This is a genomic window from Haladaptatus rarus, from assembly GCF_054177585.1.
Window position 1 is genome coordinate 1 of the sequence record NZ_JBPEHG010000010.1, and the last position, 112,540, is coordinate 112,540.

The window sequence follows — 112,540 nt, forward strand, 5'->3', positions numbered from 1 at the left end:
TTCTCCCAACATTCAAGATTCGCCGTCTCTAACGTTTCACTGAGCAGTTCTTGGTTGAGCATGAACACCAAAACCACGGAACTGCTCGCTTCTTAAACTGGCCTAACTAGACAGTGCCGGAGAACTTAAGATATGTACTTGATGATGTTTCCCTTCTACTACGTAATATCGATGCCGACCAAGTCGTTATTACAGCCGACCACGGTAACGCACTCGGAGAAGTAGGTGTATACGGACACCCTCCCGACATTCCACTCCGTTGCTTACGGGAGGTTCCGTGGGCCATTACGACCGGTACTGATGAAGGAGTGCACGAACCAGCCATCGAACGAATACATAAAACTAATAACGACATCGAAGTTCGATTACGAGCGTTAGGATACGCAGAGTAATCATGAATATTGCATTAATAGTTCTTGACACTCTACGCAAAGATGCTTTCGACGAGCACTTCGATTGGCTCCCTGGGACGTGGTTCGAGCAAGCTTGGTCAACGAGCCACTGGACTGTCCCCGCTCACGCGTCACTTTTTACTGGAAAGTATGCAAGTGAAGTAGGTGTCTACGCTGGAGCAGAAACGCTCGACTGTGAACGTCCGGTCTTAGCTGAACAAATGAACGATGCTGGCTACACTACCCGAGCGTTCAGTGCAAACGTCAACATCTCACCATCGTTCGGTTTTCATCGTGGATTCGATCAATTTGAAGGAAGTTGGCGGTTGGTGGCACTCAATGAAAACGTGTTCAATTGGGACGATTTCATCGCCCGAACTCGCGATAAGGGCTTCAAACGATTTCCGCTTGCACTCTGGGAATGTCTACAGAGCGACTGTGATACAGTTGCATCCCTAAAACGTGGTGCATTTATGAAGCTCCGCGATATGGGATATGGAAAGCAAACGCAGGATGACGGTGCGTCAGAAGCGCTCGAATTCATTCAAAAAACGTCGTTTGGTGACAGCGAATTTCTCTTCATAAACTTGATGGAAGCTCACTCTCCCTACGTAGCACCATCCGAATATCAAAGCGTCGAGCCACCTGAAATACGGGGACTTGAAATGTCGTTTACCGGGGTTACGGACGATCCTAACGACATCAGGCAGGCGTACCACGACGAGGTTAGATACCTCTCAGATATGTATAAAGAGATTTTCAGGGTGTTGCGTACGGAATTCGATTTTATATTGACGATAGCTGACCATGGTGAACTCCTCGGGGAACATGGAGGGTGGGAACATATGTACGGCCTCCACCCGGAACTCACGCACGTTCCGCTTAGTCTTTACAATGGTGAGGAGGAAGTAACAAGGCGTGAAGAATCGGTGAGTCTTCTTGATGTTCATCAAACTGTTCTCGCTACTGCCGGTATCGACGCCGATTCCCGAGGACGTGATCTCCGAAAGAATCTAGGGGATGGGGAATACCTCACTGAGTATCACGGCATTTCCAACCTTCACGCTAAGTCATTGGAAAATAAAGGAATTGAGGACTATGATCACATGCGGACGGATTTGAACGGAATCGTCCACAAGGATTTCTACGGATACGAGACGTTCCAAGGCTTTGAGGAGCTTGGGAGGAGACCGTACAAACAACCGCAGAATCGACTTACCGAGCTAATGTCTGAACTAAATCGTCGTGATATAAAGGAAGAAGAAAACTTCGACGAAGCGGTTCTGCAGCAATTGAAGGATCTCGGATACGCTTAACGTACGAGGTCAAACTTTCTGCAGTTAGGGCAACAACCAACACGTTAGATCAGCCATGGTGGCGAACGATTCCATCGTTGCGCTATCATAAGGCTTATGCGCGTTTTGCCAGACCTTCCACCTAATGGGTCAGGGAACAGAGCAGGTCGAGGAGTCCTCCAATCTGGTCGACTCCGTCCTCGACCATCTCGAAGATTGGTACCACGTCCCCGTGCTTGCGGTGCTGCTGGGGTTCATGTTGTGGGTGCGGCTCCAAGCCTACGACAACTTCACCGTCGGCGGTGAGGTCTTCTTCTCCGGCAACGACGCGTGGTATCACCTCCGACAAGTACAGTACACAGTGAACCATTGGCCCGCGACGATGCCGTTCGACCCGTGGACATACTACCCCTACGGGACGAGCGTCGGCCAGTTCGGTACGCTCTACGACCAACTCGTCGCCACCGCCGCTCTCATCGTCGGCTTGGGCGACCCATCGCAGAAGACAGTCGCGCTGACCCTTCTCGTCGCGCCTGCTGTATTCGGCACCCTCGTCCTCGTTCCGACGTACTTCATCGGGAAGCGACTCGGTGGTCGTCTCGGCGGGCTGTTCGGGGCACTCATCCTCGCGCTGCTGCCGGGCGTCTTCCTCCGACGTGGATTGGTCGGCTTCGCGGACCACAACGTCGTCGAGCCGTTCTTCCAGGCGTTCGCCGTGCTGGCGATGATGGTCGCGGTCACGATGGCAGAACGAGAACGACCGGTGTTCGAACTCCTCGCTGACCGTGATTTCGCGGCGGTTCGCCGCCCGCTCGGCTACAGCATCCTCGCCGGTGTTGCCACGGCCCTCTACCTCTGGACGTGGCCGCCGGGCGTTCTCCTCATCGGCATCTTCGGCGTGTTCTTCCTGTTGAAGCTCACCGCCGATTACGTCCTCGGCGTCAGTCCGGATCACCTCGCCTTCGTCGCCACGGTGAGCATGGGTGTGACGGGACTGCTCTTGCTCGTTCCGCTCGGGACGCTCTCGTTCAGTGCAACGAAATTCTCCCTGCTGCAGCCACTCACTGCGTTCGCTATCGCAGTCGGGGCTGGGTTCATGACGTGGCTGGCGCGCGAGTGGGACGACCGTGACCTCTCGTCAACGCTCTACCCTGTCGCCATCTTTGGTATTCTTGTGGTGGGGGCTCTCGTCGTTTACCTCGTGTTGCCGGATCTCTTCCGTTTGATCCGAGTCAACCTCGTTCGGTTCGTCGGCTTCGGTGCCGGTGCAGCACAGCGAACCATCGGCGAGGCGAAACCGTTCCTCCAGGGTGGACAGTCACTCTCCTCCGCCGTCATTCCGCAGTACGGCTTGACGTTCTTCACCGCCATCGTCGGCGCGCTGGTGATGGTCTGGCGTTCCTGGGCGGCCGACGAACACGACGCAGAAAAACTGCTCGTGCTCGTCTGGGCGGCGTTCATCACCTCCGCGGCGTTCACGCAGGTACGGTTCAACTACTACCTCGCGGTTCCGGTCGCAGTGTTGAACGCCTACCTCCTCGGGTGGATACTCAGCTTCGTCGGCTTCGACGGCTCTGCCCGCGACACGATGGAGAACGCTGAAGTCTATCAGGTGATGGCGGTCATCTTCGTCTTCATGCTCGTCCTGCCCGCACTCGTCGTGCCCGTGCAGGTGGGCAACACGCAGACGTACAACGCCGTCGAGATGGGCAACAGCACCAGTCCCGGTGCCGTAACCCAGTGGGACGGCACGCTGGAGTGGATGCAGACGAACACACCACAGGAAGGCAAATACGGCGGTGCCGGAAACTCGATGGCGTACTACGGCACCTACACCGAAGGTGACGGTGATTACGACTACAAGAAGGGAACCTACGGCGTCATGTCGTGGTGGGACTACGGGCACTGGATCACCGTCCAGGGTGAACGCATCCCGAACGCCAATCCGTTCCAGGAGGGTGCGCGTCCTGCCGCAAACTACCTGCTCGCGCAGAACGAGTCCGAGGCGAACCAGCAACTCGAACGGATGGGCGATCAGAACGAGCAGACGCGCTACGTGATGGTCGACTGGAAGATGGTCGAGACGAACGGCCAGCCAGGAAACTCGAAGTTCTACGCACCGACCGTCTTCAACGAAAACGTCTCCCAATCGACGTTCGCAGACTACATCTACGTCGGACAGAGCCAGGCGGTCGTCCAGCACAAACAGCCGTACTACCAGAGCATGATGGTTCGACTCTACCGCTATCACGGCAGCGCGGTCGAGCCGAGACCTATCGTCGTGGACTGGGATCCGACCCAGTTCCAGGGCCAGCAGTTCAAAGTCGCCCCGCAGGGGCCGAACGAGACGGTCGTGAAGCGGTTCAACACGATGCAGCAGGCCCGTCAGTACGTGAAACAGGACAAGACCTCGCAGATCGGTGGCATCGGGCCGTACCCGAGCGAGCGCGTCCCAGCACTCCAGCACTATCGCGCCGTGAAGGTGAGCAAGTCACAGTCAACGTGGGTGCGGTCGCACTACCAGGTGCTCATGCAACGACTAGGACTGCTCCAGCAAGCGGGCGTTTCGAGTCAGGACTTCTTCCGAACTTCGCCCTCGTGGGTGAAAGCGTTCGAGCGCGTCCCTGGCGCGACCGTGCAGGGGACTGGCCCCGCGAACACGACCATCACGGCATCCGTGCGGATGAAATCCGATAGTGGAACGTTCACCTACACCCAGCAGGCGAAAACCGACGAGAACGGGAAGTTCACGATGACGCTTCCGTACTCCACGACGGGGTACGAGAAGTGGGGTACCGAGAAGGGCTACACGAACGTCAGCGTTCGCGCGGTCGGCCCCTACGAGTTCCGGACGCCGATGAAAGCCGGTGAGAACGGCTTCACGTTCAAGAACGGTACCGCCCAGGTCACCGAAGGCCAGGTCATCGGCGAGAACGACGAGCCAGTCACCGTCTCGGTGAACCAGCAACAGACGATCGAGGCTGGCGGCGCGAACAACTCGACCAACTCCACGAACGGGTCGGCACCGGGCAACCAGACCGGCGGCAATTCGACCGCTGATAACGGTTCGACGGCCGGAAACGATTCGACCACCAGTTCGAGTTCGCTTCCCGACCCAACTTCGCCCGCGACGCGTGCCGGACTCGTCGGCGCATACGCGGCTGCACTGGTCGTCGCTCGACGTAACTGACCCGACCTCGGCTGAATCGACCTAGCCCACATTCTCTTATCGGGGTGGCACGTAGAAGCGACCACTGTGACGGAAGACGAGCGAGAACGTGCTGGCGTCGATGGATGGGAATCGTTTTTTGCATTGCCCGGAAACCCCGGAGCGATGCGCGCCCTGTTGACCATTTACCTGAAAGGCATCTTTATGGGTGCCGCCGACGCGGTGCCGGGTGTCTCCGGTGGAACCATCGCCCTCATCACGGGAATCTACGAACGACTCATCTCCGCGGTGGCGTCGTTCGACCCGCGAATCGTGACCAGTGCGCTCCAGATCCACGACCCCGAAGAGCGTGCGAAGACACGACAGATGCTCGCCGAGATGGATCTTCCATTCCTGCTCGCGCTCGGGGCGGGAATCGTCACTGCTGTCGTGACCGTGACTGGGCTGGTCGTCTGGGCAGACAACAACTATCCGGTGTTCCTCTATGGGTTCTTCTTCGGACTCATCGGAGCCTCGGCTATCATCCTCTACGACGAAGTTTCGGTAAGTACGCCGGGACAGATCGGTGCAGCGATCGCCGGATTCACGATCGCCTTCTTGATCTCCGGCGCGGTCGAAAACGCTGCCGGGTCGACACCACTGCCACTCGTCTTCCTGACCGGTGCGGTCGCCATCAGTGCGATGGTGCTTCCGGGCATCTCCGGCGCGCTCATTCTCATGCTCCTCGGCCAGTACAAATTCCTCTCGAATAACCTCCACGGATTCAAGGACGCGCTAGTCGGACTCCTCGACGGCGGCACGGTCGAAGCGCTCGTCACACCGGGCGTCGTCGTCGTCACGTTCATGCTCGGTGCGGGCGTCGGACTCCTAACGGTTGCAAAGATCGTCTCGTGGGCACTCGACCACTACCGGGTGGCGACACTCACCTTCCTCGTCAGCCTGATGGTAGGTGCGCTTCGGTATCCCGTCGAAAAGGTGTTCGCTGCAGATACCTTCGCCTGGACGCCGACCATCATCGGTGGGGCACTCGTCGCTGCGCTCGTCGGTGCGGGTGCGGTCCTCTTGCTCGACCATTACACAGACGACTTGGATTATTGACACCAACTAGAGTTAACTAATTCCACGACGTATATACTGTGGCATGACCGCAATGTACGAGTGTGAGAGCTGTGGTAACCGCGAGAGTGCGCTCCGACAACCCGGAGAATGTCCAAAATGCGAAGGCGAGATGCGGAACGTCAGCGTCCCCCGCGAGTAAGAACTCATTTGACTGACTGGATGGCATCGATCTGCGTTGTACCGTCGTCGAACCCCGCGTCGAACACGTTCAGAGCTATCTCTGGTTGAGCGGTCGGGACAGCCTTCCAGCATCGGCCTAACTGTCTTTTCGATTCGAGTCGATCTACCGGTCGGTTCGTAGACGATTCGTCGGTAGAATCAGCGCACTTTATCACCTGTGCCGATGGCGAGCAACAGGAGTGCGAACAGGATGGGTGAGACGAACGCCAGCACCATGGCCACACCGAAGACGTATGCAGAAAACGGAATCCTGATTCCGCCGTCACCTTCGCCGCCATCATCCCCACCGCCATTCCCCTGGCCACCCCCAGCACCATCTCCGTTTCCTGCTCCGCCGCCATCCCCTGCACCACCGCCGCCCGAGACCTGCATCTCGCCGATCATCGTCGTCGGATGAACCTCACAGAGATACTGTGCCATCTCGGGTGAGGCGGTGAACGTCACCGTCTGGGTGGCCCCCTGCCCTTGTATTATCTCGCTACTCTGGAGCGTGTTCCCATCGCCGTCCAGGATAGCGAAGTTGTGCGGTTGTCCATCGATATTCTCCCAGACGACGCGGTACTGCTGGCCCGCCTGCACCTGTAGCGTGGGATTATCCTGATTGGCGATGCGCTGTGGTTCACGTCCCCGCCATGCAGCGACCTCGCCGCCGAGTCGGAACGTCTCCGCCTGTGCGCTTGCGCGTGCGCCCGCCCCCGCGAGCGACCCGACTGCGAGTGTCGTACAGAACGCTCGCCGCGTGCATCCCCCCGAATGCTGTCGTGACATCCTACCCCCTGAGTCGTGTCACGACGGCAATCGGTAAGAAAGTGTATGACCGTTAGGCGTCTACCAGCGCCGCCTCCAACACTTCGAGTGGGTGGCGGATGTCGTAGCCCGTCCCGTGGTTCATCTGCATCGCGCAGGTCGGACACTCGGTCAGTCCCGTCTCGCCGTCGGCCTCGTGCATGTGCTCGAACATCTCCTCACCGATCTTCATCGACGTGTCGTACTTCTCTTCTTTCCAGCCGTAGGTGCCGCTGATGCCCGAACAGGAGTCGCCAACGTCGACTGCGTCCGTGCCGTCGAGTTCCGAGAGCAGTTCGACCGCCTGCCCGTCGAGACCCTGATTCCTGGCGTGGCAGGGGGCGTGATAGGCCAGTTCACCGAACTCCGATTCAGGGACGGAGGCGTCTGCGAGCGTACTGTCGAGGTCTTCGTGAATCCGCAGGTATTCGAGGGCTTCGAAGGTGTTCGCCGCGACTTTCGCCGTGCCGTCGAACGAGTAGAGTTCGGGATACTCCTGTCGCAGCGCCATCGAACAGGAGGTACACGAACAAATCACGTCGTAGCCCCGTTCGACCAGCGCGGCGAACGTCTCGACGTTGAACTTCGCCGCGCGGCGAGCGTCGTCCATCATCCCGTTGGCGAACATCGGCGTCCCGGAGCAGCGCTGTTCGGGGACGGCCACCTCGTAGCCGAAGGATTCGAAGACGCGAACCATCGACTTCGCCACCTCTGGCGTGTTGTAGTTCGAGTAATCGCCGTGGAAGTAGGCGACGCGCTTCTCGTCGCTCTCGACCGTCGCCTCACCTCGCTCTTCTCGCGCCTTCCGCGCTCGTTCTTTCGAGGTGGCGTTGCCACCTCGCTCTTCCCACCATTCCCGGAACGTCTGCGTGGCGAAGGCCGGGAACTCACGTTCGCTCGTGATCCCGAGCAGTTTCTCGTTCACCAGCTTCGTCACCGACAGCCCCATCACGAAGTTGGTGAGACGCGGGAAGCGGGCGGCGAGTGGCGCGAGCCGCCCGTAGTTCGACAGGATGCGATTGCGGAAATACTCCCGCGAGAGGCGAGACATCTCGCTTTCGACGTACTCGCCTCGGGCCGTGTTGTGCATCTGCGAGAGCGGGACGTTGGACGGACAGACGTTATCACAGCGCATGCAGTTCGAACACGACATGATGGAGTCGTCGATGTCGTGGTCGTCCTTGCGCTTGAGCCGCCACTGTTCTGGCCCCTGGAACTTCGGGCCCGGAAAGTCGTCGTCCACCTCCGCGACCGGACACTCCGTATCGCAGGTCGAGCATTTGTAGCAGTCGTCAGACCCCGGTCGGAGGTCGACCGGTTCGCCGCTGAACACGTCCTGGAGTTCCGATGCCTCTCGTCGTTCGGCTTCTTTCTCACTCATATATTCACCTCGTCGCTCGCACTTCGTCCCGCGACGACGCCGGTCGCCAGCGAGACACCGCTCCCGGATTTCTCCGCCGCGAAATCGCAATTGCCGAGCACGCCGCCCGCAGCGCGTAGATTCTCGAACTCCGGTTCGCCTGCGCCGTCGAGTGGCCGTAACTCGTCGTCTACCTGCACGCCGAAGCGGGCGAACGGGTGGCCGTCGAACGCCCTATCTTCGAACCAGTCGTATCTGTCGTCCGGCGTGGGAACGTGACAGTCGAAGATCGGTTCGCGGACGCCACCCCGGTCTGAGTCGATTCCCTTGCCGACCAGGCCTCCGGTCGCCAGCACGATCTGTTCGCCGTGGAACGGGATTCGTGCACCGTTTCGCTCCACGACGACGGCACTAATCCGGTCGTCGCCCTCGAAGTCCACGACCGGATTTCCTGCTGTGGTTCGAACGCGTTCGTCTCGGAGTGCGCGGTGGAAGTCGGCTTCGAGACGCATTCCGGGGATGCTCGGCGGCCCCATCGGTACCTCGAACACGTCGACACCGAGTCTTCGTTCGAGGTCGGCACGGACTTCTTCGGGGTGTTCTTCGCCCAGTATCGCTGGAAACCCGACGCGCTCGGCCCCGTCGAGGTGGGGTTTCACGCGCTCGGCGAGTGCAGTTCTGACGGGGATAGATACGGAGACACCCGCTCGCTCGCTCCCACCACGTCCCGCTCGGTCGCGTTCGATCCGCTCGTTTTCGTCCAGTGCGTGTGCGAGGCGGGTGATTCGAGCATCGGTTCGAAAGTCGCCTGGGAACGCGAGGGTGACGCCGTGTGTCTCGAATGGAACGCCCGCTGCCGCGAGATGGTCTGCGGCCATCGGTGCGTCGAAATCCACGATCGTCTCGAACCCGACGAGCAGGGTGTCCCGTGCGTTACTCGCCAGTCCGGGGGCGGTGTGCGTCGGATAGCGAGCCGTCGGTTTCACGTTGCCGCCGAAGGTGGGGACGAGGGCGTTCCGGTCGGTGTGGTCACCTTCGTAGTCGGCCACCGAATCGAGCAGGGCCAGTCCGTCTCGAATTCCGGCCTCGCCGACTCGCCGGTAGGGATGGTCGTCCGGCAAGTCGGGGATGGTGTCGAAGGGGTTCGTGACGATCCCGTCTCCGGCATACCCCAGTACGTCGACGAGCCCGCTCGCATTGCGGAGCGTGCTCTCTTTGTGTGAGAGCAATCTGACTCGCGTGCCAGCGCGCGCCGCTGCGAGCGCGGCGCTCATCCCCGCGAGTCCGCCGCCGATGACGACCACGTCGTCTTCAATCGCCATCTGCTCCTCCGTCGAATGCGGCAAAATCGACGTCGTTCGTGTCGTTCGCGGGGTCGTGATCGCGGTTCATCGTCGTCGCGTGAAGCGCGTAGTTCAGTGCGGCTTGCGAGAGCTGTTCGCCCCAGAGCGCGTGGCGTTCGCCCTTCCAGCGTTCCTGAAACAGTTCATCCAGGGCGGTTCGGGCGGTCGGTTCGTCGTATTCGGGATGGAGTTCGTTCGCCATCCGGTGACAGCAGATGCCGCCCTGACAGTTGCCCATCGAGGCGCGAGTGCGAATGCGAACCGAGTTTAGATCGGTGCCGGACTGGTCGATAGCGTCTCGAATCTCGGCGCGGGTGACGGCTTCGCACTCACAGAGGACGGGGTTCGGTTCGTCGGTCTTCAGGACGTCGTCGGCGCGACTGCCGAGTCGCTGGACGCTCCGCCTGCCGATCGGCGACCGGATGCCGAATTCGTCCATGTAGTCGCGGAGGACGGCAAAATCCCCGCTGCCGGGGAGGGGTTCCTCTGCCGTTCGGCACCGACCGCGGACGCCGAGCTGGTCGCAAACGTGGTCCGATATCTGCTCGGCCATCATCCGATAGGTGGTGAACTTCCCGCCGACGATGCTCGTCAATCCGTGCAGGTCGTCGCGCTCCTCGTGATCCAGGAGGAAGAAATCGCGAGTGATGTCGGTCGGGTCTTCCGTGCCGGTTCCGGGCGGTTCGTACAGCGGGCGAACACCCCAGAACGACCGAATCGTTCGCGAGTCGCGGAGGATGGGCACGAGTTTCGACAACTCGTCGATCATCATATCCACCTCCCACTGCTCTTCGGGGTAGTTCTCGGGGTCGCCCACCTCTTCGTCAGTCGTGCCGAGGATCGCCGTCGTCTCGTGCGGGACGATGATATCTGCGTCACCCTTGGGGCGGCAGTGGTTGACGACCGTATCCACCTGGCGGCAGTTCATCACCACCATGACGCCCTTCGAGGGCCGGACTTCGATGTCCACGCCCGCCATCGCGCCGAGTTGGCCAGCCCACGCGCCCGTGGCGTTGACGACGTATTCGGCGCGGATCTCCTCGGTCGTTCCGGGTGCGGTGCGGTTGCGCTTGCCCGGCCCGCTCTCGTGGCGCACTTCGACACCGGTCACGTCGTTGCCATCGACCAGCACGTCGGTCACTTCGGCGTGCGTCTCGATTCGCGCGCCGTGCATCTCCGCATCGGCGGCGTTGGCCACGCAGAGTCGAAACGGGTCGATGGCTCCATCTGGTACCGCGATGGCCCGTTTCACGTCCTCGGTCAGGTAGGGTTCTTGCTCGCGGGCTTCCTTCGCAGAGAGGACTTCGGCTGGAATGCCACACTCTCGACACCCCTGTAACTTCTGCTCGAAGTAATCGTCCGAGTCGCCTTCCAGTTGGACGAACTGGCCTCCTGTCATCTCGACGCAGTGCGTGGCGATCTCCCGCAGGACGCGATTCTCCTCGATGCACTCTTTGGCACTGGCCTGGTCGGAGACGGCGTACCGCCCCCCACTGTGGAGCAGGCCGTGCATCCGCCCTGTCGTCCCGTGGGTGAGATTTCCCTTCTCGACCAGCGTTACGTCTACCCCACGCATCGCCAGGTCGCGAGTGATTCCGGTACCCGTCGATCCACCCCCGACGACGAGCACCTCGGTGTCGAGCGACATGGATGGAGGTTGGGCGGAGTCCACTTGAGGATACCGCCCGTTTGGGATAAAAATCGACAGCCTGCTTCCGATTGGTGTCGGCTGCCGGGAAAGTGGAGTCGAATGGAGATTGGAGTTCGGGAGTCGGTGCGATAGTCAGGTAAGTCACATCTCCGACATCGTTTTATCGCTCGCCTCGTTCGCAGAAGACATGGCAACCGACCTCTCGGAACTGGATTCTGCACTCGACTCGATGAAGGTGGACGGCTACCTCATCGACGCAGCTTCGACCGACTCCGACCAGCTGTACCTCTCGGGCTTCGATGCACCGGATGCGTTCGTCACGCTCTACGCCGATGGACTCCACCTGCTCGTCTCCAGCCTCGAATACGGCCGGGCGAAAAAGGAGAGCGATGCGGACAGCGTCACGCGCCGGGCGGAGTACGATTACTACGAGAAGATGGCCGAGTACGGGCCGGAAGAGGCAGAAAATCGCATCGTCGCAGAGTTCCTCGCAGACCACGGCGTCGAATCGGTTGCGGTGCCCGCACGGTTCCCGGTCGGGACGGCGGACGGCCTGCGCGAGCAGGGTGTAACAGTGAAACCAGAGCGTAGCGCGGTCATCACGGGCATCCGGGCGACGAAGACCGACGAGGAGATCGAGCACGTCAGGGTGGCACAGAAAGCCAACGAAGCGGCGATGCAGGCCGCCGAGAACCTACTCGCGGCGGCGACGGTCGAAGACGGACTGCTCCACTACGAGGGCGAGGTGCTGACGAGCGAGCGCGTCAAAGAGGAGATCGAAGTGACGCTCCTGCGCCACGGGGCCGCGTTGGACGAGACCATCGTCGCCTGTGGAGCGTCTGCGGCAGACCCCCACGACCGCGGAAGCGGGCCGCTCGCGGCCGACGAGGCCATCATCGTCGATATCTTCCCCCGCGACAAGGCGTCGAAGTACCACGCCGACATGACCCGGACGTTCGTTCGCGGTGAGCCAACGGCGGAGATCCGCGCTCGCTACGACCTGACCCACGAAGCCTTCGAGGCAGCGCTCGACGCCCTCGAACCGGGTGCGACTGGCGAGCAAGTTCACGACGCGGTCTGTGATGTGTACGAGAACGCAGGGTGCGACACGCTCCGAAGCGACCCGAACACCGAGACGGGATTCATCCATAGCACGGGACACGGCGTCGGCCTGGACGTTCACGAACTCCCGCGCATCAGCCCCGACGGCGGCGAACTGAAACCAGGTCACGTCGTCACCATCGAACCTGGCTTGTACGACCCCGAGGTCGGGGGTGTGCGTATCGAAGACCTCGTCGTCGTCACCGAAGATGGCTATGAGAATCTCACGGATTATCCGATAGAACTCGTCTTAGACTGAGGCACACCGGTTCGCACCGACCACCGATATCATCGTCACCGCCACTTCTTTCAGCATTACGAAGTCCCAGCACTGCGGATTACGGCTGCCACAATCCCAAAGTAATCGTCACGTGAACTGAGCACCATGACCGAACAGCTGACGGGCACTACAGAGTCACGACCGGAGGAACCGGCGCGAGAGGCGAGAGCGGAGGAAACGAGGGAAAGCTCGAATGGCCTCTTGTACGCGATCGGCGTCGGAACGGCCTTCGTCGCCGGATTTCTGTTAGGGAAACGGTCGGAGCAGGGGAGTTTATCGCTCGGGACGGACGATATCAAACGCAAGATTTGGACGACACCCGGCAGTTCGAAACCGGACGAACTGTCCGGCCAACCGGCGAAGTTCACCGAATCGGTCGGTGTGGAAGAGACGACCACCAAACAGCCGAGTTCGATGGGAAGCGTCGCGGGCGAGGAGGAACGAGAACGCGAGCGCGACGAAGGTGTCGAAGACGAAGGAAGAACCGAAAGCGAGGGAACAATCGAAGAAACCGAATCCGACAAGGACGTAACCGCATTCTCCCCGCCGACGACTCACGGGATGCCGATGCTCGGCCTCGGAACGTATCAGATGGACGACTACGACGAGTGCGTCGAGAGCGTGAAGATGGCGTTGGAGATAGGGTATCGACACATCGACACCGCCGAGGGGTACGAAAACGAGTCCGCGGTGGGCGACGCCATCGCTGAGTCGGACGTTCCCCGCGATGACCTCTTCGTGGCGACGAAGGTCAGCCCCGACAACTTGGATTACGACCACATCCTCACGAGCGCCGAGGAGAGCCTCGACCGATTGGGGCTGGATTACGTCGACCTGCTCTACGTCCACTGGCCGACCGGCGAATACGAAGCCACGGACACCCTCAAAGCCTTCGCGGAACTCCGCGATGAGGGATTGATAGAGGAAATCGGGGTGAGTAACTTCACAGTTGACCTGCTCGAAGAGGCAGTCAACGTCGCTGAGGAACCAATCTTCGCCAACCAAGTCGAAATGCATCCCCTGCTCCCGCAGGAAAATCTCCGCGAGTTCTGTGCGCAGGACGATATCGACGTGGAACTCGTCGCCTATTCGCCAATCGCTCGTGGTGATGTCGGCGATGTGGATGAACTTCAAGAAATCGCCGAGAAACACGACGCTACGCCAGCGCGGGTCAGCCTCGCGTGGTGCCGCGAGAAGGACGTGACGACCATCCCGAAAGCCACCAGCCGGGAGCATCTCCGCGAGAACTGGCTGAGTCTCGGCGTCGAACTTGACGACGAGGATATGGAGAGAATAGATGACATCGACCGAGCGGAGCGGTTGGTCGATCCTGACCGTGCGCCGTGGAATGAGTGATGAGCGACGAGTGACGAGCGACAAACGATGAATAGCGAACGTCGATCGAAAGCATGGGTAGCTTCGATCTCGAGTTTGCTACCGTTTCGAATCCGAGATACCGGAGGTTCTCGCCCGGTCGGATAGCCTTTAGCCGCAGTCCGAAAAGTGCGATACATGGCCGACGAATTTCGCTCCTTCGAGGGACTCCGCAACGCGCTGGCGGAGACGACCTTTGACAGACCGCCAGCCATCGTCTGCAACGCCCACGTCACCGGACTGAGCGTCGCCCGCGCACTAGCCGCACACGACGTTCCGGTCGTCGCAATCGACCGCAACGGGCGGGGAGTCGCGCCGTACTCCGACGCCGTAGACTTTGCGGGCCAAGTGACCTTCCCGCTGGACGACCGCGAGGCATTTCGCGAGGACGTGGAAGCACTCGCCGCCGAACTGGGCCACGAACCGGTCGCATTCCCCTGCATGGACGAGTGGGTACACGCCTTCGCCGAAACCGAACCCGATGGCGTCAGGCTCCCGTTCGCTGGCCGGGAGACCATCGACGCAGTGCTCGACAAGGAATCGCTGTACGCCAAAGCCGAGGAGCTTGGCGTTCCGTACCCCGAGACGTACCGGCTCTCCGAAACCGACCCGTCCTTGGCAGCAGATGCCCTCGACTTTCCGCTGGTCGTCAAACCCGCGCTCAAGCGGGAGTTCGAAGAGGCGGTCGGAACGAACGTCATCGAGGTCGCCGACAGGGAGGAGTTCTTCGATGTGGTGGCGATGGCAGCGGACGCCGGAATCAACGTCATGGCACAGGAGAAGGTAGACATCGCGGTCGGGCGGGACTGCTCGCTCGCCTCCTACGTCCCCCAGGAAGGCGACCCGGTCACTTTCGTCGGCAACGCCCGCGTTCGCTACCCGCAGGCGTTCGGTACCTCCTGTCTCGTCCGGGGGGCCGACCAACCGGAAATCGAAGAACGCGCGCTCTCGATCCTCTCCGAAGCGGGCTACTACGGCATCAGCGAATCCGAATTCGTCTACGACAACTCCCGCGGGGAGTACGTCCTTCTGGACATCAACACCCGCCCGTGGAAGTGGATCAGTTTGCCGGTGCAGGCCGGAGCCGACCTGCCGTGGGCTGCCTACACAGAAGCGGTTTCCGCTGATGAGACCACCAGTAATGGATTCGAGCCGGGCGACACCTACGACGCGACGTGGGTCTACCTCGCCGACTACCTGAAACTCCTCACAAACGATGCCGGTTTCTCGGACGTGCTCTCGGCGTCTGACTGGCACGAACTGCTCTCGGGGGGATTCGAGACCTCAGATGAGCTGACAACTGGGGTGTACCGACCGAGCGACCCCGGCCCCGCGTATCGACTTCTGCGGAACGAAACCGGGACGACGGAGTACTACTGCTCCTGCTAGGGTCGGGTTGGGGTTCGAGATTTTTCGGGTTGTACTACGATTGAAGCGGTTTCTTCCAATGGACGAGCTTTCGCAGTGAGAGTGTCTTCGGAGGCTCTCGGTCGGTTGCCCCGCCGGGTAGACATTATTATGCACCTTACCTCGCTCCTGTCGGTCGCTCGGTTTGCGGTGCTTACTTCGTCTGGGCGGGAGCGACAAGGAGCGAACGAGCGGTTGTACTGAAAGCAACTGAAACGTACTGAATCGTACTGCCCATGAATCAACTCCAGACAGGGCTTCGAGTAGACCGCACCAAACGGAGCTAAACGTAGATTTAAACGAGAAGCCGCACAAGCCACGAGCATGACCGAATCAGACGCCGAGGATGGGTGGTTCGCAGGCGTCGAGCCGGACAACGTGGCGGACGGCGCGCGAGCCATCCAAGAGGGGAACGCCGATACCCCAGCGGATTGGCCCCGGCAGGCCGTCGACTCCGGCTTCGCCGACGACGAAGCGGACTACTACGCGAAGCTTCGGGCGGCCAGTATCCGGGCGACCCGCGACGCGGTCACGGAACGAGAACGCGCCGACGACCGCCAACTCGTCCACGCTGTTAGAGCCATGGACGACTGCGAATCGGAAGCGAACGAACTCGCCGAGCGCATCGCCGAGTGGGCCGGAACGCTCTCTCCCGACGCCGGAACCGGTATCGAGTACGCTCGGGAACTCGCCACACAGGAACCCGAGACACCGGTCGAAGAACGACTCGTCTCGCTCGCAGCGCGCGTCGCCGATCTCGCAGACGAGCGCGACGACCTCCGGGCGTTCGTCGAGCGACAGGCACCCGCAGTCGCACCGAATCTCTCCGACCTCGCCGGGCCGGTGCTTGCCGCGCGGCTCGTCTCACTTGCGGGTGGCCTCGAATCGCTGGCGAAGATGCCGGGTGGGACGGTGCAGGTACTCGGCGCGGAGAACGCCCTGTTCGCCCATCTCCGTGGCCGAGCGTCCTCGCCGAAACACGGCGTCATCTACACGCACGAGTACGTTCGCGGGACTGCACCCGACCAGCGCGGGTCTGCGGCGCGCACCCTCTCGGGCAAACTCGTCATCGCCGCTCGCGTCGACCACTACTCCGGCGAGCGCAAACCAGATCTGAAGGAGGAACTCGACCGACGGATAGAGTCGATCCAATCGCGGGGTGATGACGAGTGAGTCTTCCCGATGGCATAGAGCGCAGAATATTCGACGGTGACGACCGACTGGCGACGCAGGGTTCGCCCGTCTATGGCGAACCGACCGACGGCGGATGGCGATGCTGGGACGCCCGTCGCTCCAAACTCGCCGCGATGCTCGAACACGGGATGGACACCGGACTGGAAGGTGGCGAGACGGTGCTCTATCTCGGCGCGGCGAGCGGGACGACCGTGAGCCACGTCGCCGACTTTTCCGGCCCAACCTACGCGGTCGAGTTCGCACCGCGTCCGGCCCGCGACTTGCTCGACGTGGCGGAAGCGCGCGAGAATCTCTTTCCGCTCCTCAAAGACGCTCGAAAGCCATCCACGTACGCACACGTCGTCGAATCGGACGTGGACGTCGTCGTCCAGGACGTGGCGACTCGCGGGCAGGCGCGCGTCGCGTGCGAGAACAGTCAGTTCCTCAGAGACGGTGGTCGTCTCCTGCTCGCGATCAAAGCCAGGAGCGAAGACGTGGCGAGCGACCCCGAAGATGTGTTCGACCACGCGCTCTCGACCCTCAGCGAGGAGTACGAGGTAGTCGAAACCCATCAACTCGAACCGTTTCACGCCGACCATCTCGGCGTCGTCGCAGTTCCCCGGTAGCGATAGCCGTCTTCGGAAGTATTTACCCGTCGGATTGCTAACTCCCGAGAAATGGATTTGGGTTCGGCCGAGAATTTCACGGGGCGGGGAACGCTCGGCGTCGAAGAAGAGTTCTACGTCGTCGACGAGCGAGGCATCCCGACCGCAGGCACCGACGAACTCGTCTACGAGACCGACCCACCGGCGATCCTCGAAGACCGCTTGGATCACGAGTTGTTCAAATGCGTCATCGAGACCCAGACACCGAAGACCAACCTCGCAGACGTGGACGACCAGGTTCGCAACGTCCGCGAAGCACTGGTCGAACACGCAAGCACGCACGGATTCGGCATCGCGGCAGCAGGCTTGCATCCCGGCGCGAAGTGGCGCGAGTTAGAACACGCCGAGAAACCACGCTATCGGGCACAACTCGACCGCATCCAGTATCCACAACACCGGAACACGACTGCGGGACTCCACGTCCACGTCGGGGTGGACAACGCGGATGCCGCGGTCTGGGTGGCGAACGAGATTCGCTGGTACCTCCCCGTCATGCTCGCGCTCTCGGTGAATTCGCCCTACTGGAACGGTTACGACACCGGTTTGGAGTCCGCGCGCACCAAGATCTTCGAAGGGCTGCCCAACACCGGGATGCCGACCGATTTCGAGAGTTTCGAGGAGTTCGCTCGATTCGAGAAGATGATGGTCGAAAACGGCTCGATCAACGACCGAGGCGAACTCTGGTACGACGTGCGCCCGCACTCGGAACACGGAACGGTCGAAGTTAGAACCCCGGACGGGCAGGCTGACCCGGAGTACGTGCTGGCGTTCGTCGAGTACACCCACGCGCTCGTCACCGACCTCGTGGAACGATACGAAGATGGGGAAACGGGCTCTCGTCATCGCAGAGAACTACTTGACGAGAACAAGTGGCGCGCGATGCGCTACGGTCACGAAGCGTCGTTCATCCGCCGCGACCGCGATGGGGAGATCTCCCTCGCCGACGTGGTCGAACGTGAGTGCGACAGACTCGGCGTCTCCGGAATCCGCGACATCTTCGACTGCGAAAGCGGTGCCGAGCGCCAGCGACGACTCCGCGATGAAGAGGGGGTCGACGCCCTCTACCAATCGCTCTTGCTGTAGACAAGCTTTTTACCCGGCACCGACTTTTGTCCTTCAGGGAACGACATGACTGGGGAAGACGCTAACGATCGATCGGAAGAGAGAGAAGATATCGGAGAAGAAGTACCCGTCGAGACGGAGAAGACGAGCGAAGGAGACGACGAGAAACGACTCTCCCGCGGGCGAAAACGCCTCGAAGAGGAGGCAGACCGAGCGGTCGAGGGATTCGACCAGGGGATCGTCGATCTGCTCTCGTGGGTACTCGACACGGAAACCCGCGCGCGAATCTACGTCTATCTTCGCAAGCATCCCGGAAGCACGAGCGAAGAGATCGCAGAAGGAACGGGTCTCTATCCGAGCACCGTCCGCGAATCGCTCGCCGAACTCCACGAGGAGGAGAAAGTCACCCGCGAGAAACGCGAGAGTGCGGGGGCCGGAAACAATCCATACGAGTACACCGCCATCGCACCGAGCGATCTCGTCGGCGGTATCGTCGACCAGGTACAACAAGAACTGAACACGGTGTTCAACCTCGACGAACATCTCCGCGACGAGGAGTCAGATGCAGAGCCGGTCAGCATCCAGGTCGAGGATATCTCGGACGATGAACGGGAGACCACCGAAGAAGTAGACGACGAGTGAACGGTTACGGGGTCGGGTAGGTACTTCGTTCTGAACGATATCTCGGCGCATGTTTTATATATCCTTTCTTGGATGTGGACAGTATGAGTGTTTTCAGCGACGGAAACGAAACCATCTCGAATTCCGAAAGCGGCGTCACGGTCGAGAAATCGTTCGACGGTGAGGAGTTTGCAGTCCCCGCGATCCGATTCGAACTTCGCTCGAACCGCGATGACGCGGTTACAGTCCGGATCACCGACCGAATCCCCACCGATTTTCCGATGGATAACGTCGGATTTCACCCCGAATACGAGAACGAAAACTGGACGGCGTACAAAGACCACCGAGTGCAGTTCGAGCGCACGCTCGAACCCGGTGAGGTGTTGACGACGGTCTACGGGGTCCGTCTCTCGAACTGGCAAGACGCCGAGAACTTCCTGAGCGAACCAGAACTCGAAGAGATCACGCCGGTCAGTGCCGACGCGAACGTCGAGACGGAACAACCGATGGAAGAACACACCATCACCGACATCGTCTCCGAAGACAGCAGTCAAGTCGTCCGGGACGTCATCGCGGGCGACAGCGGCCTACCGGGACTTGGCGACGAGGGGGACGAGGAATCCACGGTCGGAGACGACGGCATCCTCGAATCACCAGCCGAATCCGACGCCGTCGAGTCGACCGACCGACAAGCGTCACCTCCCCGTCCCGGAAGCGTCGCTGCCGCCCTCGCCGACGAGATTCATGCGGGTGAAGTGAACGACGCAGACCTTCGACTCATCCAGCAAGAACTCGACCTCGACACCCCCGAAAGCACGAACGTCCGCATCCGTCACATCCAGTCGCGGGTGGACGACCTCGCAGCCTACACCGAGGCGCTCGAAGAGTTCATCGACGACAACGGAACTGCACAGACACTCATCAACGAGTTCGAGAACGAGGTCGAATCCGTCCGAAGTGAACTCGGTGCGATGAACGACGACATCGAGAGCGTGAAAGACGAGGGTGCACAGGCTCGTGCTCGCGTCGCCGATCTCGAAAACAACCTCACCGACCTCGAAGACGAGATCGGCGAACTGGGCGAGTTCGGTGACGACCTCGACGGTCTCAAGTCGCAACTCGACGACTTAGAAGACCTCGTCGCCACCAACACGGAGGAGACGACTGCACTCGACGACGAACTCGAAGACCTCCGGGACGACCTCGGCGACGTGAAATCGCTCGAAGACGAACTCGAATCACTCTCTGACGACATCAGCGAGATCACGGAGTCGGTCTCGGAGACGGAATCTCAACTGGACGAGAAACTCGATACCCTTCGCTCGGACATGGAGGACATCGAATCCGAGGTTGCCGAATTCCGCGAGTGGCGCGACCAACTCGGCTCCGTCTTCGGCGGAAACTAACCGTCGCGTCCCTTTTTAATTCCCTTGCTTCCGCAGGCAAGAGACACCTTTCTCCAGATACTCATCCTTTCGATAGGGAGAGATAGTTATGACGTCACCAGATCCGGACCGTCATCCGGAACAAGAGCAGGAAGACGGGCCTCCGAAAGACGAGCAAAAACACTACGGAGAGCCACAGCACGAAACCACAGACGAGTCGGAACCGAACGAAACGATGTACGGAACACCACAGCACGAGACGGGTGAGTCGCTAGACGATTTCGAACTCCTCATGCTCGAACGAGTCTTCGAACCGGACGATGGAACGCGACGGGAGGCAAAGCCATGAGTTCACCCCAGGCAGAAGGTGTCGAAGAGCACTGCGATAACTGCTCAAAGGAGACAACTCATCGCGTGGCTATCGAGATTCGAACCGAAAATGAGCGCCCGAAGACGAGTGCGTTTTCGCGGGAGCCCTACCGCATCAGTACCTGTGCCGCCTGTGGTATGGAGTCCAGCCGACGGATGAACAACGCCTAATTCATTCGCCCCTCGCCGGGACTGACTGCGAGCGCATTCTTGACGAGACTGCGATGTCCGCGACGAAGACGTTCAGAAACCGCCTGGTGAGAGATCTCTAAACTGTCGGCGAGGTCGTCAGCCGTCGATCCGCGTGGAATATCGTAGTAGCCGGATTCCAGCGCCATCATCAGCGTTTCGTGTTGCTCTTCGGTCAGACCGTAGAACCCCTTCCGCGAATCGCTCATCTCGTAGATGTTGCGTATATCGACCGACAGTCCCGAATCCTGACAGAAATCGTAGGTCGCTGACAGTGAATCACGATCCGGAAAGAGGATTCGAAGCCGCCAGCGTCCCTCCTTCCCGTGAAGGTTCAGTATCGTCGCTTTCTCTTCGACGAGGACGTGGACGACGACGCGGATCTGTTCGATCCATTGCATCCGATAGAGGCGCTCGTCACCGAGATCTTCGAGGAGCGTTATGTCTTCGACACTCGGGTCGTCAGCCAGGGCATCGTCCATCGCATCGAAGTCGTCCGCGTAGGCCCAGATGTACGGTAAGACGTTCCCCGTGTCGTGGGCCGCGACACGGACGACATCGAACTCTGCATCTGGTACCTGCTCCAACGTCGTTCGGAGTGCGAACTCTTGTGCTGGAAGTTCGACCTCCGCAATCGTGCTCATATGAACCCAAAGGCTAGCCTAAATAATACATGCTGTGGCTGTGTCAAACGACGCTCTCGATTCACTCGACTTCCATCACTTCCGCCAGCGTTCGACCTGTGGTTCGAGAAATTCGACGACCGACTCTGGCGGCGAATCGAACCATCGAGCGTCGAGCAACTCGTCTTCGATATCCAACTCACCTCCGACGCAGATTCCCGAGAACAGCACTGTCAGTATGTAGAGGCGTTCGTCCGGATCGGTTTCGAGTACGATCTCCTTTCGGTGGGCTTCGAGCACCTCGGTCAACCGGCACTGGAGACCCGTCTCCTCACGCAGTTCGCGGTGGGCAGTCTCTGAGAGGGTTTCCCCGGGTTCGTGGCCACCGCCGGGGATACCCCACTTGTCCGGTGCGTCGGGATGTCGAATCATCACGATTCGGTCGTCGGCATCGGTGACCCAGACGCCAGCGTCGCCGAGCCAGCCTGATTCAGCCTTCTTTCGACCGTGTTCGAAGTAATCCGGGTCGTTCTCGACCCGTTTCTCGCGCACGGGAAACGCCCCATACGCGCGGCGGAGGCGGCGGAGACTGTGAGAAACCGCCTCGTGGGTACGGGCTTCGAGGGACATAGTTCTCGTTTCGATGGCTGGAATGATAACGTTCCGGCCAATTTCCCGTGGCGAATGGAGTAGTGACTACGGTGCAAACCGTACACCAGCCGGAAACCGGGTCAGCGTCTCCTTTTCACGTCCTCTGGATCACGACCGGCTCACCGAAATCATCGTGGATTTGGTATAGCAACATACAGTTTACACGTGCGGAGAAAGACACCGAAGATCGTATCGTGCTATGTGCGACCAATCACCACGACGGTCCGAAAGAGGGGTCAGTGAACGTCCTTCAGTCGGGCAGAATGCACCGATTACCGGTCGGTTTCAGCTGGTCAACGAGCCATTACCGCGAAGAAACGAGAGAATTCGAGAGAGTGAACGCCGTCCGCAAACCGATTACTTGCCACCCTTGGCTGCTTCTTCCGCAGACATCGGAACACCCTTCGGCGGTTCGAGGTTCGCCTGCTCGTCCGTCCTGGTGTCCTTCGTCTGAACTTCGCCGCCGTGCGTGGTGGCGAAGCCACCCTGGATGTCGGAGTTGATGACCTCCGTCGTGCCGTACCACGACCAGACGCCACGGTTGTTGACCGCACCGGGTTTCGAACAGTTCTCGCCACAGGGAGGGGTCTCCTCGTCGACCTTCACTACGCAGTTTTTGACATACGGAGTTCGGTCGCCCTTCGCGTTCATCCGGATGTTAGCGATATTGTTCGAGTGGAAGTACGAGTCCTCGACGTTCGTGATCCCGGTCGCGCCCTGACTGCCCGGCCCGGATGCATAGAGACCGTTGTTGACGGTCTTGGCGATGTGCGTGCGGCGCACGGTGATGACGCCCTGGTGGGGCATGTTCGCGTTTACCCAGACGCCGCCACCACTCTGTCGCTCTCGGATACCGTCACCCATGTAGACGTTCTCGATGAGGCCTTCGCCGTCCGGCGATTCGACACCGGGCATCATGATGAAGCTTTCACCACTGTGCTCGCCTTTGATACCTACATTGCGAATCGTCCAGCCGTTTCCGCTCGTCGTGAACGCCACGCCCGCACCCTCGGCGGAAACGTCGATGAGCTTGTTCTCGTACGTCTGCCCATCGCCGACTTCGATAGCCTTGTGTTCGCCAGCGGAGACGGTGACCGTCTCGTATTCTGCCGCGCTCGCGAGCCCGCCCACGCCCGCCGCGCCTGTCGCGGCGACCGCAGCACCAGCAGCCTTCAGATACGAGCGTCGGTTCAGTAACGATCCGTTGCTTGTCTTTTCGTTCTCAAGTTCGCGTGCCATGCAAGTTCAATGTGCGATTGGTAACCTAAAAGTGCATCGATTCGGTTTCAATGTCGGACTACTAATTTATAAGCTAGTTCTGAAACCGTCGAATTTGACCTTCACAGCCTATTTCGGTACAGCACCGTGAAAGCCCACCGCTGCCCACCGCTGTACGCTCGTAACGACACGATACTGATCCGCCTACGTGATTTCTGGGTGTTACCGGCCCGATAAGCAAATCGTACCGATAATCTACGAAGGGTTTCCCTCAGTAAAGGTACAGGTACACCCCTATCGATGGGTTCGCGCAGGCAAGTGTGCCGACCGGTAAGAGATTCCTGTCGTTCGTTGACCCGGAGTATAACAAAGTGTCCAAGCGGGCGTCTATGGCGATATGGAAGACGGTGTGACTGGACGACTTTTGGGGAACGTCGGCAGGGAGATCCACCGGACGTTCGTTCTCTCGGGGGCGGGAGAAACTGTCGGGGACGGGGGCGAACGAATCACTGCCGTCGGGTCGCGTGACCAGCGATGACGACGGGCGAACCGAAGACCGTCATTCTGGGGTTCGATGCGCTCGATTTCGAGTATCTGGATCGATTCGAAGACGAGTTGCCGAGCTTCGGTCGGCTTCGGTCGGATGGGGTCGAGGCTCCGCTTCGTTCGACACATCCGCCGTGGACGGGCAGTGCGTGGCCGTCGATGTACACGGGCACCGACCCGACCCGCCACAACGCATTCGGCTTCTTCGACTACACCGATACGTATCCTGACGAAGCGACGGTCATCACGCGCAACGACGTGACAGCGCCAGCAATATGGAACTATCTCACGGCGATCGACGAACCGACCATCGTTCTCAACGTACCGGTTACACACCCCGCAGAATCACTCGATGGGGTGCTCGTCCCGGGCTACCTTGCGAACGAGGAGACTGCGGGGTATCCGCCGACCATCAGAGACGAACTCTCCGACGCGCTCGGCGAGCAGTACACCATCTACTCCGCAGACGAGATGTCCGGTGACAAAGCGGCGAAACTGGATGGGTACGTCGAACTCGTCGGGTTGCGCGAACGTGCCGCCGAATATCTACTCGAAAACTGGGAGTGGCGCGTCGCCATCGTCCAGGTGCAGAAGACGGACGCCGTCTTCCACAACTTCGACGACCCCACGGCGTTTCGGCGGGTCTACAGCGCCGCGGATTCTCTCGTCGGCACCGTACTGGCGACGGCAGACGAGGCGAACGTCGTCGTCTGCTCGGATCACGGGATGGGTCGCACGGACGGCTACAAGATATTCGTCAACGAAGTGCTCCGCGAGCACGGCTTCGTCCGTACAGCCACCGAGGCAGCCGACCACGGAACCGGTCTCTCTGCGGTGAAAGAATCGCTCGTCGACCCGAGCGAGGATACCGACGGTGGCGAAGATCGAATGGTCACCCAGACCGCGATGTCGTGGGGGCTGACCGGACTCGGCGCAGTGGGTGTCACACCCGGTCGGGTGTACGCGACTGCACAGCGGGTCGGCCTCGAATCGTCTCTCAAGCGCGTGCTCCCGAACGACGTCATCGAAGCCGCCGAACAGAGCGTCGATTGGCGGCGGTCGGCAGCGTACTGTCGGGCACTGGGCGAGTTGGGCGTCCGCATCAACCTCAACGGGCGCGATCCGGCGGGTATCGTCCCCCAGTCCGAGTACGAGGCAGTTCGGTCGGAACTCATCGATATCCTGTCGGCGCTTCGTACCCCGGACGGACAGCCAGCGTTCGAGTTCGTGAAGCGGGCTGAAGAACTGTCCGGCGGAAGTGGCCCCAACAGTGGTCCCGACGTGGTGTTCATGCCGACAGAGATGAATCACCTCGTTCTCCCGAGCCTCGTCGGTACACAGTTCCTCCCCGTCGACGAGTACAACCACAAACCGCATGGCGTATTCATCGGGGCAGGCCCCGCCTTCGACAGCACCGCGACTCCGGGAGGACTCTCTTTGACCGACGTCGCACCGATCACTATGGCGGCTGCTGGTCTCCCGGTTCCCGAGCGAATGACCGGAACCATCCCCGAGGAGCTACTGACGAGTCCCGTGAGTGAGAGAGCGTACACCGACGTCGAGTACGGCACTGGTGGAGAGATCGACGACGAGGGAGAAGTCGAATCGAGACTGGAAGACCTTGGCTACCTCTAATCTATGGGAACGGAACGTGAGCTTCGAAACCTCTTATCGAGTGCGAGCCTCGTGTTCGTCGGCGCTGCAGTCGCGTCCGTGGCGAAACTGATCGAACGGATCGCCCTCGGCAGAGGGCTTTCGACGGCTGCCTACGGCGAGGTGAACATCGCCCTCACGACGATGTCGCTCGGGGTCACGATCGCACTCGTCGGCTTCGGACAGGGGGTTCCGCGATACATCTCCAGGTTCGACGATGAACGAGACGTTCGCGGCGCGTGGCTCACCGGCATCATCCTTGCCGGGGCAGTAGGCCTGGTGTTGGCCGGGATCCTGTATCTCAACGCCGAGTTCATCACCGCGAATCTGTTCGACGATGCCGATTCGAACCAGCTGATACCCCTATTCTCGCTCGCGGTTCCACTAGTCGTCGGGTTCCGCGTCGGCGTCGGCGGGATTCGCGGCTTCGAGAACACCATCTACAAGACGTACGTCGCCGACCTTCTGTACCCATTCGGCAGACTGCTCTTACTCGGGGTGTTGTTGTCGTTCGGTTTTGGCGCAGTGGCGGCGGGATATGCGTATCTCGTCAGTGCTGGCGTGGCGTTCCTCGTCGCCCACTATCTGCTGAATCGGCTGTTCCCACTCGTCGGCGAGTTCCGTCTCCACACGCGCGAGATGGCGCTGTTTTCCGCACCGCTCGTGCTCTCATCGGTTCTCGCGGACCTGCTGACCCGAACGGATACGGTGATGCTCGGCTACTTCACCACCTCCCACAAGGTCGGGTTGTACGCCGCAGCGTATCCACTCGCCAACAGCCTGCTCATCGCACTCGCGTCGTTCGGATTCCTGTATCTGCCGCTGGCCTCGCGACTCGATTCGAACGGGGAACGAGACGAGATCTCCACCATCTATCAGCTGACGACGAAGTGGATATTCATCGTCACCTTTCCGGGGTTCTTGCTGTTCGTAACCTTCCCCGGCGACATCCTGACGGTGTTCTTCGGTGCGCGTTACGCCGATGGTGCGTTGGCACTCACGATCCTCTCGGTCGGCTTTTTCACGAACGCTGCAGGTGGTCGCAACCGCGAAACGCTTTCTGCGTTGGGTCACACGAAGTTAATCCTCGCAGGCAACGCGGTCGCGTTCGCACTCAATCTCGTGTTGAATCTCGCGTTGATACCCGCCTATGGGTTCGTCGGTGCGGCAGTCGCATCCGCCACATCGAACGTCGCCCTCAACACCTTCATGTTCGCCGTGTTGTGGTCGAAGTTCGGTATCACACCGTTCTCACGGTGGACGATCCGGACGATGACCCGCGTGCCACTACTCTTGCTCCCCCCGGCGCTGGTGGTGGCACAGGTGGTCTCGCTCTCCACGTTCACGCTTCCACTGGCGTTGGTCGTGGCCGCCACGGGCACCCTCATCGTCGTCTCGACGCTCGGGTGTCTACAACCCGAAGACAGAGTCGTCGTCAATTTCGTCGAGAGCACTACCGACACGAATCTCCCGTTCCTGCACGGTTACGTGCCCGAGACAGCAGAATAAGTACCGGTCGGTGGATTCGACCGGTACGCGCGGGTGACAAACCGCGACCTACATCGAGAAGGCGAGTGGAATCGTCGGCTGAGCGAGGAGGACGACGATACCAGCGAGAAGCGAGATGATACCAGTTGCGGTCGAGAACTCCTTCCCCCACGTTGAGGGGAGTCGCTCGACCGTGACGACGGTCGTCAACGCGACCATCCAGAAGTAGTTCATCTCGCCGAAGAAGGGCATCAAGAGGAAAAAGGGCCCAGACAGACGAGGAGGCAACTTACGCCGTGGGCGACGCCTCTTTCGAGACCGTCACCGATATCGGCGTCGTGTGGAGCGACTCGTTCACAACACGTCCGGAGCCGCGACCGCTTGAACGAAGAGAGTTGATAGAGACCGGTAAGCGTGAGCATCCCGCCGATAACAAGATGGGTGTGGGATAGGGTCACACCGTAGATACCGCCGGGAAGCACTGCCTCGAAGCCGAGGGGAACGACCGCCGAGAGCGCCCAGACGAGGTTGTAACCGACGAGAAACGCCGTGACCGTCGCACCGACTTCGAACCGCGACCCTCTCAGTGCGGCGGCGTAATCCCGCGTGAACCGAGTCATGGGCGGATACATCATCGCCCACATCATCACTCCCCACATGACGACGTACCCTGCGATCGCTTCGAGCGTCCCGACGTGGAAGACGGCACGTTCCATCGCTCCTGGCGCGGCCATCGGGATTCCGGCCTCCTGCATCAGCCACATCATCCCCGGCATCGGGACGTGACCGGTGTAGAGCAACACCCACCAGAGCACGTCCAGACCGACCATGGCGACGACGACGGCAGTGGTACGGTCGATACTGCCATCGAACAGGTCGTTTGTAACTCGGTTCCACCGACTCGTTTCGGTCTCCATCAATAATCCTCCGGATCAGGTACCTCAGTTCGTCGTCGCTCAGGCTGGTTCGAGAACTGGTTTTCGGATGGTCATCTGCCGACCAGGGTGTTGCCTCCGGTCTCGAACTGTTTGACTCGGGTTTCGAAGCCCGGATTCGCGGCGGCACCCTGTCGAAGTGCTGTCCACGAAGCGCACTCCGGACAGGCGAAGACGGGACCGTCCTCGGCTCCGAAAACACGACTGAACGTCGGATCGACGTGTTGGTTGTCACAATGGTCGTTCTGACAGACGTCGAACCGTGACGAACCACCTTCGTTACCGGGGTTCCATGCTGGTCGAGTACGATACGCTGCATCGGTACTGGAATGGTCTACTTTGGACATCGTGATACTTCTCCTGTGAATCGATCGCTGTTTTGTCCGTTTCACAACGTCCAGAGCCCGAATGGACATCACAGCGCCGACGATATCGTCGACAGCGACAGAACTCGTCGAGTAAAAGTCGGTTCGAGCGTGTCTTCCACGAGGAGAACCAGCCGTATTCGACGACTGCTACCTACCGTTCACCTCGATCTCGTAACCGACCGTTTCGATAGCGTCTGTGAGTTCGCTACGTTTCGGTTTCGATGATCGTTACCGCGTTTCGGTCGTGGTCTGCTTCGGCGGTACTGACACCGTCTCGTTCCGATAACTCGTCGAATTTCGTCCAGAGCGACGAATCATCGTCATGGAACACCGACGGCACGGTGTCGCCGGTAGAGATAAACCGCGCACATCGACGCGACACTACCGAGCCACGAGAGCACCGACAGAAAGAGGTTGACGTGCGGGCCGAAGAGGAATCCTCCCGAAAGATAGTCGAGAAGGGGTGTCAGCGCACCGCCAGCGACGTACGCCCACCAGTTGGGGTCCCACCGGTCCGTCCGGTTGAGATATCGCGCATCCCGGTACAGCGCCGGGAACGTCGCGAGACTTCCGACACCCAACACGACGAGGATGACGAGCGCACCGACGCCGATGACTGCCAGTCGGTTCGTCACGCCCACGACTGCGAGGAACGCGGCAATACCAAACCCGACCGCGAACAGATACGCTGCCGGGACGTACCAGTAGATTGGTTGACGATAGCTGTGATCCTTGGAACGTTCTACCCAACGTGTTCGGTCGGAAGCAGTCTATGATTCATGCTTCGTCTCATACTGACAGTGATTCTGATGATCGATGTCCTCTCCAACTCGCTGGTGAAACGAATGGTATAGCGGCATTCGATTTATTAGTTCCTCGAAAGACGGACCGTTCACTTGTAAATTGATGGCAAGTAACACGGTAATTCGAGAGCACGACAAACAGTATTAGAGAGAACGAACCAGAGAAGCGATTCATCAATCGGCAGATAGTAAATATTCATCCATCATTTCGTGACGTGTTCGAGTCGGAAGCCATTCCTTCATTTAGGTTGATATTTAGACCTCGTCGTCCGTGTACGCGCTCTGGAGTAGAGTACACGGGGGATTCACCCAGTACATCTCAGTATATTTGAGTATATTTCAGTACAATTCGGTGTCATCGAGGGGTACGGCAGTTCGTGATCTCAAGACGGCGAGATTACACTCGAGTGGCTGTTGACCGCTCGTTCCACGGGTTCAGGTCGTTGAAAACGCCACGAAGACTGCAGACAACGTTCCGAAGCTGAGAGCGTGTTACGGCCATCGAACCGAGTACCGTCGTTTTCGACTGCGATGTTGCTCGTTGCAGTTTCAGTTCGGTTCATCGCTCCGTATGTCGGTGACACGAGAACCAATCCGTGCCGATTCACACGAACAGGAGGACTCAGCTATCGAATATTCGGCGAGTCGACGAGACCCACCCGGAATTCGACGAGCAAACGAGACGTGTAGTGCGCGAACGAATTAAGCGTGTGTAGACTCGCATCGGAGAACTGACCACCCCATGATGATACATCAACAATCCGATATTAAACGACGATAAAATAATATCGTCCTTGATAGTGCTGGCAGAGGTGAAACTACAGTACTAGTAATGACGATAACCGCGGCTTGGGGGTGAGATTAGAGTGCCAATAGAGAAGATAAGTTCGCTTATCACGCCATGTGGGACAAATTGATATACCGGGGGTGAGACGTGCAACCATGGCCGACGACGGGACGGAACGAGCTGTCGTGAAGACGTACATTCCGGAGTATCAAAAAGACGAGTGGCAGGCCCACGCCGACGAACTCGACATGAGCCAGAGCGAGTTCCTCAGGGCCATGGTACAGGCCGGGAGACGCGGTTTCGAAATCGATCGCGTGCAACCCCCTGAGGAAGGGTCGAACCCCCGGGGTGACGACCTCGAAACACGGTTACTCGACCTCCTCGATTCCGAGGACCATCTGTCGTGGGACGAACTGGTCGAGCGACTCGCTGGCGACTTCGAAGATCGACTCGACGAGGCACTCGGGACGCTCCAGGAGAACAACCGAGTTCAGTACAGTGGTCGCCACGGCGGGTACGCCCTCGTCGGGGGTGTCGATGGCGACGAGTAGCCCCGCCAATCCGAATCCCGACGATCCGGTCGGCTACTTCCTGCAAGACCTCCTCTACCACGGGAAGAGCGAACGCACTCGCGGAGCCTACGAGCGCGTCTTGCGGCGGTTCGAGGCGTTTCTCGCCGACCCCGACCGGAACCCATCGGGACGGAGCGTTGCTCCCGGCGCAGCCACACAGCGTGACTGCATGGCGTGGATACACACCCTCCGTGGCGACCACGCGGAGAGCACCATCGCCACCTACGCCTCCTACCTCCATCGATTCTACGCCTACATGACGCAGGTCGGAGCGTTCGAATCGAATCCGATGGCGCTCGTCGTCGAAGAGATGCACGAATCGGTGGATAAAGACCCAACTCGCCGCGAAATCTCGGTGCCGGACATGCGAACGTTCGTCGCCGGCGTCACCCATCCCCTCGAACGTGCCATCGTCCTCACCCTGCTGAAGACCGGGATGCGTGTCGGCGAACTGTGCAATCTCGACCTCCGCGACGTGAATCTCGCAAACGAGGCGGTACGGGCCGAGTACACGCTGGGAGACCGACCGCAACTCGATGGCCGTCCGGATTCGATCTTCGTGACCGCCGATGCGGTGCGCGGGCAGGTCAACAACGGAGAGGAGCGAACCGCCTCCAACAAGCGGAAACGCGAAACCATCGTCCCCGTGGACGCGGAACTCCGCCGTGTACTCGTCCAGTGGTTGGCGATCCGCCCGGACGCACGCTCGCCTGCGGAGCCGTTGTTCGTCAGTACGAGCGGCGAGTGGGGAAAACGCCTGACGCCGAAGATGGTTCGGAACATCGTCGAGCGCCACGCCCGCGAGTGGGGATGGTATCGAACCGGTGGTGGCGCGGAGGAGAACGTCACCCCCCACTACTTCCGGCACTTCTTTACGACGCATCTCCGCGACCGCACCGGCGACCGCGGCATCGTGAAATATCTCCGCGGCGACGTCGCAAGCGATATCATCGACACCTACACCCACAACTGGGGTGACCGGGTACGAGAGGTGTACGAGGCAAACGTCTATTCGCTGTTGTGACGCTCTTTCAGCGTCGTGAACGCTCTTAGCACCCGCTGGTACCCCCTGTTCCCTGCGAGAGTCCAGTTCATCACTCCTCGTAACCACGAGAGGGTGCTTTGCGATGTTCGAGACGATTCGTACGCGAAACCACGGTTCTGACGTCACTCATGGCCTCGGGGGCGACGTCTTGCTGCCACTCACGGTCTCATCGTCGGTTTTTGATCGCTACGAGACGCGAGAACCGCCTGAGAGTCGAGAATCACGACGAATGTTTCGGACTTCACGCTTGGGAGTTAGTAGACTGCGTATTAGAACACGGAGCGGAGATCCTCATCGTCGGTGGCTCGAAACGCCATCGGGGTTCGTGATGGCTCGACAGATACGGTTGCCGAGGTCACTCACAGCAGTCGAATGTCAGGTCGAGTCGTTCGCCGACGAAGCGAGATCGGAACCGAACTGGAATCTCCGGGAAGTTATCTGTAGCCTACCTATCAATAATCCCGGTTTCGTTCGACTCGACCTGTCCCATGCCACTCTCATAAATCGCATTTCGCTATACTAAAGGAGCGATTGGACAGGGCATCGCGAGCATTCTCCGAATCACGGCAAGAACCGGTTTACGACGACGTAGCTCCATTGTATCGTCCGTTACGGCTCTGCTACGACCGTTACCCTGCCCGACCGGTAGTTAGGTAGAAGTTTGTAAATTGAAAGTTCGTACCGCTTTATGAGTGGACAAGTCATACGAGAATTGGGAGAGAAATGACCGAGAACAAAGTATCCGACACGGAAACAGCAGAATCGAAAGAACGTCGCTCGTTCATGAAGAAGGGCGCACTCGCAGCGAGTGCACTCGCGTTGGGTCTCGGGAGTGCCGGGAGTGGGTCGGCGCAGGCGCAGGAAGCGTTGGTGTACATGTACGACTACCACCCGAACGTCCCGTTCCGCGTGACGAACGCATTGCAACAATCGACGACGATTCGCCTCCTTCGTCGCGTCGGCGGGGGGAACGTTCCCGAGATCTCCCAACCCGACGATTACGACGGGTGGATCATCCGGTACGAACTCGGCGGTGAGAACGCGGCACTCACGACGTTCATGTTCGCTCGGAATGTGAACGTCAGTACAGGTGACCGCCGACAGTTCGCTCCCGACGCGACCGTCTTCAGTAGTTCCCTCAATCTGCTCAGCACCAGGCTCAGAAGCGCTGGTGGCGATGGCGGAGGGGGCGGAGGCCAAACGACCACGACCACGACCGAGACCGAAGGAGGACAAGGGAACTCCTCCGCCTGAACGCACTCGACGGCCAGCTGTTCTGGCCGTTACCGGCGGTCATCTGTTTTGACCACTACCGACGGTCGTCCACCCTGAGCGCTACTCGTCTGTGACCTCAGCGAGTATCGTCAGTCGTCGGCCGTCACCGCTTTGCCGTGTTCGATCTCGGTGCCGAGAACATCGAGGAACTGCGATAACCACTCGACGTGGTCGCCCCAATCGCGCCCGGTCACGAGATTTTCGTCGGTTACCACGCCGTCGTAGTACTCACCGCCTGCGTCTTCCACGTCGGTTTTCAGTGCCGAGTAGGCTGAACACGTCCGCCCTTCGATGGCGTCCGCCGCCGCGAGTATCTGAGCGGCGTGGCAGATGGCGGCGATCGGTTTGTCCACCTCGACGAAGTGTTGTACCGCTTCGATGACTTCGGGGTACGTCCGAAGATACTCCGGTGCCCGCCCGCCGGGGAGGACGAGTCCGTCGTAGTCCGTAGGGTCGATATCGTCGAACGAATCCGTGAGCGCGAAGTCGTGTCCGCGGGATTCCATGTACGTCTGGTCGCCCCGGAAGTCGTGAACCGCAGTCTTCACCGTCTCGTCGCCGTCTTTCTCAGGACACACCGCGTCGACCTCGTGGCCGACCGCTTGCAGGGCCTGAAACGGTACCATGATCTCGTAATCTTCGCCGAAGTCGCCGACTATCATCAGGAGTTTCTTCCCAGCCATAGCGGAGGAGATACGACGAAAACGATCAAATAGCTACTGGTCAGAGCACTTTTTGGCAAACCTAAAACTCAAGTAACGTCCATCACAACTCGAACGTAGATGCAAAACGAAGCGCGGGACGACGAACTCACCTTCGATGATGTGAGCGTCGTCATGGGGACGTACAACGAGGAGGCTGCGATCGAGTCGGTACTCACGGATATCGAACGAGTGACCGATGGACGGGCGGAAGTGGTCTGCGTCGATGGGTCGTCGGACAGAACGCCCGAGATCGCCGAGGAACACGGCGCGCGCGTCATCAACCAGCGACCGCAAGGGTACGGGGTTGCGGTGCGTGCTGCCCTGATCGCGCCTGACCGGCCCGTCGTCGTGACGACCGACTGTGACGACACCTATCCGATGGAACAGCTTCCCGAATTCCTCGACCTGATAAATCAGGGGTACGACGTGGTGAGTGGCGACCGACTCTACTACGGCGCGGAGGCGATGCCGGAGATGAACCGCTGGGGGAACCGGGCGTTCGCCCTCCTCGCATCCCTGCTGATGGATGAACACGTTCACGATACGACGACCGGGATGCGAGCCTACCGCCGACCCGTGATCGAAGAGATCGAATGGACGCAGAACACCGGACTTTCTGCAGAACTCCTGATTCGTCCCCTCATGCGCGGCTATCGGGTGCGCGAGCTGCCGATCGAGTACGACGAACGAAAAGGTGAGACGAAACTCGACCCCCTCACTGGTGGCCGAGAGATCGCTGGATCTATCGTGAAGGTGGCGGTAGAAGAGCAGTTACGCCGTCTCGTTCCGTGGCTCTGACGGTCGAGTTGAGATACGCGCCGTCGAGCGTCGTCTTCTCCGGGAGGTAGGTTCCCTCTCGCCCGCAGTCGAGGGTCAACCGGCAGAGCCGCGTCTCGGGTGGCCAGACGACGCGAACCGTTCCGTTCTCCACGAGTACCGACACCTCCTGTCGGTAGGTGAACGACGAACCGCCTGACTGGAAGACGACGATAGCGAGCGAAACTTCTTCCACTCGGTCGATGGAGAGGCGTCTCGTCTGGTTCGGCGACGTCACTCGAACACCCTCGGGCGACAGTTTCCAGTTCACGGTGACCGGATCGGTCGGCTGTGCGAGATCGAAGGTTGCGACTTCGTCATCGACTTCCACCCTGACAGTTGCACGGTTGGCATCGTCGGGGATACCGACCCGTGTTTCGACCTCGATCTGCTCACCTTCTCGAACGCGCAGACGCTCCAATCTCGGCGTCACGTGTGCGCCGGGTGCGGGCGACCACCGACCGCGATAGGTGTAGCGGTAGAGCGTGCGGGACTCGTATTCATCGATGAGTTCGAAATCCCCTGCCGGGCCACGGTTCTGAGCGTACACCACGTCCCCGTCGAGCGAAGGGTCGTTGCGGAGGGACTGGAAGGGATGATTCAGCCATCCACCGTAGGGCGTCGGGACGAAGACGAGTGCATTCTCGAAGTCCCGGTTCTCGAACGGTTGATAGGCCCGTTCGTGTTTCTCGGCCTGCTTCGCGTGCGCATCGAGTTGTGGCTGGAGGGCAGCGTGTTCGGCAACCGCGACGACCGGGGTGGCGACGACCAGCAGGACGAGCATCACCGCGCGAATCTGTCCTATAGTGTAGTTCGCTCGCACGCGGGCGAACGTGCGGACGCGCCGCGCGAGCAAGATGACTCCGCTCGCAGTAAACGCAGAAAGCGGGAGCAACAGGTCGAAGTGGTAGAACGGGCCGAACAGCGAGATGAACCCATCGTTCGGGTCGCCCAGTTCCGCGAGGATGTTCAGATTCCCCCAGAAGAAGACGTTGCCAACGACGACCGAGACGAGAAGGCCCGCGAAGATGCTCCGGAGTTCGACGTCGGAGAGTCCCGGTGTCGACCATTCGGGGCGGTCTCGCAACAGAAATCCGACGATCCCGATCCCTGCGAGGATGGTTCCGACCGGGGCTGCAACCGTCCATCTGGTAGCGAAGGCCCAGAGCAGGTAGGCGTTCGCCCGGAGCGCGAGTGTGGGCGTGTACTGGCGATCGTAGCCTAGCAGTTCGCGGTGGCCGAAGCCGAGCCCGTCGTGGGGTGCGAACGCTTCGTAGGGGAACAACAGCGGCGACCCCGTGACGAGCCAGTTGTAACCGAGCGTGACACCGACCCAGAACAGACCGAACACCGAGATGATGGCGTAGCGTGGCGCGATTCGTCGGAACTCGTCGCGCCACAGTTCGAGTCCCCCGTGGATGGCGAATGGAATCGTGAAGAGGACGGCAGTGTAGGGTCGCGCGAAGAACGCGAGTCCGATGGCACACCCCGCCACCGCAGCCCACGCGAGGTTCGCCCGTCGCACTGCCCTGACGTAGGCGACCGCGAACAGCAGGTTCAGCACTGTGGTTGGTGCATAGGGGAGGAAGGTGGCCGAGGTGAGCAGAAAGAGTGGGGAGCCGAGCAGCGCGATCGCGGCGAGCAGTCCCGTCTGATGGTCGAAGGCGTCGCGGGCGAGGAGGTAGACGAACGCGGTCGTGGCTGTTGCGACACCGAAGAGGGCGAATCGGAAGCTGCCTGCCAGTTTTCCGAGGGCGAAGATGGCGGCGGGAACCGGCGCGTATTTCGAGTACATCCGGTTCCCGTCGACGATGAAGAACCACGGACGAAAGGCGTCGGGAAATCGCGTCTGCATGACCACCTGTCCGTCGACGAGCATCGCGGCTTGCTGGAGATACACCCCTTCGTCGTGGTTCAGCGAGAGATACGGGAAAAACTGCGTCGAGAACCAGAAGACGATGCCCCCCGAAAGGAGCGCGAGCGCGACCGGCAGGAGCCAGCGTCCTCGATTCGTCGAAGATCGACGTCCCCAGTCCATCGAGAGCCACCGCCACAGATCCATCAGTCGGCTTCGGGGGCGCGGGCGTGCGTTTTGCGCTGTTCTCTCGGGAACCACGCCAGATCGTGGTCTGCGGCGAGTTCCACGTCGACTTCGGATTCGAGCGGAATCTGCCGCGAATGGTTGTGCATACACTGGAGCACGTCGGCGTTATCGCTCTCGTCGGCTTCGTCCAGTTCGACGCGGTAGAGGACTGTCGGGCCGAGATAGCGCCGGTAGGTCACTCGACCATCGGCGGTTCCGTTGCGTGCCGGGACGGCGTCCAGGTCGTCCGGTCGAACCAGCACGTCGATTCGGGTCTTATCGTACTCCGGAGCCAGCCCGTGAATCTGGTCGCGGGGGATGGTTCCGATGCCCGTGACCACTTCGTTGCCGTTGACGTAGCCCGAGAGGAATCCGGCGTGGCCGAGGAAGGACGCGACGAAGCGAGATTCGGGGTGCTGGAAGACCTGTTCCGGTCGTCCGACCTGTTCGAGTTTACCGCCGTTCATCACGGCGACGCGGTCACTGATGGACATCGCCTCCTCCTGGTCGTGCGTGACCGAGATGGCAGTGACGCCCGACTCTTTGAGGATTCGTCGGACTTCCTCGCGCATCTCGACGCGCAGGTCGACGTCGAGATTCGAGAACGGTTCGTCCAGCAGGATGATTTCGGGTTCGGGTGCGAGCGAGCGCGCAAGGGCGACGCGCTGCTGTTGGCCGCCGGAGAGTTCGTCGGGATAACTGTCGCGTTGGCTCTCTAAGTCCACGAGGTCGAACATCGAATCCACCCGGCGCTCGATCTCGTCGTCGGGGAGGTCTTTCAGGCCGAACGCGACGTTCTCCTCGGCGGTCATGTGCGGAAACAGCGCGAACTCCTGGAAGACGACGCCGATGCCGCGCTGTTCGGGCGAGACGAACGAGCCGTTTCCGGCGACGGCTTCGTCGTTCAGACGTACCTCACCGCCGTCGGGACGCTCCAGTCCCGCGACGAGTCGCAGGGTGGTGGTCTTCCCGCAGCCGGACGGGCCGAGCATGGTCAGTATCTCCCCTTCACGAACCGACAGCGAAAGGTCGTCGATGACTTTCGGGCCATCGTTGTATCGTTTGACGACCGAATCCAGTTCGAGCACCGTCTCGGTCGACGTGTTGGTTTCGTTCGGTACCTCCGCGTGTCCGTTTACAGTTTGGCTATTTGACATCGTATCCCTCCCGTGAAAGTATGACGAGCATAGAGAACCCGGAAACGACGAGCAAGATGAGCGTGGGCACGGCAGCAGCCCCGAAGTGACCCTGCGCCTGTGCGCTCCAGATGAACGTCGAGAGTGTGTCGAACCCGATCGGGCGCAAGAGGAGCGTCGCCGGAAGCTCCTTCATCGTCGTCAGGAACACCAGCGCCGCGCCACCGACCAACCCCGGCGCGATGAGCGGCAGCGTGACCGCCCGGAACGCGCCGATGGAGGTGCGCCCTAGGGTTCGCGCCGCCTCCGGTAGTTGCGGGTTCACCGTCAGGAACGACGCCCGCGTCGACCCCACCGACTGCGGCAGGAACCGGACGACATAGGCGAAGATGAGCGGTGGCAGGTGCTGGTACAGTGGCGTGGCGTAGTTCGCGCTGAAGTAGACGATGGCGAGCCCCATCACGACGCCCGGCACGGCGTAGCCGATGTACGACGCCCGCTCGAACAGCGACGAGAGACGCGATTTGTGACGGGCCGAGAGGTACGCGACCGGGAGCCCCGCCAGTGTCGTCACCAGTGCCGCCAACGCCGCAACGTAGACCGAGTTGATGGCAGACTCCCACTCGAACGTGAGCGTGGTCGCGTACTGCGTACTCTCACCGATGAACCACTGCCCGAGGATAGCGATGGGAACGGCGAGTGCCAATCCGACGACGAGGGCACAGAAGGCCGTCGCAGGCCACTTCCAGTAGCCCAGTCGTACCACATCGTCGGTTCTGCCACCCTGGCGACCAGCACTGCGTTCGACACCGCGAACCCGCGATTCGACGGCGAGGATGAATATCGTTCCGGTCACCAGAACCAGCGACAGCAACGAGGCGTAGTCACGACCGACACTGCGCTCGACGTAGATGATCCGCGTGAACACGTCCGTGCCCATGATGGCTGGCGTCCCGAAGTCCGACAGTGCGTACAGTGCGACGAGCAGGCTCCCTGCGGCGACGGCGGGCTTGATCCGGGGAACCGTCACGCGCTTGAACGCCTCCCATCGGGAGTGTTCGAGCGTTCGCGCGGCGTCGATGAGTGTCGTATCCAGCGTCTTGAACGAGGCCCGCGTCGTGATGAACACGTACGGGTAGGTGTAGAGTGTGAGGACCACCACTGCTCCTTTCATCCCATAGAGTTGAGGAACCGATCCGATGCCCAGCGGGGCGAGCAGTTGCTGGAGTTCACCCTGTGGGCCGAACGCCCAGAGGTACGCGATCGCTCCGATGTAACTCGGGATGACGAGTGGAAGCGACACCGCGACGGTCCAGAACCGGCGGAACGGGAGGTTCGTCCGAACCGTGAGATACGCGAGCGGAACCGCCAGCAGGATGGATGCCACCGTGACCCCGACGACGAGGGTGGCGCTGTTCGCGTAGATCTCTATGGTTCGAGGCCTCGTCAACAGCGAGATCGCGCGTCCGAACTCGACTTCGAGCGCCATGCCGACCAGCCAGAGCAGGGGGAACAACACGGCTACCGAGACCGCACCACCGAGAAGCGTCAGACCGAGGGGTAACTCGCTTCCCTGCTGACTCGCCTGTTCTGACTGGGTTTCTGTTTCCATCGTGTGGGTTGGGTTTCGCGCCGTGTTACAGCATGTTGACTTCGCGCAGGAGCTTCAGGGTCGGTTCGATGTCAGACAGTTGGCCGAGGTCTAAGTTCTCAGGCGGGTTGAGTTCGTCGATAGTCGGGAGCCGACCGAGCGGTTCGACCTCGGGGATGAGTGGATATTCGAACGTCTTCACCGCGAAGTACTCCTGTGCTTCTGCCGACAGCAGGTGGTGGACGAAGTTCTCCGCGAGTTGCTGGTCGCTCGCCGTATCGACGACCGCGGCACCAGCCACGTTGAACATCGACCCCGCATCACCCTTCGTGAAGGCGGTGGAGATGGGCGGGTTCTTGTTGGCAGCGATGATCCGCTGGATGTAGTAGTGGTTCGTGAATCCAGCTTTGATCTCGCCGCGAGAGACGGCCTCGGCGACCAGTAGTTCGTCCGAGTAGCTCTTTTTTATCTGATTGTTCTTCATCTGGACGAGCCACTGTTTCGTCTTCTCGCGCCCGTTGAGGAGGCGCATCGCGGTGACGAACGCCTGGAACGAACCGTAGGAGGGTGCCCACCCCATCGCGTTCTTGAACTTCGACTGGTTGGGGAACGCGAAGATATCGTTCGGGATGTCCTTCTTCCCGAAGGAGTTCGTGTTGAACGGGATGGTTCGCGCGCGCCCGGACGTGCCGACCCACTTCCCTTTCGGGTCGCGGAACTGCTTTTTCACTTCGTTCAGCACGTCTTTCGGGAGTTTCTTCGTCCGACCCGCATCCGAGAGCAGGCCGAGCGACCCGGCGTTGACCGAGTAGAAAACGTCTGCCGGGCTGTTCTGGCCTTCGGTCTTGATCTGCTGGACGAGATCGGTGGAGTTGCCGTACAGTGGTTTCACCGAGAAATCGTCGTAGAGCTTTTCGATGAACGAGACGAGGTTACCGACGAGCGCCTGTCCCCGCCCCGAGTAGAGCGTCAACTCGCCTTTCAGGTCGGGAAGTTCCTTCATCGAGGTACCGCCGGGGATATTCCGGTCACCGAACGGCGACCGCCCGGAACCGATCTGCCCCGCCACGTTCGTATCGTTGTTCGAGTTCTTCTCGTCGTCTCCGATGATACCGAGACAACCCGTAAGTGACGTGACACCGACGGCACTCGCTCCAACGGTAAGAAATCGGCGTCGGTTGTACCCCTCGTCGCCAGCAGAGCCGCGTCGCTGCATATATAGAATTAGGCTGCCCTAAAACGTTTATACCTACCGATTTTGGGGCGGTCAATCGTCCGCGAGTGCAGGGACGGGAGCCCGGACGGATTCGAGCGCGTTCAGGCAGGAGAGCCAATCGTGCATGTATTCGCCGACGAAGGTGAAAAACTCGCCGTTTTCGTACTCCGACCAGTCGCCCGCGACGAGCACGTCGGCCATCGCGGCGAAGACCTCGGCGTACGAATCGGCAGTCTCGCCGACGGCGTCGATCTCCTTCCAGAGGTGTTCGTTCAACTCCAGTCCGGCGACTTCGTTCTGGAGGTCGCCGAACGTCGAGCGCGGTGCCTTGTTGTGCTCGCAGAGGGGGCCGCCGTTGTAGATCTGCGTGCCGAGCACGTCACAGGCGCGCTTGAGGAAGACGCCGCTCCAGATGTCGTCGAATCGTCCCACGTTCCACGGGTTGTCGTCCATCGGCAGTTGGTAGAACGCCGGAACGACCTCGCGGCGGAACGCGAGATTCATCGAACAGACGGTGAGATAGTTGTCGGGTGCGGCCACGAAATCCCGGTCGAAATCTTCGTCGGAGGTGCGGGTCTGCGCCTGTCCCTGCAGGTCGCCGTCCATCAGGATTCGAACCGCGTCGAGGTCGGGAACGTTCGTCCAGAGCCCCTGCGAGGCCACCACGTTCGAGACGTGGGTCGGTTTCGTTTCGACCGTCTCGTCCATCGCGGAGTAGGGGTAGCCACGGGGGTAAAGACCGTGTTCGTCAGCGTTCTGGTAGAGGACGTTCACCCACTGTTCGTCGGAGGCCACCTGTTCTACCTCGCCCTCGAACTGGAGATTCCGGAGGTGGCGACCGAAGAAGTCGGATTCGGGATGTGGAAGGGTGTCGTCGTCGATGAAGAAGCCGTACTCGAAGTCGCCCGCCCAGAGATAGAGCAGGCCGAAACTCGTCTGGGCGTGGCTTGCTTCGGGAATCAGGTGGCTGTACTCGGTGATTCCGTGTGCCTCGAACCATTCTTCTCGGCGCGTGCCGTCGAACACTTCCCCCGAGATGCCCTCCGATTCGAGCATCGCTTCCATCTCGTCGGTGTCACAGAAATCCTCCGTGACCAGCACGACGTGCAGTTGGGTCAGATCGAATCCGTGCTCGCGGGCGTTGTCAAAGTACTCCCGCATGCACTCGTACTCCCGAATCGTCGGGACGACGACGCAGATGTCCTCCTCGCTCATCTTCTCTGGTATGTTGTGGTTTAGGCTCCCCTAAAAGGTTGTCTATCCATCCTCGCCGTTAGAACGGTGGAGGTTCGTCGTTGGAACGGTCAGCGAGGGAAAATCCCGGTTCGAACTTTCCCACGCGCCCCTCCCTAAAAACCCTGTCTGTAGATGTCCACAGGACGGGAATCGCCGACACATCGAAATACGATTCTCACGACGGTTACACCGATGCAAATAGATTACGAGCGCGAACTAGCGGAGTTCGAATGGAAGATTCCGGAGCGATACAACCTCCCCGCGGTCATCGAGTCACACGCCGAGGAGTTCGGTGATCGGCTCGCTATCAGGTTCCGCGACGACGAGGGGAACGAAGAACAGCGAACCTACGCCGACCTGCGGGACGACATGAACCGATTCGCCAACGCCCTCGAATCCCTCGGAGTGGGCGAAGGCGACCGGGTGATGCACCTGCTGCCACGCCACCCTGACGTGTTCGCCATCCAACTCGGGGCGCTGAAACGCGGGGCGATCCTCGTACCATGCTCGGCGATGCTCAAGCCGAAGGACATCCAGTTCCGCGCGAACGACTGCGAAGCGACGACCATCGTCTGTCACGCCGAGTTGACCGACATGGTCGAACCCGTACTGTCCGAAACACCACTCGAAACGCTGATCGTGCTGGATGGTTCCCGAACCGGGAACTGGGAGTCCTTCGCCGCATTGTTGGACGGGCAATCGACCGATCACGAAGGGCCGGAACTCGGCGCGCAGTCGCCGATGTCGATCAACTACACTAGCGGGACGACGGGCCAACCGAAACCCGTGCTCCACCGTCATCGCTGGATGCACTGCTTCGAGCGCATCAACGGACGCTACTGGTGGGGAGTCGAGCAAGGAATGGATTTCGAGGACGAACTACTTTGGGCGACCACCGGGACGGGATGGGCCAAGTGGTTCTGGAGTCCGGTCGGAGCGGCGCTGACCACTGGTGCCCCGCAGTTCATCTACCGGGGCGACTTCGACCCGGAAACGTTCCTCTCCCTGATGGAAGAAGAGGGTGTCACCCGCCTCTGTGCGGTGCCGACCCAGTACCGGATGTTCACGCAGGAAGACGACCTGGCAGACTACGACCTCGCACTGACGGAGGCCGTCTCTGCTGGTGAACCGCTGAACCGCGAACCGATCCAGGCGTTCGAGGAGGCGTTCGGTGTCACCCCGCGCGATGGGTACGGCCAGACCGAAACCGTCGCGCTGGTGACGAACTACCCCGGCATCGACGTGAAACCGGGGAGCATGGGCAAGCCGACGCCCGGCCTCGGGACGACCATCGTCGACACGGTGGACGACGAAGCGGTCGAAGCGGGCGAGATCGGCGAGATCGCGGTTCCCGTCGATAGTCCGGCTATCTTCGACGGGTACTTCGAGAAACCCGAGTTGGACGAGAAGACCTTCTCCGGCGAGTACTACCGAACTGGCGATCTGGCACGCGAGGACGACGATGGATACTTCTTCTTCGAGGGGCGGGCCGACGACATCATCATCTCCTCGGGCTACCGCATCGGCCCGTTCGAGGTGGAGGATGCGCTGGTGGGTCACCCGGCAGTTGCGGAGGCCGCCGCGGTGGACAGCCCCCACGACGAACGTGGGAACGTCGTCAAGGCGTACGTCATCCTCGCGGATGGCTACGAGGGAAGCGACGAACTGGTGGACGAGCTCCAGGAGTACATGAAAGAAGAGACGGCACCCTACAAGTATCCGCGACGAATCGAGTTCGTGGACGAACTACCGAAGACGTCGAGCGGCAAGATCCGACGTGTCGAACTCCGTAAGAAGGAGCAGGCGAAGTTCGGCTAAGCGACTACGCTATCTCGTAGCCCTTCTTCCGCAGAACCTTCGTCACGCGCTCGCGGTGGTCGCCCTGTAGTTCTATCGTCCCCTCGTGTACCGTCCCCCCGGTCGCCATCTTCCGCTTGAGTTCCGACGCGAGTTCTTTCACGTCGATCTCGTGGGGGTCGAACCCCTCGACGATGGTGACAGGCTTGTCGTACCGCCGTTTTTCGGTTCGGATGGTGAGACGCTGTTCTGTTCGCCCCAGGTCTTCGTCGATGCCGAGTTCCTCTGGCAGTCCCGTGATGGAACTAAAGTCGTCTTTTGCCACGGCAGAGGGAACTACACCGTCGAACGACTTGTCTTTGTCCCATGTCAACACACCGGAAGTCGAAAAGTTCAGGGAGTAGACAGTGCGGGTACAGGAAATGGAGAGTGGAGATCCAGGAGGGTGTGTCACGCGGCACGATGATGGAAGCGGCCAAACGAGAAGATGACGAAGACGATGCCGACGAGGATGGCGAGTGGGGCGGTGATCATGGTCGCAGGCCAGATGTGCGAATCGAGCAGTTCGGTCGTGGCGACGAACACGATTCCGGTGACGAGGACGCCCACGATGAGCGCGCCGAGTGCGGAGAGGATGGTCTGTTGCCCCTCGCGTGTGGAGGGCGCGCGAGCGACCCGAGTCACGTAGCCGTAGGTGACGAACGCTCCGACACCGGCTCCGACGAGACCGGCGCCGACGGCCCACGACTCGGCACCAGGGCCATCGAGGTCGAGACCGACGAGACCGCCGATGGCGAAGTAGCCGACAGCACCGCCGAACAGCGCGATGGTGGTGGCAGGGAGGGAACTGTCGCGGTCGCCGAGGACGTGTACGGCCAGTAGCCCGGCTGCGACACCGACCACGAGGGCCACGGGAACGCCGACGAACGTGGTGGGGGCTTCTTCACCGGGAAACCGCACGGTGAACAGCCAGCGTGCGCCGAGGAAGACGAGCGTGAATCCGAGGAACGCGGCGAGCAGGCTCCCGGCGGTCTTGTTCGATATCATACCCAGATCGAGGAACTATAAGGCGATAAACGGCATCGGTGGTCGCCACTCCGTAAGAACGGATAGACGAACACTTCGTCGGGTCGGAGAGGAGAAACGGATCCGATGAATTCGCTTCGAAGAATCTCAAGTTTCTAAACCCACCGCCCCGTCGTCTCGAGCATGAACCGAGTCGCAGTCATCGGGGCGTCGATGACGCAGTTCGGCAAGCGCGACGCCTGGATACGCGAACTACTCGCGGAGGCCGGAGACGCCTGCCTCGACGACGCCTGCGTCTCGCCGCTCGACGTAGACCATCTCTACGTCTCGAACATGGCGAGCGGCGAGTTCGAGGGGCAGACCGGCGTTCCGAACGCGTTGGCACACGATCTGGGGGCGCTTCCGGCGTACACCCAGCGCGTCGACCAGACGAGCGCCAGCGGCGGGGCTGGAATCTTCGCCGCGTGGCAGTCGGTCGCCTCAGGCGCGAGCAACATGAGCCTGCTCGTCGGTGGCGAGAAGATGACCCACAAGACGACCGCCGAATCGACGGACGTCATCGCCTCGCTCACCCATCCCGAGGAGTACAAACACGGCGTCACACTGCCGAGTTTCGCGGGGCTGACCGCCCGACGGTATCTCCACGAGTACGATGCACCGCGCGAGAGTCTGGCGAAGGTGGCCGTGAAGAACCACCGAAACGGGATGGACAACCCCCACGCCCAGTTCCGCAAGGAGGTCGATCTGGAGACGGTGATGGACTCACCCATCGTCGCCGACCCACTGCGCCTCTACGATTTCTGTCCCATCACGGACGGGAGCGCGGCACTCCTGTTCTGTCCGGAATCGGTGGCGAAAGAGTACACCGACGACTACACCGTCATCTCGGGTATCGCGGGCGCGACGGACACCCACGTCGTCCACCAGCGCGCCGACCCCACCGTGATGGGTGCGGCCTTCGAGAGCAGCGAACTCGCCTACCAGATGGCAGAACGCGACCCGGAGGACGTGGACGTGGCTGAACTGCACGACATGTTCACGATTCTCGAATTCCTCCAGAGCGAGGCGGTCGGCTTCTTCGATCAGGGAGAGGGCTGGCGAGCGGCCGAGATGGGGGTCACCGACCGCGACGGTGAACTCCCCATCAACACCTCCGGCGGCCTGAAATCGAAGGGCCACCCGCTCGGTGCGAGCGGGGTTGCACAGGCGTACGAACTCCACCAGCAGTTGCTCGGCGAGGCCGGAAAACGACAGGTCGAGGCGGAGGTCGCACTGGCCTGCAACGTCGGCGGATTCGGGAACTGCGTCACCACCACCATCATGGAGGCACCCTGACCATGACACTCGAAGCACATCGCTGTCCGAACGGTCACGTCACCACGCCGGCCCACCCGCGCTGTCCGGAGTGTGCACAACCGCAGGACGAGACCATCGATCTGACCGACCACACCGCCGAGATCGTCACGTGGACGACCAGCACCGCGACACCGCCCGGCGTCCGCCAACCGAATCATCTCGCCATCGTGGAGTTTTCGGTGGAGAAGACGGGCCGAGACTCGGACGAGTGGGAAGCCGACGGGTCGGTGCGAACCATCGGCCAACTGACGACCGGCGACGTGGAGATCGGCGATGAGGTTCGTCCGGTTTACGTCGAGGAACTGCGTGACCCCGACGCCGGGATTCGGGAAGCGGCGAGTCAAGACTGGGACGGCTATCGCTTCGAACCTGTCTGAGACTATCTGTCGTATTTAGAGTAGTACATTTCAGTAGATTTCAGTACAATCAGTACGTCTGGATGACTTCAGTGTTGTTGTCCCCGAAAACCCCCAGTCGTTCATGGCGCTTCGCGCCGTGAGCTCGGGAGATGCCGTCTCCCGGTGCTCGCCCGCCGGGCTGGACGAGCGTAGCGAGTCCAATCGCCACTCACAGTCGTTCAGGTAGCACGCGAGGGGTTTCGAGGATACTATCTTCTCGTTGTTCGATACCTCCCGTAGAGAGCGACCAGGATGTTCTGGTAGCAAGTCATCTAGTCGCTTTTAGCTGAATTACAGGCGGGTAAGCCCCTTCCTCACGGAGCGACCGAAGGGAGCGAGCAGGGAGGGGATTCACCCGCCGTCTTTGGTTACGTTCACTGTACGCCATAGCCTTACTACTGCCGCGTTCGAACAGTGTAGTAAGACACTCACGTCACTGCGTCCGTTGTTCAAACGCGACAAGAAGCGTGCATCGGTCGCGGCAGTCGAGTGTCCAGCCGGTAGGAGTGGGACACTCCGACCCGCCTGGCAAGGGAAGTCGCCTGCGGAGTCTGGAACCGTCCTCAGAACCATCAGTTCTGATGGGCCGCACAAGAGCGTCGCTCTTGTGGACGCTGTGGAATCGGTTTCTGCACGTTCCGACACTGAAACAGGAAGCTCTCACCGCACCAAGTGAGGGCCGGGGAGGCCCGAACGCGGTAGGTAGGAGTAGTTCACAATCGCCGCACTTTCGAAAGTCAGTGTCTTACTCGTTGGGATCATCCGAGCTATCTTCGCCCTCGTTACCAGCCGAACCATTGCCAACTGAATCATCACTCTCCAGATCGTCATCCAAGTCATCGTCTCCCACCCCGAGTTCTTTCCGGATCGAGCGCAGTTCGGCGTCCACGTCTATCTCGGGGCTTTCGTCCTCCGTCGTGTCTTCCGCTGGCGCACTCACTTCTTCGTCCGTATCGCTCTCCACATCTTCGATGTCAATCGACGTGGCCGTCTCACGCTCAGTGGCCGTCTTTCGTCCGGCGTCGGCCTGCTCGCGGCCCGCTGAAACCTCCTTTCGGATGTCCTCGCTGAGTTTGCGGGCGTCTTCGAGCAGCCGTCTTGCTCCCGGCTCTCGCGGTAGTCCTCCCTCCGTGAGTGCGCCTTCCACCTCTTCGAGCGTGGATTCGAGCCGATCGAGCGTGGCCCGGCTGACGCGATCCGCGCGGGAACTCAGTTCGGAGCGCGCTTCCCGCGTCGAATCGTACTCGGGGTCGACGAGGCGGATGATCTGCTGGAGGGCTTTCAGTGCGCGGACGTTCGCCTCTAGCATGGCGACGAGCGTCGGGATGGCGTACTCCCCCGTGAACGAGAGTACTTCGCGCGGCGTGGGCGGGCGCGGAAGACCGAACGCGCCACGAGGCGGCTGGCGGAGTTCACCTTGGAGGTCGCGGATCGTCGTCTCCAGCTCCTGGATGCGCTCTTCGAGGTCGTCCCGATCGTCTGACATACCCGAACGTTGGCACCGCAGAACAAAAGCGTTGGTTGCTCAGAAGCCTTCTCGAAGGAACACGTCCCGTTCCGGGAAGCAGGTAGCGAGCTGTTCTCGGGTGTTGGCCGTCTCGACGACGAAGTCACCGAACCGTTCGGCGTCCTCGACGGAGTAGTAGCCTGCAACCAGTTGTGAAAGTGTGTTCACGTCGGTCGTCACGTCCGGGTCGGTGTCGGTGCGCTCGCAGCGAACGGTTTCACCGACGTCGAGTTCGAAGGTCCCCTCGTTCCACTCGGCCAGCGGGTCGGTGACCTGGAAGACGATACGTCCATCGGCGTCGTCGGGATACGAGAGTCGTTCGAGCGCGCGTGAAACGTCCACGAGTCGGAACATCGGGCCGGTGTGTATCTCGCAATCGACGGCGCGCGGGTCGTCCACCACGTCGAGCAGTGACGAGTTCTCGGTTTCGGATTCGTAGAATCGCACCGAATCGACTTGCGAATCGTGATACTGGACGAACCGAAGCAGTTGGCGGTATGCTTCGTGGTCGACGTACACGAATTCTCGGACGCGAAGTTGCCTGTCGTCGCCGTCTTCGTCGATGGAGTAGGTGACGTATCCCAGCAGTTCCTCTGCTCTCGAATCATCAACGTTCACGTTCGAAGAATCGCCAGTCTCGGCTCCGGTCGAAGAACCGCCCATTTCGTTCACGCTCGATATGGCGTCCGTCCCGTCTGCGAACCAGCCGTACACGAATGGGTCTTTCTGCCACCCTTCGAACACGCGATGTCGCCACCACTCTTCGGTGCGGTCGAGGGTCAGTGCGTACTGTTCACCGTGGGCTGCCAAGACCGGTTCGAGCAGTTCCCAGTCGTCGGCGTCGAGGCGGCGGAACTCCCCTTTCGGTTCGATGTCGAGTTCGAGTGCGTCGGGCGTCGTCTCGTACTTGGTGTACTTGGTGACTGTCGCCCACCCGTACTTCCGATAGAACTCGTACGCGAAGGGCCAGAGCGCGGAGAACGAGACATCGTTTTCTCGATACTCCGAGAGCGACTCCAGGAGCATTCGCGTGACCAACCCCTTCCGACGGCTCTCGGGAGGTGAAGCGACAGCGGACAGTCCCGCCACGTCGTGCCAGTCGCCACGAAGCCGAGCGGTGAACCAGTGGTGTTTGCAGACACAGAGCAGATCGTCGCCCTCGCAAAGACCGCGCCGGTCACCGAGTTCCGGTTTGTCGTCGTCATCGTCCAACTCGGGGCCCACTTCCGGACGAAACGCATACTGCAAGAATCGACGAAACGCGTCTTCGTCTTCGGGAATTTTTCGATATTCGGGCATGGTGGGCGAATGATTAGGTGATGACAAATAGTTTTGCGTCGCCCACATACACTGTATTACACTATACGAAATGTCGGTCGTCAGGCGGGAGCGGTGGTGCCTGTGGTGTCCGACGAACAGCTACGGCGTATTCGTGCAGCTGTCGGTATTCCCATACTCGTCCGTCGGAAAAATCACGAACGACCGATCAGAAGTTGGAGGTCCATCCAAACCCGGAAGTCGGAAAGTCCAAATTTTGATTCACTAACTGGCTATTTAGAGTTATAATAAAAATAATCTATCTTAATATATTTTTCTAGATTAATATACGCTTAAGGACATTAATTCCTTAATATATGTTGTGAATATACGACTGGTGTAAACGTAAATGACCCGAAAGACACGCCGCCAGTTCATCAAAGGTGCCGGAGCACTGACGGTCGCTTCCGTCGGAGTGAGCAGTTTAGGAACCTCCACCGGTTCACAGTCCGGCGGATGGCAGGAAGTGAAATCGCCGACGAAGAAAACGCTCAGCGCGGTCGTCGATACGGTCGAAGGACCGTTCGCGGTCGGCGGTGGCGGCGATGTTCTCGCGCGACGAAAGAACGGGTGGCAGAAGGTGGTCGAATACGGCCCACAAGCACGGAGTCGGCCGCTGACTGCCGTCGACGTAACCGACGACGGCAAGCGGATCTGGTTCGTCGGTGGTAGCGGCGTCATCGGCGAGTACGATGTCGAAACCGAGACGTTGACGAATTACTCCGCGCCGAAAGGAAAGACGAGCACGTGGGAGGACGTCGCTGTCAGGGGAACCGGCGGTGAGAACGAACGACTCTACTTCGTCAACGGTTCCGGCGAACTGCTCGTCGGCATCCGACAGGACAGTGGCGCGATGAAGTACAAGAAGGTCGTCAAACCCGGTGGTGGGTCGACCATCCCCGGTATCGATTTCCACGCCCGAAAGAAAGGCCACGTCTGTAGTACGAGCCAGTTCGTCGCGGAGACGACGAACGGCGGTGACAAATGGAAACGGATCGGGATCGATTTCGCCGGACAGAATTTCTTCGACATCACCAGTGTCGGGATAAAAGACGTGAACGTCGCAGGTGGTGGTGGTATCGTCTACAGATACGACGGGTTCCGCTGGACGCCCCACGTCATCGACGACGGTCGGCAGGCGATCCGCAGTATCGACCGCGACAAAGAAGCAGGACCCGCCGCAGGGTCCGGTGGGAAGGTCTACGACCGTATATCGAAAGGCCAGTGGAAACGCATCAATACGCCCGTCTCGACGCAGCTCCGAGGTGTCTCACACGGAAAGAGTGTCGACGTAGCTGTCGGCAGTGGCGGCACGGTCGTGGAACGAGCCACCGATGATGGTTCCGGTGGAACGACGACCACGACGAAGACGAGCACTTCGACCAGTACCTCGACCAGCACGACGACCGCCATGGCCCTCCCCTCACTCGCAGAGACCCAGAAAACGGTGAAACAGTACCTCGAAGGTGAGTGGGTGTAAACTGCCCCGACCAACTTATCCGTAGAACCATTCATTATCGGACATTACAGGCTCATTCGACCCGATGATCGTAGAATCGGGGAGTCATCATTCTCGGTCTGTGGATTCCGATCGGGACGATTCTCGCCTCCGTCGTCGGAAGTACGGGCGTCAGCTTACCGAAATTCGATAGTAGGTCAAACTGCCCGTCGGTACTGCACCGGCCATTCGACACGGTCTTCGGTACCCAACTCTTCTGCGGCGTGGAGCGTGAAATACGGGTCGCGGAGATGTTCACGCCCGACGATCGCGAGGTCGGCACGTCCATTCCGAATCAGAGCATCGGCCTGAGCAGCATTCGTGATACCGCCGACCGCACCGACCGGGAGGGATGTCTGGTCTCGGATGCGCTCGGCGAATGGAACCTGATAGTTGGGGCCGGGATTCGGAATCTGCTGGTCGGGATGGAGACCGCCTGCGCTCACGTCGACGAGGTCTGCACCAGCGTCGACGAGTTGATCACTGAGGCGGATGGAGTCTTCGACGGTCCACGATTCGCGATCGGGTAACCAGTCGGTTGCGGAGATGCGAACGAACACTGGCTTGTCGTCCGGCCACACCGACCGAACCGCTTCGGTCGTCTCCCGAACGATGCGCGTTCGATTCTCGAAACTGCCGCCATACTCGTCCTCGCGGTGGTTAGCAGCAGGCGAAAGGAACTCGTGGAGGAGGTAGCCGTGGGCAGCGTGAACCTCGGCGATCTCGAAACCAGCAGCGAGAGCGTGCTGAGCTGCGGTGGCGAACGCATCGACGACGGTCGTGATGTCGTCGCGGGTCATCTCCCGAATCTCCGGCGGATCGGCGTCGTATGGCCACGTATCTGCACTTGGAGCGACGGTTTCCCACCCACCGTCAGTCGGGTGTAAGGGTGTGCTTCCGTCCCACGGGCGAGTTTTGCTCGCCTTGCGACCTGCGTGGGCGAGTTGGATGGCCGGGAGTGCGCCCTGTTCTGCGACGAACTGGGCGACTGGAGCGAGGGCGTCGGCGTGTTCCTCGCTCCAGATTCCGAGGTCGTTCGGCGAGATTCGACCCCGAGGTTCGACTGCCGTCGCCTCGGTCATCACGATGCCCGCGCCACCGACGGCGCGACTGCCAAGGTGGACACGATGCCAATCCGTCGCGAGACCGTCGGTATCGCAAGAATACTGGCACATCGGGGATACCATCACGCGGTTTCGTGTCGAGCACTCTCGGAGCGGGAGAGAACTAAACAGATCGTCGGTCATCCCTACCGGTTACACGTTCGGCATAGAAAACCCCTACAAATACTGCTGAATTTGCCGATTTCTATGAATAGCTACCCAAAAAACTTATCATACGCTATAGTATTATACTTAAACAATGGAATGTTGCGTCGAAACAAGTGTCAGCGCGCCTGAAACAGCGGCTGTGTTCACACGAACACTGGCAGGACTCAAACGCCGAGGGAGCGGTCTCTTGTTGGTCGGTCCGGAACCGACCATGGATCAGGCGTGTGACCGATTTCTCGGTGAGTCCGAAACCGAGCCGCGATACCAACTGTTCGTTCGAACCGACGACGACCGAAGTCACAGTCACCAGTCGGATAACGGCGGCGTGAAGGTGGTCGAACGGACGACGTACACTCGAAGTGCTTCCGTGACAGTCGACGACGGCCACAGTGTGGATACGACGGTCGTAACGAGTCGGAGTCTCCCCAAACTCGGGATCGCTATCTCCGAGGCGATCGTCGAGTTCGAGCGGGAGAACGGCAAACTCTTTCCGGGAGAACTCAGGGTTTGTTTCGACTCGCTCACACCCCTACTGGAGGAGTACAGCAACGAATCGGTGTTTCGGTTCCTGCACATCCTGATCGCACGTGTCAGAAACGTCAATGGGATGGCTCACTTCCATCTCCCGATGGAGAGTAACTCCACGGTCGTCCGTACCCTGTCACCTGTCTTCGACGCAGTCGTCGAAGTTCGCTCGACGGGAGGCTACCCCGAGCAGCGGTGGCATCTCATCCAACAGGACGTGACGACTGACTGGCTCTCACTCTGAACGAGGTCGACCAACACGGGATACTATTCCGCTGATAGTAGTCGTGGAATTTTCGCTGATAAGTAGTCGTGGAATTCCACAGCTTCAGTGACCAATTGGAACGTTCTACCTTTCTAGCTGCCAGTTCTATCGTTCTACTCTTCCAGCAACCACTCGTGACGATTGTTCATCCGAGATGCGATTCGTTGTGCTTCCGGTGGCGCGAACCGGTCGAGTTCTCGAAGCTCGGCGAGGTCGTCGTTCGTTAGCTGTTCGAAAAGCGGTGTGTCGAGGAGTTGTGCGACGCCGGGAACGCTCTGTTGCCCGAACCGACGCTGTCGTCGGCGTCGCTTTCCCTCAGCGATTCGCTCGCCGGGATCGAGCGAGTGGTCGTACGATTCGAGGATGGGGTACCATCCTCCTCGAGCAACGCGGTTCGTCTGTCGTCCGACTGCCATCAGCCGCTCTCTCGGGATGTTTGTGCTCGAGGAACTCGGTGTAGCAGAATGTACTTCTTCCGTTCGCTGTGCTTCCTCCGCTTTCTGCGACCCCTGCACCCCCTGTACCCCCTTTGTCCCTTGCATCTCGTCGGCGTATCCTCCCCGTACGCCGTGTCCAGACGTAGTCGTCGACTTCGTATCCGCCGAATCCTTCGTTTCGGCGGTCGCCATGGCTTCGAGCAAGTCGTCTTGCGCCGACAGTAATCGCCGAAGCTGTTCGACGCTGCGCGATAACTCTTCTGTAATCTTCGACCGGAGTCGCCGCTCCGCTTCTTCGTCGTATCGATAAAACTTCCCTCGAACGTCGCGCTCGAACGCTCGCGCCTCGAAATACTGGTCGTTGAGTTCTCCGAGCACTTCGAGGTATACGACCTTCGCTTCCGGCGGAATCGCTTCGATTCTCGAGATTCCTCGCCCAGTGACTAACGCACTGAGACAGCGTTCGTCTCGGCACTGAAAGAACTTGTATCGTCCATCGCTCCGCTCGATCAGCTCCCGTGACCCCCGCAAGAAGCACTTCGAAACCATGTGATAGTTGTTCACGCTTCACGGCGATACTTCATAAATCTTTTATTGGAGTTATTACGAGAAATAATCTGCCTCGTCGCCACGAAACCGGTGTATCGAGCAAGATGATGAATTCAGAGGTGAAGTCTGTGAGAGAAGAAAGAGTCCCCATCGAATCAACATTCGAGGAGATAGATGATAGAGAATGCGCTTCGTGGAGATAGATGATAGAGTACGTACTTCGGGGAAATAAGATAATGGAGCACGTACGTCGCCGTGAGGTCTGCGTTCAGTGCCTCGACTATCTGATCGGCCTTCTGTACGTCCTATCGAACTGGAGTGGCTTCGAATGTGCCTGCCTGCTGTCGAACCAGACGTCGTTGGGGAATACGATGGACCGACAGCGCTACGCCAGCGGCCATCATTAAAATACGTTCTCGGCTCGAACGACTACCGGGAAACGGTCCTGAGATCGTAATCAGCCAGAGCTGACGAGAGGTAGCGTTACACGAACCCCGTCATAAATGCAATGGCACAGCATTAATCCGAATGTGAGTAAATAATTTACCTACTGAGAACCAAGGGATTAGTATGACACAGAAACGCCTCCACCGACGGGACCGATTCTACATCGACGGCGAGTGGCTCGAAGCCGACGACGTGCTCGAAGTGACCGACCTCGCCGACGACGGTGTCTTCGCCGAAGTCGCCGCGACGGACGCCGAGAACGCCGACAGAGCACTCGCCGCTGCGCAGCGCGCGCAGGCGACCATGCGCGAGACGACCATCCCACAGCGCGCAGAGTGGGTCGAAGCCATCGCCGACGGTCTCCTCGAACGCAAAGACGAGCTGGCCGAAGTCATCGTCCGCGAGGCTGGCAAGCCGATTTCGAGCGCGCGCGGCGAAGTCGATAGCGCCGCCGAGCGATTCCGCCGTGCAGCCGAGGAGGCCCACGACCTCCGTGGTGAGTACCGCGAAGGAACGACGAAGGGCCACGAAGGCTGGGAAGCCATCGTCAAACCGGAACCCATCGGCACCGTCCTCGCCATCACGCCGTACAACTACCCCCTTGCGACCACTGCACTGCAGGTCGCACCCGCGCTCGCGGCGGGGAACTGCGTCATCCTGAAGCCTGCCAGCAAGACTCCCGTGAGTGCTGCGATCCTGACCGAAGTGATCTCGGAGGTCGACATCCCGGACGGCGCGTTCAACTTCACGCCGGGCCGGGGAAGCGATATCGGTGACCTCCTCGTCGGTGACAACCGCGTGAACATGATAACGATGACCGGTTCCAGCGCGGCGGGCAAACACGTCGCGCGCAAGAGCGGAATGGTCAACCTCCACATGGAGCTCGGTGGGAACGCCCCCGCCGTCGTCTTCCCGGATGCCGACCTCTCGGACGTGGCCGGAGCCTGCGCGAAGGGATCGCTCAAGTACGCCGGACAGCGTTGTTCCGCGGTGAGCCGTGTCGTCGCACACGTGGATGTCCACGACGAAGTGGTCGAACGACTCGACGCGACGATGGAGGGCTGGACGGTCGGAGACCTGTTCGACGAAGAGACCCAGATGGGCCCGCTCATCAGCGAAGACCAGGCCGACTGGGTCGAGAAACTCGTCGATGACGCCGTCGAGAAGGGAGCCGAAGTCGTGCGTGGCGGTGGGCGCGACGGACAGTTCTTCGAGCCGACGCTCCTGGCGAACGTCCCCCACGACGCCCGTATCGTCCACGAAGAGCAGTTCGGTCCCATCGCAGCCGTAACCACCTTCGAACGCGAAGAGGAGGCCATCGAGATCTCGAACCGGGGGGATCTGGCGCTAGACGCCGCAGTGTTCACGAAAGACTACGACCGCGCGCGCCGGATGGCCAACAAACTTGACGCCGGGGCAGTCCGCATCAACGGTGCGCCGAGCCACGGACTCGGTGACATCCCCTTCGGCGGGAACAAAGGTTCCGGCATCGGTCGACAGGGGCTTCACCTCACCATCGAGGAGATGGTGCGGCGAAAGAGCATCATCCTCTAACCAGGTCGATGCTCTTCATTCGTTAACCAGGTCGATGCCCTTCATTCGGTAAGGGGCCAATCTTCCAGGTTTCTCTTCGATCCCCATCGACTGCCCACATCTCGATCTCTCTTGCTGACCCCATCGTTCCGCTGTATTCTCGGATCTATCTCCCTCGAACAGTCCGGATGCGCTGTTTCAGGTTCACCGGTCTTCTGTGTCTTCTACGGTCTAGATCGCCGTTTTTCAGCGCCTTCCACTCCATGGGATCGCTGTTTATCGGTGCCTGTCACTCCTCAGAACCGTCAGTTTCTCGGGAACCCCATCGTTCCGCTGTATTTCGGCGCACCGAATCCAGATTCTCGGTCCCCACCGTTCCGCTGTTTATTTCGGTTCCGTGTGATAGGCGCGTCGTTTTTTGGACGGTTCGATACACGAGAGCCAAAAAGTTGTGTTTGATTCGTGTCTACGCTGATATCCCGGTGCTGGTCAGGTTCCCGTGGACCCCATCGTTCCGCTGTGTCTGACGATGAGAGGAACTGTTTCGACCCCACCGTTCCGCTGTTCACCGGATGTAGATGACGAGATCTCCGTCTGTGTTTCATCCACCCCTCGCCTACTGCTTCATCCGTCTTGAGGCCCATGAGAGTGATTGTCACGCCGCATACACCATCGTTCCTCTGTCTTTCAGCAGGTCATGTCCGCAGGTTCCCGCCACCATCCGCTCGAACGGCCGTTTGCCGCCACCCTATCGTTCCTTTGTTCTCGATGGGCGGAAGGGAGAATGGTAGCGTTTCCGCTGTTTCCGTTGTTCAGTATTGCTTATAAATACCCCCACCCCTTTGTTCCTTTGTGTTACTGGGGAACGAGGGGGTAAGGGTCACGAGGTCGTCTCGAAGGTCGAAGTGATTCGAAATTTTCGGATACATTCTCCGACGATATAGTTGAAATAGACGATATTGACTGGTTTGCGGATATGGTTTCGAGGAACGTTATTTCAAACTTCCGAGTTCTAGAGTTCCTCCACCCCCACCCCCACCGTTTCTCACTAACACAGCGGAACGGAGGGGTGGGGGTGGTATTTAAGCACACGAGTCAGAAGAAACAACGGACTCACAGGAACGGGTGGTCGGTCCCATCGGGATGCCGATTCAACCTGACAGCACTGAACCGCGGATAGCCGTCACGAACGCTGTGTGTCTGACACAGACGACTCTCACGAATCTCAGGAATCAGCGGAACGGGTGGTTCGGAAGCGTTATGACCCTTTGCTGATTGCGGTGGAGTAATGGCTACATTCGATTTCGTTCGAGAACATTCTCCGTATAAAAATCGTGAAGCATTGCTGGACGATTACACACCGGACACGCTGGTCGGACGGGATTCCGAACTCGAGGAGTACCACGGAGCACTCCAGCCAGCCATCTACGGTGAGCAACCGGACAACATCTTCCTCTACGGCAAGGCCGGTGTGGGGAAAACCGCTGCGACACGATTCTTGCTCGACAAACTGGAGAACAACGCGGACGACTACGACGACCTCGACATCTTCACCGAACTCGTCAACTGTGACGGTCTCAACTCTAGCTATCGCGTCGCCAGTCACCTCGTGAACATCCTCCGTGACCCGGCCAACCGCATCAGCGAAACCGGCTACTCGCGGTCGCAGGTGTACGAACTGATGTGGGACGAACTCGACAGCCACGGCGGCATCATCCTCCTCGTGCTGGACGAGATCGACCACCTCAAAGACGACAGCATCCTCTATCAACTCTCGCGCGCACGCGAGAACGAGAATCTCACCGAGGCCCGGATCGGTCTCATCGGTATCAGCAACGACCTGACCTTCCGTGACGGTCTCTCACCGAAGGTTCGCTCCTCGCTCTGTGAACGCTCGATCTCTTTCTCCACATACGACGCCAACGAACTCCGAGCCGTCCTCGAACAGCGCCGCGAGGTCGCGTTCAAAGACGACGTGCTCACGGACGACGTCATCCCGCTCTGTGCTGCCTTCGGCGCGCAGGAGTCCGGCGACGCGCGCAAAGCCCTCGATTTGCTCCTCAAGGCGGGCGACCTCGCACGGGAGGAGAACGCCGAGAAGGTCTCCGAAGAGCACGTCCGCCGGGGGCGCGACCTGCTCGAACGAGAGCAAGTCGCTCGCGGAATCGCCGACCTGAACGACCACGAGCGACTGGTCGTCTACGCACTCGCTACCCTCGAAGCCGAGAGCGAGACTCCCGCCCGGTCGCGCGAGATCTACTCCCGATACAAGGTACTCTCGGAGGCGGCCCAGCGCGAAGCCCTCACTGCTCGATGGCTCCGCGAGCACTTAGACGACCTCGCAATGCTCGGTATCCTCTCGGTCTCCGAGATCAACGAAGGCTCTGCGGGCGGGAAATATCGTGAGTACGCGCTTCAACAAGACCTCGCGGTCGTCCTGGACGCCCTGGAAGAGACGCTCGAAGCGATGGGCGTCCACACCAGCGTCAAAGGGTACGTCTGATTCCCTAAGGGAATACGGCTGACCTCATATTGCTACGGCTGACTCCCGATTCTCTCTCGACCACGTCCGATCCACCTTCGGTCGCGACCATCAGGTAATCGCACGATACGCTCGACGAAGAAGCGGTTTTCCTGATTACTACGACGAAACGACGCCCGGCCTTCTTTCTTCGCCGATCGTCAGCTCCGAACGATGAATCCCGTTTATTGGCGTTCCCGAGGTGCTCTCTATGGGATGACGGACGAACAATCGACAGTCGGTCGGAGTCGCCGACCGAACAGACAGACACGTAGACGATTCCTCGCGGTGGCGGGGGGCGTCACAGGGGGTACCCTCGTCGGGCTTTCGGCAGTCTCGACAGGCCAACAGACGACGACGGTACAACCAGTGGAGACGTTCCAGTTCGGGGGCCGAGTCCAGGCATGGCAAGGACAGGCACCGGAGGACATCAGTGATCAGGAGAATCCGACCATCCAGTTGCAGGCGGGCCAGGTGTACGAGGTGACGTGGGAGAACCTCGATGGACAACCGCACACGTTCGCCTTGCAGGATTCGGACGGCCAGAACTTGCCGGTGATATTCCCGGACGTGGAGGTAAATACGACTGGAACCCAGACGACTACTACCACCACTACCGGCACACGAACGACGACCGGTGGCACGGTGACCCCACCAGAGGATGCTATCGACGTGACGGAGCAACTATCCCAGCAAGGGGCGACGCAGACGCTCCGATTCGTCGCCACGCAGGACGTGGCACAGTACATCTGCACCATCCACCCGACGACGATGGTCGGCGACGTGAACCTACAGGGTGGTGGTGGCGGAAACGGTGGAAACGGTGGCGGTAACGGCGGTGCAGGCGATGATGGCGGAAACGGTGGCGGTGGCGGATACTGACCACGTAACCTCGTATCGTCATCGAAGCTACCACACCGCTAAACTTCACCGTCGCTACCACCCAACCAGTCCCCGCCAAAGCTAACAAACTGTCCATCGACCAACCGACATGGACGCGAAGACGGGATTCGTCACGCAGGTCGGCATGAACTACGAGGAGGCGTTCGAGATCGCGGGCGACCTCGACTTCGACTACGTCGAACTGATGATGGATGGGGGGACGGAGCGCCAGCGCGTCGATCCGGATGCAGTACGGGAACGAGCGGAGGAGTGCGACATCGACCTCGCGGTTCACCTGCCGTTCGCGCTCGACATCGGTTCGCCGTTCGAGCACGTCCGAACGGGCGCAGTCCGCGAGGTACAGGCGGCCATCGAGACGGCCGTCGCGTTCGGAGCGACGAAGGGGGTCGTCCACGCCAGTTCGAAGGCGTGGAAACCGGCGTGGGACGACGACGAGCTCGGCTCGAACATCGTCGAATCGGTACGAGTGTTGGACGACGACGCCCGCGAGCGGGGGTTCGAAATCTGCGTCGAGAACATCCCCGGCGGGTGGTTCTCCATCCACGATTTCGACCGTATCTTCGACGAAACCGATGCATCGATGACACTCGATACGGGTCACGCCAGGATCGACGGACTGGATTCCGAGGACATCGCGTCGTTCGTCGGCGAGCACGACGACCGGATATCGCACTTCCATCTGAACGACACGCGCCTACAGAAAGACGAACATCTCCCGTTCGGGGCTGGAACGATCGACTTTCGTGCGATCTTCGACGCTCTGCCCGCAGACTGGGGCGGAACGCTCTCACTGGAGGTGTTCACGCTCGACTACGGCTACATCGAGACCAGCAAGACGTATCTCGACGAACTGCTGTAGACGGTTCGCCGTGACTGCTGAGACGATTCGTGGTGAGTGATCGAGTTCGGTGTCGTCGTGAGCGAGGTTCAAGTATCGTACTGAAATGTACTGAAACGTACTGACAACTTCCTGCACTGAAATATACTGGAATATATTATTTTGTACTGACCATCTTGTACTGTCCGTCTTCGACTGGGCCGCTTTACACCACAGTGACGAACTACCATCGGCGCATCCCCGTACAAACGAACCTGTGGAAACGAACGAAGCGAACAAAACGGGCGAAACAGACGGTGCGGACGAAGAGAGGAAACGACTGAAACAGACGAATCTAACGAAGCGAACGACGAAACCACTGAAACCGATTAGAGTCGTTCGTGGACGTGGTCTGCCGCCTTCAGTGAGAGCGCGGCGATGGTGAGGGTGGGGTTCATCGCCCCGCTGGTGACGAAGACGCTGCTCGATGCGATAGAACAGTTTTCCAGGTCGTGTGTCCTGAGCTGTGGGTTGACGACGCTCTCGGTGGGGTCGGTGCCCATCCGCGTCGTTCCCATGTGGTGGAACGCCGGATCGGTATCGTCGGGGCCGACCTGCCACGTGACTTCTGCGTCGAGTTCGCGGAGGATGGCACGCTGGATCTCGTTCGCTCGGCGGAGTGTCGCCTTCGTCGTCTCGCCGATGCGCCAGTGTATCTCGGGGACGGGATTGCCGTGGTCGTCTCTCGTCCCGTGGTCGAGGGAGATCCGATTCTCCTTTCGCGGTCGTTGGCCCGCCAGCGCACCCATCCCGATGGAATTACCGTACTGCTTGCTGATCGACGAAAGAAGATCGTCGCCCCACTCGTCTGCGCCGAGTGCGATCTCGACTGGCGAGGGACCGACGTAGTTCAGGAATTCGAGTTTCAGGGGTTCGAGTGGGCCACCGGACCACGCTTCAATCCCCTTCGTTCCTCGCGTCGGGTCGTCGTAGAACTGGTGGCACTCGCTGGTCAGGAATCTAATGTGGTTCTGACGAGTTCGCTCGTCGAGTCGACCGACCATCCCCGCATACAGATGCTCCATGAAGTAGCGACCGACCGCACCGCTGGAATTGGCGAGGCCGTCAGGGTGCTGGTTCGATTTCGAGAGCAAGAGCATTCGCGGCGTCTCGACACCGCCGCCAGCGAGCACGAACTCGCGGGCTTCCTGGCGCTGCTCACCCTCCGGTGTGGCGTAGACGGCAGCCTCGATGCGGTCACCCGAGTCGTCGTGTTCGAGACGCTGTACTGCAGCGCGGTCGATGACCCGTGCTCCCTCCTCCTCGGCTTTTCGGACGTGGACGTCGGCGCTGTACTTCGCGCCGGAGGGACAGACCGGTTTGCAGGTGCCGTAGCCGACACACTGGCTTCGTCCGTCGTGTGGCTCGGAGTTTCGAGCATTCGGAACAGAGTGCATCGTGATCCCGAGATTTTCGCAGGCGTTCGCGAAGAGAGAGTCACTGTACGAGGGGCGGAATGCAGGAAGGGGAAACGGCTTCTCCCGCGGAGGTGCGAAGGGATTGTCGTCCGCACCCGCGACCCCCAGTTCCGATTCGGCGCGGGCGTAGTAGGGCCGCAGGCCGTCGTAGGAGATGGGCCACGATTCGAAATCCGATCGGTGGAGACGCATCACCATCCCTTGCCAGTGAAGCGTGGTGCCGCCGACACCCTTGACGCGGGTATGGTTCAGGGGGTAGAACCGCTGGCCAGCAGAGGTAAAATCGTCCCGTGGCCCACCCATGTCCCAGACCGAGAGTGCGCCGTGACCGGGGCGGATCGAACGCTCCATTCGTCGTTTCCGCTCCTCGAGATCGAATCGCTGGCCCGCCTCGAGCACGACCACGTCGTGGCCCCTGCTCGCGAGCGAGTGTGCGACCAGCGCACCTGCCGGGCCAGCACCGACGATACACACGTCCACTCGATCCGAAGGAGTGCGGTCGGTGGTTCTTCCATCGTTCATTCTTCCGGCCCTCGCTGGTAGCTCTGAAGTCCGCCGGGATGTCCCTGTGGATTCTCGATACCCGCCAGTTTTCCGCCCGTCGGCGACGTGTAAAACGCGAAGAGCAGATCGTTGACGAGATAGAAGCGGATTCGCTCCGCGTCGGTACCGTCCGGTTCGGGCTTCGCGTCCGCGACGCCCATCTGCTGGAGGAGTGTGTCCTGCGTCTCGGCATCGAGATCGACAAAGCGCCCGTCGCGCCAGTCCGTCGCGTAGTCGTCGAGTGTGGCGATGGCGTCGTCCATCCCCCGCCGATAATTCGATCGGTCTTCGACGCGTCCGACGGAATAGGTAGTTACGAACTCCCGGATTCCCGAAACCTCCGAGGGGTACACCACCCGAGCGACCGCGACGAGGGTGTCGATGTCGGGGTCGGACAATGACGCATCTGCGTCGCCTGAGTCGTCCGATCTTCGGGAATCGAGGACAGCCGCACCTCCGGCAACCGCGACGCCACTCGCGGCGAGGGCGGCCAGTGCATCCCGGCGCGTCAACTCCATCTTTGCCGGGATTAGGTGTACCTAAAACTTGAGCCTTACCCTTCACGAATACGAGCAATATCACTATATCTGCACCGAGTAGTTGTTGGTTGAGTCGTGTCGTTTGCTCAACCAGCGTCTACTGACACCTTTCCCATCCTGCTCTCGCAACCTATTTGGGCGCGCCGCCAGTCGCTCCGGGTATGTTCGTACTGGTGAATCTGAAAGCCTACCCATGCGACCCGATCGAGATCGCAGTGGCGGCACGCGACGTGAGCCAAGACTACGGCGTCGATATCGCAGTCGCACCACAGGCCGCCGATCTTATGCGCGTCGCCGAGACCGGCGTCGAAACGTGGGGCCAGCACGTCAGCCCCGTCGAATACGGGAGCCACACCGGCAGCACCCTCGCGGAGTCGGTCGTGGACGCGGGTGCGACCGGAACGATGCTCAACCACTCCGAGCGCAGGCTCAAACTCGCCGACATCGACGCCGGATTGGAAGCCGCGGAGCGCGTCGGACTCACGACGACCGTCTGTGCGAACAATCCCGAACAGATCCGCGCGGTCGCCGCACTCGGGCCGGACGCAGTGGCGGTCGAACCGCCGGAACTCATCGGCTCGGGCATCCCCGTCAGCAAGGCCGACCCGGACATCGTTACCGACGCAGTCGAGGCGGCAGAAGCGGTCGATGACGACGTGAGCGTCTTCTGCGGTGCAGGCATCAGCACCGGTGAAGACCTCGTAGCTGCACAGGAACTCGGCGCGGAAGGCGTCCTGCTGGCGAGCGGTGTGGCGAAAGCTGACGACCCGAAAGCTGCGCTAGAGAATCTCGTCGAACCCCTCTAAGGTCGCACGATGACGAAGTGGTCGGCATCCTGTTCTTCGAGCACCGACCGCTCACGCATCCGAACGATGTAGCCCGTGACGGTGTGGTCGAGTTCGTGTTCTGCCCGAACGCGAACGAGGTTGCCGATGACCTGCGCAGACGGCGGTTTCTGTGCGGCCCCGCAGTCGTAGATGGTGAGCAGTTCGTCACCCTGCTCCGACTCGTAGACGATGATGTGCGCGTGCAGTGGGAGGTGCCACCGACCGTCACCTGCGCGCGCCAGCTTGTTCATATCGTGGTGGAGGGAGGCAACTGTCTTCAGCGATACGACTTCGACAGCTCAGAAGTCGGAAAGCGACACCTGTCCAGAGCGACGACGGTTCCGTCGATTCTCCCCTCGCGTGTCGTCTCGGTCATCCCGGTCGTCCATCTCTTCATCTGTCTGGTCGCTCTTTCTCTCTGCTTGGCCGCCTCCGGTACCGTTTCCGCCTCCTTCACCCGACCCTTCGAAACCATCGAGGCTGGTCTGGTCGTCCTCGGTGAACTGGAGGTTCGAGACGCGCACACCGACCTTCCGTACCTTCTCGTCGTCGAACTCGGAGAGGAGATCGAGTGCCACCTCCTCGACCAACTCGGGATCGTCCACCGGCCCAGGAAGGGATCGTTCGCGGGTGTGAACGTCGAATGGGGGCGTCACGACCTTCACGCCGATGGTTCGATACATGGCGTCTCGTTCTCTGGCGCGCTCTGCGACTGCGGTCGCCAGCGTGGAGACGCGGGTGGATTTTTCCCCCGAATCGCTCGTCGCGGCCGTGAACGCTGACTCGCGCGAGAGACTCTTCGGACGACCGGTCGGCGTCACCTTTCGGTCGTCGTCGCCGCGTGCTCGCTGGTGGAGTTCGCGTCCGCGCTCGCCGAATCGGTCGCCGAGAACGTGGGGGTCAGCGTCCGCGAGGTCGCCCGCCGTCTCGATATCCATCTCGCGGAGTTCGCGGGCGGTGACTGGCCCGACGCCGTGGATCTCTCCCACGTCGAGTGGGGACAGGAACTCTCTGACGGTTCCGGGTTCAACGACGACCAGCCCGTCGGGTTTGTCGTGGTCGCTGGCGATCTTCGCTGCGCTCATGTTCGGGGCGACCCCGACGCTTGCGGTGACGCCGACCTCGCGGTCGATCCGGTTCTTGATGTGCCGGGCGAATCCCTCGGCGACCTCCCACGCGGTGCGGTCGGTCACATCGAGATACGCCTCGTCGATGCTCACTTCACGTACCGTGTCCGCGCAGTCGTGGAGGATAGCCCGAACGTCGTCGCTGACGGATTTGTAGAACGTCATATCCACGGGACGGTAGTAGCCCCTCTCGTCGGAATCACTATCGCGGTCTTCATCCGGGTTGTCCTCGGATTCGTCGTCCGGATCTTCGTCCAGGCCGGGCTCGGCAGCGTCGGCTTTTCTCGGAAGTCGTTCGAGTGCTTTACTGATGGCCTGTGCGCTCTCGACGCCGTATTCACGGGCTTCGTAGCTCGCCGTGGCGACGGCACCGTGGGATTCGTCTTCTTCGTATCCCATCCCGATGACGACCGGTTCCCCCTCGAGGGCGGGTTCGCGGAGACGTTCGCAGGCCGCGTAGAAGCAGTCCATATCGACGTGGAGGACGATACGCTCCTCGTGCTCGTCTTCGACGCCGGGCAACCGTCCGCCGCGGTTCGACATCGGCGAACGATTGGAACGCCAGTGGGATTAACCTGTGCAAAGCGGGATGAAAGTGAACAATTGTGGGGTAAGATACCCGATGCAGGTTGCCGGAGCCAAAATTAGTATATAGGGCGTACAGACCTTTCTGGGCGATGATTCGCTATATTTATTGATGGATGAGTGGTAGCGCTGAGCAAGATGGACGCTCCTGACGAACACGACGGTAGCGATAACGCTCGACTTAGCCTTCGGGTCGTCAACGCTATCGCCGAGCACGAGCAGACGAACCCAACCGAGGTCAGGCCAATCCTTTACGACATCATCGACCCGGACGCACTCGACACCTTGTTCGAAGACACGAATACTGGGCACCCCCGCGCACAAGGGCACGTCTCGTTCGAATACGGCCCTCACGAGGTCGTCGTCTACAGCAACGGGGAGGTCGAAGTCGTCGACGCTGGCGCTTCTGAATCGAGTTCTACGGCGACCGAATCCGCGTCGAACGACAACTGAGCGTCGAAATCTACTGTTGAGTGACTACACTGTCTCTCCGGCTACCACTGCCTAATATCTTGCTATGGTGGGATTCTTCGGTGGTATTCCGGAATCGCCGATAGTTATATAGTCGTCACGCTCTGAGAACGCAGTAGCACGACTGTGGGCGATTCATACAATTCCAGTGATTTCCAGATGGGCATCGAGATAGAGAACACCAGTGACGACGAATCGACCGAACCGACTTCAACGTACGTCTTCGACATCGAACGCGAGATGGCGAGTGGACACACTTGCGCGGGCATCGTCCGCGCGCTCGCGAAGGTTATGGACAAGTCCCCATACGATATGCAGCCACTCCACGCAGTGGTCAACTGCGACGCCATCACTGAACTCTTCCGCACCCGTAGGTATGGCGATTCACGGGACAACGTTTCGGTCACGTTTCACTACGACGTCTACGAGGTTACGGTGGACGCGAGCGGGAAAGTCGTCGTGAAAGAGTAAGGGCGACCGACGCAGAGGGACCTATCCTCGAGTCGCCCGTCTTTGCACGTCCGACTGTGCCGACCCATCAGTCCATGTCTCCCATCTGGAACTCTGTCTCGAAAGTGATCTTACCTGATATCGTTCCCTTCCTCCCTGTCGGACCAGCGGCCACCACTTTTCTAAAAATCGCCGGGAAAACGACCGACTGAGAGATGAACGACGACAATCGCTCGACCCGCCGGTCGGTCCTCCGCCTCTCCGGAAGTGCCCTCGCAACGACGATGCTTGCGGGGTGTATGGGCGGCGACAACGGGGAATCGGGAACGACGAGTACGGAGACCACGAGTGGAGAAACCACGAGCGAAGAGACGACCGGCGAAGGGACGACCAGCGATGAATCGACGGCGGAGGGCGGCACCACGACCACCACGTCCGGTGGTTCGAGTGGCGCGAGCCAGACCATCCGCCTCGGTGCGAAAGAGAGCGGCTGGATCGGCAAGCAACCGCAGTCCATCGCGGACGAGAAGAACCCGACGCTCTCGCTGAAAGCGGGCCAGAAGTACGAACTCACGTGGGAGAACATCGATGGAAAGGAACACGAACTCATCATCGTCGATGCGAACGAGAACGAACTCGCCAAGAGCGAGGAATCCGAGGAAAAAGGCAAGACGGTGACGATGACGTTCACTGCCACGAAGAAGATGACCCGGTATTTCTGCGAGTACCATCCGTTCCCGATGAAGGGGCAGGTGACGGTCGGCGGGGAGTAGATAGTCGGTGATTGATAGAGGGAATTTGAGCAAACTTAATGAATTCGTCGGGGTCGGAGGGATTGTGAACCACGGCAGGACGCTTCCTCGCCTTCGGCGAGACTGCCTCCTGCCTACTTCAAATCCCTCTCCGTGTCGTTTTCCTGCTCACTGATGGCCGAGCACACGCTACGCGGTGCTCGCCATGTTGTTCGTAGTAAAATGGGGTCGGAGGGATTTGAACCCCCGATCGACTGATATCTCCGGTGCGCCTCGGAACTCCAGAGGGTCGTCAACGCGAGCGATGATCAGTCACTCGCTCGGTATATCAGTCTGGAGTTTCGTCCCGGGCGCGTAGCCTCTGGAGTCAGTCGCCATCCCTGGCTTGGCCACGACCCCGCAAACTTTCGTAGGTGGAAACTACCTAAAGGGATTTCGGTTTCTACTCCTCGCGTTCCTGCCAATCACAATCCTGACATTTGTAGCCAGTGACGAATGCCGTCACGCTCGGCATGTAGCCGACCGTCAGTACGTCACCGCCGCAGTCCGGACACTTGCGGTCTGCGTCCTCGATTTGGTCAGTCTCCATGACCGACTCGCCTTCGATCATCTCCGCCAACTTCTTCGGCGTGACCATCCGCCCCTGAACCACGCGATTTGCGACCATGGGCGAACCACGAACGCGAGAAGGGAAAAACGTTACAGCTACGAACCTGTTACAGCTCCGACTGCGTTACTGCTACGAGCTCGTTACAGCCACGGACGGCGTTCGTCGCTGTCCTCCTCTCCGGGGTAGCCGTACGCCGGTTCGGAGTTCTCGCCGCCGTCGGTGACTGCCGTGGAGGCAGTCAACTGCTCTGCGGCAGTTCGCTCGGACGACTCCGTCGAACCAGACGAACTCGATGGTTCCTCGGACTCGTTCGCACTGGCGTCCGCCTGTTCACCGGGGTCGAGCGCCAGCAGGCTGGTGACCGCGAGGACTGCCAGCGGGGCGCGACCCGGTGCCAATCCGAGGATGGAGAGGGGCAAGACGCCCAGCGCGACGGCACTCCCGAACCGGAAGCGGTCGATGTCCACGACCTGGCGGAGCCACGGCGCGAACAGGGCGACGCCGAGGGCGAACGTGACGCCGCTCCCTGCGGCGGCGGCCGCGTGGAGGAGGCGGGTCGAGTCGAGCGTCGTCACCAGTTCGAAGCCACCGGGCTGGAGACTGGCGAGCATCCCGAGACCGATGATGACGCCGGGACTGGGGAGATACTCGCCGACGCGCGCACTCGCCGTCTTGGCAGCGATGGCGGCCATGACCAGTGCGGCGAAGCGTTCGAAGACGTGCAAGTTCAACGCACTCGCGATGGTCGGGGCGAACGCGGCTTCGAGTACCGCGAGCGCTATCAACCCGACACCGACTGCGAGGACGGTCGTCGCCTGTTCGCGAGGCGACCCGTCCATCTCCGCGAGGATGACGGCGACGGTCGCGCTCCCGCCGAAGACGAGCAGGCCGACCTGCACGATGCCGACCCAGGAGTCGAGCGCCCCGGCGAGCACCATCGCCGGGAAGATACCATCGATGAGGGGTAGCCCCATGACGGTCGCCAGCAGTTTCGTCGCGCCACCTACTCGCCGCTCTAAGCGATAGGCGATCGGGTGCTGTGAGCTACTCATGGACTAGTAACGATACCCCTGACCCGTGGGTGAAGGGTGATGGTATCTGCGGGACGACCGGGATGATACAGTCGGTCGAAGATTCGCCGCAAACCGTTTCTCTACCAGTGTAAGGGTTGCACAGATTTTCATAAAGATCGCAATCGGACTGTAAGAGTCGTCGCTCGTCCGACCAGCAATGCGCTCTGCGATGGAACTGGTAGAGTCCATACATGCAAATATCTCCGTTTGTTGCTTAAGTGTTGCGTGACAGATGCCCCCATGGGCGCAAAATAGACGACGAAACGCCCCCCACACTTGCTCATTTTTGCCAAATATTGTCGTTCGCCGATTGTTCTTCAGTCACAAATGCACTAGCCACCGACAGGAGAGGGAATACACACGAGTATGCACAACAATACGGCTGTTTTCACACTAGAGTAGCACAATCTCGCAACGTTTTTCAGGGGGCGCCTCGTTCGCATTACATGGCGAACGATTCTCACAACGACGGGCCGTTTTCCGAGAAACTCCACGTACCGGAGGCACTCACGTTCGACGACGTGTTATTGCGTCCGAAAGAGAGTCGCGTCGAACCCGACTCCGCCGAGGTACGCTCGCGCGTCTCGAAGAACGTCGAGATCAACGTTCCTGTGCTCTCTGCAGCGATGGATACCGTCACCGAGAGCGAGATGGCCATCGAGATGGCTCGACAGGGAGGACTCGGCGTCCTGCACCGAAACATGGACATCGACCAGATGGTCGATGAGATCGAGCAGGTCAAGCGCGCAGACGAACTCATCATTCGCGATGTCGTGACCGCGAATCCCGAGCAGACGGTTCACGAAGTGGACGCGATGATGGAGCGAAAAGGCGTCAGTGGCGCACCCGTCGTCGCCGAGGACAACGAAGTGCTCGGTATCATCTCGGGCACCGACATCCGCCCCTACCTCGAAGTCGGTGATCGTGACGAAGTTCGTGAAGCGATGACCGACGAAGTCATCACCACCAGTGAGGACGTGACCGTACGCGAGGCGCTCGAACTCATGTACGAACACAAGATCGAGCGTGTTCCCATCGTCGACGAGAACAACCACCTCGCGGGACTCGTCACGATGCAGGGAGTTCTCCAGCGCAGAGAGTACAGCGAGGCAGTCCGCGACGCCGACGACCACCTCCGCGTCGGCGTCGCTGTCGGCCCGTTCGAAACCGACCGTGCAGTTGCCGCGGACGAAGCCGGTGCCGACGTTCTGTTCATCGACTGCGCCCACGCGCACAACATGAACGTCATCGACGGTGCACGAGAAATCAAGGGGTCGGTCGAGGCAGACGTGGTCGTCGGAAACATCGGCACGCGCGAAGCCGCAGAAGACATCGTCGATTTCGCCGACGGTCTCAAAGTCGGTATCGGTCCGGGAAGCATCTGTACGACTCGCGTCGTCAGCGGGTCGGGGATGCCCCAGATCACCGCCATCTCGCAGGTGGCCGACGTTGCAGTCCAGTACGACGTGCCCGTCATCGCAGACGGTGGGATTCGCTACTCCGGCGACGCCATCAAGGCGATCGCGGCAGGTGCGGACGCCGTGATGCTTGGCTCGTACTTCGCTGGCACCGACGAAGCTCCGGGGCGCGTCATCACCATCGAGGGCAAGAAATACAAGCAGTATCGCGGCATGGGGAGCGTCGGCGCGATGAAAAGCGGGGACGGCGACCGCTATCTCAAAGAAGACCCGGAGGACGACGAGTACGTTCCCGAGGGTGTCGAAGCTGCCAAGCCGTACAAAGGTAGCCTCGAAAGCGAACTCCACCAGCTCGTCGGTGGCATGCAGTCCGGGATGGGGTACGTCGGCGCGGAGACGATCCCATCGTTCAAAGAGCGTTCCGAGTTCGTCCGCGTCTCATCGGCTGGACAGACCGAAGGCCACGCCCACGACGTGATGATCACCGACGAAGCGCCGAACTACAGCCCACACGAGTAGTGCGCTCGTCACCGTCGGCGGGAGGAGGACAACCTTTTAGTTCATGACAGAAAACCGACCAGCCATGCAGACGTTTCGTCGGTTTCGCTACGAGAAGTCGGACGAGCTGCCAGACCGATTCGGTGGCGACGTTCGAACTCCAGAGTCGTTCGTCAGAGAGTTAATGACGGAGTTCTCGGAGGGGGGCGACAGGGTGATCGACCCCTTCGCCGGATTCGGGACGACCCTGAAAGTCGCAGAGGAGACGGGACGGACGCCCTACGGAATCGAGTACGAAGCCGACCGTGTCGAGTACATCCAAGACCGGATCGACCACGACGAGAATCTCATCCACGGGAGCGCACTCGAACTGGCATCGTACGACCTGCCGACGTTCGATCTCTGTCTCACCTCGCCGCCCTTCATGGCAGCAGAGGATCATAGAAATCCATTCCAGAACTACGACGGGGAGAGTCAGTGCGACGAATATCTCGAAAATATCGGTGACACGTTCGGACAGCTCGAATCGTTCATGACGACTGATTCGCACGTGCTCGTCGACGTTTCGAACATGAAAAACGAGGGCAACGTGACGACGCTGGCGTGGGACGTGGCGGACGTTCTCTCGTCCGTTTTCCACTTCGAAGGCGAGATCGTCGTCACGTGGGAAGAAGCGAAACCGACGGAGAGAACGGGCAAGTACGGGTACGGTTACGACCACAACTACTGTCTGGTCTTCCGGAACGCGGACTGAGAACTCGAATCAGCCCGATCGCTCAGGGAGCGCGAGTCTGAGACCGAGGCCGACGAAGACGCTCCCGGCGAGCCACTGTAATAGATCGTTCACGCGCGCGTTCTCGCGGACGTGCGCTCGGACGCGGGTAGCCGCGAGCGCGACCGTGGAGAGGTAGACGAGCGTTAGCACTGCGTAGGTCAGACCGAGGGCTACCATCTCCGTGTCTGTACTCGAACCGATTCCAGCGAACTGTGGGAGAAAGGCGAGGAAGAACAGTGCGACTTTCGGATTGAGTACGTTCACGGCAACGCCCTGTCGGAAGCTATCGCTCGTTTCATTCCCGCCAGTCTCGTCCAGGTTAACGTCGTTCTCTTCGAGTTCGAGCGCGCCGTCCTTCCGAAGCGTCTGCACGCCAAGATAGACGAGATATACTGCACCGACGTACTTCATCGCAGAGTACGCCACGGCGGACGTTCGGAGGAGTACCGACAGGCCCAGCACCGCAGCCAACGTATGCACCAAAATTCCCGTGCTGACGCCGGACGCTGCCCTGATTCCGGCACATTGGCCGCGCTCGACGCCTCGCGTGAGGACGTACATCGTGTCCGGGCCGGGCGTCACGATGAGTGCGATGGAGGCACCGAGGAAGAACACGAGCGTGGAACCGTTCATCGATGTGGTGTAGTGTGATGTCGGGGAGATCCATATTCCTTTTTGAAACTAGATAGGGGTTCTATAATTTATTAAATTTTAATATTTGAATAAATTACTGCAGTAGAATGTAATGAAAGTGTTCTGGCTTATAATGAGTTCGTATGTTAATCCTAGGGTGTAACTCAGTCACGTGTACATGTAATTTCGGAGTACAAGCTCCACTGAGAAAAAACCATGACACGAAACGACGATACCGCTGATTCGGCGGATATAAACATAACTAGACAAACATATATTAAAACTGGTATTTGTTCCCTCCTGTCGGCTGGCGGATTGCTTTCAGCAGGACAGCGAGCGTCCGCACAGGTGTCCCGGTCGAGCTACACGATTCGAACTGGAACGAGTGAGGAGACGACGGTGTACGTCACCGAGGGGGAGGCGTCCGGGCCGACGGTGATGGTCGTCGGTGGGATGCACGGCGACGAACCGAACGGCTACACGGCGGCGAACAAGATCAAAGAGTGGACCGTCGATGCCGGAAAACTCGTCGTCCTTCCGGAAGCGAACGTGGAGGCGATACAGGCCGGAGACCGATGCTACAACGGTGACACCGACCTCAATCGTCAGTTCCCGTCCGGCGAGGAACCGACGACCGCACTCGCGCGAGAGATCTGGGACGTGGTCGTCACCGAGGATATCGACTTCCTCTGGGATCTCCACAGCTCCTACGGCATCTACAACTCCGGCGATGGCGGGGTCGGACAGGGGATCTTCTCGACCCAGGCCGGGAACGCGACGTCCTACCGGCGAGACCTCGTGTCGTATCTGAACGCGAACTACATCTCGGATTCGACCTACGACTACGACGGCGCGACCAGTAGCGACGGCTCGAGTCCGATGTTGAAACACAAGGTCGGTGCTGACCTGAACACCGGAGCGATCATCTTCGAGACGACGCGCAAGAACGACCGACCGCTCGACCAGCAGGTCAGAGAGACGACCGCCGCAGTACAGGAGTTTTACCAGCGATTCGGCCTCATCACGGACACCGTCCCCTACAACGGCGACGTGACAGCGGTCAACACGGTCGAAGACGACAACAGCAAGCAGTCCGGTCTCCGGTTCAGCGTCACGAACACCTTTGGACAGGATGCTCGCGTCACTGACCTCGAAATCGCTCCGGCGAACGCGGCCATCGACGAACTGCGCGACCACTCCTACGACGAGGACAAGTGGGTCAGTGAACTCTCCATCGACGCCGACGTTCAGAACGGCGTCACGGACATCAACGGCGGAACTGCGCTTCCCTGCACCATCGACCTCGACACAGCCGGGCACAGCGATAGTGCGTCGAACGAGGCCGTCCTCTCCGCAGGCTCCTCGGCTGAAGTGTATCTCTACCAGTTCAAGTCGGGTGGCTCGCCAGTCGATATGGCCGGCGAACCGGTCACGTTCACCCTGCATTACGAACTCACGGACGGAACGCCGGGCTTCGACTCCTTCACCGCAGGTGGCGACCCCCTCGTCTACGATGGCGACGTGACGGCGGTCGATACGCCCGAGGACAGCAACGGCAAGCACTCCGGACTGGAGTTCACCGTCACGAACGACGCTGGCTCGAACATGACCATCACCGATTTGGAGATCACCCCGGCGAACGCGGCCATCGACGAACTGCGCGACCACTCTTACGACGAGGGTAAGTGGGTCAGCGAACTGTTCATCGACGCCGACGTCCAGGACGGTATCTGTGACATCAGCGGCGGAACCGAACTCCCGCGCGCCATCGATCTCGATTGGGACGGTCTCAGCGACAGCGCGTCCAACGACGCCATCCTCTCTGCTGGTTCCTCGGCGGAGGTGTCGCTCTACCAGTTCAAGTCAGGCGGTTCGCCCGTCGATATGGTCGGCGAAGAAGTCGAGATCGGCATCACGTACACCCTCGATAACGGCGACAGTGGGACCCGGACGTTCACGCTCTCGCCCTGACAGAAATCGAACTACTGACAGCAACCGAACCACTGACAGCAATCGAACAGCTTTTCACTGCCGCCTTCGCAGTCACCGAACCCATGCGACGAGACTCCATCAGGCCGAAGGCGTTCTGCGTGGTCGAACAGGACGGCGAGATCCTGATCCAGGCCTACGACGATCCGAAGACTGGGGAGCGATTCTATCGTCCACTCGGCGGCAGTATCGAGTTCGGTGAGCACAGCAGGGCCGCCGTCGCCCGCGAGTTTCGGGAGGAAGTCGGAGCCGAATTGATCGAACTCGAAAAACTCGGCGTCATCGAGAATCTGTTCACATACGCCGGAGAGCTGGGACACGAGTTCGTGGTCGTCTACGATGGCGTTTTCGAGGACGATTCGCTTTTCGAGCGGGACGTTCTGGAGGGCTACGAGGAATCTGCCGGTGAGCATTTCGAGGCGTTCTGGAAACCGATCTCCGATTTTCAGGGTGGGGACGGGCCACTGTATCCGGAAGGACTGCTGGAGTTGCTGGTCGAAGAACTCTGATATTCGTTCGAATGGTCTCACCACTCTCGGGGTGGTTCGTCGTAAAAACGGGCCGGGCGCGATTTGAACACGCGACCGTCTGATTAAGAGTCAGACGCTCTGCCTAACTGAGCTACCGGCCCAACGCACTCGGAGAAAGTGGGGTGTGACGTAAATACGTTTCCTTTCAGATTGCAGTACCCCGATTTGACGACAAAAGAAAGGCGAGAAATCGCTTCGAAGATCACCACGGAAAACGCCGAAATGACCGTCCCGTGTCGAGTGCGTTATTCGTGTTTCGATGCATGACCCTGCCCCCTCTATCTGATCGTCAGACGGAGAGAGGTGAAATATTCCCTCTGTCTGATAGTTTGCTCGCCTACTTTTTGTGTGCACTACACATCTTCATCTGACCGTATATAAATACAATATTCTCCGATATGAGTAAAAACCAAACAGGGACTGCTTTCGTGGGCGCTCCGGGAGGATTAAGTACCGGCCCGAGCAACGGGCCAGTAGTAATGAGCGCCGGGATTACTATCTCCTCGATGTCTACGTACGCCATTCTCGGCTGTGGGAGCGTTGGGTACGCTGTAGCCGAGGAACTCATCGAACAGGGCAAGGAAGTTCTCATCGTCGACCGGGACAGCGACCGCGTCGAGGCGCTCCGTGACCAGGATCTGAACGCACAGACGGGAGACATCCGTGACGAAGCAGTGGCTGAAGACGTCAGTGACCGCGACGTCGTGCTCATCCTCTCTTCGGACGTCGATGCGAACAAGGAAGCCGTCACGAACCTCCGTGCTCGTGGCGGCAAACGATTCATCGTCGTGCGCGCGAGCGACCCGGTCTCCGCAGACGAACTCACCGAGATGGGCGCGGACGTGGTCATCAACCCCTCGACAGTCATCGCGAACTCCGCGCTTCGGTCGCTCGAAGCGGGCGAGTTGGAATACAAGGCGAGACAGCTATCCGCGGTCATCGAAGATACGTCGAAACGACTCGCCATCCTCACACACGACAATCCAGACCCGGATTCCATCGCCAGTGCTGCGGCGTTACAGGCACTCGCCGAGAGCCTCGATGTCGAGGCGGACATCCTCTATCTCGGTGAGATCGGCCATCAGGAGAACCGGGCATTCGTCAACCTCCTCGGCATCGAACTGCTCCAGCGCGACGATATGAATATCGACGAGTACGACACGTTCGCGCTCGTCGATCACATGCGCGCGACCGAACCGGAACTCGACCACCCGGTCGATATCCTCATCGACCACTACGAGCCCGAAACGGAGTACGAAGCGGAGTTCGCCGACGTGCGCCCGAACGTCAGTTCGACGTCGACCATCATGACGAAGTACGTCCAGGAGTTCGACATCAGCCTCAGCGAGGAGGTTGCGACGGCGCTCCTGTACGGTATCCGTGCCGAGACGCTGGATTTCAAACGCGACACGACGCCAGCCGACCTCACTGCGGCGGCCTATCTCTACCCCTTCTCCAATCACGACACGCTCGAACAGGTCGAGTCACCATCGATGTCACCCGAGACGCTGGACGTGCTCGCGGAAGCCATCACCAGCCGCGAAGTCCAGGGGAGCCATCTCGTCACCAACGCAGGGTTCATCCGCGACCGAGATGCACTGACGCAGGCTGCACAACATCTGTTGAATCTGGAAGGGATCACGACGACGGCGGTCTTCGGTATCGCAAACGACACGATCTTCCTCGCCGCACGATCCAAGGATATCCGGATGAACATCGGCAACGTCCTGCAGGACGCGTTCGACGATATCGGCGAAGCGGCGGGCCACTCCACACAGGCGAGCGCCGAGATTCCGCTCGGAATCTTCACCGGCATCGAGTCGAACGAGAACAACCGCGACACCCTGCTGTCGCTCACCGAAGAAGCCGTCAAGAAGAAACTGTTCGACGCGATGGGCGTCGATGGAGAGACGAACGGAAACTAGACTGCTGCTTCCTCTTCTTCCTCCGGATCTTTCAGTCGCTCGATGACGTCGTTGACGAGGATGACGTCGCCGACCGCGCGTACCCAGCGATACGGAACGATGACGCCACGACCCGGTTCGATCTGGCTCCGGAACAGTTCGTCGTTGAGACCGCCGAGCGCGAGCCCGGTTACTGCAGTCGTATCCAAATCGAGGCGGACGTCGTCTACTTCACCGACGTACACGCCGTTGTTGGAGTACACCTCCCGACCGACAAGCGTCGTAATTTCCTCTGGCGTATTATCCATATGCACGAGTGATTGTGTGCGCGGGTCTTAACTCTTGGCAGACGCCTCACAACGTGTCGAGGACAGAACCGAAGACGGAGAGACTTTCACTGACCGTTTCTGTGTCGAGTCCGAGACTCAGTCGGAAGCGGTCGCTGTCGTCGAAAAAGCGCCCCGGAACCACGAGTACGTCTTCCTCCCACGCGGCCTGAGACACCTCGTCGCCGGTCGCCGACTCGTGGGCGAAGAAGCCGTAAGTGCAACCGGTCGGGATGGTGCCGGAGAGGTCGTCTCGCTCCGCGACGAATTCGGTGAGCAGTTCGCGGTTCGCGGCGATTCGGGCGCGTGACTCCTCGGCCAGTTCTGACTCGTTGGCGAGCGCCCGGCGAGCGAGTGCCAGACTCGGTGCCGAGATGGCCGGAACGTGGTGCATGACCGACCGAGCGCGGGAGATGAACTCGCTGTCTGCGACGAGCCAGCCCACTCGAACGCCGCCGAAACCGAGGAACTTCGTCAGCGAGTTCGTGACGACGGTGTTCGAGAGACCTGCACCGGTCGGGCCGTCGAAGACGCTCGCGCCATTCGCGTTACTCGCACCACTCGCGCCACCTGCCTCGCGCTCGCCGCCTTCCTCGCAGAAGGGGCCGTACACTTCGTCGACGAGGAGCGTCACATCGTTCTCTGCGGCGATACGACTCGCGGCGGCGATGGTCTCCCTGTCGGTTCGGTTACCACTCGGGTTGTGCCGATTCGTGACGACGATACACCGCGTGTCATCGGTAACGGCACCCTCGATCCGGCCTGGGTCGAGTTCGTAGTCGTCTTCCACGGGCCGTCGGAATCGATCGACCGTGGCACCGAGCCCTTCGGGTGTCGCAACGAGTGGTTCGTAGCCCGGTTTCTCGACGAGGACGCGGGGGTCGCGCTCCTCATCGTCGTCACCGTCAGCTCTGGTCTCTGTATCGGACTCGTCGCCGTCGAGCCCGGCGGCAAGCGCGAGGAAATTCGCGTGCGTCGCCCCTGCCGTGACGAGGACGTTCTCGGTTCCCACGTCGTAGGCGTCGGCGACGATCTGCTCGATGCTCGTGTCTGTCGGTGGCTTCGGAAGGTCGGCAAGTCGAGGGGGGACGACGTCGTTCGATTCGGGAACCGTCCGCCGGAGGTCACTCGATCCCAGGTCGTACGTCGCCTCCTCGGGTCGGCCAGAAATCCAGTCGAGATATGCGATGTCGGGGAACACGCCGAGTGGTACGGATAGCGCGCTATTAACCTTCGGGAACCGCACGGTGCAGGGCCGTGTGTCGGTTGGGTTGATGATCGTCGGTCAGTCGGCCACAACCAGTCGGTCGGTGATCAATGGCATCGATCCTGCGCTGGCCGCCAGTGAATCGAACGTCGCCTGTGCATCGTCTACCATCGGGTAGACGCGGTGGTAGGGCAGGGTTCGGGAACCTGACGTACTGGTTTGTACTGAAACCTACTGAAATGTACTGGTTCAGACTGGCCATAAAGTACGCACTCGCTCGCTGCCGCACGGGCTGACGAGCAGATCGAGGGATGGAACAAACAGCCCCGGCGCGCGCTGGCACAGGCCCGAGGACACGCCTATCCGAGGAGCTGTGCTGATAGCGTGCGAGTGGCATGTGAGCGACGCGATCGAATGGTCCGTCGAAGCGTGCCTCCGACGGTGGACGAGTATCGCAGCGAAGCGAGAAACGAAGTCGGTTGGGGAGGCATGTGGGTGTCGCGGTGCATTGGCGGTGCGATGGCGGTCTTGTGCCCGAGCACGTCTGCGGTCTCGGTGGTGACTGTGTGGGTAGCGGCGGTCGAATCAGTGGCGGTTATGGTGACGGAGGGGGTTGCGGAGAAGGAAAGCGGCCCCATCCTGAACGTGACACGAACACCGATACATCGAAGTACCGGGCAGACAGATGTCGGCGTATGAGTGGTCACGAATACGAACCCGAAGAGATAGAGCGAGTGACGGCCCCGCAGCAGGAATTCACGATGAGCCAGGTGACGACCGGTCTCGTCGTCTTCGTCGTCGGACTGGCCGTCACGTTCGGCATTCCGCTGGTGCTGTTCTAACGTCGCGAATCCACCTTTCTGTTCATCGAACCCGCCCAGTAAGTGTCCACTGAATCTGTCCAGTCAACCGTCACCGAATCCGTCTCGTCAGTCCAGTTCTCGTGCGAGCACGTCCCGAAGTCCGGCGATCTCGGTGGCCGAACAGCGAATCCCCTCGTCATCGACTTCGAGCTGGAGCGTTCCCGAATCGTTGGCGGTGCCGATCACCGTGACCGGTGCAACGTCGTCGAATGCGCGGACCACGTCCTCTGGGGCGGTCGTCTCGACCACTGCTCGACCGGGGAGTTCGCTGAACAGCAGTTCTGCGGCGGTTGCGTCGCCGTCGAGCGAGACGGTAGCACCCGCATCTTCGGTGACCATCTCGGCCAGCGTCACCGCGAGACCGCCGTCGCTCACGTCGTGAACCGCGAGCGTGCCCTCCTGTGTGGCGACTTCACGCAGTCGAGCGACGATCTCGCTGGGGTTCGCGGGGAGTTCGGGGAATCGGTCGCTGCCGCCGAACTGTGCGAGGTACTCCGAGCCGCCGACTGCGCCGGATGGCTCACCGACGAGGAGCAGGGTACCCTCGCCTGAGAGTTCTGCGGGCGGGGCGTCGTAGTCCGCGGTCGTACCCGTCATCGCCAGCGTGGGCGTCGGCGGAATCGGGCCGCTCGGGGAGTCGTTGTACAGCGAGACGTTTCCACCGACGACGGGAACTGCGAGTTCGCTGCACATGTCCGCGAGGCCGTCCACGATAGCCTTGAAACCGCCATACACGTCCGGATTCTCGGGGTTGCCGCCGTTCAGGCAGTCCACTGCGGCGAGCGGGGTCGCACCCTTCGCCGCGAGGTTCGTCGCGTTCTCCAGCGCGACTGCACGGGCACCGTCGTAGGGCGCGGCGGTCGTCCAGTGGGGGTTCGCACCCGCCGAGAAGGCGAGGCCGAGTTCTGCGCGACGGATCGCCATGACCGCCGAATCGTCACCCGGCGGCGTCGCGGTTCGCGTCTGCACCTCGTGGTCGTACTGTCGGTACACCCAGCGTTTACTCGCGCAGTTGGGCGAGCCGACGACCGCCTCGAACGCCTCGTGTACGTTCGTCTCGGGCAGGTCGCGCTCGGGTTGCGTGGGTTCCGTCGCGGGCAGGTCGTTCATCGGCGCGCCGTCACCGATGAACTCGGCGGGAACGTCGACGACCATCTCGCCTTCGAAGGTACAGACGTAGTTTCCATCGGTCACGTCGCCGATGACCGAACAGCCGAGGTCGTACTTCGCAGCGATTTCGTCGACTGCTTCGACGTTCTCCGGGCGCACCTCGTAGCACATACGCTCTTGGGATTCCGCGAGCAGAATCTCCATTGCGTTCATGTTCGGTTCGCGCTGATGAACGCGATCGAGTTCGATGTCGGCTCCGAGACCGCCCTTCGCAACCAGTTCGCTGGACGCGCCGCCCAGTCCTGCCGCGCCGAGGTCGCGGGCCGATTCCACGAGACTACCATCGACCAGTTCCTCGTTTGCCTCGATGAGGAGTTTCTCGGTGTACGGGTCACCGACCTGCACTGCGGGGCGGTCTTCCGTTTCGGCGTCCTCCGAGAGGTCTTCACTGGCGAAGCTCGCGCCGCCGAGACCGTCCCGACCGGTCGCGTTGCCGACGAGCACGAGTTTGTTGCCCGGCTCCTGTGCGTTCGCCGTGACGAGACGATCGGCCGAAAGCAGGCCGACGCAGGCCACGTTGACGAGGGGGTTACCTTCGTAATCGGGGTGGAACTGCGTGCTCCCCGTCACCGTCGGGACGCCGATGGAGTTGCCGTAGTCGGCGATCCCTTCGACCACGCCCTCCAACAGGTAGCGTGAGTGTTCACGGTCGAACCCGCCGAAGTAGAGGCTGTCGGCGAGTGCGATGGGGTAGGCCCCCATCGAGAGCGTGTCGCGGACGATACCGCCGACACCCGTCGCAGCCCCGTCGTACGGATCGACGTAGGAAGGGTGGTTGTGGCTCTCGATACCCATCGTGATGTAGATATCGTCGTCTGCGCGGCCATCGCCGCGAGTGGAGTCGGTGCCAGCCGACGAAAGCGCGACGACTGCGGCGTCGTCACCGGGGCCGACGATCACGTCCTCGCTTTCGGACTCGAACGCCGACAGCAATGGACGCGACGAACGATACGCACAGTGTTCGCTCCAGAGGTTCTCGAACAGCGCTTCCTCGGCCGAAGTCGGGTCGCGATCGAGTTCGGCGACGACCAACTCGCGGTCGGACTCGGAGAGACTCATTCACTGTTCTGTACAGACAGGGCGGATTAATGCCTTTCCATATGCAGGTGTGTGCATACCCGGGACGTCTCCTATTTCGACCGCTTACCGCCGTAGACCGAGTCGTTTTTCCCCCCACCCTCCCAACCCCCACCTGTGCTTTCGGTCGAGTTGCATTGTCATTCGGCACTCTCTCACGATGGCCGTGACCCGGTAGACCTGATCTTGGAACAGGCGAAGGCAGTCGGACTCGACGCCATCGCCATCACCGACCACGACAAGATAGAGGCGAGTCTCGAAGCTGCAGAACTCGCCCCCGAATATGGGCTGGTCGGCATCCCCGGCATGGAGGTAACCACGCGCGATGGGCACGTTCTGGGTCTCGGTGTCCAGGAGCGCGTCCCACCGGGCCTGTCGTTCGGAGAAACACTCGACCGAATCCGCGAACAGGGCGGCGTCGCCGTCGTTCCCCACCCCTTCCAGAAATCCCGAAGTGGCGTTGCCGCGAACATCGACCGAGGAGAACTCACCAAAGCGGATGCCATCGAGGTGTACAACTCTCGCCTGCTGACCGGTCGAGGCAACCGTCGGGCGAAGTCGTTCGCGCGGCGACACCAGATACCGATGACTGCAGGAAGCGACGCCCACATCAGCGAGATGGTCGGTCAGGCCGTGACGAGGATCGATGCCGCCCGTAACACCCAGTCGATCCTCGACGCCATCGCCGATGGACGAACCGATATCCAGGGGAAACGAACCCCGTGGCGCATCAGCTTCCGGCAGGCCGCGGGGGGCGCGAAACGACGAGTGATCAACCGCGTTGCGCAGTTCCTCGGCTGATGGAAGGCGCGTCATCGGATCTCGTTCGCCGGGCTATCGACATGGGTGAGCCACTGCCGGGAACGCGGGGATTCGCTGGCGAACTCGATGGCCGACTCGTCCGGGACGTTCTCGGACGGTATCCACTGTTTTCCGAATCCGACGACGCGACGACGTGGAGTTTCGACCCGACCGACCTGGGCGACCCCGACCCGGTTCCGGCAGGTCACGCCCGCACGCAGGACGGCGACGAACGACTCTGGGAACTCCCCGACCCGGCAGTTTTCGAGGATGAATCAGATGCCGTCACGACCGTCAGAGACGCCATCGAAACGAGTCTCGCCGGTGTCGCAACCGACGACCTCGCTGTGGCGTTCTCCGGGGGCGTCGATTCGGCAGTCGTCGCCAGCGCACTCGACAGTCCGCTGTACGTGGCGGGGTTCCCCGACAGTCACGACGTGGAAGCCGCTCGAACCGCGGCAGAACGGATGAATCGTGCGGTTCGAGTGGTCGAGATCACACACGATGACATCGAACGCGCCGTCCCCGAGGTGGCCCGAGCCATCGGGCGAACGAACGCGATGGACGTCCAGATCGCGCTGCCGCTGTATCTGACCGCCGAACGAGCACGGGAAGACGGCTCCCACCGACTCGCGGTCGGGCAGGGCGCGGACGAACTGTTCGGCGGCTACGAGAAAGTTGCCCGCGCAGACCACCGCGTCGAGGCTGAGACGGTGCGGGATGCGGCCCGCGAGACGATTCGAACCCTCCCCGAGCAGTTGACGCGCGACGTGCTCGCGCTTCGGGCCGCAGGTGTCGAACCGGTCGCACCGTTGCTGGACGACCGGGTGGTTCGGGTGGCGCTCCGGCTTCCCGGCCACATGCTCGTCTCGGACGAGGGCGTCAGAAAATGGGCGTTCAGGGAGGCCGCTCGGTCGTTCGTCCCCGACGGGGTGGCGACTCGGGACAAGAAAGCGGTGCAGTACGGAAGTCTCGTCGCGCGAGAACTCGACCGACTCGCACGGCAGGCAGGATACAAACGGCGGATGGACGACCACGTGACGAAGTACGTTCGCTCGCGCTTGGAGTAGCTCGCTCGACGTATCCGTCTCGGGTTTCAGTACCGAGTGAATTCAGTACGTCCGATTCTGGAGCGACTGTACTTCGAGTTCCTGTTCGAGCCACGAGTCACAGTACTCGATGCAGTAGCCACCACACTCGGAACACTCCTGTCGGTCGAGTTCGTAGCCCGTCCCACAGGCCTGGCACTCGAACCGCGCCGGCTCCGTCCGCCCAAACGTCAGACCGACTCGGCTGACAAATCTTATTTCTGATAGTTCGACGCGGAGAATAGGTATTATTATACACCGGCTAATCGCACGTGAAACGTCGCAAAAACCGGATATTAGGTTTCCCTCCTCCAGATGGTGTCGTGGGAATAGGCAGGAAAGGATTGCTGACAGATGTTGTCTCTGTCACTGTCCTGCCGTCACGATCTGTTCGCTTCCGCAATCGGGACAGCGCGTTTGCTCCGTCTCGAACGCCTTTCCACAGCCAGTGCAGACGTAGGTGGGTCGACGTTCGTCGTCACTGTCGCCGAAATGTCGTTGTATCCGGTCGATGATACTCATGGAATCGAAAATCCACCGTACCTCCCTTATTATACACCGCCTAAACCGCCTTAGCGCCGCGATTCGACGCGCTCGATCGCTTCGACACCGAGCGACACGACCTCCTCGGTCAGCCCGTCGCGTCCCCGCAGTTCGTCCGGCGTGAACCATCGCCATCCGTCTTCGTTCGTCTCCCCATCGTCTGGTGTGAGATTCCTGTCTGCCGCCTCACCGTAGTAGATGAAGTCGATGTGCTGGTGGGCGACCTCTCCATCGATGGTATCGATGTCGTAAAGCATGGTGTGCTCTGCGGGCGATAGCTCCCGCCCGAAATCGGCAGTCACACTCGTCTCCGGTTCGAGGAGGGTGACGTCCAGCCCTGTCTCCTCTCTGACTTCCCGAAGCGCGGCCTCACGGGGCAGTTCGTCACGATCGAGGTGACCACCGGGTGGGAGCCACATGTCGAGTCTGTCGTGCTCGTGAAGCAGACAATCGCCGTCGTGGACGACGAACGTCGTCGCCGTGAAATGTCGCGTCGTCTCCATGGTGGTACGGCGCGGAGGCGGTACTTGCTGCTTACGGTCGAGTTGGTGGGCGTGTGGATGGATGGGCGGATAGACGGGGCGGAGGACAGATGAGTAGCGTCACCGAGCGAGGATTCAGTCTGCGCGTCGAACCGCCATGGCGGCTGCCGCGATCGAAACGAGCGTCAGGACCGCGAGGACACCGATCGCTACCCACAGGTCTTCGACGCTCCCGCGGTCGAGGACGACGTACTCCATCCCGTCGATGAGGTAGGTGATCGGCATCACTCGTGCGGGCAGTTCGAGATAGGTCGGGAGTTCCTCGACCGGTCTGAAGGTTCCGCCGAGGATGATCTGTGGCGAGATGACCACCGGAATGAACTGGAGGGCCTGAAACTCGTTCTCGGCGAACAGGGAGAGAAGGATACCGATTCCGAGTGCCGTCAGTGCGCCGAGCAGTTCGAGGACGAAGAAGAGACCGACCCCGTGAGCGAACTCCACGTCGAGGAAGTAGACGCTGGCACCCAACAGGACGACCGATTGGACGGCCGCGAGGATGCCGAATCCGATGACGTATCCGAGAACGAGTTCTCCCCTCGAGATCGGCGAGACGAGGATACGTTCTAGTGTTCCGGCGGTCTGCTCACGGAGAAAGCCGACGGCGGTGAGAAGGTACGTGAGGAAGAAGACGAAGACAGCAAGCAGTATCGGCGCGACTGGCTCCGGACGAGGAAAGACCTCGCTGAGCAGGTAGATGATGAACGCAGGGACGACGAGCACGAGACCGACGGTTCGGCGGTCGCTCCTGAGTGCGAGCAGCAGACGGCGCGATACCGTTATCGCACCGTTCATGACGCCACCTCTTCACTCGCAGAATCGGATCCTTCGCCGAAGGAGTCTGACTCATCGTTGACGCCGCGGTCGAGAAGTGCGAGAAATGCGTCGTCTAGCGTTTCGGTTCCGGTCGCTTCGAGGAACGATTCGGGGGCGTCGAACGCAAGCACCTGCCCGTCTCGGAGGAAGAGAACGCGGTCACAGTACCGCGCCTCGCCGAGGTAGTGGGTCGAGACGACGATCAGGGTTCCGCGGTCGCGTTGTTCCCGAAAACCGTCCCACATGGTCGCCCGGAGTTGCGGGTCGAGACCGACCGTCGGTTCGTCCAGAAACAGCAGATTCGGTCGATGGACGACCGAACAGGCGAGACTCGTCCGGCGAACCATCCCGCCCGAGAGATTTGCGACGAGCGAATCTCGGCGACTGCCCAGATCGACGAATTCGAGCACTCGGTCGACTGCATCCTCCACGTCATCGACGCCGTAGAGTCGAGCGAAGAAGGCGACGTTCTCCCGGACGGTAAGATCACGATACACCGCCTCGTTCTGGGGCATGTAGCCGATTTGCGCGCGATCCGCTCCAGTGAACGACAGCGGATCTGTGCCGTTTACCTCGACCGATCCGGCAGTAGGCCGGAGAGTCCCGAGCAAGGTTCGAATGAGCGTCGTCTTCCCCGAACCGTTCGGACCAGCGACGCCGATGATCTGTGGCTCCTCGATATCGAGGGTGACCCCATCGATCGCGGTGATATCCCCAAATTCGCGGCTGAGATCGTCAGTTCGTATCGAGCGCATCTCTTCCGATTCCATACGAAAGTAAAGGAGCGAACCGGCGATACGCCTTCTGACGGGTATAGTCGAGGGATTTATACCGACCCCTCGGTACCCTCTCCGTATGAAATACCTCCGGCTGACGAGTACGCCGGAACCGGATCGAGCACCCCGTCTCTTTCACCTGTTCGCCCGAGCGCCGTACGTTACCGAGACGCGCCTGTGTAACTGGAATCTGGCTGATGAAGGCTCTGCGACCGTCCTGTTCGAGATCGACGGTAACCTCGACCGATTTCGAGCGGATCTAGACGACGTTTCGGGAATCCTCGAAGCGGATATCAACCGGATTACGGATGGTCGCTTCTACTTGCTCGTTCGAGTTCGCATCTCGCAGATTCCACTGTTGCGAACCGTCTTTCCGGTGTTGACACGTGCAGGCACCGTCGTCGTGAAGCCCGTGGTCTACCGAGATGGGCAAGTCCACGCCCGTATCGTCGGAACTGCATCGGAACTCCAGTCGATGGTCGCGGAACTTCCACCGAGTATCGATGTCGAAATCCACGCCGTCGGCGAGTACGACGTCGATCGTGAGTCCCCTTCCTCGAAGCTCAGCGAACGTCAACGTGAAGCCGTCCTGACTGCCCTCGAACTCGGGTACTACGATCAGCCGCGGAAAGCCACGCACGAGGACGTGGGCGAGCGCCTGGGCTGTGCACCGAACACGGCCTCCGAGCATCTCCAGAAAGGCGAAGCGAAACTGCTGAAAACGGTGTTACGGTCGGAGTCGAAGCGATCTCAGAATAGTACGCAGTAGCGCAATCGGTCTTTCAGTTGCGAAGCCGGTCTCTGCGCAACGGGAAAAGCAGCAGGGCCGTGGAGAGTGGAACGGTTCGTCAGGGTGCGACGGTTCCCTCTTCGGCATCCAGCAGTTCGTGGTAGCGGTTGCGGATGGTGACCTCGCTGATGTTGGCTACCTCGCTCACCTCGCTCTGTGTGACTTTCTCGTTCGTCAGGAGCGCGGCGGCGTAGACGGCGGCAGCGGCGAGACCGACCGGCGATTTCCCGCTGTGGATTCCCTGTTCGGTCGCCGAATCGAGCAGTGATCGGGCACGTCGTTCGGTTTCATCGGACAGTTCGAGTTCCGAGACGAATCGGGGGACGTAGCTCTTCGGGTCGGCTGGTTCGATTTCCAGACCGAGTTCTCGGGCGACGTAGCGGTAGGTACGGGCGATCTCGTCCTTCTCGACACGCGAGACGGCGGTGAGTTCGTCTAGACTACGCGGGGTTCGAGCCTGTCGGGCAGCGGCGTACAGGGACGCCGTAGCGACACCTTCGATGGAGCGTCCAGGAAGGAGATTCTCGTCGAGAGCTCGGCGGTAGATGACGCTGGCCATCTCCCGAACACTGTCCGGCAGGCCGAGTGCGCTCGCCATCCGGTCGATCTCGCCGAGCGCCTGTTTGAGATTGCGCTCTTTGGAGTCGCGCGTGCGGAACCGCTCGTTCCACTTGCGGAGTCGCTGCATCTTCTCGCGCTGGCGCGAGCCGAGCGAGTTTCCGTAGGCGTCACGGTCTCGCCAGTCGATGTTGGTCGAGAGGCCCTTGTCGTGCATCATCGTCGTCGTGGGGGCACCGACGCGCGATTTCTGGTCGCGTTCAGTCGCGTCGAACGCTCGCCATTCGGGACCACGGTCGACGGCGTCCTCTTCGACCACGAGACCACAATCGGCGCACACCCGTTCCCCACGTTCTTCGTCGGTCACGAGCTGGCCACCACATTCGGGACATCGCTGTTGCTCGTCGGCTTGCGCTTCCGTACGCTCGCCACTGGTCTCCGTTTCTGCGTCCGGTCGGGTACGTGTATCAGTCATGGGCGCGTGCTATCAGGGAGAGACAGAATTTCGAAGAATCGATAGACGTATGTTGTAGTACTTCCACCTACTTAAGTCCAGTGGGTAACCTGGTGATTTTCTCGATTAGGAAATAGCGTAATCATCCCTGGTTTCCGAGGAACGATGCAGTATTCGGAATTCTTGCACGACTGAGATTCATCCGTCTTTATGGGCAAATCGGCAGGGTGTATCGAAACTCTTACCGCTCGTCCGCGGGTTCGTCAACACATGAGCGATACGTCTCCTGGACCCGACGAGGTTCGGTACATCGCGCGGTTGGCCCGTGTCGGTATCTCCGACGAGGAAGCCGAGCGATTCGCCGAACAGTTCGCGGATATCCTGGGCTACTTCGAGACGCTGGACGAGGTACCGGAGGTCGAGCGCGAACCAGATCTCGTGAACGTCATGCGTGAGGACGAAGTTCGTGCCGGTCTCGACCAGCAAGACGCACTGAAGAACGCACCGGAATCGGAAGACGGCTACTTCAAAGGGCCGAACGTCTCATGAGTCACAACGCATTCATCACCGAGGAGACCATCGACGGCGACGGAGACGGCCTACTCGCCGGGGTGACGGTCGCCGTCAAGGACAACATCAGCACCGAGGGCGTCCGGACGACCTGCGGTTCCGCGATGCTCGAAGACCACGTCCCGCCGTACGACGCGACTGTCGTCACGAGGCTGAAACAAGCAGGGGCGACCATCGTCGGCAAGGCCAACATGGACGAGTTCGGGATGGGGACGACTACCGAGACCTCCGCGTTCGGTCCCACAGAGAACCCCGTCGCCGAGGGTCGCGTTGCGGGGGGCTCTTCCGGCGGAAGCGCCGCTGCCGTCGCAGCAGGCGACGCAGACATCGCGCTCGGCTCTGACACAGGGGGTTCCATCCGCTGTCCTGCCGCGTTCTGCGGCGTCGTCGGCATCAAACCGACCTACGGACTCGTCTCGCGATACGGACTGGTCGCCTACGCCAACAGCCTCGAACAGATCGGCCCCATCGCCCCAACAGTCGAGGAGGCAGCCGAACTCCTCGACGTCATCGCCGGGCCGGACGAACACGACGCGACGACCCGAGACGAAGGAGAAGACGCAGACTACGCGAGTGCAGCGGACGGCGACGTGCCCGGACTCGACGTGGGCGTCCCCACCGAACTGGTTGAGGGTGCCGACGAGGGCGTCGTCGAACAGTTCTGGGCCGCGATGGACGACCTCGAATCGCAGGGCGCGACGGTACACGAAGTCTCGCTCCCATCCGTCGAGCACGCGGTCGAAGCCTACTACGTCATCGCCATGAGCGAGGCGTCATCGAACCTCGCACGCTACGACGGCGTCCGGTACGGTCACTCCGGCGGCTTCGACGGCAACTGGAACGAAGTGTTCTCGGAGACCCGCGAGGAGGCTTTCGGTGACGAAGTGAAACGCCGCATCCTGCTCGGAACGTACGCGCTCTCGGCAGGGTATCACGATAAGTACTACAAGAAAGCGCAGGATGCCCGGGCGTGGGTCAAACAGGATTTCGACTCCGCCTTCGAAGACGTGGACGTGCTCGCCAGTCCGACCATGCCGACACCGCCGTTCGAACTCGGCGAGAGTCTGGACGACCCACTCCAGATGTACCTCGCGGACGCCAACACGGTTCCCGTGAACCTCGCCAACCTCCCCGCCATCTCGGTACCGGCTGCCGACACCGATGGGCTTCCGGTCGGCGTGCAGTTCATCGGTCCGAAGTTCGGCGAAAAGCGCGTGATCCAGGCCGGAAGCGCCCTAGAGTAGTCGAACGGTCACACGGTTATTTCACTCTTCCCACCAATTAGTAGCGAACGACGAGTACGACAGGTATGAACCGTCGTCCGTTCGTCGTCGCGCTCTCTTCGGTTTTCGTCGTCGGTGGTTACGAAAAGTCGATGAGAAAGCCCCGCCCTTCAGGGCGGGGAGGATGTCAAGAGTCATCGCTATCCGATAGCTTGGTGTCTAATCCTGTATCGAGTAGAATAATTTATGAGATATTTAAAGCAATGCATTCTTCACTATCATAAAATATCCATGTATATAAGAAATTATATGATATTGCTATCTATTTTTGGATAAAATTAAAAAAACATAAATCAGTGTTTCGACGACCAACTGAGCAGCAATGACAACGCGACGCACGTTCTTGACGGCAGCCGGATGCGCAGGACTCCTTGGACTCGGTGCAGTACAAACGAGCGGTGAGAGCGGAGCAACTTCGGTTTCGAGGGATTCGTTCACCCTGTTGAGCGGAACCGACGAAGCGACGGACGTCTACGTGACGAAAGCGAGTCGTTCTGGGCCGACTGCACTCGTCGTCGGCGGGATGCACGGTAACGAGGAAGCGGGATACAAAGCCGCGGAGAAGATCGCTCAGTGGGATATCGCGCGAGGGACGCTGGTGACGATTCCGAAGGCGAACGCCGAGGCAGTCGAGGAGGACGCCCGGACAACCGACGATGGCGGTGACCTGAATCGTCAGTTCCCGGTGGGTGAGGAGCCGGAGACGGAACTCGCACGCGCCATCTGGGGTGTCGTCGAGAAGTACCAGCCCGACGTGGTCGCTGACCTGCATGAATCGGTCGGCATCTACGATGGAGACATGATCGGCGGTGTCGGACAGGCAATCTTCTATAATTGGGAAGAGGAAGCGGCCAGCGAAGCCAAGACGACGGCAGACTACCTAAACGAGAACTACGTCTCGCGTGACGGATACGAGTTCTCGACCGACGCATTCTCTTCGCCGTCTAATGAGCCGAACGATCTGTTCGTTCACAAAGTGGCCCGAGATGCTGGCGCGCGTGCCTATCTCGCGGAGGTCACCGCCGTGGATACGTCCCTCAGCAAGCGCGTGAAGTGGCACTCGAAACTCACGCAACAACTCGTCGAAGAAGAACTCCTCACCACCTCCGGTGACGGTAGCGACGAGGAGAAAGACGAGAAACAGGACGACGAGAAGAACGAAGAAGACGACGAGAAAGACGAGCAGAACAAAGAGGAAGAAGAACAGAAGGATAGCGACGACGAAGATACTGGCTCCGGCGACGAGAAGAACAAACCTCCTGTCGCGCGGATTCAGACGTCGCCTGGTAACGTGAGCGACGGGTCGCTCAAGCGTAGCGAAACTGTCTCCCTCGATGCGTCCAAATCCACCGACGAAGACGGCGAGATCGTGGAATACTTGTGGGATCTCGACGGTGACGGCTCGTTCGAAACGAGCGGAAAGACCGCCAAGCTCGAACTGTCCGAATGTGCAGATTATCGCGTCGTGCTCCAGGTGACCGACGACAAGGGTGCGAAAGCCACAGACGAAGTCCTTATCACCACCATCGACCAGTAACCGTCACCGAACGCGGTCGATGAGTCTGGCTTGGGGCGAGTGGACCGCCGAATGACCCTTACGGTGTTCAGAGATCGAGGCGAGTAACTTCCTTTTCCGTCTTCTTTGGGTCGATTCCGAGTTCAGAGAGCGTCTCTTCTGAGAGACCGATATCGAGGATTCGGTGGTGGAAATCTCGTGACTCCGTTTCGGAGACGACCGCCCCGTCGTCCGATTCTGTATCTTGTTTCGTTCCTGTTCCGCGACTGTCGGCTCGCGTCGTCTCGTACGCATCGCGGATGAGTTCCGCTTCGAGTTTCGGGATGGACGGCGGAATCTCCGGTGTTCGTTTGGTTCTGGACATCGGTACCCGCCACTCATAGGACAGTGTTAAAATTATTTTAAGCTAACAAATCTGTCTTTTCCCTGTTGTTCCGTTCTCTTTCGTGATATCTCTGGCACGATAAGGCTAGTAACGACTCTGTTGTCAATTTACAGCAGTGCGTGGTGATGAGAGGATGGTGCATTCGTCATCGAGGACTCGATTATCGAACTGAACGGCCGCGCTCATACCATCGTCCACATTCCGACGCCACGGGTCGAGAACCGGCACGCCGAGTCGTCGTCAGGGCTAATAAAGCGCCGCCGATACGGTGGAGAACGTTGATTCTGTTCGCTACGTTCGTATCCAACGAGCTTGTATGCCAGACAGTGACAATCCAGATCCGTTGTACTTCCCCAGTCAAGCGTGGTTCTCCCGATACGAGGAGGTCATCAACGACGACGACGAGTACAACGAGATGAGCGAAGGGTGGGGTGTCGGATTCGACGGCGACATCGTGTTCGAGATGACCGATATGCCGGTCGATGCCCTCGACGTCGAGTCGATGCCGGAGTACCTCGAAGACGAACTCGACCAGTACATGACCGACGTGGGACACGGTTACACCGGGTACGCCTACCTCGGACTGGAAGACGGTCGCTGTACGGGTTCCGACCTGATAACCGGGGCAGACGCCGTCGACAACGGGTTTCACCTCACTGCACACACCGAGGATTGGGAGGAACTCATCCGAGGCGACACCGATATCATCCAGGGGTTGATGAGCGGGAAGTTCGAACTCGACGGCGACATGCAGAAGATACTCCAGTACTCGGATTCAGCACAGCGACTCACGTCGCTCGCGGCATCTATCGACGCGAGGTTCGCCAGAGAAGAGTTCTCGTAGATTCGCAGAACACTGCCACGATGGAGGGTAGATGACTCCTCCATCGGTAGGCGACTTTTCCATCAGTAGGCGGCCATCCCCGTCAGTTCCTTGCCGACGATGAGTTTCTGGATCTCGGTAGTGCCGTCGGGAATCGGCATCGTCCGGGCGTCACGGTAGTAGCGTTCGAGTCGATTCTCGGTCTTGAGACCCTCTGCACCGTGAACCTGGATGGCGTCGGAGGTCGCTTCGACAGACTGCTCGCAGGCGTAGCCCTTCGCAAGCGAGGACATCATCCGCGCGTCGGGGTCACCCGATTCGAGCAGTTCGACGACGCGCTCGGCTAGACACCGGGAGGATTCGAGGGCACACTTGATGTCGTAGAGCTTCTCTTGGATCAACTGGTGTTGCCCGATGGGTTTGCCGAACGTTTCGCGCTCTTTCGCGTACGCCAGCGACTCGTCGAACGCTGCCTGCATGATGCCGACCGCCATGAACGCCATTCCGGTTCGCATGAACGAGAACGTCGCGTTCAGTGGCTTCTGATCGAGGAACAACTGCGTGACGCTCTCGGGGAACGGCACGATATCCGAGATGTCTTTTCCCTCCATGATGGCGTTCTCGAACATCGTGGAGAGGCGATTGTCTTCCGGGACGCGCACGCCGTCCAGATAGATACGACCGTTCGGCACGGCCTTCCAGCCGAGTTTGCTGATGACTTCGGTCTCGAACGGTGCATTCTCCTGATCGACGAGGAACATATCCTGCGAGTCGGTGCTCTCGTCGTGTGCGACCACGAGTGCCACGTCGGCGATCTGTGCGTTTCCGACCCACGTCTTCTGCCCGTCGATGACGAACTCGTCGCCCTCCTTTCTCGCCGTCGTCCGGGGACGGGCCGTGTCGCTTCCACCTTCCGGTTCGGTCACCGCAAGACAGCCGATACACTCACCCGCGTCCAGTTTCGAACCCATCGCCTCCTGTGTGGCGTCGCTCGCGAACTGGACGAACAGCGACGGAAACGACATGTTCAGCGCAACGTTGAGACTGGGCCAGACGCGACTCATCTCCTCGGAACAGATGGTGTAGCGTCGCAGGTCGCCGAAGTACGACCCCGCGGTTTCGGGGTCGAATCCGACGCCGATCTCACGGAGGTCGTCCACGTACGACAGCAGTTCGTCTCTGGTGAACGGCTCCTGGTCTTCCTCGTCGACGACCGGTTCGACGTTCTCGTCTAGATACCGGCGAAGTTCCTCGCGGAACGCCCGTTGTTCGTCGGTCAACCGCATCAACTCGGGATGTTCTGGGAGACGGAGTTGATGACCGGTGCGAGGCGCGTCCCCTTGTTGACGGGACCGTCCATCTCGTACTGCTGTTGCATGAATCCCTGTATCGGGTCGACCTTCCCGGTGACCAATCCGACGAGCGTGTCGGCTGGGCCCGTGATCTCCAACATCGGGTCGTCCAGGGTGCCTGCCCCACCGCGCATCACCTGTGCGTCCTTGTCCACTTCGAGGTGACCGTCCATCTGGCAGTCGGTCGCCGAGAAGTTCACGGTGATGTCGTCATTTATTTGTTCTTTCACCTCCGGCTGTTGTTCGACGAGCACTTCGACACCGGCCCAGAGTAGCTCCTGGAACTGGTCTGCCGTCTCCGGGTTCTCCGAGACGAACGCCGCAGTGTCCAGCGTCTTCATCCGGTCGACGACGCGACCGAACACTACTGGATGTTCCCGGACGAGTTCTCGTTCTCGCCCGTCTATCTCGTCGAGCAGTTCCGGCAGCTCCCGTTCGAGTTCCTCGTCGGACTGTTCCGTCGCAGCTTCGATTCGCTGTATCAGATCGTCGGTCATGCGTACTATCTCCTGCGATGGCCGGACTCGACTGCATCGAGGCTTCTCCGGGCCATCTACAGACGACGATTTGACCGAGAGACCGAAGGGTCTACTTCGTCGTATACACAGGGGTTTATAAACCATGACGGAACGCAAAGGTCAGAAAGGGGCTACCGTGGCGTTACCTCGGTGAGAATGGCGGCCTCGACCTTTCGAAGGAGTTCGCCCACGTTACTCGGTGAGCAGTCGAGTTCGCTGGCCAACTCTTCGTGGGTCACGCGACGCGGCACCGAGTAGTATCCCAACTCCACCGCCGTCTGTAGTATCTCCTGTTGCCGCTCGGTGAGCACGGAGAAGAGCCGTTCGTTCTGCGGTTTGTAATCCCCGGTCTGTTCCAACTTCGGGCGGAGCGACGGCGGAAGTTCCGGGATCGCTCGACGAACCATCTCCTCTTCACCGATGACAGTGAGTCGGAGGCCACCACGGTCGGTGAACTCCAGTGGTGTGTCCACGATGAGTTCGTGTTCGCGTGGTATCTCTAGCAGGGTCTCGATGACCTCGTTCGGTTCGAACTGGACGTACACGTGGATGCTATCGCGTGGCTGTGAGACGTGTGACATCACCACCTCGTCGTGGTCTGCGAGGATGTCTTTCACCACGTCGACATCACCCGACAACTGGTAGATGGTGATCGCCGTCCCGTCGTTGAGCAGAGATATCTCGTGGATAAACTGGCGCGTCAGAGACGATTCTGCCGCGAACGCACCATCTATCGGATGCAACCCACCCTCGTCTGGGATGAGAACGAACTTGACGTACCGCATATCAATGACTGTGAAGAATAATCATAAATGTCTTTTCGGACATAATCAGACACGTCGGATGAACTAGCGAAGACAGGTCGACCGTATCAACTCAATTAGTTGGCCAGCGAATGTGATACCATGGACGACATCACAATCGACGACGTCGACCGTGGTATCCTCCACTTCCTGCAATTGAATGCCCGAGGAAACACGGATACCTTCATCGGCGAACAGGTCGGCGTCACCGCGACCACGGTCAGCAACCGAATCGAGAAGCTCGAAGACTCCGGCGTGATTAGAGGATATCGTCCAGATATCGATTACGAACGTGCTGGTCTCTCGCTCCGCGTGCTGTTCGTCTGTACTGCTGACCCCACTGAGCGTGCGGACCTCGCAGAGCAAGCACTCGAGGAGCACGGTGTCGTTACCGTCCGTCAGACGTTGGCCGGAGAACGGAACGTCCACATCGAAGTGGTCGCACGAACCACCACCGAGATCGAAGAGGTGACCGACGAATTACACGAGATCGGACTTTAGATCGTAAGCTCCGATATACTCATAGACCAGAATTTTCAACCATGGGATCATTTCTACGCTTCGCAACTCGCTGACGATAAGTGATGATGCGCCCTGATTTGGGTATCTGAAATCAATCACCGACATCACCGATTTATACCACCACAGCATTTTTGATTTCCACCTTGAGCATACATATATTTGGAATGCCCAAATATATTCGTCGTTTGCAAAGCAGGTGTTAATAGCCTCTGCCAGTTAGTTTCGATGATGAATCTCGAACGTACCTATGGGGTGGACGAAGCGTACTCACTGTTGAGTGATCCACGTCGTCGGTACATCATGTACTATCTCACCCGTGAAGAGGACTCAGTCTCTCCTTCCGAACTTGCGAAACAGATCGTCGCGTGGGAAACCGACGTTCCCGTTTCGGAGGTTCCCGAAGACGACACCGACGCCGTGTTGACGAGCATAAATCACGTCCACCTCCCGAAACTCGCGGATGCAGGCATCATCACGTACAAACCGAATCCGGGGAACGTCGAACTCGACGGCGAGATCGAAGCGATGACACCATATCTGGAATACGCGGCCTCGATCGAGTTCGACGGGTGATTGAGCGACGCCGAGGAGGAAGCCGAACGATAGGGGCGGGGAAATCTTCAGAACGAAAAGAGATCGACACCGCCAGTGACGCCGACCACCTGTCCCGTAATATAGTTCGCTTGCTCACTGGCGAGATACGCGACGAGATTCGCCACGTCCTCTTCCCGACCCAACTGGCGCATCGGCGTCGCCTCCGCGATGCGCCCGAAGTATTCGTTGACCTCCTTCAACTGTTCGAGTGGCAGGTCGGCCAGGGCACCGACGACGATGCTCGGCGCGAGGACGTTCGAGGTCACGCCGTGTTGGGCACCTTCGAGCGCGAGCGTCTTTCCGAATCCGATGAGTGCAGCCTTCGTGGCGGCGTAGGACGACTGGCCGTACCCGCCTTGCCAGCCAGCCATCGAACTCATCGTGATGATCCGACCCCACTCGCGTTCGCACATCGCGGGAAAGACCTCCCGCGTGACGTTGTACGTCCCGGTGAGGTTCACCTCCATGTCGCGGTCCCAGATGTCGTCGTCGTATGATTCGAGTTTCGACTGGGCATCGACCATCCCAGCGTTGTTGACCTGCACGTCGATTCCGTCGAACTCGTCTTCTATCTCGCTGATGGTCGCCGTAACGTCCTCGCGGTCGGTGAGGTCGCATTCGACTGCGACCGCGACACCGCCATCGTCGTTGATATCGTCGACGACTGTCTGGGCCGCCTCCAGATCGACGTCGAGGACGACGACCTCGGCTCCCTCCGCCGCGAGCGTTTCACAATCGACGCTGCCGATCCGTCCGCCACCGCCCGTGACGAGCGCAGTTCTACCATCGAGTCCGAAATCCATCTCGTCTGTATCGTCGGAAACTGGCCGGAAGTGGGTTGTTCGCCGGATGCACGGCGTTTTATATCGAGATGAGTCTGATGCCGTTCTATTTTTCTGGGTGATCTGTCCTTTTCTCGCTGTCTTCAATAGCTGTCTATGCGCGGCACATCAGCTTAGGCGAGGCTTGAGAGAGTCCAACACATGACACAGCCGGAATCGAAACTGCGAAAGCCGTGGTTCCGTGAGTACCAGGATTTCGGTATCCCCGAATCGCTTCGTCCGTATCCGGAGATACCGGTACATCAGATCCTCGAAGAATCGGCCAACGACTATCCCGACGCTGGCGTCGTCCAGCGCGGTCGCACGGTCACGTATCCGAAACTGTACGAGCACGTCGAACGGCTAGCGACTGCACTTCGAGAGCGAGGCGTCGAAAAGGGTGACCGCGTCGCAACCGTGCTTCCCACGTCCGTCCAGTTCATCGTCGCCGAGCACGCCATCACGCGAGCGGGCGGCGTCCACATCCCGAACGACTTCCTCGACGCCGAAGACGACCTCGCGTACCGACTCGAACAGGGGGATCCACAGGTTCTCATCGGAAATGCTGAACACAGCGACCTTCTGTTCGACCTGTACGACGACCTCGACATCGACCACCTCCTGCTCACGGAGGTCGACGACTACTCGGCTGACCCGCCAACCCACGACCCGGTTCGGGACGCCGAGTGGTTCGTGGACGTCATCGAGACCACGAATCGGAACCCGCCGGAGGTCGAATTCGACGTGGAATCCGACGTTCACACCATCCTCTTCACCGGGGGGACGACCGGACGACCGAAGGGGTGTCTGCTCTCGCATCGGAACGTACTCGCTAACGCCCGGCAAGGAGTCGCGAGCATGTCGCAATTGGCGACGATGCTTCGCGGAAGCGAGTCCGCACTTCTCGCGCTTCCGATCTACCACGCTTACGGCTACTCGGTTACCCACTCCCTGCTCGATCTGCCAGTCACCGTCCTGCTAGCGCCCGACCCGCGCGACACCGAGGCGATGGTCGATCTCATCGACGAGCACGGGCCGGTGTTGTTGTTTGGTGTGCCGACGCAGTTCATGGACATCGTCGAGGAAGAACTCAATACGAGCGTCGTCGGCATCTCCGGGTCTGCGCCACTGGCGAGCGAAACGAAAGAGTCGTTCGAGAGTCACGGCACCGGTGTCTCGCAGGGATACGGTCTTTCGGAGATGTCTCCCATCACTCACTTCGACATCCGCGGTGTTTACGAGATGATGCTCGGCACCACCCCCGACGATTTCGGTAGTCTCGACCAGCCCACCATCGGTGTGCCAGTCCCCGACACCGAGGTCAAACTGATCGATATCGACTCGGGCAAAGAGATTCCGATAGAACGAGCGATCGACGAGGGGTTGGAGGGAGAGATGTATCTGAACGGGCCACAGCGGATGCTCGGCTATCTCGATTCGGAATCGTCGCCCTTCGACGACGAGGGATTCGTGCCGACGGGGGACGTAGTCAGGGTCGACCAGCAGGGCCGCTTCTACGTCGTCGACCGCGTCAAGGACATGATCAACGTCTCCGGTCTAAAGGTGTACTCCGAGGAGGTCGACGAGATCCTGTTCGGTCACGAGAAGGTGCGACGACCCGCGACCGTCGGCGTGCCAGACCCCGAGCGACCGGGCAGCGAACTCGTCAAGGTGTACATCGAGGCGGAACCCGACGCGAAGGGGGAACTCGAACCCGCCGGCATCCGAGAGTTCCTCGCAGACAAAGTGCCCCGACACGCACGTCCCGACTCGGTCGAGTTCGTCGAACAGATACCACAGACGGCCATCGGCAAGACCGACAAGAAGCGACTTAGGGAGCGACACGTCGGGCACGGAGACGGATAGGGAAGCGACCACAGGTGCAAGCTCGTCACTCTGTTTTCCCGAACCGAACGAAAAGCGGCAAGTCACGTTCGAGTGCTCCCCACCGATAAAAACGACCGTGCAAACGGTGCAGTAGGTTCATCGACGGTTGTGAACAGATACCAAATAACGATGTCTGTACAACTACAGTCGCGAACGACCCTCTCGAGAGAGGAGATGCATGCGGCGACGTTGGCGGCGGTCGCTGGCGCGCTCCTCGTCGGTATCCTGCTCCAAGCGACCGGCAGTAACGTCGCGGTCGCGGAGTTCGGAGATTTGGTGAGCGCGAGCTACTCGGTCGGTTGGATCGTCCTTATCGTCGTCAGTGCCGTGTTTGCCCTCGTCTTCGTCGAGTTCCTGTCTCGGACGGTCAATTCCTTCGTCACGCAGGTTATCACGATGTCGAGCCAGCAGGAACTCCTCCAGAAGCTTCTCGTGCCGCTCCTTCGGCGGTCGGCACTGACGGTGACCGCGTTTAACTTAGGACTCGCATACGGAGTCGTACTCGCGGTCAGCTTTCACGTGTTCTTGCTGCCACTCTGGTTACGATACGTTACGAGCGTCCCGACGCCGGTTCCGAACCTGGACCTCGGTATCCTCGTCTGGATGCTGTACGGCGGCGTGCTGGGTGTCGTCTACGGACAGGTGATGGAGAAGTAATCCGCTCGAACCCCCTCAAAAACCACTGGTCAGTACCGGCGTCGGTGACTTCCTCGTCGGCTCTCGATTGTCGATATGCACGACGATTCATCAGCATACGCTCAATTCCCCGACCTTGACCGCAGAACCGTCCTTCAGGGACTGCTCGCCAGCACAGCAGCGACCGGAACCAGCGTCACCGCATCCACCGCGTCCGCGGCGAGCACCGGCGACGAGTTCGACCGCACCGACCACGTCGAGATCGAATCGTTCGACGAGACGACACTCGTCGGGAGCCTCTACGAACCGACCGCGTCGGGGCCACATCCAGCGATGTTGCTCACTCACGGCTGGGGTGCAGACCGAAATGCCGACTACGTCCGGCGGATGGCGGAACTATACGCCAGAAACGATTACGTGGTGTTGACCTACGATTCTCGCGGGTTCGGCGAATCCGGAGGGGAAGTCGGCCTCGACGGGCCGAAGGAAGTAGAAGACGCTCAAGAACTCGTGACGTGGCTCGCCCGGCGGGAAAACGTCCAGACGGCCAACGACGACCCCGACGATCCGGCGATCGGGATGGACAGTCTCTCTTACGCTGGCGGCATCCAGTTGAACGTCGCAGCCCGCGACGACCGCCTCGACGCCATCGTTCCGCGGTGGGCGTGGCACGACCTCGTCTACTCGCTCGCGCCGAACGGCGTCGTCAAGGCTGGTTGGGCGTCTCTCCTCTTTGCCGTCGGCGTCACCGGTTCGCGGGGTCTCACGTCCGGCGACGGGACATCTGGGAAGCAGGACGTGCGTTACGGCGTGTCCCCGAAACTCCATCGGATGATGACCGAAGCGACCGTGACGAATCGCTTTTCGAACGAGTCGAAGGCGTACCTGCGAACACGGTCGGCGACGACGAAACTCGACGACATAGACGTGCCAGCCCTGTTCGTCTCCGGTTGGCCGGACACGCTCTTCACGTCAAACGAGGCCATCTGGACGCACGACGCCCTCCGAGAGCGAGACGTGCCGACTCGACTCCTTTTCTTCCAGGGCGGCCACACCACCACCGACACTGCCGGAGCGAAACAGCGAGATTACATCGACGCGGCGGCGCTGGAGTGGGTCGAAGCACACGTCCGCGGCCATGGCAACGCCAACTTGCCACCAGTTACGTACTACGAGACACAGACGGGAGAGTGGCAGACTGCGGATGCGATGCCTCCCACCGGGGCGACGACGCGCACGTTCGCGCTCGGTGACGCGCGCGCGATGGATTCGACGGTCATCGTGAACAGCGTCGCCCCGACCTCGACCAGCCAGCTGCTCCCTGAGAACCGCGACCTGACCGAGGCAACGGCGGCGAACTTCGACTTCCCGCTGGTCGAAGGATTCGAAACGCTCGGCACGCCCGAACTTCGATTACAGGTCGAACCACTCGGCCCGGAGACGCGACTGTTTACCAAACTCGTCCACTGTCACGACGGTCGTGCAACCCTTCTCGGTGATCAAGTGACGCCGATAAAGGTCGAAGGCGAACCGGGAACCGTCGAGACCGCCGACATCGAGATGACGGCAGTTCAACGTCGGTTCGATGCGGGCGACGTACTTCGGTTCACGGTAGCGACGACGGACGCCGGGTTCTATCCGTCGCGGGAATCGGCGGGCGCACGACTCTACCATTCGAGCGAGCGACCATCAACGCTCGTGCTTCCAGCGACCGAGGATTCGGCGACGTTCTGATCTCGTCATCGCTGAAATAGGAGTTCCGAGTACGTTTCAGTGGGATTACAAAGAACGCTTATAAATTAATCATTACTGTTTGAGTGATGGTTAAATAGCCGACCCGTGTTAGTTGCCATCATGGCCTCGCCCGGTACGATTCGATTGTTGACTGCCCTTTGGGATGATTCGCTCGACGAGATTCGGCCCGCACTCCACGGGGCATCGGGGGAAATCGCGTATCCAGATGCAGATGAATTCCTCGACGAACGCGACGGGGAGACGTTCGACGTGCTGGAGACGCTCGCCGAACGGGAACTGCTCCACCGTGAATTCCAAGAGAAACAGTACATCTGCCCACGGTGTGAGACGAAAGAGATGCAGTACACGACGGCCTGTCCGTCGTGTGAATCGCCGCAGACGATTCGAACAGACCTGTATCGGCATCCGGATTGCGGATACGAAGGTGTCCGAGAGCAGTTCGTCGAAGCGGATACCACCATCTGCCCGGAATGTCGGACGGAACTGGATTCGTTGCAACATCTCGAATCGGACGCCGCGAACGTCTGCGAGGACTGCGAAGAGATATTCGAGACGCTGGAACACCGCCTTCGATGCCGGGAGTGTTACTTCGTGTTTCCGCCGCTGGAGACCATCGAGCGGGTGCTGTATCGGTACTATCTCAGTGACCGCGGTGCCGAGTGGCTCGCCGACCAGCTAACGGCACGACAGCAGGTGGCCGAGATATTCGAGGATAGAAAGCTGAAGACGGAGATCGACACGACAGTCACCGACCAGAACGGCGAGGAGGTTCCCGTCCACGTCTTCGCGCAAGACGAACTGCTGAACGACCGTGTGGTCGCTGCGGTTCACGAACGACCGGATGCGGACGACGTGATGAAACTGCGATCGGTCGCATCGAACGTGGATGCGCGCGCGACGTTGGTCACCACGTCGGGGTCGGTCGTCGGGGAGAACATCTCCGATCTCGTCGCTGGCGACGGGATGGCGGTCTTGAGCCTTCGTAATGGAACGCTCGAACGGGAGTACGAGGTTACAGATGACGCCGACGTTCGAAATTCGTTCGTCGGTCGTATCGCCGACATCTTCAAGCCGCAGAACGGGTAGCGGCACTGACTTCGGGTCGAAAAGGGTGATAACGGTTCTACCGAGCTCGTTTACGCGAGTGCAGATGCCGAGAACTGTCTCGACAGGCTGACCCCGCCATCGTCGGTCGTGGTCGTCCCGTCCGTGCTCCCGTCTTCAGTCGAAGTATCGGTACTCGTCGTCTCCGTGGTCGTCGTCTGATTGGTTAGTTCCGTCACGCCGTCTGTCGTGTCGTCCGTGGTCGTAGTGGACGTAGTAGTCGTGTCGGTCGAAGCGACGGACGTATCGACACTCGTCGTGGTCGTTGTCGTGGTGTCGTCGGTGGTGCTGTCGACGGTATCTTTCGTGTCGTCTACGCTGTCACTCACGGTTTTCGTGGTATCCTCGACATCGGTTGTCGTGTCGTCGGTCGTGTTATCGACCGTATCTTTTGTATCATCAGCAGTGTCGTCGACCGTGTCCTTCGTGTCATCGGTGGTGTTTTCGACGGTGTCGGTCGTGTCGTCTACGCTGTCGCTTACCGTTTTCGTGGTATCTTCGACCATGTCCTTCGTGTCGTCGGTCGTGTTCTCGACACCATCTTTCACATCGTCTGTCGTATCGTCGACGGTATCGGTCGTATTGTCCACCGAATCTTTTGCATCGTCTGTCGTGTTATCCACCCCATCTCTCACGTCGTCCGTCGTGTTTTCCGCACCGTCTTTCACGTCGTCTGTGGTGTTATCGACGCTGTCGCGGGGGCCGTCGGTTCGGTTGTCCACTTCGTCGGTTTGGTTCGGAACCTGTGACCCGGCGTCACCATCCTTGATATCATCCGGAAGCCGTTCGGCGGGGTCGGTCACATCACCGCCGGTCGTCTCGTTTTGGCTTCCGTCACCGGTCTTGCTCTTCTCGAACTGCGAGAGGAGTCGGCTGCCAACCTGCTCGGAGACGTGGAAGCTGATGGAGTCGGCGGTCGCATGCTCTGCCAAGACGTTCGGGCCGCGAACGGTCGCGTTCTCGAACTCGGCCTGGTGGAACGTGAGTCGAATTCCCTTCGTTCCGTCCGAGCTATTCGACTCCAGACACACCTTCTCGGCGTCGAATCGAGCGATCTGAATCGTCAGCGACGCATCGTTGGAATCTCCCTCGGAATCGAGGTATCCCGCGACAGCGCCATCGATTCGCAGGTTCGTGGCTTCCTGACCGAAAGCAGGGAACGAAACGTCTCGATACGATACGTTACGATAGCAGTGTGACCCACCTGTGAGCGTTTTCTCTGTCGGTGATTGGGCCTCGTCGGGGCGAAACGTAGCCGACGCAGGAACGACCGACGCGAACGCGACACAGATTATCACTGCGATTGTTATCGAGTGCCCCATTGATACTCACTGTATGACTACCTCTACCAAGCGACTTCAAGGGTAAATTAATTCCCTTGGCTATCACCGGCCATTTATAAACGGTGGTACTGCGGATCGACAGTCGTTCGAGAAAAGCACACTCCTCTGTGGGTGAGACGTTAGCAACCGCGTCCCGACCCGCGCCTGCCGTGGCTACCCCTGTTCTCGGCCATCTCTTCGATGGTTATCCCCATGTGGGACTCCATCCATTCGATGGAGCCAGCACCCATGTGGCCGTCCATCCAGCCACCCCAGTGACCCGCAAGTCCGGCACCGGGGCGTGCGTCGTCAGCAGTCGTTTCGTTCCCGTGTGCACTGACCATCGGGGCGACGAGCGCGAGTCCGACGAGTGCGAGTGCGACGATGAGCCAGCGTCCGAGGTTGTAGTTGGTCATGGTGTCATCCCTCGATTAGAGAGAGGACAGCTGTGGATTTACTCCCGTGGCTGTGAACCCGAAGTGGAGAACGTTCGAGAGCGTTTATAGAGCCAGCTCAACGTCCGTCTCGAACACGACCGTTCATCCCCCGGAAATTCACCACAGTAGCCGAAGCATCGTATTCGGATTCTCGCAGTGAAAACGGACCGATTGTCAGGATTCGGTCGTCGGTTGGAGGTCGTCACTCGGATAGACGCGATAGGTACGTCCCTGTCGTTCTCGATAGAGCAGGCCACGCTTTTCGAGGTCGCTGACCGTCTGGCTTACCTTGCTCTTCGAGAAGTCAGCTCGGTCTCGAAGCTCGATCTGGGTCAAACCGGGCGACGTGAGCACAGGGTCGAGGATGCGCCGCTCGTCTTCGGGAAGCAGATCGAGGACGCGCGCACGCGGTCGCGTTTCCGATTCGACCTCATCGTCCGATGTCGATACAGGGGAACCAACGTCGGCACTCTCACTGGGAACACCACCAGATTCAGGCAGGTTGCTGGTCACTCGCCGTTCGCCGGTCGTTTGCTGGTCGTTGGTGGTCAGATGATCGCTTGTCGTTTGTCGTTCGCTGGTCGCTGTACCGTCTGCTGTAGTCGAATCAGCGTCCGGGGACGTGGTCGTGAGCTCGTCACGAACGACCAGATAGAGTCCCCCGATAACAGCGGACAGAACGAGAGTTCCGAACGCGTACCAGAGCGGATTCGTCCCGTGGACGCCACCCATCGACGTTCCCATCATCGTACCCATTCCGCTTAGGGCGCGGTTTTGCTGGTACGCCTGCCAGCTACCGATTCCACCGACGAGTAAAACGCCCCCCACGAGGACGCCGACGACGATATCGGCTGTTCGTCGATTCACGTCTCGCTCCCCCCAGCGGCACGTTCTCGGTTCATATCCTCATCTTCGACCCGATGTAACCTACCAGTTTTGATTGGATGGCCCAATATCGGTGTGACGAGATTCCAATTTTTGTAGACATCCTCTCGGCTGCCAGTGGTCGTGACCGTGGTCGCTCACCCGAACAGTGCTGAAAAGAGGTGTTGCTCGGATTTTCGAAGGTGTTCGTCCACGGTGCTGGGCGCACAGTCGAGTTGCTCCGCGATGTCTTCGTGTGTGACCTCACGTGGAATCTGATAGTAGCCGAGTCGGATCGCCGTTTCGAGAACCTCCTGCTGGCGGTCGGTCAACTGAGAGAGTAGATAGCCGGTGTCGGGGTCGTACTCTCCGGTCTGTTCGACGCGGATGTCGATCCATTGTGGCAGTTCCCGAAACGCTTTCTGTACCATCTCCTGTGTGCCGACCACGGTCGCAAGGATGTCCCGGGATTCGGTGTAGTTGAGCGGCGTATCGATGATGAGGGCGTACTTCTCGACGATGTGCATGAGCGTCCCCGCCGGTTCGCCGGGTTCGACGTGGATGTAGATGTGGAACTGCTCGTCGTGAAAATCGAGGATGTCGTACGCGAACACGAGTTCGTGTGCGTCGAGTTCCTCGACGAGCGCGTCGGCATCCCCTCGAAGCCGATAGAAGAGTACTCCATCACCGCTGAACAGGGCGTTGACGTGAAGGAGTTGGATACGCTGAACGGCGGGATGTGCTGCGATGAGATCACCGACCGGGTGGATCCCGTCGCCGTCCAGTACCAATCTCAGGGTGAGATATCTCATCGTCTCCGTCTTTCCCCGAAACTCGTGAGACGCACATTATTATACGTCTCCTAACGGCGACCTGAAGCTGGTCTGAAACCGCGAGAAGTGGGTATCTCACGGCGTCACGATACGGTCCGTACTGGCCATCGGCCGCCAGCACGGACTTTTCGGCAGTCGTCTCCCCCTCGAAGGGAGAAAACAGATGCGTGGCGAATGCCTGCTTCTACGCCACTGCTGCTGTCTGTTCGTCGGAAGTCGATTCGACTTCAGTCGGGCCTTCCCACGCCACACACATCGCGCCGCCGAGGACGCCGAGCATCATGCCGATGCCGAAGCCACCGAGCGCCCCGATGATGGATGCGATGGACAACAGGATGCCCGCCGCCCCGAAGAACTCCGCGAACTCCGGCCTCAACAGCGCGAAGATGCCACAGAGGGTGACGAACACCGCGAAGACCAGCCCCGCGAACATGAACGTGCTCGGGACGAGCGCGAATTTCATGGCGAGTTCGGCTGGGATGATGCCGATGACGAGACCGCCGAGGAGGACGAGCAAGCCACCCCAGAAGGGTCGCTTGTGTCGCCACGACGCGAACCGTGAGCGATACGTCCCGAACTGTGAGCCATATGTTGTGGACATTGTTGGGTACCTCTATCGATTATCGTTTATGAACCGGCCGCACACTGGCTCTCCGGGAACTGGGTATCGTTCTCGGGGTTCACCTTCGTCGTCACATGCGTCCCGGACAGCGTGATACTGCGGAGGAACTGGGTCTGGGCTTTGATTCGCCCGTCATTGATGACGATGCTAGGTGCCGAGATCGAGATGGCGCTTTTCATGCTCCCTGGGTCGGAACTCGTCCGCTGATTTTTCATCTTCAGGTCACCCTTCAGGTAGGTGAACTTCTGGGTCATCCCAGTGAACTTCACTGGCTTATCTGCCGCGATGAGAACCCGAACTGTGTTCCCACCTCCCGGCATCTCCTTTGGAACCTTGATGTCCTTGTACAGTTTGAGACCCTCTATCGTCCCCTTATCTATCTTCGCCACCGCCGATGGATAGGCGGCACATTCACTGTTGTTCTCCATCGATGCGTACTGCTGGAAGCCCTGGCCCTCTAGCTTGTCGAACGTCACCGTGAACCCGCCGACCCCAGCTGTCGGCACCGCGACGGCAGCACCGCCAGCCATTATTGCGCCAACGACGCCTGTTTGGAGCACGAGTGCAGCAACCATCGTCACCGCGAACTTCCTGGTATCGATTGCCATACCCAGCTAAAGACAATTTAATATATTAATGGTTGTCGCGTCTAAAACCGGTTGTATAAAAGGATGTTGGCGTTTATTCAGATATATTACTATGAAATTTGAATTCTATTACCAATATTATTATGTCTTTCTGATGAACCGGATAGACGAGACGATTCCGAATCTCGAATACGGGTATCGAACCAAACGTCACATCGAAAAAGACGGTTTCAGTGAGCTACGAGTCCGAAACCGCTGCTAGCAGTTATCTGCCTGTTCTGTTCTGGCGACGGTGGCGCGTGCCACCTCGTTCGTCGCTTCGTCCGTCTCCTCTCCGTCGACCGACACGACACGGCGATTCCGTGGTCGTCATGTCGTCAGTGAACTCTGCTATCCAACGTTCATCGCGCGTTCGACGACATCCTCGCTATACAGCTCAGCGAGATCCTCGTGTTGGTCAGGACGATTCTCGTACACGTCCTGGAACAGAGTGATCGGTGTCATCGCAGCCTGATAGGTCGCCTCGTCCCACATTCGATCTTTGTTGATCTCGATCTCGACGCCGTCGATGACGACCGTCGTCGTCTGCGTCATCGAGATCGCACCCTTCCCGGCTTCCTTGGCCGCTTCGAACTCCTCCATCGAGTCGACGATGTCGTCCATGCTCGGGACGTACTCGGTCAGGTCGAGTAGCTCCTCGCGCAGCTCGTCTTCGTCGAGTTCGCGCTCGTCGCTGCCGACCCGGAGGAGGTAGCCGTTGCTGGTTTCCTCCAGATCGATCCGGTCACCGTCGTAGAACTGACAGCCGTCCTCGGCTTCGAGTTCGATCTCGCGACCGTCGGCGTCGATCAACCAGCTGCCGGTCTCGGGCGGTAGCGGTGCCGTGTTCGCCTCGACGACCTGACCAGGGGTCAGCGACCAGATACCGATCATCCCCTTGGCCTGGTTGTCGGTCATGCGCTCGTTGTAGCCCTCCGTGTCACGAATGTCGTCGTATGGCCCGTCGACTGCGATGAGGCCAGCAGCACTCGCACCACGGGACGTGTTGTGGCGCAATTCTGCCCACGGTGGTAGTCCGCCAGTCGGCGTGATCGCGCGCATGTCCTTGGTATAGTCGACCTCCCCGTCCACGAGCAGGAAGAGGCGTTCGAGGTTGTTGTCGGGTTTGCCCATCTCCTCGCGGAGGTCCCCCATCGCTAGCTCTGCCGCTGCGCTCTCGATGATGACTGACATCGCGATACTCCCCTCTTCGAGACCGTACTCGTTCTCGACGATGGTGATGAACTCGTCGGCCTTCTTCCAATCGTCGATGCCACCGACCTCGGGGATCACGAACCCGTCGATGTGCTCGATGGCACCCTTTTCAGGGTCGGCGATCTGCAGGATGTGCTGAAAGCCCTGATACCGGGTACCGGGGCTGTCCCGATGCCAGACGACGCGCGGGTGGATCTCACCGGGGAAGTCTGCCCCGTGTTCGGCAACCACCTCGATGATGTTCTCGGCACCCTCGTCGCGCATCGACGGGGCCGTCGCGTCCTCGTTGTCCGGAACCCAGACGTCCGGTGCCTGCATTCCGCGCAGTTGGGCTGCACTGCGGATCATCTTGGCGGAGTCGTCTTCACCCTCCACCGCTGTCGGTGAGGTGAAGAACGTTCGCACGAATTCCCGGTCGTGTCGGCGTTGCGTTCTCATATCAGTCGTCTCCCTGTTCGGAGGCGACCACCTCTCCATCCTCCTCGGCGCTCGATGTGATGGGATTCGCCTCGTCCTCGGAGTATCCTTCAGACCCCTCGATACGCTCGCGGGCTTCGGGGTCGAACTGCTTTTCGATGTCCTGGTACCGGCTCACGAACGAGAGTTCGTGGTGTGACTCGGTCGGGTGGTCGAGATACCGCCCTTCGAGGTCGAACTGTGCCTGTTCGTCCGCTTCCGCCAGCCCTTTGAAATCCTCGTAGACGCTGTGTGCGCCGGAGTGAAGTGCGAACAGGGTGATGAAGATGTACTTGTAGCCGAGGTCACCCAGTTCCTGGAACGTGAGCGGGTCGTCTTCCTCCGACCACGCGAACGACGACGAGTAGTTGAACGCGAGCTTGAGGTCGGGGTGGGTCTCGTGGATGGTTTCGGCGTACTCGACTGCGTCCTCTCGGCTCGGGTCGGGCATCTCGGGCCAGACGATGTCCACGTCTGCATCCGCGTAGATGCGACCGCGTTCGAGGTGTTCCTCCCAGTCGCCATTGGCGGAACCGTAGGCGTCGGTTCGGGCGATGATGATCGTATCGTCGGACTGCTTCGCGTCGACTGCGGCCTCGAACCGAGCGCGGGCATCCTCGCGGGAGACGATCTGCTTGCCCGCGATGTGGCCACATCGCTTCGGCGTCGTCTGGTCTTCGATGTGGATGGCGGCGACACCTGCTTTCTCGTACTCGCGGACGGCACGGCGGACGTTGTGGATGCCGCCGTAGCCGGTATCGCAGTCCGCGATGACGGGGAGATTACACGCCTCGACGATTCGCTTGGCGTTCTCGACCATCTCGGTCATCGTCACCATCTCCAGGTCGGGGAACCCGAACTGTCCCAGCACCGTCGAGTACCCGCTCATGTAGGCGGCGTCGAGCCCTGCCATCTCTGCGAGGCGGGCGTCGAGCGCGTGATAGAGTCCAGGTGCAAACACGTAGTCCTGGTTGTTCAGCATGTCGCGGAAGTCTTGTGCGGCGCGGTTCTCGAGGTTCGTCGTGGTAACGTCTTTGTCCGGAATCATCGGTCGTCAGCGGTCGTGTTCTGGAGTCTGGCTTCGATTCGTTCGAGTCGAGTGTGGATCGTCACGAGTTCCTGCCTGAGTGCATCGACCTCGTCGGTCGAGCGAGGCTGTGTGGCTGTGCGCGAGATGTTCGGGACGATCGGTCCTTCGACTTCGGTGCGGTCGTATCGAGTTCGGTTTGTCATATCAGTCGGGTCGTCTGCTCTGGTATCTGAAGGGCTGTCCTGCGAGGGCGTCGGGAGTGGTGTACGGATACAGGCATTTGTTTCACCGCATCAGGTGTGACCAGTGGTCGGGGTATAAACATTATGATTTATAATGTTAATATTCATTAATGCATATTCAGGCTCGTAGGCAGCATAAGGACGTTTAATTGATTGTCATTCACACGCATGATTTGACGCGCTCGTCTTTGGGAATCATCTATTATCTATGGTTGGTGTTGTGAGACACCACGGACGACGATTCCAGCGCCCTTGGTGATAGGTGAGGGAAAGGGTTATTGCAACTCATCCGAGAAGTGTGCGCATGTGTTCCGAGCGAGTCACGCTCGCTGACGCCCTCACAACCTTCGATTCCATCGGGACTGAGGGTGAACCGATAGCGGCGAGTGAACTCGCGACAGAACTCGACTGCCCACGACAGACCGCGACCGAGATACTTGACGAGTTAGCCGAGCGAGGCGACGTGAACCAGAAGACGATCGGCGACGGGAACCGTGTCTGGTGGCGACCAGTCGACAGCGGTTCGAACGACCAGACGCAGTTTCGCTCGCTGGTCGATGCGGTCGAGGAGTACGCCATCTTTATGCTCGACCCCGACGGGCACATCGTCACGTGGAATGAGGGTGCGAAACAGATCAAGGGATACGACACCGCCGAGATCATCGGCGAGCACTTTTCTGTCTTCTACACCGACGAGGACGTCCGCGAGGACGTGCCGACGCACAATCTCGCTGTCGCCGCCAATGAGGGCCGTGTGGAGGACGAGGGGTGGCGAGTTCGGAAGAACGGGTCGCGGTTCTGGGCCAACGTCACCATCTCCGCCATTCGGGACGAGGATGGAACCCTCAGGGGATACACGAAAGTCACCCGCGACATGACCGAACGGCGGGAGAACGAACGACAGATTCGGGAAGATCGCGACCTCATCGAACAGGTTCTGGAAACCGTCCCACTGGGGATCAGTGTCATCGATTCCGACGGCACGCTCGTTCGGGCGAACTCGCGAGCTATCGACCGACTCGGTATCGATCCATCGAATCTCGACCAGTACGGTGTCTCGTCGTGGGAACTCCACGACGAAGATGGTGAGTCGATTCCTCCCGGGGAGAGGCCGTTCGATCGGGTGGTCGAGACGGGCGAACCGGTGTTCGATTATCGATGCCAGGCCGACCTTCCGGGGCAAGGCCGCCGATGGCTCTCTATCAATGCAGTTCCCATCGGAGACGCCGACGACGAGATAGAGCGTCTCGTCTACGCGGTCGAAGATGTCACCGAGCAGAAAGAGCGAACCCGCCAACTTCGCCGTGAACGAAATCAGACCGAACGCCTCCTCGAAACCTCACCGATAGCGATCTCGGTTCGAGACGCCGACGGGACGGTGTTGCTGGCCAACCGGCGTGCACAGGAACTCCTCGGTTTATCCGAACGCGAGATAATCGAAGATCCGGAAGATATCGACGAGTGGAAGTTCTACGACGCAGACGGCGAACCCATCGAGCAACGGAATGCACCGGTAGAACACGTGTACGAGACAGGAGAACCGGTGTACGACGAGGAGATCGCGGTCGAACGACCCGGCAGGAAACGGATGTGGTTCTCCGTGAACAGTGCTCCCGTGTACGACTCCGACGGGAATCTCGAACGGGTCATCACGGCGAGCGAAGACATCACCGAACTCAAGGCGCGCGAACGCGAGCTAGAACGCCGGAAAAGCGAACTCGAAACCGAGTTGAGCGAGATCTTCGGGCGGATATCCGATGCGTTCTACGCTCTCGACGAAGAGTGGCGATTCACCCACGTCAACGAACGCGCCGAAGAGATCACTCGCCACTCCGCGGAGGAGATGCTCGGGAAAAACATCTGGGAAGCGTTCCCCGAAGCCGCCACCGGAATCGTCTGGGACGAGTACCACGAAGCGATGGAGACACAGGAGCCGACCAGCTTCGAGATGTACGACGGCGACCTCGACATCTGGGTCGAGGTGAACGCATACCCCTCCGAGACGGGTCTGTCGGTTTACTTCCGTGATATCACCGAGCGCAAAGAGCACGAACGAGCACTCGAAGAGTCGGAACGCCGCTATCGTACCCTCGCCGAGCACTTCCCGAACGGCGGCATCAACCTGTTCGATGGCGACCTCCAGCTCACACTCGTCGCAGGACAGGCGTTCGACGATCTCGACATGGAGGTCGACGAACTGGAGGGCCGATCGCTTCGGGAAGCGTACGGGGACGAAGTTGCCGACTTGCTCGAACCCACGTACCGTGACGCGCTGGCTGGCAAACCTGATTCGGTCGAGTTCGAATACGCCGACCGTGAATGGGTCGTTCGCGCGGTGCCCGTCACGGACGACGATGGCGATGTCTTCGCCGGACTAGCGATAGCCCAGGATATCACCGACCGCAAGGAGCGCGAGCGGGCACTCGAAGAGTCGGAACAACGTTACCGCACCCTCGCCGAGAACTTCCCGAATGGCTCGGTCGTGCTGTTCGACCACGACCTCCAGTACACACTGGTCGAGGGGACGCTCGCTGACCGACTCGATATCGACCCAGACGAGATGGTCGGACACCCCGTCGGTGCCGTTCACCCGCCGGGAGCGGCGGAAGAATTCGAGCGAAACTACCGTGCCGCACTCGAAGGGTACGAGAACAGTTTCGAGGTCGACTACAACGGTCGCGTCCTCCGCGTTCAGGCGATTCCGGTTCGGGACGACGACGGCGAGGTGTTCGCCGGAATTGGGATGTCGCAGGACGTCACCGAGCGAGTCGAACAACGGCGTGCACTCGAAGAGTCGGAACAACGCTATCGCGCGCTCGCCGAGAACTTCCCGGACGGTGCGGTCGGAATCTACGACCACGACCTCCGGTACACACTCGTCGAGGGAACCATCTTCGACGAGATCGAACCCACAGCCGAAGACCTCGAAGGGAAGACCGTTTCGGAGGTGTTCTCACCGAAGACTGCGCCCGCGCTCGAATCGCTCTTCCGATCCGCACTCGACGGGCAGACGGATTGCGTCGAAGTCGAGTTCGCCGGGCGAATCTTCGAAGTCTGGGCGACCTCGGTACGTGATGCCGACGGCGAGGTGTTCGCCGGGTTGAGCTTCACGCAGGATATCACCGACCGCAAGGAGCGCGAGCAGAAGTTAGAACAGTTCGCAAGCGTCGTCTCTCACGACCTGCGGAATCCGCTCGGGATCGCACAGGGCTATCTGACGATGGCACGAAAGACCGACAACCCGGACGATTTCGACGAGGTCGAGCAGGCACTCGACAGG

General features: G+C 60.1%; 110 protein-coding genes and 2 tRNA genes (1 of these 112 cut by a window edge). 55 read left to right on the top strand and 57 right to left on the bottom strand.

What is annotated here, in order from left to right; translation table 11 throughout:
• Nucleotides 1–394: 394 nt before the first annotated feature.
• The 4 genes from ACR3FE_RS18750 to ACR3FE_RS18765 all read left to right on the top strand — a co-directional run bounded on the left by ACR3FE_RS18750 (nt 395) and on the right by ACR3FE_RS18765 (nt 6,114).
• Entirely contained in the window at nt 395–1,708 is a 1,314-nt protein-coding gene (locus tag ACR3FE_RS18750; RefSeq protein WP_458208979.1) for a sulfatase-like hydrolase/transferase, read from the top strand.
• Nucleotides 1,709–1,832: 124 nt separating this feature from the next.
• Nucleotides 1,833–4,877 carry an oligosaccharyl transferase, archaeosortase A system-associated gene (locus ACR3FE_RS18755; protein ID WP_458208980.1) on the top strand — a complete coding sequence of 1,015 codons (3,045 nt, stop codon included), beginning with the start codon at nt 1,833–1,835 and terminating at the stop codon, nt 4,875–4,877.
• A gap of 144 nt (nt 4,878–5,021) precedes the next feature.
• Nucleotides 5,022–5,954: a DUF368 domain-containing protein gene (locus tag ACR3FE_RS18760; RefSeq protein WP_458209175.1), complete on the top strand. Its 933-nt coding sequence runs from the start codon at nt 5,022–5,024 to the stop codon at nt 5,952–5,954.
• A gap of 43 nt (nt 5,955–5,997) precedes the next feature.
• On the top strand, nt 5,998–6,114 hold the full coding sequence (locus tag ACR3FE_RS18765) for a rubrerythrin-like domain-containing protein (protein ID WP_458208981.1): 117 nt from the start codon (nt 5,998–6,000) through the stop codon (nt 6,112–6,114).
• Nucleotides 6,115–6,293: 179 nt separating this feature from the next.
• On the opposite strand, the gene ACR3FE_RS18770 is transcribed toward ACR3FE_RS18765, so the two are convergent.
• The 4 genes from ACR3FE_RS18770 to glpA are packed head-to-tail and all read right to left on the bottom strand — an operon-like array spanning nt 6,294 to nt 11,292.
• Complete coding sequence (locus tag ACR3FE_RS18770) at nt 6,294–6,923, bottom strand: cupredoxin domain-containing protein (protein ID WP_458208982.1); 630 nt, start codon at nt 6,921–6,923, stop codon at nt 6,294–6,296.
• Between the two features lie 52 nt (nt 6,924–6,975).
• Nucleotides 6,976–8,322 carry an anaerobic glycerol-3-phosphate dehydrogenase subunit C gene (locus tag ACR3FE_RS18775; RefSeq protein ID WP_458208983.1) on the bottom strand — a complete coding sequence of 449 codons (1,347 nt, stop codon included), beginning with the start codon at nt 8,320–8,322 and terminating at the stop codon, nt 6,976–6,978.
• Complete coding sequence (glpB, locus tag ACR3FE_RS18780; protein WP_458208985.1) at nt 8,319–9,623, bottom strand: glycerol-3-phosphate dehydrogenase subunit GlpB; 1,305 nt, start codon at nt 9,621–9,623, stop codon at nt 8,319–8,321. Before glpB ends, ACR3FE_RS18775 begins: the two co-directional genes overlap by 4 nt.
• Nucleotides 9,613–11,292: an anaerobic glycerol-3-phosphate dehydrogenase subunit GlpA gene (glpA, locus tag ACR3FE_RS18785; RefSeq protein ID WP_458208986.1), complete on the bottom strand. Its 1,680-nt coding sequence runs from the start codon at nt 11,290–11,292 to the stop codon at nt 9,613–9,615. The genes glpB and glpA overlap by 11 nt, the downstream gene beginning before the upstream one ends.
• Before the next feature lie 190 nt (nt 11,293–11,482).
• Here glpA and ACR3FE_RS18790 point away from each other — a divergent pair, with 190 nt between their 5' ends.
• The 10 genes from ACR3FE_RS18790 (at nt 11,483) to ACR3FE_RS18835 (ending at nt 20,903) form a co-directional block, all read left to right on the top strand.
• Entirely contained in the window at nt 11,483–12,655 is a 1,173-nt protein-coding gene (locus tag ACR3FE_RS18790; protein WP_458208987.1) for a M24 family metallopeptidase, read from the top strand.
• A 582-nt stretch (nt 12,656–13,237) separates the two neighbouring features.
• The gene (locus tag ACR3FE_RS18795; RefSeq protein WP_458209177.1) at nt 13,238–14,032 is read left to right on the top strand and encodes an aldo/keto reductase; all 795 of its coding nucleotides are present in this window, start codon (nt 13,238–13,240) and stop codon (nt 14,030–14,032) included.
• A gap of 156 nt (nt 14,033–14,188) precedes the next feature.
• Nucleotides 14,189–15,439, top strand: coding sequence for a carboxylate--amine ligase (locus ACR3FE_RS18800; RefSeq protein ID WP_458208989.1), 1,251 nt, complete (start codon nt 14,189–14,191; stop codon nt 15,437–15,439).
• 342 nt (nt 15,440–15,781) lie between these two features.
• Nucleotides 15,782–16,630: an NOP5/NOP56 family protein gene (locus ACR3FE_RS18805; protein WP_458208990.1), complete on the top strand. Its 849-nt coding sequence runs from the start codon at nt 15,782–15,784 to the stop codon at nt 16,628–16,630.
• Nucleotides 16,627–17,256 carry a fibrillarin-like rRNA/tRNA 2'-O-methyltransferase gene (locus ACR3FE_RS18810; protein WP_458208991.1) on the top strand — a complete coding sequence of 210 codons (630 nt, stop codon included), beginning with the start codon at nt 16,627–16,629 and terminating at the stop codon, nt 17,254–17,256. Before ACR3FE_RS18805 ends, ACR3FE_RS18810 begins: the two co-directional genes overlap by 4 nt.
• 51 nt (nt 17,257–17,307) lie before the next feature.
• Entirely contained in the window at nt 17,308–18,378 is a 1,071-nt protein-coding gene (locus tag ACR3FE_RS18815) for a glutamate--cysteine ligase (RefSeq protein WP_458208992.1), read from the top strand.
• Nucleotides 18,379–18,423: 45 nt separating this feature from the next.
• Nucleotides 18,424–18,999 (top strand): helix-turn-helix domain-containing protein, encoded by a 576-nt coding sequence (locus ACR3FE_RS18820; RefSeq protein WP_458208994.1) that lies wholly within the window; start codon nt 18,424–18,426, stop codon nt 18,997–18,999.
• An 83-nt stretch (nt 19,000–19,082) separates the two neighbouring features.
• A complete protein-coding gene (locus ACR3FE_RS18825; protein WP_458208996.1) occupies nt 19,083–20,384 on the top strand; it encodes an AAA family ATPase in 1,302 nt (433 codons plus the stop codon).
• Nucleotides 20,385–20,472: 88 nt separating this feature from the next.
• Nucleotides 20,473–20,712, top strand: coding sequence for a hypothetical protein (locus ACR3FE_RS18830; RefSeq protein WP_458208997.1), 240 nt, complete (start codon nt 20,473–20,475; stop codon nt 20,710–20,712).
• Nucleotides 20,709–20,903, top strand: a complete 195-nt coding sequence (locus tag ACR3FE_RS18835) for a DUF7835 family putative zinc beta-ribbon protein (RefSeq protein ID WP_458208998.1) — start codon at nt 20,709–20,711, stop codon at nt 20,901–20,903. Before ACR3FE_RS18830 ends, ACR3FE_RS18835 begins: the two co-directional genes overlap by 4 nt.
• Here ACR3FE_RS18835 and ACR3FE_RS18840 read toward each other — a convergent pair.
• The 3 genes from ACR3FE_RS18840 to ACR3FE_RS18850 form a co-directional block, all read right to left on the bottom strand.
• Nucleotides 20,900–21,565, bottom strand: coding sequence for a helix-turn-helix domain-containing protein (locus ACR3FE_RS18840; protein WP_458209000.1), 666 nt, complete (start codon nt 21,563–21,565; stop codon nt 20,900–20,902). The genes ACR3FE_RS18835 and ACR3FE_RS18840 overlap by 4 nt on opposite strands.
• 75 nt (nt 21,566–21,640) lie before the next feature.
• Nucleotides 21,641–22,174 carry an NUDIX hydrolase gene (locus ACR3FE_RS18845; protein WP_458209002.1) on the bottom strand — a complete coding sequence of 178 codons (534 nt, stop codon included), beginning with the start codon at nt 22,172–22,174 and terminating at the stop codon, nt 21,641–21,643.
• Nucleotides 22,175–22,552: 378 nt separating this feature from the next.
• Entirely contained in the window at nt 22,553–23,434 is an 882-nt protein-coding gene (locus ACR3FE_RS18850; RefSeq protein WP_458209004.1) for a hypothetical protein, read from the bottom strand.
• Between the two features lie 388 nt (nt 23,435–23,822).
• Between ACR3FE_RS18850 and ACR3FE_RS18855 the strand changes: the two genes are divergently transcribed.
• The 3 genes from ACR3FE_RS18855 to ACR3FE_RS18865 are packed head-to-tail and all read left to right on the top strand — an operon-like array spanning nt 23,823 to nt 27,121.
• A complete protein-coding gene (locus tag ACR3FE_RS18855) occupies nt 23,823–23,951 on the top strand; it encodes a hypothetical protein (RefSeq protein WP_458209005.1) in 129 nt (42 codons plus the stop codon).
• A complete protein-coding gene (locus tag ACR3FE_RS18860; RefSeq protein WP_458209006.1) occupies nt 23,948–25,594 on the top strand; it encodes an alkaline phosphatase family protein in 1,647 nt (548 codons plus the stop codon). The genes ACR3FE_RS18855 and ACR3FE_RS18860 overlap by 4 nt, the downstream gene beginning before the upstream one ends.
• A 3-nt stretch (nt 25,595–25,597) precedes the next feature.
• Entirely contained in the window at nt 25,598–27,121 is a 1,524-nt protein-coding gene (locus ACR3FE_RS18865; protein ID WP_458209007.1) for a flippase, read from the top strand.
• 48 nt (nt 27,122–27,169) lie between these two features.
• Here ACR3FE_RS18865 and ACR3FE_RS18870 read toward each other — a convergent pair whose 3' ends face one another.
• The 5 genes from ACR3FE_RS18870 to ACR3FE_RS18890 form a co-directional block, all read right to left on the bottom strand.
• Complete coding sequence (locus ACR3FE_RS18870; protein WP_458209008.1) at nt 27,170–27,352, bottom strand: copper chaperone; 183 nt, start codon at nt 27,350–27,352, stop codon at nt 27,170–27,172.
• Complete coding sequence (locus tag ACR3FE_RS18875) at nt 27,352–28,017, bottom strand: copper chaperone (protein ID WP_458209010.1); 666 nt, start codon at nt 28,015–28,017, stop codon at nt 27,352–27,354. The genes ACR3FE_RS18870 and ACR3FE_RS18875 overlap by 1 nt, the downstream gene beginning before the upstream one ends.
• 71 nt (nt 28,018–28,088) lie before the next feature.
• A complete protein-coding gene (locus tag ACR3FE_RS18880) occupies nt 28,089–28,382 on the bottom strand; it encodes a DUF7563 family protein (RefSeq protein ID WP_458209011.1) in 294 nt (97 codons plus the stop codon).
• A gap of 226 nt (nt 28,383–28,608) precedes the next feature.
• Nucleotides 28,609–28,734, bottom strand: a complete 126-nt coding sequence (locus ACR3FE_RS18885; protein ID WP_458209012.1) for a hypothetical protein — start codon at nt 28,732–28,734, stop codon at nt 28,609–28,611.
• The gene (locus ACR3FE_RS18890; protein WP_458209013.1) at nt 28,724–29,038 is read right to left on the bottom strand and encodes a hypothetical protein; all 315 of its coding nucleotides are present in this window, start codon (nt 29,036–29,038) and stop codon (nt 28,724–28,726) included. The genes ACR3FE_RS18885 and ACR3FE_RS18890 overlap by 11 nt, the downstream gene beginning before the upstream one ends.
• A 1,110-nt stretch (nt 29,039–30,148) precedes the next feature.
• Here ACR3FE_RS18890 and ACR3FE_RS18895 point away from each other — a divergent pair.
• The 3 genes from ACR3FE_RS18895 (at nt 30,149) to ACR3FE_RS18905 (ending at nt 32,864) form a co-directional block, all read left to right on the top strand.
• Nucleotides 30,149–30,544: a DUF5805 domain-containing protein gene (locus ACR3FE_RS18895; protein ID WP_458209015.1), complete on the top strand. Its 396-nt coding sequence runs from the start codon at nt 30,149–30,151 to the stop codon at nt 30,542–30,544.
• Nucleotides 30,531–31,589 (top strand): tyrosine-type recombinase/integrase, encoded by a 1,059-nt coding sequence (locus tag ACR3FE_RS18900; protein ID WP_458209017.1) that lies wholly within the window; start codon nt 30,531–30,533, stop codon nt 31,587–31,589. Before ACR3FE_RS18895 ends, ACR3FE_RS18900 begins: the two co-directional genes overlap by 14 nt.
• 744 nt (nt 31,590–32,333) lie before the next feature.
• Nucleotides 32,334–32,864 carry a twin-arginine translocation signal domain-containing protein gene (locus tag ACR3FE_RS18905; protein WP_458209018.1) on the top strand — a complete coding sequence of 177 codons (531 nt, stop codon included), beginning with the start codon at nt 32,334–32,336 and terminating at the stop codon, nt 32,862–32,864.
• 110 nt (nt 32,865–32,974) lie between these two features.
• Here the strand turns inward: ACR3FE_RS18905 and ACR3FE_RS18910 are convergent, their stop codons facing one another.
• Nucleotides 32,975–33,568, bottom strand: coding sequence for a DJ-1/PfpI family protein (locus ACR3FE_RS18910; protein WP_458209019.1), 594 nt, complete (start codon nt 33,566–33,568; stop codon nt 32,975–32,977).
• Nucleotides 33,569–33,667: 99 nt separating this feature from the next.
• Here ACR3FE_RS18910 and ACR3FE_RS18915 point away from each other — a divergent pair, with 99 nt between their 5' ends.
• Nucleotides 33,668–34,387, top strand: coding sequence for a dolichyl-phosphate hexose transferase (locus ACR3FE_RS18915; RefSeq protein ID WP_458209021.1), 720 nt, complete (start codon nt 33,668–33,670; stop codon nt 34,385–34,387).
• Here the strand turns inward: ACR3FE_RS18915 and ACR3FE_RS18920 are convergent.
• The 5 genes from ACR3FE_RS18920 to ACR3FE_RS18940 are packed head-to-tail and all read right to left on the bottom strand — an operon-like array spanning nt 34,332 to nt 41,646.
• Nucleotides 34,332–36,467: an ArnT family glycosyltransferase gene (locus ACR3FE_RS18920; RefSeq protein WP_458209023.1), complete on the bottom strand. Its 2,136-nt coding sequence runs from the start codon at nt 36,465–36,467 to the stop codon at nt 34,332–34,334. The two genes, ACR3FE_RS18915 and ACR3FE_RS18920, sit on opposite strands and share 56 nt — an antisense overlap.
• Nucleotides 36,467–37,645: an ABC transporter ATP-binding protein gene (locus tag ACR3FE_RS18925; RefSeq protein WP_458209024.1), complete on the bottom strand. Its 1,179-nt coding sequence runs from the start codon at nt 37,643–37,645 to the stop codon at nt 36,467–36,469. The genes ACR3FE_RS18920 and ACR3FE_RS18925 overlap by 1 nt, the downstream gene beginning before the upstream one ends.
• A complete protein-coding gene (locus tag ACR3FE_RS18930) occupies nt 37,635–39,236 on the bottom strand; it encodes an ABC transporter permease (protein ID WP_458209026.1) in 1,602 nt (533 codons plus the stop codon). Before ACR3FE_RS18930 ends, ACR3FE_RS18925 begins: the two co-directional genes overlap by 11 nt.
• A 25-nt stretch (nt 39,237–39,261) precedes the next feature.
• The gene (locus tag ACR3FE_RS18935; protein ID WP_458209028.1) at nt 39,262–40,431 is read right to left on the bottom strand and encodes an extracellular solute-binding protein; all 1,170 of its coding nucleotides are present in this window, start codon (nt 40,429–40,431) and stop codon (nt 39,262–39,264) included.
• Between the two features lie 51 nt (nt 40,432–40,482).
• Nucleotides 40,483–41,646 (bottom strand): alpha-1 4-glucan-protein synthase, encoded by a 1,164-nt coding sequence (locus ACR3FE_RS18940; RefSeq protein WP_458209029.1) that lies wholly within the window; start codon nt 41,644–41,646, stop codon nt 40,483–40,485.
• A 213-nt stretch (nt 41,647–41,859) separates the two neighbouring features.
• Between ACR3FE_RS18940 and ACR3FE_RS18945 the strand changes: the two genes are divergently transcribed.
• Entirely contained in the window at nt 41,860–43,485 is a 1,626-nt protein-coding gene (locus ACR3FE_RS18945) for an acyl-CoA synthetase (protein WP_458209031.1), read from the top strand.
• A 4-nt stretch (nt 43,486–43,489) separates the two neighbouring features.
• On the opposite strand, the gene yciH is transcribed toward ACR3FE_RS18945, so the two are convergent.
• Entirely contained in the window at nt 43,490–43,789 is a 300-nt protein-coding gene (gene yciH / locus ACR3FE_RS18950; RefSeq protein ID WP_458209032.1) for a stress response translation initiation inhibitor YciH, read from the bottom strand.
• A 125-nt stretch (nt 43,790–43,914) separates the two neighbouring features.
• Complete coding sequence (locus ACR3FE_RS18955) at nt 43,915–44,511, bottom strand: hypothetical protein (protein WP_458209034.1); 597 nt, start codon at nt 44,509–44,511, stop codon at nt 43,915–43,917.
• Nucleotides 44,512–44,673: 162 nt separating this feature from the next.
• Here ACR3FE_RS18955 and ACR3FE_RS18960 point away from each other — a divergent pair, with 162 nt between their 5' ends.
• Nucleotides 44,674–45,825, top strand: coding sequence for a thiolase family protein (locus ACR3FE_RS18960; protein WP_458209035.1), 1,152 nt, complete (start codon nt 44,674–44,676; stop codon nt 45,823–45,825).
• A 2-nt stretch (nt 45,826–45,827) separates the two neighbouring features.
• Nucleotides 45,828–46,223, top strand: coding sequence for a Zn-ribbon domain-containing OB-fold protein (locus tag ACR3FE_RS18965; RefSeq protein WP_458209037.1), 396 nt, complete (start codon nt 45,828–45,830; stop codon nt 46,221–46,223).
• 49 nt (nt 46,224–46,272) lie between these two features.
• Here ACR3FE_RS18965 and ACR3FE_RS18970 read toward each other — a convergent pair whose 3' ends face one another.
• The 3 genes from ACR3FE_RS18970 to ACR3FE_RS18980 form a co-directional block, all read right to left on the bottom strand.
• Entirely contained in the window at nt 46,273–46,413 is a 141-nt protein-coding gene (locus tag ACR3FE_RS18970) for a hypothetical protein (RefSeq protein WP_458209039.1), read from the bottom strand.
• Nucleotides 46,414–46,989: 576 nt separating this feature from the next.
• Nucleotides 46,990–47,730 (bottom strand): DUF7547 family protein, encoded by a 741-nt coding sequence (locus ACR3FE_RS18975; RefSeq protein ID WP_458209041.1) that lies wholly within the window; start codon nt 47,728–47,730, stop codon nt 46,990–46,992.
• 39 nt (nt 47,731–47,769) lie between these two features.
• A complete protein-coding gene (locus tag ACR3FE_RS18980; RefSeq protein ID WP_458209042.1) occupies nt 47,770–49,050 on the bottom strand; it encodes a GNAT family N-acetyltransferase in 1,281 nt (426 codons plus the stop codon).
• 367 nt (nt 49,051–49,417) lie between these two features.
• On the opposite strand from ACR3FE_RS18980, the gene ACR3FE_RS18985 reads away from it, so the two are divergent.
• Nucleotides 49,418–50,548 (top strand): twin-arginine translocation signal domain-containing protein, encoded by a 1,131-nt coding sequence (locus tag ACR3FE_RS18985; protein WP_458209043.1) that lies wholly within the window; start codon nt 49,418–49,420, stop codon nt 50,546–50,548.
• 176 nt (nt 50,549–50,724) lie between these two features.
• Here ACR3FE_RS18985 and ACR3FE_RS18990 read toward each other — a convergent pair whose 3' ends face one another.
• On the bottom strand, nt 50,725–51,813 hold the full coding sequence (locus tag ACR3FE_RS18990; RefSeq protein ID WP_458209044.1) for an NADH:flavin oxidoreductase/NADH oxidase: 1,089 nt from the start codon (nt 51,811–51,813) through the stop codon (nt 50,725–50,727).
• Nucleotides 51,814–51,976: 163 nt separating this feature from the next.
• Between ACR3FE_RS18990 and ACR3FE_RS18995 the strand changes: the two genes are divergently transcribed.
• Nucleotides 51,977–52,606, top strand: a complete 630-nt coding sequence (locus ACR3FE_RS18995; protein ID WP_458209045.1) for a DUF7504 family protein — start codon at nt 51,977–51,979, stop codon at nt 52,604–52,606.
• 134 nt (nt 52,607–52,740) lie between these two features.
• Here ACR3FE_RS18995 and ACR3FE_RS19000 read toward each other — a convergent pair whose 3' ends face one another.
• Nucleotides 52,741–53,613: a hypothetical protein gene (locus ACR3FE_RS19000; RefSeq protein WP_458209046.1), complete on the bottom strand. Its 873-nt coding sequence runs from the start codon at nt 53,611–53,613 to the stop codon at nt 52,741–52,743.
• A gap of 570 nt (nt 53,614–54,183) precedes the next feature.
• On the opposite strand from ACR3FE_RS19000, the gene ACR3FE_RS19005 reads away from it, so the two are divergent.
• The 4 genes from ACR3FE_RS19005 to ACR3FE_RS19020 all read left to right on the top strand — a co-directional run bounded on the left by ACR3FE_RS19005 (nt 54,184) and on the right by ACR3FE_RS19020 (nt 59,876).
• Nucleotides 54,184–55,614 carry an aldehyde dehydrogenase family protein gene (locus ACR3FE_RS19005; RefSeq protein WP_458209047.1) on the top strand — a complete coding sequence of 477 codons (1,431 nt, stop codon included), beginning with the start codon at nt 54,184–54,186 and terminating at the stop codon, nt 55,612–55,614.
• Nucleotides 55,615–56,881: 1,267 nt separating this feature from the next.
• Entirely contained in the window at nt 56,882–58,096 is a 1,215-nt protein-coding gene (locus ACR3FE_RS19010) for a Cdc6/Cdc18 family protein (RefSeq protein ID WP_458209049.1), read from the top strand.
• 234 nt (nt 58,097–58,330) lie between these two features.
• Nucleotides 58,331–58,996 carry a hypothetical protein gene (locus ACR3FE_RS19015; RefSeq protein WP_458209050.1) on the top strand — a complete coding sequence of 222 codons (666 nt, stop codon included), beginning with the start codon at nt 58,331–58,333 and terminating at the stop codon, nt 58,994–58,996.
• A gap of 109 nt (nt 58,997–59,105) precedes the next feature.
• Nucleotides 59,106–59,876 carry a sugar phosphate isomerase/epimerase family protein gene (locus ACR3FE_RS19020; protein WP_458209051.1) on the top strand — a complete coding sequence of 257 codons (771 nt, stop codon included), beginning with the start codon at nt 59,106–59,108 and terminating at the stop codon, nt 59,874–59,876.
• A 347-nt stretch (nt 59,877–60,223) separates the two neighbouring features.
• On the opposite strand, the gene ACR3FE_RS19025 is transcribed toward ACR3FE_RS19020, so the two are convergent.
• Together ACR3FE_RS19025 and ACR3FE_RS19030 are read right to left on the bottom strand one after the other, a co-directional pair.
• The gene (locus ACR3FE_RS19025; RefSeq protein WP_458209052.1) at nt 60,224–61,834 is read right to left on the bottom strand and encodes a GMC family oxidoreductase; all 1,611 of its coding nucleotides are present in this window, start codon (nt 61,832–61,834) and stop codon (nt 60,224–60,226) included.
• Nucleotides 61,831–62,373 (bottom strand): gluconate 2-dehydrogenase subunit 3 family protein, encoded by a 543-nt coding sequence (locus tag ACR3FE_RS19030; RefSeq protein ID WP_458209053.1) that lies wholly within the window; start codon nt 62,371–62,373, stop codon nt 61,831–61,833. Before ACR3FE_RS19030 ends, ACR3FE_RS19025 begins: the two co-directional genes overlap by 4 nt.
• Before the next feature lie 182 nt (nt 62,374–62,555).
• Here ACR3FE_RS19030 and tpiA point away from each other — a divergent pair, with 182 nt between their 5' ends.
• On the top strand, nt 62,556–63,200 hold the full coding sequence (gene tpiA / locus ACR3FE_RS19035) for a triose-phosphate isomerase (RefSeq protein WP_458209054.1): 645 nt from the start codon (nt 62,556–62,558) through the stop codon (nt 63,198–63,200).
• On the opposite strand, the gene ACR3FE_RS19040 is transcribed toward tpiA, so the two are convergent.
• Nucleotides 63,197–63,472 (bottom strand): hypothetical protein, encoded by a 276-nt coding sequence (locus ACR3FE_RS19040; protein ID WP_458209056.1) that lies wholly within the window; start codon nt 63,470–63,472, stop codon nt 63,197–63,199. The genes tpiA and ACR3FE_RS19040 overlap by 4 nt on opposite strands.
• A 48-nt stretch (nt 63,473–63,520) precedes the next feature.
• Nucleotides 63,521–64,891, bottom strand: coding sequence for a DNA polymerase Y family protein (locus tag ACR3FE_RS19045; protein ID WP_458209058.1), 1,371 nt, complete (start codon nt 64,889–64,891; stop codon nt 63,521–63,523).
• 180 nt (nt 64,892–65,071) lie between these two features.
• On the opposite strand from ACR3FE_RS19045, the gene ACR3FE_RS19050 reads away from it, so the two are divergent.
• The 3 genes from ACR3FE_RS19050 (at nt 65,072) to ACR3FE_RS19060 (ending at nt 66,627) form a co-directional block, all read left to right on the top strand.
• The gene (locus ACR3FE_RS19050; protein WP_458209060.1) at nt 65,072–65,386 is read left to right on the top strand and encodes a HalOD1 output domain-containing protein; all 315 of its coding nucleotides are present in this window, start codon (nt 65,072–65,074) and stop codon (nt 65,384–65,386) included.
• Nucleotides 65,387–65,563: 177 nt separating this feature from the next.
• A complete protein-coding gene (locus tag ACR3FE_RS19055; RefSeq protein WP_458209062.1) occupies nt 65,564–65,875 on the top strand; it encodes a HalOD1 output domain-containing protein in 312 nt (103 codons plus the stop codon).
• Nucleotides 65,876–66,069: 194 nt separating this feature from the next.
• Nucleotides 66,070–66,627, top strand: coding sequence for a cupredoxin domain-containing protein (locus tag ACR3FE_RS19060; RefSeq protein ID WP_458209063.1), 558 nt, complete (start codon nt 66,070–66,072; stop codon nt 66,625–66,627).
• A gap of 202 nt (nt 66,628–66,829) precedes the next feature.
• Here ACR3FE_RS19060 and ACR3FE_RS19065 read toward each other — a convergent pair.
• From ACR3FE_RS19065 to ACR3FE_RS27800, 4 genes are all read right to left on the bottom strand, one after another.
• Nucleotides 66,830–67,005, bottom strand: a tRNA-Trp gene (locus ACR3FE_RS19065).
• Nucleotides 67,006–67,048: 43 nt separating this feature from the next.
• Nucleotides 67,049–67,273: a DUF5795 family protein gene (locus ACR3FE_RS19070; protein ID WP_458209065.1), complete on the bottom strand. Its 225-nt coding sequence runs from the start codon at nt 67,271–67,273 to the stop codon at nt 67,049–67,051.
• Nucleotides 67,274–67,356: 83 nt separating this feature from the next.
• Nucleotides 67,357–68,268, bottom strand: coding sequence for a DUF5794 domain-containing protein (locus tag ACR3FE_RS19075; protein WP_458209066.1), 912 nt, complete (start codon nt 68,266–68,268; stop codon nt 67,357–67,359).
• Nucleotides 68,269–68,271: 3 nt separating this feature from the next.
• Nucleotides 68,272–68,478: a DUF8099 family protein gene (locus ACR3FE_RS27800; RefSeq protein ID WP_472850189.1), complete on the bottom strand. Its 207-nt coding sequence runs from the start codon at nt 68,476–68,478 to the stop codon at nt 68,272–68,274.
• Nucleotides 68,479–68,735: 257 nt separating this feature from the next.
• On the opposite strand from ACR3FE_RS27800, the gene guaB reads away from it, so the two are divergent.
• Together guaB and ACR3FE_RS19085 are read left to right on the top strand one after the other, a co-directional pair.
• Nucleotides 68,736–70,226, top strand: a complete 1,491-nt coding sequence (gene guaB, locus ACR3FE_RS19080; RefSeq protein ID WP_458209067.1) for an IMP dehydrogenase — start codon at nt 68,736–68,738, stop codon at nt 70,224–70,226.
• Between the two features lie 64 nt (nt 70,227–70,290).
• Nucleotides 70,291–70,959 (top strand): DNA methyltransferase, encoded by a 669-nt coding sequence (locus ACR3FE_RS19085; RefSeq protein ID WP_458209068.1) that lies wholly within the window; start codon nt 70,291–70,293, stop codon nt 70,957–70,959.
• A gap of 9 nt (nt 70,960–70,968) precedes the next feature.
• Here ACR3FE_RS19085 and ACR3FE_RS19090 read toward each other — a convergent pair whose 3' ends face one another.
• Nucleotides 70,969–71,613, bottom strand: a complete 645-nt coding sequence (locus tag ACR3FE_RS19090; RefSeq protein ID WP_458209069.1) for a LysE family translocator — start codon at nt 71,611–71,613, stop codon at nt 70,969–70,971.
• 315 nt (nt 71,614–71,928) lie between these two features.
• Between ACR3FE_RS19090 and ACR3FE_RS19095 the strand changes: the two genes are divergently transcribed.
• Entirely contained in the window at nt 71,929–73,584 is a 1,656-nt protein-coding gene (locus tag ACR3FE_RS19095; RefSeq protein WP_458209070.1) for a succinylglutamate desuccinylase/aspartoacylase family protein, read from the top strand.
• Nucleotides 73,585–73,667: 83 nt separating this feature from the next.
• The gene (locus tag ACR3FE_RS19100) at nt 73,668–74,111 is read left to right on the top strand and encodes an NUDIX hydrolase (protein ID WP_458209072.1); all 444 of its coding nucleotides are present in this window, start codon (nt 73,668–73,670) and stop codon (nt 74,109–74,111) included.
• A 48-nt stretch (nt 74,112–74,159) separates the two neighbouring features.
• On the opposite strand, the gene ACR3FE_RS19105 is transcribed toward ACR3FE_RS19100, so the two are convergent.
• A tRNA-Lys gene (locus tag ACR3FE_RS19105) sits at nt 74,160–74,233 on the bottom strand.
• A gap of 378 nt (nt 74,234–74,611) precedes the next feature.
• On the opposite strand from ACR3FE_RS19105, the gene ACR3FE_RS19110 reads away from it, so the two are divergent.
• Complete coding sequence (locus ACR3FE_RS19110; protein ID WP_458209073.1) at nt 74,612–76,057, top strand: DHH family phosphoesterase; 1,446 nt, start codon at nt 74,612–74,614, stop codon at nt 76,055–76,057.
• Here the strand turns inward: ACR3FE_RS19110 and ACR3FE_RS19115 are convergent.
• A complete protein-coding gene (locus ACR3FE_RS19115) occupies nt 76,054–76,344 on the bottom strand; it encodes a PRC-barrel domain-containing protein (protein ID WP_458209074.1) in 291 nt (96 codons plus the stop codon). The two genes, ACR3FE_RS19110 and ACR3FE_RS19115, sit on opposite strands and share 4 nt — an antisense overlap.
• 46 nt (nt 76,345–76,390) lie before the next feature.
• Nucleotides 76,391–77,563, bottom strand: a complete 1,173-nt coding sequence (locus ACR3FE_RS19120; RefSeq protein WP_458209076.1) for a pyridoxal phosphate-dependent aminotransferase — start codon at nt 77,561–77,563, stop codon at nt 76,391–76,393.
• 420 nt (nt 77,564–77,983) lie between these two features.
• Between ACR3FE_RS19120 and ACR3FE_RS19125 the strand changes: the two genes are divergently transcribed.
• Nucleotides 77,984–78,268 carry a hypothetical protein gene (locus tag ACR3FE_RS19125; RefSeq protein ID WP_458209077.1) on the top strand — a complete coding sequence of 95 codons (285 nt, stop codon included), beginning with the start codon at nt 77,984–77,986 and terminating at the stop codon, nt 78,266–78,268.
• Nucleotides 78,265–78,411: a DUF7550 family protein gene (locus ACR3FE_RS19130; RefSeq protein WP_458209078.1), complete on the top strand. Its 147-nt coding sequence runs from the start codon at nt 78,265–78,267 to the stop codon at nt 78,409–78,411. Before ACR3FE_RS19125 ends, ACR3FE_RS19130 begins: the two co-directional genes overlap by 4 nt.
• 87 nt (nt 78,412–78,498) lie before the next feature.
• Here the strand turns inward: ACR3FE_RS19130 and purL are convergent, their stop codons facing one another.
• Nucleotides 78,499–80,661, bottom strand: a complete 2,163-nt coding sequence (purL, locus tag ACR3FE_RS19135; protein WP_458209079.1) for a phosphoribosylformylglycinamidine synthase subunit PurL — start codon at nt 80,659–80,661, stop codon at nt 78,499–78,501.
• 135 nt (nt 80,662–80,796) lie between these two features.
• Here purL and ACR3FE_RS19140 point away from each other — a divergent pair, with 135 nt between their 5' ends.
• Both ACR3FE_RS19140 and ACR3FE_RS19145 read left to right on the top strand, forming a co-directional pair.
• A complete protein-coding gene (locus ACR3FE_RS19140; protein WP_458209081.1) occupies nt 80,797–81,480 on the top strand; it encodes a PHP domain-containing protein in 684 nt (227 codons plus the stop codon).
• On the top strand, nt 81,480–82,550 hold the full coding sequence (locus ACR3FE_RS19145; protein WP_458209082.1) for an asparagine synthase C-terminal domain-containing protein: 1,071 nt from the start codon (nt 81,480–81,482) through the stop codon (nt 82,548–82,550). Before ACR3FE_RS19140 ends, ACR3FE_RS19145 begins: the two co-directional genes overlap by 1 nt.
• 384 nt (nt 82,551–82,934) lie before the next feature.
• Here the strand turns inward: ACR3FE_RS19145 and ACR3FE_RS19150 are convergent, their stop codons facing one another.
• From ACR3FE_RS19150 to ACR3FE_RS19165, 4 genes are all read right to left on the bottom strand, one after another.
• Nucleotides 82,935–83,090, bottom strand: a complete 156-nt coding sequence (locus tag ACR3FE_RS19150; protein WP_458209084.1) for a hypothetical protein — start codon at nt 83,088–83,090, stop codon at nt 82,935–82,937.
• Nucleotides 83,091–83,140: 50 nt separating this feature from the next.
• Nucleotides 83,141–83,614 (bottom strand): NUDIX hydrolase, encoded by a 474-nt coding sequence (locus ACR3FE_RS19155; RefSeq protein ID WP_458209085.1) that lies wholly within the window; start codon nt 83,612–83,614, stop codon nt 83,141–83,143.
• A 114-nt stretch (nt 83,615–83,728) separates the two neighbouring features.
• Nucleotides 83,729–84,445 carry an ABC transporter permease gene (locus ACR3FE_RS19160; RefSeq protein WP_458209086.1) on the bottom strand — a complete coding sequence of 239 codons (717 nt, stop codon included), beginning with the start codon at nt 84,443–84,445 and terminating at the stop codon, nt 83,729–83,731.
• Nucleotides 84,442–85,236, bottom strand: coding sequence for an ABC transporter ATP-binding protein (locus ACR3FE_RS19165; RefSeq protein ID WP_458209088.1), 795 nt, complete (start codon nt 85,234–85,236; stop codon nt 84,442–84,444). The genes ACR3FE_RS19160 and ACR3FE_RS19165 overlap by 4 nt, the downstream gene beginning before the upstream one ends.
• An 85-nt stretch (nt 85,237–85,321) precedes the next feature.
• On the opposite strand from ACR3FE_RS19165, the gene ACR3FE_RS19170 reads away from it, so the two are divergent.
• Nucleotides 85,322–86,011 carry a helix-turn-helix domain-containing protein gene (locus ACR3FE_RS19170; RefSeq protein WP_458209089.1) on the top strand — a complete coding sequence of 230 codons (690 nt, stop codon included), beginning with the start codon at nt 85,322–85,324 and terminating at the stop codon, nt 86,009–86,011.
• A gap of 79 nt (nt 86,012–86,090) precedes the next feature.
• Here the strand turns inward: ACR3FE_RS19170 and ACR3FE_RS19175 are convergent, their stop codons facing one another.
• Nucleotides 86,091–87,065 (bottom strand): transcription initiation factor IIB, encoded by a 975-nt coding sequence (locus ACR3FE_RS19175; protein ID WP_458209090.1) that lies wholly within the window; start codon nt 87,063–87,065, stop codon nt 86,091–86,093.
• Nucleotides 87,066–87,314: 249 nt separating this feature from the next.
• Between ACR3FE_RS19175 and gatC the strand changes: the two genes are divergently transcribed.
• From gatC to ACR3FE_RS19190, 3 genes are all read left to right on the top strand, one after another.
• Nucleotides 87,315–87,593, top strand: coding sequence for an Asp-tRNA(Asn)/Glu-tRNA(Gln) amidotransferase subunit GatC (gene gatC, locus ACR3FE_RS19180; RefSeq protein ID WP_458209092.1), 279 nt, complete (start codon nt 87,315–87,317; stop codon nt 87,591–87,593).
• On the top strand, nt 87,590–88,858 hold the full coding sequence (gene gatA / locus ACR3FE_RS19185) for an Asp-tRNA(Asn)/Glu-tRNA(Gln) amidotransferase subunit GatA (RefSeq protein WP_458209094.1): 1,269 nt from the start codon (nt 87,590–87,592) through the stop codon (nt 88,856–88,858). The genes gatC and gatA overlap by 4 nt, the downstream gene beginning before the upstream one ends.
• A 361-nt stretch (nt 88,859–89,219) precedes the next feature.
• A complete protein-coding gene (locus tag ACR3FE_RS19190; RefSeq protein WP_458209095.1) occupies nt 89,220–90,434 on the top strand; it encodes a PKD domain-containing protein in 1,215 nt (404 codons plus the stop codon).
• A 67-nt stretch (nt 90,435–90,501) separates the two neighbouring features.
• Here ACR3FE_RS19190 and ACR3FE_RS19195 read toward each other — a convergent pair whose 3' ends face one another.
• The gene (locus ACR3FE_RS19195) at nt 90,502–90,777 is read right to left on the bottom strand and encodes a hypothetical protein (protein WP_458209096.1); all 276 of its coding nucleotides are present in this window, start codon (nt 90,775–90,777) and stop codon (nt 90,502–90,504) included.
• 337 nt (nt 90,778–91,114) lie between these two features.
• Here ACR3FE_RS19195 and ACR3FE_RS19200 point away from each other — a divergent pair, with 337 nt between their 5' ends.
• The gene (locus ACR3FE_RS19200; protein ID WP_458209097.1) at nt 91,115–91,642 is read left to right on the top strand and encodes an SCP2 sterol-binding domain-containing protein; all 528 of its coding nucleotides are present in this window, start codon (nt 91,115–91,117) and stop codon (nt 91,640–91,642) included.
• Nucleotides 91,643–91,704: 62 nt separating this feature from the next.
• On the opposite strand, the gene ACR3FE_RS19205 is transcribed toward ACR3FE_RS19200, so the two are convergent.
• From ACR3FE_RS19205 to ACR3FE_RS19215, 3 genes are all read right to left on the bottom strand, one after another.
• Nucleotides 91,705–92,907: an acyl-CoA dehydrogenase family protein gene (locus ACR3FE_RS19205; RefSeq protein WP_458209099.1), complete on the bottom strand. Its 1,203-nt coding sequence runs from the start codon at nt 92,905–92,907 to the stop codon at nt 91,705–91,707.
• Nucleotides 92,907–93,470: an SCP2 sterol-binding domain-containing protein gene (locus tag ACR3FE_RS19210; protein ID WP_458209101.1), complete on the bottom strand. Its 564-nt coding sequence runs from the start codon at nt 93,468–93,470 to the stop codon at nt 92,907–92,909. Before ACR3FE_RS19210 ends, ACR3FE_RS19205 begins: the two co-directional genes overlap by 1 nt.
• 152 nt (nt 93,471–93,622) lie before the next feature.
• Nucleotides 93,623–94,276, bottom strand: coding sequence for a helix-turn-helix domain-containing protein (locus ACR3FE_RS19215; protein WP_458209102.1), 654 nt, complete (start codon nt 94,274–94,276; stop codon nt 93,623–93,625).
• A gap of 120 nt (nt 94,277–94,396) precedes the next feature.
• Here ACR3FE_RS19215 and ACR3FE_RS19220 point away from each other — a divergent pair, with 120 nt between their 5' ends.
• Complete coding sequence (locus ACR3FE_RS19220; protein WP_458209104.1) at nt 94,397–94,795, top strand: Lrp/AsnC family transcriptional regulator; 399 nt, start codon at nt 94,397–94,399, stop codon at nt 94,793–94,795.
• A gap of 249 nt (nt 94,796–95,044) precedes the next feature.
• Complete coding sequence (locus ACR3FE_RS19225; protein WP_458209106.1) at nt 95,045–95,389, top strand: DUF7344 domain-containing protein; 345 nt, start codon at nt 95,045–95,047, stop codon at nt 95,387–95,389.
• A 47-nt stretch (nt 95,390–95,436) separates the two neighbouring features.
• On the opposite strand, the gene ACR3FE_RS19230 is transcribed toward ACR3FE_RS19225, so the two are convergent.
• On the bottom strand, nt 95,437–96,213 hold the full coding sequence (locus tag ACR3FE_RS19230; RefSeq protein WP_458209107.1) for an SDR family NAD(P)-dependent oxidoreductase: 777 nt from the start codon (nt 96,211–96,213) through the stop codon (nt 95,437–95,439).
• Between the two features lie 180 nt (nt 96,214–96,393).
• On the opposite strand from ACR3FE_RS19230, the gene ACR3FE_RS19235 reads away from it, so the two are divergent.
• From ACR3FE_RS19235 to ACR3FE_RS19250, 4 genes are all read left to right on the top strand, one after another.
• Entirely contained in the window at nt 96,394–98,097 is a 1,704-nt protein-coding gene (locus ACR3FE_RS19235) for a class I adenylate-forming enzyme family protein (RefSeq protein WP_458209108.1), read from the top strand.
• A 150-nt stretch (nt 98,098–98,247) separates the two neighbouring features.
• Nucleotides 98,248–98,775 carry a hypothetical protein gene (locus tag ACR3FE_RS19240; protein ID WP_458209109.1) on the top strand — a complete coding sequence of 176 codons (528 nt, stop codon included), beginning with the start codon at nt 98,248–98,250 and terminating at the stop codon, nt 98,773–98,775.
• Between the two features lie 75 nt (nt 98,776–98,850).
• Nucleotides 98,851–100,488: a CocE/NonD family hydrolase gene (locus tag ACR3FE_RS19245; RefSeq protein ID WP_458209110.1), complete on the top strand. Its 1,638-nt coding sequence runs from the start codon at nt 98,851–98,853 to the stop codon at nt 100,486–100,488.
• Nucleotides 100,489–100,608: 120 nt separating this feature from the next.
• The gene (locus tag ACR3FE_RS19250; RefSeq protein WP_458209111.1) at nt 100,609–101,595 is read left to right on the top strand and encodes a TackOD1 domain-containing metal-binding protein; all 987 of its coding nucleotides are present in this window, start codon (nt 100,609–100,611) and stop codon (nt 101,593–101,595) included.
• A gap of 50 nt (nt 101,596–101,645) precedes the next feature.
• Here the strand turns inward: ACR3FE_RS19250 and ACR3FE_RS19255 are convergent, their stop codons facing one another.
• The 9 genes from ACR3FE_RS19255 to ACR3FE_RS19295 form a co-directional block, all read right to left on the bottom strand.
• On the bottom strand, nt 101,646–102,935 hold the full coding sequence (locus ACR3FE_RS19255) for a hypothetical protein (RefSeq protein ID WP_458209112.1): 1,290 nt from the start codon (nt 102,933–102,935) through the stop codon (nt 101,646–101,648).
• A 140-nt stretch (nt 102,936–103,075) separates the two neighbouring features.
• Complete coding sequence (locus tag ACR3FE_RS19260; RefSeq protein WP_458209114.1) at nt 103,076–103,351, bottom strand: hypothetical protein; 276 nt, start codon at nt 103,349–103,351, stop codon at nt 103,076–103,078.
• A 195-nt stretch (nt 103,352–103,546) separates the two neighbouring features.
• Nucleotides 103,547–104,239, bottom strand: a complete 693-nt coding sequence (locus ACR3FE_RS19265) for a helix-turn-helix transcriptional regulator (protein WP_458209115.1) — start codon at nt 104,237–104,239, stop codon at nt 103,547–103,549.
• A 155-nt stretch (nt 104,240–104,394) separates the two neighbouring features.
• On the bottom strand, nt 104,395–105,048 hold the full coding sequence (locus tag ACR3FE_RS19270) for a helix-turn-helix domain-containing protein (RefSeq protein WP_458209116.1): 654 nt from the start codon (nt 105,046–105,048) through the stop codon (nt 104,395–104,397).
• A 205-nt stretch (nt 105,049–105,253) separates the two neighbouring features.
• Nucleotides 105,254–105,670 (bottom strand): DUF6114 domain-containing protein, encoded by a 417-nt coding sequence (locus ACR3FE_RS19275; RefSeq protein WP_458209117.1) that lies wholly within the window; start codon nt 105,668–105,670, stop codon nt 105,254–105,256.
• Between the two features lie 26 nt (nt 105,671–105,696).
• Nucleotides 105,697–106,299 (bottom strand): DUF6230 family protein, encoded by a 603-nt coding sequence (locus ACR3FE_RS19280; protein WP_458209118.1) that lies wholly within the window; start codon nt 106,297–106,299, stop codon nt 105,697–105,699.
• 369 nt (nt 106,300–106,668) lie between these two features.
• On the bottom strand, nt 106,669–107,970 hold the full coding sequence (gene aceB / locus ACR3FE_RS19285) for a malate synthase AceB (protein ID WP_458209119.1): 1,302 nt from the start codon (nt 107,968–107,970) through the stop codon (nt 106,669–106,671).
• Nucleotide 107,971: 1 nt separating this feature from the next.
• Nucleotides 107,972–109,036 carry an isocitrate lyase gene (aceA, locus tag ACR3FE_RS19290; RefSeq protein WP_458209120.1) on the bottom strand — a complete coding sequence of 355 codons (1,065 nt, stop codon included), beginning with the start codon at nt 109,034–109,036 and terminating at the stop codon, nt 107,972–107,974.
• Nucleotides 109,033–109,221 carry a hypothetical protein gene (locus tag ACR3FE_RS19295; protein ID WP_458209121.1) on the bottom strand — a complete coding sequence of 63 codons (189 nt, stop codon included), beginning with the start codon at nt 109,219–109,221 and terminating at the stop codon, nt 109,033–109,035. The genes aceA and ACR3FE_RS19295 overlap by 4 nt, the downstream gene beginning before the upstream one ends.
• Before the next feature lie 343 nt (nt 109,222–109,564).
• Between ACR3FE_RS19295 and ACR3FE_RS19300 the strand changes: the two genes are divergently transcribed.
• A protein-coding gene (locus ACR3FE_RS19300) for a PAS domain-containing protein (RefSeq protein ID WP_458209123.1) crosses the window boundary here: on the top strand, nt 109,565–112,540 show its 5' portion. The gene runs 534 nt beyond the window's last position; only the first 2,976 of its 3,510 coding nucleotides appear in the window; the start codon lies at nt 109,565–109,567; its stop codon lies off the right edge, out of view.

What these genes read in the sequence shown, in the direction of transcription:
- ACR3FE_RS18750 (WP_458208979.1), top strand. Translation starts at nt 395, where the DNA reads ATGAATATTGCATTAATAGTTCTTGACACTCTACGCAAAGATGCTTTC.
- ACR3FE_RS18755 (WP_458208980.1), top strand. Translation starts at nt 1,833, where the DNA reads ATGGGTCAGGGAACAGAGCAGGTCGAGGAGTCCTCCAATCTGGTCGAC.
- ACR3FE_RS18760 (WP_458209175.1), top strand. Translation starts at nt 5,022, where the DNA reads ATGCGCGCCCTGTTGACCATTTACCTGAAAGGCATCTTTATGGGTGCC.
- ACR3FE_RS18765 (WP_458208981.1), top strand. Translation starts at nt 5,998, where the DNA reads ATGACCGCAATGTACGAGTGTGAGAGCTGTGGTAACCGCGAGAGTGCG.
- ACR3FE_RS18770 (WP_458208982.1), bottom strand. Translation starts at nt 6,923, where the DNA reads ATGTCACGACAGCATTCGGGGGGATGCACGCGGCGAGCGTTCTGTACG.
- ACR3FE_RS18775 (WP_458208983.1), bottom strand. Translation starts at nt 8,322, where the DNA reads ATGAGTGAGAAAGAAGCCGAACGACGAGAGGCATCGGAACTCCAGGAC.
- glpB (WP_458208985.1), bottom strand. Translation starts at nt 9,623, where the DNA reads ATGGCGATTGAAGACGACGTGGTCGTCATCGGCGGCGGACTCGCGGGG.
- glpA (WP_458208986.1), bottom strand. Translation starts at nt 11,292, where the DNA reads ATGTCGCTCGACACCGAGGTGCTCGTCGTCGGGGGTGGATCGACGGGT.
- ACR3FE_RS18790 (WP_458208987.1), top strand. Translation starts at nt 11,483, where the DNA reads ATGGCAACCGACCTCTCGGAACTGGATTCTGCACTCGACTCGATGAAG.
- ACR3FE_RS18795 (WP_458209177.1), top strand. Translation starts at nt 13,238, where the DNA reads ATGCCGATGCTCGGCCTCGGAACGTATCAGATGGACGACTACGACGAG.
- ACR3FE_RS18800 (WP_458208989.1), top strand. Translation starts at nt 14,189, where the DNA reads ATGGCCGACGAATTTCGCTCCTTCGAGGGACTCCGCAACGCGCTGGCG.
- ACR3FE_RS18805 (WP_458208990.1), top strand. Translation starts at nt 15,782, where the DNA reads ATGACCGAATCAGACGCCGAGGATGGGTGGTTCGCAGGCGTCGAGCCG.
- ACR3FE_RS18815 (WP_458208992.1), top strand. Translation starts at nt 17,308, where the DNA reads ATGGATTTGGGTTCGGCCGAGAATTTCACGGGGCGGGGAACGCTCGGC.
- ACR3FE_RS18820 (WP_458208994.1), top strand. Translation starts at nt 18,424, where the DNA reads ATGACTGGGGAAGACGCTAACGATCGATCGGAAGAGAGAGAAGATATC.
- ACR3FE_RS18825 (WP_458208996.1), top strand. Translation starts at nt 19,083, where the DNA reads ATGAGTGTTTTCAGCGACGGAAACGAAACCATCTCGAATTCCGAAAGC.
- ACR3FE_RS18830 (WP_458208997.1), top strand. Translation starts at nt 20,473, where the DNA reads ATGACGTCACCAGATCCGGACCGTCATCCGGAACAAGAGCAGGAAGAC.
- ACR3FE_RS18835 (WP_458208998.1), top strand. Translation starts at nt 20,709, where the DNA reads ATGAGTTCACCCCAGGCAGAAGGTGTCGAAGAGCACTGCGATAACTGC.
- ACR3FE_RS18840 (WP_458209000.1), bottom strand. Translation starts at nt 21,565, where the DNA reads ATGAGCACGATTGCGGAGGTCGAACTTCCAGCACAAGAGTTCGCACTC.
- ACR3FE_RS18845 (WP_458209002.1), bottom strand. Translation starts at nt 22,174, where the DNA reads ATGTCCCTCGAAGCCCGTACCCACGAGGCGGTTTCTCACAGTCTCCGC.
- ACR3FE_RS18850 (WP_458209004.1), bottom strand. Translation starts at nt 23,434, where the DNA reads ATGGCACGCGAACTTGAGAACGAAAAGACAAGCAACGGATCGTTACTG.
- ACR3FE_RS18860 (WP_458209006.1), top strand. Translation starts at nt 23,948, where the DNA reads ATGACGACGGGCGAACCGAAGACCGTCATTCTGGGGTTCGATGCGCTC.
- ACR3FE_RS18865 (WP_458209007.1), top strand. Translation starts at nt 25,598, where the DNA reads ATGGGAACGGAACGTGAGCTTCGAAACCTCTTATCGAGTGCGAGCCTC.
- ACR3FE_RS18870 (WP_458209008.1), bottom strand. Translation starts at nt 27,352, where the DNA reads ATGCCCTTCTTCGGCGAGATGAACTACTTCTGGATGGTCGCGTTGACG.
- ACR3FE_RS18875 (WP_458209010.1), bottom strand. Translation starts at nt 28,017, where the DNA reads ATGGAGACCGAAACGAGTCGGTGGAACCGAGTTACAAACGACCTGTTC.
- ACR3FE_RS18880 (WP_458209011.1), bottom strand. Translation starts at nt 28,382, where the DNA reads ATGTCCAAAGTAGACCATTCCAGTACCGATGCAGCGTATCGTACTCGA.
- ACR3FE_RS18895 (WP_458209015.1), top strand. Translation starts at nt 30,149, where the DNA reads ATGGCCGACGACGGGACGGAACGAGCTGTCGTGAAGACGTACATTCCG.
- ACR3FE_RS18900 (WP_458209017.1), top strand. Translation starts at nt 30,531, where the DNA reads ATGGCGACGAGTAGCCCCGCCAATCCGAATCCCGACGATCCGGTCGGC.
- ACR3FE_RS18905 (WP_458209018.1), top strand. Translation starts at nt 32,334, where the DNA reads ATGACCGAGAACAAAGTATCCGACACGGAAACAGCAGAATCGAAAGAA.
- ACR3FE_RS18910 (WP_458209019.1), bottom strand. Translation starts at nt 33,568, where the DNA reads ATGGCTGGGAAGAAACTCCTGATGATAGTCGGCGACTTCGGCGAAGAT.
- ACR3FE_RS18915 (WP_458209021.1), top strand. Translation starts at nt 33,668, where the DNA reads ATGCAAAACGAAGCGCGGGACGACGAACTCACCTTCGATGATGTGAGC.
- ACR3FE_RS18920 (WP_458209023.1), bottom strand. Translation starts at nt 36,467, where the DNA reads ATGGATCTGTGGCGGTGGCTCTCGATGGACTGGGGACGTCGATCTTCG.
- ACR3FE_RS18925 (WP_458209024.1), bottom strand. Translation starts at nt 37,645, where the DNA reads ATGTCAAATAGCCAAACTGTAAACGGACACGCGGAGGTACCGAACGAA.
- ACR3FE_RS18930 (WP_458209026.1), bottom strand. Translation starts at nt 39,236, where the DNA reads ATGGAAACAGAAACCCAGTCAGAACAGGCGAGTCAGCAGGGAAGCGAG.
- ACR3FE_RS18935 (WP_458209028.1), bottom strand. Translation starts at nt 40,431, where the DNA reads ATGCAGCGACGCGGCTCTGCTGGCGACGAGGGGTACAACCGACGCCGA.
- ACR3FE_RS18940 (WP_458209029.1), bottom strand. Translation starts at nt 41,646, where the DNA reads ATGAGCGAGGAGGACATCTGCGTCGTCGTCCCGACGATTCGGGAGTAC.
- ACR3FE_RS18945 (WP_458209031.1), top strand. Translation starts at nt 41,860, where the DNA reads ATGCAAATAGATTACGAGCGCGAACTAGCGGAGTTCGAATGGAAGATT.
- ACR3FE_RS18955 (WP_458209034.1), bottom strand. Translation starts at nt 44,511, where the DNA reads ATGATATCGAACAAGACCGCCGGGAGCCTGCTCGCCGCGTTCCTCGGA.
- ACR3FE_RS18960 (WP_458209035.1), top strand. Translation starts at nt 44,674, where the DNA reads ATGAACCGAGTCGCAGTCATCGGGGCGTCGATGACGCAGTTCGGCAAG.
- ACR3FE_RS18965 (WP_458209037.1), top strand. Translation starts at nt 45,828, where the DNA reads ATGACACTCGAAGCACATCGCTGTCCGAACGGTCACGTCACCACGCCG.
- ACR3FE_RS18975 (WP_458209041.1), bottom strand. Translation starts at nt 47,730, where the DNA reads ATGTCAGACGATCGGGACGACCTCGAAGAGCGCATCCAGGAGCTGGAG.
- ACR3FE_RS18980 (WP_458209042.1), bottom strand. Translation starts at nt 49,050, where the DNA reads ATGCCCGAATATCGAAAAATTCCCGAAGACGAAGACGCGTTTCGTCGA.
- ACR3FE_RS18985 (WP_458209043.1), top strand. Translation starts at nt 49,418, where the DNA reads ATGACCCGAAAGACACGCCGCCAGTTCATCAAAGGTGCCGGAGCACTG.
- ACR3FE_RS18990 (WP_458209044.1), bottom strand. Translation starts at nt 51,813, where the DNA reads ATGACCGACGATCTGTTTAGTTCTCTCCCGCTCCGAGAGTGCTCGACA.
- ACR3FE_RS19000 (WP_458209046.1), bottom strand. Translation starts at nt 53,613, where the DNA reads ATGGTTTCGAAGTGCTTCTTGCGGGGGTCACGGGAGCTGATCGAGCGG.
- ACR3FE_RS19005 (WP_458209047.1), top strand. Translation starts at nt 54,184, where the DNA reads ATGACACAGAAACGCCTCCACCGACGGGACCGATTCTACATCGACGGC.
- ACR3FE_RS19010 (WP_458209049.1), top strand. Translation starts at nt 56,882, where the DNA reads ATGGCTACATTCGATTTCGTTCGAGAACATTCTCCGTATAAAAATCGT.
- ACR3FE_RS19015 (WP_458209050.1), top strand. Translation starts at nt 58,331, where the DNA reads ATGACGGACGAACAATCGACAGTCGGTCGGAGTCGCCGACCGAACAGA.
- ACR3FE_RS19020 (WP_458209051.1), top strand. Translation starts at nt 59,106, where the DNA reads ATGGACGCGAAGACGGGATTCGTCACGCAGGTCGGCATGAACTACGAG.
- ACR3FE_RS19025 (WP_458209052.1), bottom strand. Translation starts at nt 61,834, where the DNA reads ATGAACGATGGAAGAACCACCGACCGCACTCCTTCGGATCGAGTGGAC.
- ACR3FE_RS19030 (WP_458209053.1), bottom strand. Translation starts at nt 62,373, where the DNA reads ATGGAGTTGACGCGCCGGGATGCACTGGCCGCCCTCGCCGCGAGTGGC.
- tpiA (WP_458209054.1), top strand. Translation starts at nt 62,556, where the DNA reads ATGTTCGTACTGGTGAATCTGAAAGCCTACCCATGCGACCCGATCGAG.
- ACR3FE_RS19040 (WP_458209056.1), bottom strand. Translation starts at nt 63,472, where the DNA reads ATGAACAAGCTGGCGCGCGCAGGTGACGGTCGGTGGCACCTCCCACTG.
- ACR3FE_RS19045 (WP_458209058.1), bottom strand. Translation starts at nt 64,891, where the DNA reads ATGTCGAACCGCGGCGGACGGTTGCCCGGCGTCGAAGACGAGCACGAG.
- ACR3FE_RS19050 (WP_458209060.1), top strand. Translation starts at nt 65,072, where the DNA reads ATGGACGCTCCTGACGAACACGACGGTAGCGATAACGCTCGACTTAGC.
- ACR3FE_RS19055 (WP_458209062.1), top strand. Translation starts at nt 65,564, where the DNA reads ATGGGCATCGAGATAGAGAACACCAGTGACGACGAATCGACCGAACCG.
- ACR3FE_RS19060 (WP_458209063.1), top strand. Translation starts at nt 66,070, where the DNA reads ATGAACGACGACAATCGCTCGACCCGCCGGTCGGTCCTCCGCCTCTCC.
- ACR3FE_RS19070 (WP_458209065.1), bottom strand. Translation starts at nt 67,273, where the DNA reads ATGGTCGCAAATCGCGTGGTTCAGGGGCGGATGGTCACGCCGAAGAAG.
- ACR3FE_RS19075 (WP_458209066.1), bottom strand. Translation starts at nt 68,268, where the DNA reads ATGAGTAGCTCACAGCACCCGATCGCCTATCGCTTAGAGCGGCGAGTA.
- ACR3FE_RS27800 (WP_472850189.1), bottom strand. Translation starts at nt 68,478, where the DNA reads ATGGACTCTACCAGTTCCATCGCAGAGCGCATTGCTGGTCGGACGAGC.
- guaB (WP_458209067.1), top strand. Translation starts at nt 68,736, where the DNA reads ATGGCGAACGATTCTCACAACGACGGGCCGTTTTCCGAGAAACTCCAC.
- ACR3FE_RS19085 (WP_458209068.1), top strand. Translation starts at nt 70,291, where the DNA reads ATGCAGACGTTTCGTCGGTTTCGCTACGAGAAGTCGGACGAGCTGCCA.
- ACR3FE_RS19090 (WP_458209069.1), bottom strand. Translation starts at nt 71,613, where the DNA reads ATGAACGGTTCCACGCTCGTGTTCTTCCTCGGTGCCTCCATCGCACTC.
- ACR3FE_RS19100 (WP_458209072.1), top strand. Translation starts at nt 73,668, where the DNA reads ATGCGACGAGACTCCATCAGGCCGAAGGCGTTCTGCGTGGTCGAACAG.
- ACR3FE_RS19110 (WP_458209073.1), top strand. Translation starts at nt 74,612, where the DNA reads ATGAGCGCCGGGATTACTATCTCCTCGATGTCTACGTACGCCATTCTC.
- ACR3FE_RS19115 (WP_458209074.1), bottom strand. Translation starts at nt 76,344, where the DNA reads ATGGATAATACGCCAGAGGAAATTACGACGCTTGTCGGTCGGGAGGTG.
- ACR3FE_RS19125 (WP_458209077.1), top strand. Translation starts at nt 77,984, where the DNA reads ATGGTCCGTCGAAGCGTGCCTCCGACGGTGGACGAGTATCGCAGCGAA.
- ACR3FE_RS19130 (WP_458209078.1), top strand. Translation starts at nt 78,265, where the DNA reads ATGAGTGGTCACGAATACGAACCCGAAGAGATAGAGCGAGTGACGGCC.
- purL (WP_458209079.1), bottom strand. Translation starts at nt 80,661, where the DNA reads ATGAGTCTCTCCGAGTCCGACCGCGAGTTGGTCGTCGCCGAACTCGAT.
- ACR3FE_RS19145 (WP_458209082.1), top strand. Translation starts at nt 81,480, where the DNA reads ATGGAAGGCGCGTCATCGGATCTCGTTCGCCGGGCTATCGACATGGGT.
- ACR3FE_RS19150 (WP_458209084.1), bottom strand. Translation starts at nt 83,090, where the DNA reads ATGAGTATCATCGACCGGATACAACGACATTTCGGCGACAGTGACGAC.
- ACR3FE_RS19155 (WP_458209085.1), bottom strand. Translation starts at nt 83,614, where the DNA reads ATGGAGACGACGCGACATTTCACGGCGACGACGTTCGTCGTCCACGAC.
- ACR3FE_RS19160 (WP_458209086.1), bottom strand. Translation starts at nt 84,445, where the DNA reads ATGAACGGTGCGATAACGGTATCGCGCCGTCTGCTGCTCGCACTCAGG.
- ACR3FE_RS19165 (WP_458209088.1), bottom strand. Translation starts at nt 85,236, where the DNA reads ATGGAATCGGAAGAGATGCGCTCGATACGAACTGACGATCTCAGCCGC.
- ACR3FE_RS19170 (WP_458209089.1), top strand. Translation starts at nt 85,322, where the DNA reads ATGAAATACCTCCGGCTGACGAGTACGCCGGAACCGGATCGAGCACCC.
- ACR3FE_RS19175 (WP_458209090.1), bottom strand. Translation starts at nt 87,065, where the DNA reads ATGACTGATACACGTACCCGACCGGACGCAGAAACGGAGACCAGTGGC.
- gatC (WP_458209092.1), top strand. Translation starts at nt 87,315, where the DNA reads ATGAGCGATACGTCTCCTGGACCCGACGAGGTTCGGTACATCGCGCGG.
- gatA (WP_458209094.1), top strand. Translation starts at nt 87,590, where the DNA reads ATGAGTCACAACGCATTCATCACCGAGGAGACCATCGACGGCGACGGA.
- ACR3FE_RS19190 (WP_458209095.1), top strand. Translation starts at nt 89,220, where the DNA reads ATGACAACGCGACGCACGTTCTTGACGGCAGCCGGATGCGCAGGACTC.
- ACR3FE_RS19195 (WP_458209096.1), bottom strand. Translation starts at nt 90,777, where the DNA reads ATGTCCAGAACCAAACGAACACCGGAGATTCCGCCGTCCATCCCGAAA.
- ACR3FE_RS19200 (WP_458209097.1), top strand. Translation starts at nt 91,115, where the DNA reads ATGCCAGACAGTGACAATCCAGATCCGTTGTACTTCCCCAGTCAAGCG.
- ACR3FE_RS19205 (WP_458209099.1), bottom strand. Translation starts at nt 92,907, where the DNA reads ATGCGGTTGACCGACGAACAACGGGCGTTCCGCGAGGAACTTCGCCGG.
- ACR3FE_RS19210 (WP_458209101.1), bottom strand. Translation starts at nt 93,470, where the DNA reads ATGACCGACGATCTGATACAGCGAATCGAAGCTGCGACGGAACAGTCC.
- ACR3FE_RS19215 (WP_458209102.1), bottom strand. Translation starts at nt 94,276, where the DNA reads ATGCGGTACGTCAAGTTCGTTCTCATCCCAGACGAGGGTGGGTTGCAT.
- ACR3FE_RS19220 (WP_458209104.1), top strand. Translation starts at nt 94,397, where the DNA reads ATGGACGACATCACAATCGACGACGTCGACCGTGGTATCCTCCACTTC.
- ACR3FE_RS19225 (WP_458209106.1), top strand. Translation starts at nt 95,045, where the DNA reads ATGAATCTCGAACGTACCTATGGGGTGGACGAAGCGTACTCACTGTTG.
- ACR3FE_RS19230 (WP_458209107.1), bottom strand. Translation starts at nt 96,213, where the DNA reads ATGGATTTCGGACTCGATGGTAGAACTGCGCTCGTCACGGGCGGTGGC.
- ACR3FE_RS19235 (WP_458209108.1), top strand. Translation starts at nt 96,394, where the DNA reads ATGACACAGCCGGAATCGAAACTGCGAAAGCCGTGGTTCCGTGAGTAC.
- ACR3FE_RS19240 (WP_458209109.1), top strand. Translation starts at nt 98,248, where the DNA reads ATGTCTGTACAACTACAGTCGCGAACGACCCTCTCGAGAGAGGAGATG.
- ACR3FE_RS19245 (WP_458209110.1), top strand. Translation starts at nt 98,851, where the DNA reads ATGCACGACGATTCATCAGCATACGCTCAATTCCCCGACCTTGACCGC.
- ACR3FE_RS19250 (WP_458209111.1), top strand. Translation starts at nt 100,609, where the DNA reads ATGGCCTCGCCCGGTACGATTCGATTGTTGACTGCCCTTTGGGATGAT.
- ACR3FE_RS19255 (WP_458209112.1), bottom strand. Translation starts at nt 102,935, where the DNA reads ATGGGGCACTCGATAACAATCGCAGTGATAATCTGTGTCGCGTTCGCG.
- ACR3FE_RS19260 (WP_458209114.1), bottom strand. Translation starts at nt 103,351, where the DNA reads ATGACCAACTACAACCTCGGACGCTGGCTCATCGTCGCACTCGCACTC.
- ACR3FE_RS19270 (WP_458209116.1), bottom strand. Translation starts at nt 105,048, where the DNA reads ATGAGATATCTCACCCTGAGATTGGTACTGGACGGCGACGGGATCCAC.
- ACR3FE_RS19275 (WP_458209117.1), bottom strand. Translation starts at nt 105,670, where the DNA reads ATGTCCACAACATATGGCTCACAGTTCGGGACGTATCGCTCACGGTTC.
- ACR3FE_RS19280 (WP_458209118.1), bottom strand. Translation starts at nt 106,299, where the DNA reads ATGGCAATCGATACCAGGAAGTTCGCGGTGACGATGGTTGCTGCACTC.
- aceB (WP_458209119.1), bottom strand. Translation starts at nt 107,970, where the DNA reads ATGAGAACGCAACGCCGACACGACCGGGAATTCGTGCGAACGTTCTTC.
- aceA (WP_458209120.1), bottom strand. Translation starts at nt 109,036, where the DNA reads ATGATTCCGGACAAAGACGTTACCACGACGAACCTCGAGAACCGCGCC.
- ACR3FE_RS19295 (WP_458209121.1), bottom strand. Translation starts at nt 109,221, where the DNA reads ATGACAAACCGAACTCGATACGACCGCACCGAAGTCGAAGGACCGATC.